Origin of the sequence: Megasphaera sp. SC8-1 (genome assembly GCF_024436295.1) — a bacterium.
Classification (GTDB): domain Bacteria; phylum Bacillota; class Negativicutes; order Veillonellales; family Megasphaeraceae; genus Megasphaera; species Megasphaera elsdenii.
In genome coordinates this window covers 1-115,343 of record NZ_JANFQH010000027.1, presented here as the reverse complement: position 1 = coordinate 115,343, position 115,343 = coordinate 1, and the positions used below count along the sequence as shown (strand labels likewise).

At 54.4% G+C, this 115,343-nt stretch carries 97 protein-coding genes, 1 other RNA gene, 1 riboswitch and 1 other annotated feature (1 of these 100 running past the window's edge); of the genes, 6 read left to right on the top strand and 92 right to left on the bottom strand.

Annotation, left to right across the window (positions count from 1 at the left end):
• The 16 genes from NOS26_RS08725 to secA all read right to left on the bottom strand — a co-directional run.
• A protein-coding gene (locus NOS26_RS08725; RefSeq protein WP_255917575.1) for an LCP family protein crosses the window boundary here: on the bottom strand, positions 1 to 543 show its 5' portion. 426 nt of this gene lie to the left of the window's left edge; only the first 543 of its 969 coding nucleotides appear in the window; the start codon lies at positions 541 to 543; its stop codon lies off the left edge, out of view.
• A 2-nt stretch (positions 544 to 545) separates the two neighbouring features.
• Positions 546 to 1,142 carry a bis(5'-nucleosyl)-tetraphosphatase (symmetrical) YqeK gene (gene yqeK, locus NOS26_RS08720; RefSeq protein WP_027895746.1) on the bottom strand — a complete coding sequence of 199 codons (597 nt, stop codon included), beginning with the start codon at positions 1,140 to 1,142 and terminating at the stop codon, positions 546 to 548.
• Positions 1,100 to 1,741, bottom strand: coding sequence for a nicotinate-nucleotide adenylyltransferase (nadD, locus tag NOS26_RS08715; RefSeq protein WP_014017004.1), 642 nt, complete (start codon positions 1,739 to 1,741; stop codon positions 1,100 to 1,102). Before nadD ends, yqeK begins: the two co-directional genes overlap by 43 nt.
• A gap of 147 nt (positions 1,742 to 1,888) precedes the next feature.
• Positions 1,889 to 3,133, bottom strand: a complete 1,245-nt coding sequence (locus tag NOS26_RS08710; protein WP_305120449.1) for a glutamate-5-semialdehyde dehydrogenase — start codon at positions 3,131 to 3,133, stop codon at positions 1,889 to 1,891.
• Positions 3,134 to 3,148: 15 nt separating this feature from the next.
• Positions 3,149 to 4,279, bottom strand: coding sequence for a glutamate 5-kinase (proB, locus tag NOS26_RS08705; protein WP_014017006.1), 1,131 nt, complete (start codon positions 4,277 to 4,279; stop codon positions 3,149 to 3,151).
• 13 nt (positions 4,280 to 4,292) lie between these two features.
• Positions 4,293 to 4,586 (bottom strand): YhbY family RNA-binding protein, encoded by a 294-nt coding sequence (locus NOS26_RS08700; RefSeq protein WP_027895744.1) that lies wholly within the window; start codon positions 4,584 to 4,586, stop codon positions 4,293 to 4,295.
• Between the two features lie 367 nt (positions 4,587 to 4,953).
• On the bottom strand, positions 4,954 to 6,225 hold the full coding sequence (gene obgE, locus NOS26_RS08695) for a GTPase ObgE (protein ID WP_014017008.1): 1,272 nt from the start codon (positions 6,223 to 6,225) through the stop codon (positions 4,954 to 4,956).
• Positions 6,226 to 6,360: 135 nt separating this feature from the next.
• Positions 6,361 to 7,518 (bottom strand): S41 family peptidase, encoded by a 1,158-nt coding sequence (locus NOS26_RS08690; protein ID WP_255917574.1) that lies wholly within the window; start codon positions 7,516 to 7,518, stop codon positions 6,361 to 6,363.
• A 38-nt stretch (positions 7,519 to 7,556) separates the two neighbouring features.
• Positions 7,557 to 8,741: a murein hydrolase activator EnvC gene (locus NOS26_RS08685; protein ID WP_255917573.1), complete on the bottom strand. Its 1,185-nt coding sequence runs from the start codon at positions 8,739 to 8,741 to the stop codon at positions 7,557 to 7,559.
• Between the two features lies 1 nt (position 8,742).
• Positions 8,743 to 9,630 carry a permease-like cell division protein FtsX gene (ftsX, locus tag NOS26_RS08680; RefSeq protein ID WP_014017011.1) on the bottom strand — a complete coding sequence of 296 codons (888 nt, stop codon included), beginning with the start codon at positions 9,628 to 9,630 and terminating at the stop codon, positions 8,743 to 8,745.
• A complete protein-coding gene (gene ftsE, locus NOS26_RS08675) occupies positions 9,620 to 10,306 on the bottom strand; it encodes a cell division ATP-binding protein FtsE (protein WP_014017012.1) in 687 nt (228 codons plus the stop codon). Before ftsE ends, ftsX begins: the two co-directional genes overlap by 11 nt.
• Positions 10,303 to 11,436: a polysaccharide pyruvyl transferase CsaB gene (gene csaB / locus NOS26_RS08670; protein ID WP_027895742.1), complete on the bottom strand. Its 1,134-nt coding sequence runs from the start codon at positions 11,434 to 11,436 to the stop codon at positions 10,303 to 10,305. The genes ftsE and csaB overlap by 4 nt, the downstream gene beginning before the upstream one ends.
• Positions 11,429 to 13,477: a DUF5693 family protein gene (locus NOS26_RS08665; RefSeq protein ID WP_051014201.1), complete on the bottom strand. Its 2,049-nt coding sequence runs from the start codon at positions 13,475 to 13,477 to the stop codon at positions 11,429 to 11,431. The genes csaB and NOS26_RS08665 overlap by 8 nt, the downstream gene beginning before the upstream one ends.
• A gap of 23 nt (positions 13,478 to 13,500) precedes the next feature.
• On the bottom strand, positions 13,501 to 14,187 hold the full coding sequence (locus tag NOS26_RS08660; protein ID WP_014017015.1) for an LmeA family phospholipid-binding protein: 687 nt from the start codon (positions 14,185 to 14,187) through the stop codon (positions 13,501 to 13,503).
• Positions 14,188 to 15,298 (bottom strand): peptide chain release factor 2 gene (gene prfB / locus NOS26_RS08655; RefSeq protein ID WP_333491161.1). Its coding sequence is split into 2 segments (ribosomal slippage): positions 14,188 to 15,240 and positions 15,242 to 15,298, totalling 1,110 coding nucleotides; the frame shifts between segments, so codons are not numbered across the junction. It abuts the gene before it with no gap.
• Between the two features lie 105 nt (positions 15,299 to 15,403).
• Positions 15,404 to 17,869, bottom strand: a complete 2,466-nt coding sequence (secA, locus tag NOS26_RS08650; protein ID WP_095340524.1) for a preprotein translocase subunit SecA — start codon at positions 17,867 to 17,869, stop codon at positions 15,404 to 15,406.
• Positions 17,870 to 18,045: 176 nt separating this feature from the next.
• Here secA and putP point away from each other — a divergent pair, with 176 nt between their 5' ends.
• On the top strand, positions 18,046 to 19,551 hold the full coding sequence (putP, locus tag NOS26_RS08645) for a sodium/proline symporter PutP (RefSeq protein ID WP_169013637.1): 1,506 nt from the start codon (positions 18,046 to 18,048) through the stop codon (positions 19,549 to 19,551).
• A gap of 219 nt (positions 19,552 to 19,770) precedes the next feature.
• Here putP and hpf read toward each other — a convergent pair whose 3' ends face one another.
• From hpf to NOS26_RS08545, 20 genes are all read right to left on the bottom strand, one after another.
• Entirely contained in the window at positions 19,771 to 20,295 is a 525-nt protein-coding gene (gene hpf / locus NOS26_RS08640; RefSeq protein ID WP_022497913.1) for a ribosome hibernation-promoting factor, HPF/YfiA family, read from the bottom strand.
• A 759-nt stretch (positions 20,296 to 21,054) separates the two neighbouring features.
• Entirely contained in the window at positions 21,055 to 22,398 is a 1,344-nt protein-coding gene (locus NOS26_RS08635; RefSeq protein WP_074787156.1) for an S-layer homology domain-containing protein, read from the bottom strand.
• 368 nt (positions 22,399 to 22,766) lie between these two features.
• Positions 22,767 to 24,083: an S-layer homology domain-containing protein gene (locus NOS26_RS08630; RefSeq protein ID WP_074787159.1), complete on the bottom strand. Its 1,317-nt coding sequence runs from the start codon at positions 24,081 to 24,083 to the stop codon at positions 22,767 to 22,769.
• A gap of 396 nt (positions 24,084 to 24,479) precedes the next feature.
• Positions 24,480 to 25,523 (bottom strand): protein tyrosine phosphatase, encoded by a 1,044-nt coding sequence (locus NOS26_RS08625; RefSeq protein ID WP_074787161.1) that lies wholly within the window; start codon positions 25,521 to 25,523, stop codon positions 24,480 to 24,482.
• Between the two features lie 410 nt (positions 25,524 to 25,933).
• On the bottom strand, positions 25,934 to 26,428 hold the full coding sequence (locus NOS26_RS08620) for a hypothetical protein (RefSeq protein WP_074787163.1): 495 nt from the start codon (positions 26,426 to 26,428) through the stop codon (positions 25,934 to 25,936).
• A gap of 77 nt (positions 26,429 to 26,505) precedes the next feature.
• Complete coding sequence (locus tag NOS26_RS08615; RefSeq protein WP_014017025.1) at positions 26,506 to 26,718, bottom strand: hypothetical protein; 213 nt, start codon at positions 26,716 to 26,718, stop codon at positions 26,506 to 26,508.
• A 1,298-nt stretch (positions 26,719 to 28,016) separates the two neighbouring features.
• Positions 28,017 to 28,235, bottom strand: coding sequence for a DUF3006 domain-containing protein (locus tag NOS26_RS08610; protein WP_014017026.1), 219 nt, complete (start codon positions 28,233 to 28,235; stop codon positions 28,017 to 28,019).
• A 1-nt stretch (position 28,236) separates the two neighbouring features.
• Positions 28,237 to 29,169: a ComEC/Rec2 family competence protein gene (locus NOS26_RS08605; RefSeq protein WP_014017027.1), complete on the bottom strand. Its 933-nt coding sequence runs from the start codon at positions 29,167 to 29,169 to the stop codon at positions 28,237 to 28,239.
• Position 29,170: 1 nt separating this feature from the next.
• A complete protein-coding gene (locus tag NOS26_RS08600; protein WP_014017028.1) occupies positions 29,171 to 30,823 on the bottom strand; it encodes a bifunctional ADP-dependent NAD(P)H-hydrate dehydratase/NAD(P)H-hydrate epimerase in 1,653 nt (550 codons plus the stop codon).
• A 528-nt stretch (positions 30,824 to 31,351) separates the two neighbouring features.
• Complete coding sequence (gene acpS, locus NOS26_RS08595) at positions 31,352 to 31,720, bottom strand: holo-ACP synthase (protein WP_255917572.1); 369 nt, start codon at positions 31,718 to 31,720, stop codon at positions 31,352 to 31,354.
• 425 nt (positions 31,721 to 32,145) lie between these two features.
• Positions 32,146 to 32,445, bottom strand: coding sequence for a hypothetical protein (locus tag NOS26_RS08590; RefSeq protein WP_014017030.1), 300 nt, complete (start codon positions 32,443 to 32,445; stop codon positions 32,146 to 32,148).
• A 9-nt stretch (positions 32,446 to 32,454) separates the two neighbouring features.
• Positions 32,455 to 33,678: an aspartate kinase gene (locus tag NOS26_RS08585; protein WP_014017031.1), complete on the bottom strand. Its 1,224-nt coding sequence runs from the start codon at positions 33,676 to 33,678 to the stop codon at positions 32,455 to 32,457.
• Between the two features lie 291 nt (positions 33,679 to 33,969).
• An RNA gene (gene rnpB, locus NOS26_RS08580) (RNase P RNA component class A) lies at positions 33,970 to 34,317 on the bottom strand.
• A gap of 504 nt (positions 34,318 to 34,821) precedes the next feature.
• Positions 34,822 to 35,469, bottom strand: a complete 648-nt coding sequence (gene thiE, locus NOS26_RS08575) for a thiamine phosphate synthase (RefSeq protein WP_072981668.1) — start codon at positions 35,467 to 35,469, stop codon at positions 34,822 to 34,824.
• A 217-nt stretch (positions 35,470 to 35,686) separates the two neighbouring features.
• Entirely contained in the window at positions 35,687 to 36,805 is a 1,119-nt protein-coding gene (locus NOS26_RS08570) for a Nif3-like dinuclear metal center hexameric protein (RefSeq protein ID WP_036203888.1), read from the bottom strand.
• Complete coding sequence (locus NOS26_RS08565; RefSeq protein ID WP_014017034.1) at positions 36,790 to 37,479, bottom strand: class I SAM-dependent methyltransferase; 690 nt, start codon at positions 37,477 to 37,479, stop codon at positions 36,790 to 36,792. The genes NOS26_RS08570 and NOS26_RS08565 overlap by 16 nt, the downstream gene beginning before the upstream one ends.
• Before the next feature lie 195 nt (positions 37,480 to 37,674).
• The gene (locus tag NOS26_RS08560; RefSeq protein ID WP_072981675.1) at positions 37,675 to 37,992 is read right to left on the bottom strand and encodes a hypothetical protein; all 318 of its coding nucleotides are present in this window, start codon (positions 37,990 to 37,992) and stop codon (positions 37,675 to 37,677) included.
• 81 nt (positions 37,993 to 38,073) lie between these two features.
• Positions 38,074 to 39,612 carry a glycosyltransferase family 39 protein gene (locus NOS26_RS08555; RefSeq protein ID WP_255917571.1) on the bottom strand — a complete coding sequence of 513 codons (1,539 nt, stop codon included), beginning with the start codon at positions 39,610 to 39,612 and terminating at the stop codon, positions 38,074 to 38,076.
• 120 nt (positions 39,613 to 39,732) lie between these two features.
• On the bottom strand, positions 39,733 to 40,419 hold the full coding sequence (locus tag NOS26_RS08550) for a response regulator transcription factor (RefSeq protein WP_255917570.1): 687 nt from the start codon (positions 40,417 to 40,419) through the stop codon (positions 39,733 to 39,735).
• Complete coding sequence (locus NOS26_RS08545; protein WP_255917580.1) at positions 40,416 to 41,897, bottom strand: HAMP domain-containing sensor histidine kinase; 1,482 nt, start codon at positions 41,895 to 41,897, stop codon at positions 40,416 to 40,418. Before NOS26_RS08545 ends, NOS26_RS08550 begins: the two co-directional genes overlap by 4 nt.
• Positions 41,898 to 42,083: 186 nt before the next feature.
• Between NOS26_RS08545 and NOS26_RS08540 the strand changes: the two genes are divergently transcribed.
• Entirely contained in the window at positions 42,084 to 43,646 is a 1,563-nt protein-coding gene (locus NOS26_RS08540) for a nitrite/sulfite reductase (RefSeq protein ID WP_255917569.1), read from the top strand.
• 130 nt (positions 43,647 to 43,776) lie between these two features.
• Here the strand turns inward: NOS26_RS08540 and NOS26_RS08535 are convergent, their stop codons facing one another.
• Positions 43,777 to 45,114 (bottom strand): MATE family efflux transporter, encoded by a 1,338-nt coding sequence (locus tag NOS26_RS08535; protein WP_255917568.1) that lies wholly within the window; start codon positions 45,112 to 45,114, stop codon positions 43,777 to 43,779.
• A gap of 195 nt (positions 45,115 to 45,309) precedes the next feature.
• On the opposite strand from NOS26_RS08535, the gene NOS26_RS08530 reads away from it, so the two are divergent.
• Complete coding sequence (locus tag NOS26_RS08530; RefSeq protein ID WP_014017041.1) at positions 45,310 to 45,792, top strand: transposase; 483 nt, start codon at positions 45,310 to 45,312, stop codon at positions 45,790 to 45,792.
• Between the two features lie 226 nt (positions 45,793 to 46,018).
• Here NOS26_RS08530 and NOS26_RS08525 read toward each other — a convergent pair whose 3' ends face one another.
• The 7 genes from NOS26_RS08525 to NOS26_RS08495 are packed head-to-tail and all read right to left on the bottom strand — an operon-like array spanning position 46,019 to position 53,188.
• A complete protein-coding gene (locus NOS26_RS08525; RefSeq protein WP_014017042.1) occupies positions 46,019 to 46,762 on the bottom strand; it encodes a DNA repair protein RecO in 744 nt (247 codons plus the stop codon).
• Positions 46,752 to 48,101, bottom strand: a complete 1,350-nt coding sequence (locus tag NOS26_RS08520) for a hemolysin family protein (protein WP_022497401.1) — start codon at positions 48,099 to 48,101, stop codon at positions 46,752 to 46,754. The genes NOS26_RS08525 and NOS26_RS08520 overlap by 11 nt, the downstream gene beginning before the upstream one ends.
• 11 nt (positions 48,102 to 48,112) lie before the next feature.
• Positions 48,113 to 49,006 (bottom strand): GTPase Era, encoded by an 894-nt coding sequence (era, locus tag NOS26_RS08515; protein WP_014017044.1) that lies wholly within the window; start codon positions 49,004 to 49,006, stop codon positions 48,113 to 48,115.
• 18 nt (positions 49,007 to 49,024) lie between these two features.
• Positions 49,025 to 49,498 (bottom strand): rRNA maturation RNase YbeY, encoded by a 474-nt coding sequence (ybeY, locus tag NOS26_RS08510; protein ID WP_014017045.1) that lies wholly within the window; start codon positions 49,496 to 49,498, stop codon positions 49,025 to 49,027.
• Between the two features lie 14 nt (positions 49,499 to 49,512).
• On the bottom strand, positions 49,513 to 50,475 hold the full coding sequence (locus tag NOS26_RS08505) for a PhoH family protein (protein ID WP_022497400.1): 963 nt from the start codon (positions 50,473 to 50,475) through the stop codon (positions 49,513 to 49,515).
• Between the two features lie 14 nt (positions 50,476 to 50,489).
• Positions 50,490 to 51,440 (bottom strand): TIGR01212 family radical SAM protein, encoded by a 951-nt coding sequence (locus NOS26_RS08500; protein ID WP_255917567.1) that lies wholly within the window; start codon positions 51,438 to 51,440, stop codon positions 50,490 to 50,492.
• Positions 51,437 to 53,188, bottom strand: a complete 1,752-nt coding sequence (locus tag NOS26_RS08495) for a B12-binding domain-containing radical SAM protein (RefSeq protein ID WP_072981691.1) — start codon at positions 53,186 to 53,188, stop codon at positions 51,437 to 51,439. Before NOS26_RS08495 ends, NOS26_RS08500 begins: the two co-directional genes overlap by 4 nt.
• 165 nt (positions 53,189 to 53,353) lie before the next feature.
• On the opposite strand from NOS26_RS08495, the gene nadE reads away from it, so the two are divergent.
• Positions 53,354 to 55,258, top strand: a complete 1,905-nt coding sequence (gene nadE, locus NOS26_RS08490) for an NAD(+) synthase (RefSeq protein ID WP_014017049.1) — start codon at positions 53,354 to 53,356, stop codon at positions 55,256 to 55,258.
• A 229-nt stretch (positions 55,259 to 55,487) separates the two neighbouring features.
• Here nadE and NOS26_RS08485 read toward each other — a convergent pair whose 3' ends face one another.
• From NOS26_RS08485 to smc, 8 genes are all read right to left on the bottom strand, one after another.
• The gene (locus NOS26_RS08485; protein ID WP_014017050.1) at positions 55,488 to 58,640 is read right to left on the bottom strand and encodes an efflux RND transporter permease subunit; all 3,153 of its coding nucleotides are present in this window, start codon (positions 58,638 to 58,640) and stop codon (positions 55,488 to 55,490) included.
• A gap of 12 nt (positions 58,641 to 58,652) precedes the next feature.
• A complete protein-coding gene (locus NOS26_RS08480) occupies positions 58,653 to 59,825 on the bottom strand; it encodes an efflux RND transporter periplasmic adaptor subunit (protein ID WP_014017051.1) in 1,173 nt (390 codons plus the stop codon).
• A 2-nt stretch (positions 59,826 to 59,827) separates the two neighbouring features.
• The gene (locus NOS26_RS08475; RefSeq protein WP_014017052.1) at positions 59,828 to 60,418 is read right to left on the bottom strand and encodes a TetR/AcrR family transcriptional regulator; all 591 of its coding nucleotides are present in this window, start codon (positions 60,416 to 60,418) and stop codon (positions 59,828 to 59,830) included.
• 133 nt (positions 60,419 to 60,551) lie between these two features.
• Positions 60,552 to 61,055, bottom strand: a complete 504-nt coding sequence (gene thiW, locus NOS26_RS08470; RefSeq protein WP_014017053.1) for an energy coupling factor transporter S component ThiW — start codon at positions 61,053 to 61,055, stop codon at positions 60,552 to 60,554.
• Complete coding sequence (gene thiM / locus NOS26_RS08465; RefSeq protein WP_014017054.1) at positions 61,048 to 61,860, bottom strand: hydroxyethylthiazole kinase; 813 nt, start codon at positions 61,858 to 61,860, stop codon at positions 61,048 to 61,050. The genes thiW and thiM overlap by 8 nt, the downstream gene beginning before the upstream one ends.
• A 14-nt stretch (positions 61,861 to 61,874) precedes the next feature.
• On the bottom strand, positions 61,875 to 62,339 hold the full coding sequence (locus tag NOS26_RS08460; RefSeq protein WP_014017055.1) for a YhcH/YjgK/YiaL family protein: 465 nt from the start codon (positions 62,337 to 62,339) through the stop codon (positions 61,875 to 61,877).
• 11 nt (positions 62,340 to 62,350) lie between these two features.
• Positions 62,351 to 63,295: a signal recognition particle-docking protein FtsY gene (gene ftsY / locus NOS26_RS08455; RefSeq protein ID WP_014017056.1), complete on the bottom strand. Its 945-nt coding sequence runs from the start codon at positions 63,293 to 63,295 to the stop codon at positions 62,351 to 62,353.
• A 2-nt stretch (positions 63,296 to 63,297) separates the two neighbouring features.
• Positions 63,298 to 66,852 carry a chromosome segregation protein SMC gene (smc, locus tag NOS26_RS08450; RefSeq protein WP_014017057.1) on the bottom strand — a complete coding sequence of 1,185 codons (3,555 nt, stop codon included), beginning with the start codon at positions 66,850 to 66,852 and terminating at the stop codon, positions 63,298 to 63,300.
• A gap of 246 nt (positions 66,853 to 67,098) precedes the next feature.
• Here smc and NOS26_RS08445 point away from each other — a divergent pair, with 246 nt between their 5' ends.
• Positions 67,099 to 68,052, top strand: coding sequence for a magnesium transporter CorA family protein (locus tag NOS26_RS08445; protein WP_014017058.1), 954 nt, complete (start codon positions 67,099 to 67,101; stop codon positions 68,050 to 68,052).
• Here the strand turns inward: NOS26_RS08445 and NOS26_RS08440 are convergent.
• The 9 genes from NOS26_RS08440 to NOS26_RS08400 all read right to left on the bottom strand — a co-directional run bounded on the left by NOS26_RS08440 (position 68,044) and on the right by NOS26_RS08400 (position 80,719).
• Positions 68,044 to 68,832 (bottom strand): ribonuclease HII, encoded by a 789-nt coding sequence (locus NOS26_RS08440; RefSeq protein WP_255917566.1) that lies wholly within the window; start codon positions 68,830 to 68,832, stop codon positions 68,044 to 68,046. The two genes, NOS26_RS08445 and NOS26_RS08440, sit on opposite strands and share 9 nt — an antisense overlap.
• 2 nt (positions 68,833 to 68,834) lie before the next feature.
• Positions 68,835 to 69,698: a ribosome biogenesis GTPase YlqF gene (gene ylqF / locus NOS26_RS08435; RefSeq protein ID WP_022498186.1), complete on the bottom strand. Its 864-nt coding sequence runs from the start codon at positions 69,696 to 69,698 to the stop codon at positions 68,835 to 68,837.
• Positions 69,699 to 69,870: 172 nt separating this feature from the next.
• Positions 69,871 to 71,778: a threonine--tRNA ligase gene (gene thrS, locus NOS26_RS08430; RefSeq protein ID WP_022498187.1), complete on the bottom strand. Its 1,908-nt coding sequence runs from the start codon at positions 71,776 to 71,778 to the stop codon at positions 69,871 to 69,873.
• 37 nt (positions 71,779 to 71,815) lie between these two features.
• Positions 71,816 to 72,034: a binding site (T-box leader), on the bottom strand.
• 221 nt (positions 72,035 to 72,255) lie between these two features.
• Complete coding sequence (locus NOS26_RS08425; RefSeq protein WP_014017062.1) at positions 72,256 to 73,272, bottom strand: electron transfer flavoprotein subunit alpha/FixB family protein; 1,017 nt, start codon at positions 73,270 to 73,272, stop codon at positions 72,256 to 72,258.
• Positions 73,273 to 73,292: 20 nt separating this feature from the next.
• Complete coding sequence (locus tag NOS26_RS08420) at positions 73,293 to 74,105, bottom strand: electron transfer flavoprotein subunit beta/FixA family protein (protein ID WP_022498188.1); 813 nt, start codon at positions 74,103 to 74,105, stop codon at positions 73,293 to 73,295.
• A gap of 73 nt (positions 74,106 to 74,178) precedes the next feature.
• Positions 74,179 to 75,330, bottom strand: a complete 1,152-nt coding sequence (locus NOS26_RS08415; protein ID WP_014017064.1) for an acyl-CoA dehydrogenase — start codon at positions 75,328 to 75,330, stop codon at positions 74,179 to 74,181.
• A 349-nt stretch (positions 75,331 to 75,679) separates the two neighbouring features.
• Positions 75,680 to 76,294, bottom strand: a complete 615-nt coding sequence (locus NOS26_RS08410; protein WP_014017065.1) for a CoA pyrophosphatase — start codon at positions 76,292 to 76,294, stop codon at positions 75,680 to 75,682.
• Between the two features lie 90 nt (positions 76,295 to 76,384).
• The gene (gene leuS, locus NOS26_RS08405) at positions 76,385 to 78,865 is read right to left on the bottom strand and encodes a leucine--tRNA ligase (protein ID WP_255917563.1); all 2,481 of its coding nucleotides are present in this window, start codon (positions 78,863 to 78,865) and stop codon (positions 76,385 to 76,387) included.
• A gap of 87 nt (positions 78,866 to 78,952) precedes the next feature.
• Positions 78,953 to 80,719 (bottom strand): glycosyl hydrolase family 18 protein, encoded by a 1,767-nt coding sequence (locus NOS26_RS08400; protein ID WP_255917562.1) that lies wholly within the window; start codon positions 80,717 to 80,719, stop codon positions 78,953 to 78,955.
• A 125-nt stretch (positions 80,720 to 80,844) separates the two neighbouring features.
• Between NOS26_RS08400 and lgt the strand changes: the two genes are divergently transcribed.
• Complete coding sequence (gene lgt / locus NOS26_RS08395; protein ID WP_072981701.1) at positions 80,845 to 81,666, top strand: prolipoprotein diacylglyceryl transferase; 822 nt, start codon at positions 80,845 to 80,847, stop codon at positions 81,664 to 81,666.
• A 119-nt stretch (positions 81,667 to 81,785) separates the two neighbouring features.
• Here the strand turns inward: lgt and sufU are convergent, their stop codons facing one another.
• From sufU to NOS26_RS08240, 31 genes are all read right to left on the bottom strand, one after another.
• Entirely contained in the window at positions 81,786 to 82,223 is a 438-nt protein-coding gene (gene sufU / locus NOS26_RS08390; protein WP_022498193.1) for a Fe-S cluster assembly sulfur transfer protein SufU, read from the bottom strand.
• 14 nt (positions 82,224 to 82,237) lie between these two features.
• Positions 82,238 to 83,458: an aminotransferase class V-fold PLP-dependent enzyme gene (locus tag NOS26_RS08385; protein ID WP_072981703.1), complete on the bottom strand. Its 1,221-nt coding sequence runs from the start codon at positions 83,456 to 83,458 to the stop codon at positions 82,238 to 82,240.
• Entirely contained in the window at positions 83,421 to 84,557 is a 1,137-nt protein-coding gene (locus NOS26_RS08380) for a SufD family Fe-S cluster assembly protein (protein WP_072981705.1), read from the bottom strand. Before NOS26_RS08380 ends, NOS26_RS08385 begins: the two co-directional genes overlap by 38 nt.
• A gap of 15 nt (positions 84,558 to 84,572) precedes the next feature.
• Positions 84,573 to 86,030, bottom strand: a complete 1,458-nt coding sequence (gene sufB, locus NOS26_RS08375) for a Fe-S cluster assembly protein SufB (RefSeq protein ID WP_014017072.1) — start codon at positions 86,028 to 86,030, stop codon at positions 84,573 to 84,575.
• Between the two features lie 14 nt (positions 86,031 to 86,044).
• Positions 86,045 to 86,782 carry a Fe-S cluster assembly ATPase SufC gene (gene sufC / locus NOS26_RS08370; protein WP_014017073.1) on the bottom strand — a complete coding sequence of 246 codons (738 nt, stop codon included), beginning with the start codon at positions 86,780 to 86,782 and terminating at the stop codon, positions 86,045 to 86,047.
• Positions 86,783 to 86,946: 164 nt separating this feature from the next.
• A complete protein-coding gene (locus NOS26_RS08365; protein WP_014017074.1) occupies positions 86,947 to 87,153 on the bottom strand; it encodes a hypothetical protein in 207 nt (68 codons plus the stop codon).
• Positions 87,146 to 88,579 (bottom strand): thioether cross-link-forming SCIFF peptide maturase, encoded by a 1,434-nt coding sequence (scfB, locus tag NOS26_RS08360; protein ID WP_022498195.1) that lies wholly within the window; start codon positions 88,577 to 88,579, stop codon positions 87,146 to 87,148. Before scfB ends, NOS26_RS08365 begins: the two co-directional genes overlap by 8 nt.
• A 69-nt stretch (positions 88,580 to 88,648) precedes the next feature.
• Complete coding sequence (scfA, locus tag NOS26_RS08355) at positions 88,649 to 88,789, bottom strand: six-cysteine ranthipeptide SCIFF (RefSeq protein WP_014017076.1); 141 nt, start codon at positions 88,787 to 88,789, stop codon at positions 88,649 to 88,651.
• A 71-nt stretch (positions 88,790 to 88,860) separates the two neighbouring features.
• Positions 88,861 to 89,256, bottom strand: coding sequence for a hypothetical protein (locus tag NOS26_RS08350; RefSeq protein WP_014017077.1), 396 nt, complete (start codon positions 89,254 to 89,256; stop codon positions 88,861 to 88,863).
• A 221-nt stretch (positions 89,257 to 89,477) separates the two neighbouring features.
• A complete protein-coding gene (locus NOS26_RS08345) occupies positions 89,478 to 89,639 on the bottom strand; it encodes a rubredoxin (protein WP_014017078.1) in 162 nt (53 codons plus the stop codon).
• A 106-nt stretch (positions 89,640 to 89,745) separates the two neighbouring features.
• Entirely contained in the window at positions 89,746 to 90,393 is a 648-nt protein-coding gene (locus NOS26_RS08340; RefSeq protein ID WP_027895704.1) for an RsiV family protein, read from the bottom strand.
• Between the two features lie 39 nt (positions 90,394 to 90,432).
• Positions 90,433 to 92,259, bottom strand: coding sequence for an excinuclease ABC subunit UvrC (gene uvrC, locus NOS26_RS08335; protein WP_095340500.1), 1,827 nt, complete (start codon positions 92,257 to 92,259; stop codon positions 90,433 to 90,435).
• Positions 92,260 to 92,262: 3 nt separating this feature from the next.
• Positions 92,263 to 95,118 (bottom strand): excinuclease ABC subunit UvrA, encoded by a 2,856-nt coding sequence (gene uvrA / locus NOS26_RS08330; protein WP_027895702.1) that lies wholly within the window; start codon positions 95,116 to 95,118, stop codon positions 92,263 to 92,265.
• Between the two features lie 174 nt (positions 95,119 to 95,292).
• Positions 95,293 to 97,410 (bottom strand): excinuclease ABC subunit UvrB, encoded by a 2,118-nt coding sequence (gene uvrB / locus NOS26_RS08325; RefSeq protein WP_255917579.1) that lies wholly within the window; start codon positions 97,408 to 97,410, stop codon positions 95,293 to 95,295.
• Positions 97,411 to 97,421: 11 nt separating this feature from the next.
• Positions 97,422 to 97,703 carry a hypothetical protein gene (locus tag NOS26_RS08320; protein WP_014017083.1) on the bottom strand — a complete coding sequence of 94 codons (282 nt, stop codon included), beginning with the start codon at positions 97,701 to 97,703 and terminating at the stop codon, positions 97,422 to 97,424.
• Positions 97,704 to 97,714: 11 nt separating this feature from the next.
• Positions 97,715 to 98,716: a nucleoid-associated protein gene (locus NOS26_RS08315; RefSeq protein ID WP_014017084.1), complete on the bottom strand. Its 1,002-nt coding sequence runs from the start codon at positions 98,714 to 98,716 to the stop codon at positions 97,715 to 97,717.
• Between the two features lie 16 nt (positions 98,717 to 98,732).
• Entirely contained in the window at positions 98,733 to 99,938 is a 1,206-nt protein-coding gene (locus NOS26_RS08310; protein ID WP_255917561.1) for a metallophosphoesterase, read from the bottom strand.
• A 30-nt stretch (positions 99,939 to 99,968) separates the two neighbouring features.
• Positions 99,969 to 101,030 carry an A/G-specific adenine glycosylase gene (gene mutY / locus NOS26_RS08305; RefSeq protein ID WP_169013786.1) on the bottom strand — a complete coding sequence of 354 codons (1,062 nt, stop codon included), beginning with the start codon at positions 101,028 to 101,030 and terminating at the stop codon, positions 99,969 to 99,971.
• Positions 101,031 to 101,115: 85 nt separating this feature from the next.
• The gene (locus tag NOS26_RS08300; protein ID WP_169013787.1) at positions 101,116 to 101,268 is read right to left on the bottom strand and encodes a hypothetical protein; all 153 of its coding nucleotides are present in this window, start codon (positions 101,266 to 101,268) and stop codon (positions 101,116 to 101,118) included.
• A 161-nt stretch (positions 101,269 to 101,429) separates the two neighbouring features.
• Positions 101,430 to 102,281: a carboxylating nicotinate-nucleotide diphosphorylase gene (gene nadC, locus NOS26_RS08295; RefSeq protein ID WP_072981719.1), complete on the bottom strand. Its 852-nt coding sequence runs from the start codon at positions 102,279 to 102,281 to the stop codon at positions 101,430 to 101,432.
• Positions 102,250 to 103,593 carry an L-aspartate oxidase gene (locus tag NOS26_RS08290; RefSeq protein ID WP_022497877.1) on the bottom strand — a complete coding sequence of 448 codons (1,344 nt, stop codon included), beginning with the start codon at positions 103,591 to 103,593 and terminating at the stop codon, positions 102,250 to 102,252. Before NOS26_RS08290 ends, nadC begins: the two co-directional genes overlap by 32 nt.
• Positions 103,594 to 103,608: 15 nt before the next feature.
• Positions 103,609 to 104,514, bottom strand: a complete 906-nt coding sequence (nadA, locus tag NOS26_RS08285) for a quinolinate synthase NadA (protein WP_022497876.1) — start codon at positions 104,512 to 104,514, stop codon at positions 103,609 to 103,611.
• Between the two features lie 252 nt (positions 104,515 to 104,766).
• Positions 104,767 to 106,125, bottom strand: a complete 1,359-nt coding sequence (locus tag NOS26_RS08280) for a sodium:alanine symporter family protein (protein ID WP_255917560.1) — start codon at positions 106,123 to 106,125, stop codon at positions 104,767 to 104,769.
• A gap of 1 nt (position 106,126) precedes the next feature.
• The gene (locus NOS26_RS08275) at positions 106,127 to 106,849 is read right to left on the bottom strand and encodes a glycerophosphodiester phosphodiesterase (RefSeq protein ID WP_014017094.1); all 723 of its coding nucleotides are present in this window, start codon (positions 106,847 to 106,849) and stop codon (positions 106,127 to 106,129) included.
• Between the two features lie 208 nt (positions 106,850 to 107,057).
• Complete coding sequence (locus NOS26_RS08270; RefSeq protein ID WP_255917559.1) at positions 107,058 to 108,311, bottom strand: NADP-dependent malic enzyme; 1,254 nt, start codon at positions 108,309 to 108,311, stop codon at positions 107,058 to 107,060.
• Between the two features lie 26 nt (positions 108,312 to 108,337).
• Positions 108,338 to 109,750, bottom strand: coding sequence for an aldehyde dehydrogenase family protein (locus tag NOS26_RS08265; protein WP_255917558.1), 1,413 nt, complete (start codon positions 109,748 to 109,750; stop codon positions 108,338 to 108,340).
• Positions 109,751 to 109,883: 133 nt separating this feature from the next.
• Positions 109,884 to 111,206 carry a branched-chain amino acid transport system II carrier protein gene (locus NOS26_RS08260; RefSeq protein WP_255917557.1) on the bottom strand — a complete coding sequence of 441 codons (1,323 nt, stop codon included), beginning with the start codon at positions 111,204 to 111,206 and terminating at the stop codon, positions 109,884 to 109,886.
• Positions 111,207 to 111,295: 89 nt separating this feature from the next.
• A riboswitch (SAM riboswitch) is annotated at positions 111,296 to 111,394 on the bottom strand.
• Between the two features lie 66 nt (positions 111,395 to 111,460).
• Complete coding sequence (gene nth, locus NOS26_RS08255) at positions 111,461 to 112,093, bottom strand: endonuclease III (RefSeq protein WP_014017098.1); 633 nt, start codon at positions 112,091 to 112,093, stop codon at positions 111,461 to 111,463.
• Position 112,094: 1 nt separating this feature from the next.
• Positions 112,095 to 112,928 (bottom strand): ATP-dependent sacrificial sulfur transferase LarE, encoded by an 834-nt coding sequence (gene larE / locus NOS26_RS08250; RefSeq protein ID WP_255917556.1) that lies wholly within the window; start codon positions 112,926 to 112,928, stop codon positions 112,095 to 112,097.
• Positions 112,925 to 113,737 carry an ADP-ribosylglycohydrolase family protein gene (locus tag NOS26_RS08245; RefSeq protein WP_255917554.1) on the bottom strand — a complete coding sequence of 271 codons (813 nt, stop codon included), beginning with the start codon at positions 113,735 to 113,737 and terminating at the stop codon, positions 112,925 to 112,927. Before NOS26_RS08245 ends, larE begins: the two co-directional genes overlap by 4 nt.
• Before the next feature lie 11 nt (positions 113,738 to 113,748).
• A complete protein-coding gene (locus tag NOS26_RS08240; RefSeq protein ID WP_255917553.1) occupies positions 113,749 to 115,200 on the bottom strand; it encodes a nicotinate phosphoribosyltransferase in 1,452 nt (483 codons plus the stop codon).
• Positions 115,201 to 115,343 lie beyond the last annotated feature (143 nt).

Here is a 115,343-nt window from a genome sequence, read left to right as displayed (position 1 = left end):
CTTCCCCGTTTCTTCATCGCCGTGGTACATGTTCTTTTCGACGTAAATCGGCACGCCGCCACTCATATCGACCATCTTCGAGAAGGAATCGGCCGTGAAGGTCGCATAATAGGGGATGGGGATGTGGAAAATATCTTCGACGACGGCCCGGACCAGGCTCATGCCGCCTTCGCTATAGACATCCTGCAATTCCTGGATGCCCTTTTCCTTGCGCCCTTCGATCTTCGTATCATCTGGCAGCATGATGATGTCGATGTGCTTCTTGGCCTTGTTGATGGCCGCGACACCGACGAAATTCGCCTGCTGCGGATGACCGCCATCGGTCCCGAGGAGGAGGACGTAAAGCGGCTTGTCCGGACTGGTCTGGGCAAAGACGGAGCTGTCGCTCTGGGTCTGGCTGGTATCGGGCGCGTCCTGCTGGATCGGCGCCTCTTTGATGGACTGGTAATGCAGGTACAAAGACCGTCCGGCCAGGAAGACGGCGACGGCGGCGACGACGGTCAAAATGCGGTATAAAATCTTCCTTCGTTTTTCCTGTGTCATCCTCAGGCCTTCCGATCTGCGGCACGGATGACGTCGATCTGTGCATTGCGATTGACGACGGTGCCGACGAAAATAGGCTTGCCCTGGTCGAGGAGATGGCGGATTGTCGAATCATAGCCTAAGAGGACGGCTTCATCGAGGTTGCGCCGGGCGGCTTTTCGCAAATCGTCGACGCCGTCGAAGTCGCGGTTCACTTCGATGTAATCGGCGAGGAAGATGATTTTTTCCAGCGTGCTCATCTGTTCCGCCCCGGTCGTATGATGAGCGATGGCCCCTAAGAGGGCCTGATCGGTGATGCCATAGCGTTCCCTGGCGATAGTCACGGCAGCGTAGCCGTGGAGCAGGCCGCCGTTAGCCAGGATGGGTGCCGGCAGGACGGGAAAGGATTTTTCCGCCAGGGCCTGCATGTCCGGCAGGGGCAGCTGTTTGGCAGCATCGTGCAAAAGGCCGGCCACTTCAGCCGTATCGGCATCGCAGCCGTAGCGGTCTGCCAATTCGCGGGCCGCTGCTGCTACACCCAGTACATGGGTATAGCGATGAGAAGACAGAGATTCCTTTAAATCCGCTTTGATTCTATCTTTGAATTCTTCGTTGTACATTGATATACTCCATTTTTTCTGATGTATTCGGCCACAGCCGGCGGTATCATATAGCGGACAGACAGGCCCAGGCGGATGCGGCGGCGCAGTTCCGTCGACGAAATTTCCATGGTCGGCACAGGCAGCTTGAGGATATGTTTCCCCAACTCCCCGAACGAGGCGATGATGGAGTCGATCTGTTCCGAGCCGTCCGGCCGGGTCGCTCCGACGAACTGGCACAACTTCAGGATTTCTTCCGGTTCTTTCCAGTTGTGCAGGTCGTGGATCGTATCTGTCCCGGATATAAAATACAAGATATACGACGGTCCGTAGAGCTTCTTCAGGAAGCGCAGCGTATCGACCGTATAGGAGTTGCCCTTGCGGCGCATCTCCATGTCACTGACTGTAAAACGAGGATTGTCAGCCGTAGCCAGGCGCGTCATGGTCAGGCGCTGCTCGGCCGTCGCCCCGTTGACGTTCTTGTTGGGCGTGATATATGACGGCACAAAGAGTACCTTGTCCAGGTGAAAGGTCTGGCGCGCTTCTTCGGCAATCATGAGATGGCCTAGATGGATGGGATTGAAGGTCCCCCCCATGATGCCGAGCCTAGTGATTTCCATGGTACCAATAAATTCCTCCCCAGGCGATAGCTACTGCTAACGCATAAAGCAATAAAAATTTGGCATAATGCCGGTATTCAAACTGAGTCTTCGGCGACGCCGCATACTGGCGCAGGGTCCGTCCATACCCGCGCAGCCGGGCCAGCCTCACCGGATCTGACCGTTGCCGTCGACGAGGTATTTATAGGACACGAGTGCTTCCAACCCCATAGGGCCGCGAACGTGCAGCTTCTGTGTACTGATGCCGATTTCGGCGCCAAAGCCGAATTCAAAGCCATCGGTGAAGCGCGTCGACGCATTGACATAGACGGCCGCCGAATCGACAGCCGCCTGGAAAGCGGCAGCTGTCGCCTTATTTTCCGTAATGATGGCTTCGGAATGATGGGTACTGAAGCGGCGGATGTGGTCCAGTGCTTCCTGGAGGGAGCCGACGACCTTGACCGACATGATGAGGGCATTGTATTCCGTCGCCCAGTCTTCCTCGCTGGCCGTCTTCATGGCACTCGACTGGCAGGCTTCGTCGTCACCGCGCAGTTCGACGCGGTCCGCTTCCATGACCGGTGCCAGCTTCTTGAGGAAGGCATCGGCCACATCGCGGTGGACCAGGAGCGTTTCCATGGCGTTGCACGTCGACGGCCGCGAAACTTTGGCGTTTTCGACGATGTGGACGGCCATGTCCAGGTCGGCGTCTTTATCGACGTAGACGTGGCAGACGCCGCTGCCCGTTTCGATGCAGGGTACTGTCGCCGTATCGACGACCATGCGGATCAGGCCGGCTCCGCCGCGGGGAATGGCCAGGTCGATGTACCGGCGCAAGGTCAGCAGTTCCTTGACCAAAGCCCGGTCCGTATTTTCGATGAGGTTCACGGCATCGGCCGGGAGACCGGCTTTGGCCAGGCCTTCGCGGATGACGTTAGCCAGGGCCGTATTGGACGCGATGGCTTCGCTGCCGCCGCGGAGGACGCAGGCGTTGCCGGCTTTGACGCAGAGGACGGCTGCGTCGACGGTGACGTTGGGCCGCGATTCATAAATGATGGCGATGACCCCTAAGGGCACGCTGACCTTGCGGATGTGCAGGCCGTTCGGGCGGTCCCATTCGTCGAGGACGACGCCGGCCAGGTCAGGCAGGTCGATGACCTGGCGGACGCCTTCGGCCATGGCGGCGATGCGGTCCTTGGTCAAAGTCAGGCGGTCGACCATGGCTTCGGCCATGCCCTTTTCCCGGGCCCGCTTCAAGTCGACGGCGTTGGCCGCCAGGATATCGTCTTCATGGGCGACCAGGCCGTCGGCAATGGCCGCCAGGGCCTGGTTCTTTGCTGCCGTCGATGTCGCAGCCAGGGCATACGAGGCTTCTTTGGCATCGCGGCCTTTACGGAATACTTCGGATATCATGGAAAATACCCCCTTCTAATACATGGCGACGAGATTGTCGCGATGAATGACTTCCTCATAAATGCCATTGTGGCCGAGGACCTTGGGAATGTCGGCGGACTGCAGGCCCTTGATGGCATTGATGTTGACACTGCTGTAGTTGCTGATGCCCTTGGCAATGGTCAGGCCGTCGTAGACGACGCTGACGATGTCCCCTTCGTCAAAGATACCTTCGACGGCGGTGATGCCGACGGGCAGGAGGCTGGAACCGCGGTCGATGATGGCGTTGCGGCAGCCTTCGTCGACGATGAGCCGGCCCTGGGCCTTGCTGCCCGATACGAGCCAGCGTTTCTTCGAATGTAGCGGCGTTTCCTTGGCTTTGAACAGCGTCCCCACTTCCTCACCGGCGCAGATGCGGCTGATGATGCCGTCTTCACTGCCCGAAGCGATGACCATGTCCACGTCGGCGGCGGTAGCAATGGAGGCCGCCTGGATTTTCGTGTACATGCCGCCGGTGCCCATGCTGGAGCCGGCGTCGCCGGCGATTTCATAGATGTGCTTGTCGATGTTGTCGACGACGGGGATGATCTTGGCATCGGCATGGGTCCGCGGGTTGTCCGTATAGAGACCGTCAATATCGGATAAGAGGATGAGCAGGTCCGCATCGACGAGGCCGCTGACCATGGCCGACAAGGTGTCGTTGTCGCCGATTTTATATTCGTCGACGGCGACGACGTCATTTTCATTGATGATGGGAATGACGCCCATGTCGAGCAGGGTCAGCAAGGCGTTGCGGGAGTTCATGAATTTGCTCCGGTCCTGGGAATCCATGCGGGTCAGGAGGACCTGGCCGACGACCTGGCCGTATTCGCGGAAAAACCGTTCATACGTATGCATGAGGACGCCCTGGCCGACGGCGGCGAGGGCCTGCTTTTCCCGGATCGACCGGGGCCGGTGGTCCATATGGAGGGGTGCCAGGCCGGCGTTGGTGGCGCCGGAGCTGACGAGGATCATCTGCTTGCCCTGGTTCTGGAGGTCCGCCAGTTCCCGGACCAGGTGTTCCATGCGCTGGTAGTTCAGTTTCCCCGTCGCATGGGAAATGGTGCTGGACCCGACCTTGACGACGATGCGTTTCTTCTGGCCGAAGTCCCTGCTTGTACTGTTCACAAAGCCTCACGTCCTAATCTTTAATAAATTCGAAATGAGATTTCTTGTCTTTCTTCTTGAATAAGACGCCGTAGTGGCCGATGACCTGGATGAGTTCGGCGCCGAGCATGTCGGCCAAATCTTCCATGGTTTCCTTCGTCGGCAGATTGGCATTGTTGAGGACGTGGGCCTTGATCAGTTCCCGCGCCGTAATGGCAGCCCGGGCGCTGTCGATGACAGCATCGCTGAGGCCGTCCTTGCCAATCTGGACGACAGACGGCATGAGGCTGGCCATGCCCTTGAGTTGCTTCTTATCTTTATTGTTCATGTGGATCTCCTTAGGTTCATTATTATGTAAAACAAGTAGGATTCAGGCGGGCCGCCCTTTGGGCGGCCCCTACGGGGTGCCGGGGGCGTTACCGCCGGACTCTGCGGGCTCGCCACATGCGAGCCCCTACGGAGGCCTGGTGCGTTACCGCCGGACTCAGGCGGGCTCGCCACGTGCGAGCCCCTACAATGGCTCCCCTACGGGGCGGGGTATGTTGCCGCAGGCTGTAGGGGCGTGCCGTGGCGCGCCCGCTCTACCCCTAGGGGGATTTTCCGTTTCCCGTCCATTGGGTTTGAAATGTGTGATTCAACCTCTCAGTCAGCTTCGCTGACAGCTCCCCTATCAGGGGAGCCAATGGCGGTCTGCGTTATTTGTGGTATTCAAATTCCATGGAATAGATGCGGACAGTGTTGCCGTCCTGGATGCCGTGTTCCTGGAGGAGCTTGTCCAGTTCCATGTAGCGCCAGATGCGCTGGAAACGGCGCAGGGACTGGTCATCGTCGAAGTTGGTCATGGCGACGAGGTTTTCGATGCGGGCGCCGGTGATGACGAAGGCGCCGTCGTCGTCGCGCTTGACTTCAAAGTCCGGTTTGTTCTGGGCCTTATAGACGACTTCTTCCGTCGTTTCATCCGGTTCTTCCACGTATTCTTCCAGCATCGTCCAGACCCGTTCCAGGAGCTTGTCCATGCCTTCGCCGGTCATGGCACAGATGGGATAGACTTCGACGCCGTGGGCGGCCATGTAGTCCATGAGCCGTTCCAGGTTGTCCGAATCGCCGAGGAGGTCGATTTTATTGGCCGCTACGATTTGCTGCTTGCGCGACAGTTTTTCACTGTATTTCGCCAGTTCCGCGTTGATTTTTTCATAGTCTTCGATGGGGTCGCGGCCTTCGATGCCCGATACGTCGATGACGTGGATGAGGATCTTCGTCCGTTCGATGTGGCGCAGGAAATCGTGGCCCAGGCCGACGCCTTCACTGGCGCCGTCGATGAGGCCGGGTATATCGGCCATGACGAAGCTGCGGTGATCCGGCAGGTTGACGACACCCAGAATAGGGTTGAGCGTCGTGAAATGGTACGCAGCCACTTCCGGCTGAGCTGCCGACACCTTGCGCAGGATGCTCGACTTGCCGACGCTGGGATAGCCCAGGAGACCGACGTCAGCCAGGACTTTCAATTCCAGGCGCAGCCACCGTTCTTCCCCCGGTTCCCCCCGTTCGGCAAAGGTCGGCGTCCGGTTGGCACTGGTGCGGAAATGCCAGTTGCCGCGGCCGCCGCGGCCGCCTTTGGCGACGATGGCCCGCTGGCCGTCACGGGATAAGTCGGCCATGACCTGACCCGTTTCTTCGTCCTTGACGATGGTCCCCAAGGGGACGGTGATGACTAAATCTTCGGCGTTGCGGCCGTACTTGTTGCTGCCTTCGCCCTTGCCGCCGGGTTTGGCCTTGAACAGGCGGCGGAAGCGGAAGTCGACGAGGGTATTGACGTTGCGGTCGGCGACGAGGACGACGTTGCCGCCCTGACCGCCGTCACCGCCATTCGGTCCGCCCTTGGGGACGAACTTTTCGTGACGGAAGCTGCTCATGCCGTCGCCGCCCTTGCCGGACTGTACAAAAATTCTTGCTCTGTCTATAAACATATTTCACCTCATAGGAATACATGCGGATACAGAAAGAGACACAGCATACATATACCATGTCTCCTGTCTATCTGTCCAAAAATATCTAATTGACGTTACTATCAAATTTTAAAGCATATTTGCCCATCTGTAAAGTCATTTTTCCCGAATAATTTCCAAAGCCTTTTCAAATTGGCTGTCTTCCGGGTCCGACGGGGTCAGGGGGACGACGACATCGGGCTCGATGCCGACGCCGTCGATTTCGCGGCCATTGGTCGTTCGATACTTGGCAACGGTCACTTTGACGGCTGACGAGGAATCGACAGGGAAGACGCCCTGGACGGTCCCCTTGCCGTAGGTCTTGACGCCGACGATGGGGCCGAGCTTCATATCCTGGACGGCACCGGCGACGATTTCCGAAGCGCTGGCCGAATTTTCATTGACCAGGACGACAAGGGGAATGGGGTCCTCCGTCCCCTGGGCCGTGTACTGGTCCACTTTGCCATCTTGTTCCGTATAGGACACGATGGTGCTGTCAGGCGGCACAAAATTGCTGGCCACGCCGACAGCCTGTTCGACGATGCCGCCCGGGTTGTCGCGCAAGTCGAGGATGAGCTTATTCATGCCCTGTTCGCGGAGCTTGGTAAATTCTTTCGTGAAATCATCGGCTGTGCCCTCACTGAAGACGGCGACGCGGATATAACCGACATCCGTACCGTCGACCATCTTGCCGGCCACGGTCGGCACGTGGATCTGACGGCGCTGGACAGTGAAAGATTTTTCTTCGCCATCGCGGCGGACGACGAGGTCGACGCTGGTATCGACAGGACCGCGGATGTGCTGGGACACATCTTCCAGCTTATAGTCTGCGACAGACGTCCCATCAATGGATACCAGGATATCGCCGCGCTGGAGGCCCGCTTCTTCAGCCGGACTGCCTTCCATGACGCCGGCGATGAGGATGCCGTCATCGGTCGATGCGATGTAGACGCCGATACCGGCATAGGTGCCGCTCATCTGGGCAGAAAAATCTTTATACAAGTCGCCGCCGAGATAGGTCGAATGTTTATCCCCCAGCGTGCTGACCATGCCCTTCAAGGCCCCGTCAAAGATGGCGTTTTTATCGACATCTTCGGCGTAATGGCTTTCGATGATCTCCAGCGTCCGGAAAAACTCGAACATCGACGAAGGCCGGCCGGTATAATACCAAAAGAGGCCAACCATGGCGACAATCATGATGATCATACCGCTGCAGACATACCCCAGCGGCCGGCGGACGTTCTCCCACGTCTGCCGTAAACTATGTTTCCCCATTATGGTGCCTCCTTGTATAGTGTATCAAACTTCATACCTCAAACATATCCCTGCGGATCGACAGGGTCGCCGTTGGCGCGGACTTCGAAGTGGACGTGAGGGCCGGTGGAGTTGCCTGTCGAGCCGGCGTAGGCGATGACCTGGCCCTGAGAGACGCTCTGGCCGGCGGAAACGGCGAGTTCCTGATTGTGGCCGTACAAGGTCGACAGGCCGTTGCCGTGGTCGATGACGACGGCATAGCCATAGCCGCTGACCCAGCCGGCTTCGACGACAGTCCCGCCGTCGGCGGCCTGGACAGGGGTCCCATAATCGACGCCGATGTCGATACCGCTATGGTAGATGGTCGTCCCGAAGATGGGATGAGTCCGATAGCCGTAAGGCGAAGTGATGACGCCGTTGACGGGCCAGATCATGGCACCGCTCCCTCCCCCGCCGGAAGGCTGGGAGCTGCCGGCATCACTGCTTTCGCCCTGGTCGCTGCTGTCGGGAGCGGCCGGAGCCGGCTGGGCTTCAGCCGACGCCCGCTGGCGCAGCATCTCGGCAATGGACTGAGAAGCCTGCTGATATTCGGCATAAGCCTTTTCTGCCGTCGCCTTATCGGTCTGAGCCTGGTAGAGGACAGCCTGTTGTTCTTCTTTATGCGATGCGATTTCGTCGCGCTTGGCCTTCGCTTCATCGCGCAGCTTGGCCTGGCGGTCGCGCTGTACTTCTAACTCTTTCTGGGCCGCTTCGATGGCCGCCCGTTCCCGGCGGATGTCGGAAATAAGGGAAATATCGGCATCGACGACGCGGCGCAAGAGCTCCAGGCGGTTCGAGAAGTCGCTGAAGTCCTTGGCGCCGAGGACGACGTCAAGATAGCTCAGCTGGCCATGCATGTAGACGTCGCGGATGCGCCTGGTAAAGACTTTCTCCCGCTTCTCCAGGCGGGCCCGGTTTTCGTCGAGCTCGGCCTGAGTCGCGGCTATTTTTTCTTCTGTCGCCGCCAGGTCAGCCGTTACCGTCCGGTATTCGCCCTGGGCCGCTTCCAGGCTCTTCTGGATTTCATAGAGCTTGTCGCTGACGTTGTCGATGACCATTTGGGCCTGGGCCTTCTTTTCGCTCTGCTCGGCCATGCGGGTCTGGACGTCGTCCAGCTGGTCCTGCAGGTCATCGTCGGCAAAGGACAGGAGGCACGGCGACAACAGGGCTGCCGTTACGGCCAGGATAATGTATTTTCTTACCATATTACACCTTCATATATCGTTTCAGCGAAATCGTACTGCCCAAGGCGCCGATGATCATACTGATGACCAGGAGGATGGCCGCCGTGCGGTACATAAAGGGATAGACACTGACCATGGGCAGGAAGGCCAGGGACTGATGGATGGCCGTGACGGCGAATCCATAGAACTGCCACAAGGCCAGGTCAGCCAGGACGCCGCCGATGAAGCCCAGGAGCAGCCCTTCCAGGAGGAACGGCCAGCGGATGAACCAGTTCGTCGCGCCGACGTATTTCATGATGGCGATTTCCTTGCGCCGGGCGAAGACGGTCAGGCGGATCGTATTGGAAATGATGAACAGCATGGCCAGGGTCAGGAAAATGATCAAGGCAATGCCGCCCCAGCGGATGATGCGCGTAATCTGGAAAAGCTGTTCGACGATTTCCTGGCCGTAATGAGTCCCTTCGACTTCGGGATAATCGGAAACGATGTCCGCCGTCCGGCGCACGGCTTCCGGTTCCGTAAAGGTCACTTCATACGAACTGGGCAGGGGATTCTTGCCGTCCAGGGCGTCGAGGATACCCGGCTGGTCCTTCATGCGTTCCTTGAGGATATCCATGGCCTGGTCCTTATCGGTAAAGGCAACGGACTTCACGTCGGGCAGGGCGCTCAGGCGGCGGCCGACGCTGTCGATGTCCTTCTGGCTCACGTCGTCTTTGAGGTAGACCGTGATCTCGACCTGGCTTTCCAGGTTCTCGGCGAAGTAATCGAGGTTGGCCACGAGGGTCAGGAAAAGGCCCAGGATGAACAGCGACAAGGCGACGGTAGCGATAGAGGCGATGGACATGAAGCGGTTGCGCCAGAACGACTGGAGCGCTTCGGCCATGTAATAGCGCATGGTCCTAAGTTTCATCGTCGTATCCCCCCTTCTGTTCATCGCGGACGACTTTGCCGCCGTCGATTTCGATGACCCGCTTGTTCATCATGTCGACGAGGGTCTTATCATGGGTCACCATGAGGACCGTCGTCCCCATGTGGTTGATTTTCTTGAAGACTTCCATAATGTCCTGCGACGTTTCCGGGTCCAGGTTCCCCGTCGGTTCATCGGCAATGAGCAGCAGCGGCCGGTTGACGATGGCCCTGGCAATGGCCACGCGCTGCTGTTCGCCGCCGCTGAGGTTCCGCGGCAGGGCGTCGGCTTTGCCCACCAGGCCGACCAGGTCGAGGACGTCCCGGACACGGCGGCGGATGAGGCGCCGCGGCGCTTCGATGACTTCCATGGCAAAGGCCACGTTTTCCTGGGCCGTCTTATTGGGCAGGAGGCGGAAGTCCTGGAAGACGATGCCCATTTTGCGGCGCAAGTAGGGCACGCGGCTCTTGGCCAGTTTATTGACTTCGATGCCGTTGACGAAGACCGACCCCCGCGAGGGCAGTTCTTCATGGGACAAGAGCTTGATGAGCGTCGACTTGCCGGCCCCGCTGGCACCGACGACGAAGACAAATTCGCCCTTGCCGATATGGAGCGATACGTGGTCCAGGGCAATGGAACCATTGTCATAGACCTTGGATACGTTCTTTAATTCAATCATAAAGACCTCCGATGCTGTTGCAGGCGCTTGCGGACGCCCTTGCGCCCTTCCAGGATACGCAGGGCCAGATAGGCATTGCGCAGGGACTGGCGCCGCAGGTGATTGAGGCGGGCCTTGATTTCCGGTGCCAAATGGCCGAGAGATAATTTTTTCGTCACGTCGGCGACGATATCTGCCGCCTCGACGTCTTCCGTCGTACCGCAGACCTTATCGCCGATGAGGTTGATGAAACTGTCGATTTTCGGGTCATACGACACGGCCGTCGCCGGCACCTGCATGATGGCCGAAAAGATGAGGGCGTGCAGGCGATTGGCAATGACCGCATCCATACAGCCCATGAGAGACATAAATTCCACCGTCGTATAGTGGCCGTCGAGGACGACGGCCTTCGTCTTCATGCGGCTGGCAATATCGCGGCCTGCTTCGACATCGGCCGGGTACTGCATGGGGATAAAGATGACGTGGACGTCCTGTTTTTCCTGCAATTCGTCGGCCGCAGCGGCGATGGCTTCCTTATAGGCATCGTGGTCCTGCCAGTTGCGGACGGCAATGCCCAGGCGCCGGCGGATGCCGGTGATGCCGTGCTTCTTCAGGATGTACAGGCCGATTTTCTTGTCGACGGGATGCATGGACAAGACGGCATCGGCCGTCACGTGGACCGGTGGTTTGGTCACGCCCATGGCAGCCAGTTCAGCCTTGGAATCGGCATCGCGGACGCCGATGACGGCGACGCGCTGCAAGACCTTGCGCACGGCCCGGCGGGCTTTGGCACCGCGGACGGGACCGATACCCTGGGCATAGAGCATGACCGGCTTCTTGAAGAACAAGGCTATTTTCATGATCCACAAGTAATAATAGAGGCTGCGGGCACTGGTCACGTCCTGCAAGAGGCTGCCACCGCCGCTTATAAGAATATCACAGCGGCGAATAGCCGCTGCGATAGCGAAGAAGTTCAGGCGGTGTACAGCCTGTACGTTATGGTTTTCCCGGGTCATGCGGCAGTTGCCGGTGATGACCGTAATGGATACGTCGGGAATGATGTCTTTCAGGGAGCCGACAATGGCAGCCAGCATGGCTTCGTCGCCGGCATTGGCAAAGCCGTAATAGCCGGAAATGACGACTCTAGTCACGATGGGCCACCTGCTTTCCCAGCCACGTCGTCACATAGCTGACGATGGCAATGGCAATGATCAATCCGATGCCGACGACCATGCCCGTCACCCAGCCGTTGATGCCGCGGATGAAGGACATGAGGAAGGGCGTCCGGATATGGGCGAAGGTTTCGACCATGGAGCCGACGCCGATGGCAGCGGCGATGACCAGGAAGAAGTGCAGCAGCTGCGGCCATTTACGGTACAGGGCAGCGACCATGAGGTAGAAAGCCGGATGGCCGATGAGAAATTCCTTTTCCCGCGGACGGGCATAGAGGACATTTTCCAGGAAACGGCGCATGGCTACTTCCACGCCCGGTACGGGGACGCCGGCCGTGTGACCGCTGCGGCCGACGAAGATGACGCCCGCCAGGGCCAGGACGGCCAGGATGAGGATAGTCCCCATCTTGATGGGAATGTTGAGGAAATCCTTGACGAAGACTTTGAGGTCTTCCGGCGAGGCGATGGTCTGTCCCATGAGCGGGAAACGGCGCAGATAGCCGATGGCAACCAGGAGCAGCGGCAGGACGAAGGTCAGCTTGACGCCGCGGTAGAAGTCAAATTCCATGAAGAAGCGGATATTGCCCAGCATGGCGGCGATATAGAGACCGCCGATCATGGCGACGGCGACGGCAAAGAACAAGCCGATCGTACCATCGCGGACGACCCGGCCATAGCCGAGCTTCCTGGTGATTTTCTTTTTCTTCCAGTGGTCCAGGGCCAGGAGGATGGCCGCTGTCGGCGCAGCCGTAGCACAGCCGATAGCCCAGACCTGAAGGAACAGGGCCCCTTTGGCGACGACAGCGCCGATGACGGCGCAGACGATGCCGATGGCCATGAGGATATAGTTCTTGCGGTCCGACAGGGGAATGAGCAAGTTGAGGACAAAGACGAAGCCGCAGGCTGCTGCCGCTGCCGTAATGGCCAGGAGCAGGCGGTTCGGATAATACGGCGGCATGATGGACGCCTTGCCCAAGGTATAGCCGCGGTCCGTCAGTTTCTGCGAAACCATCTTGACATAGGACAAGTTAGTCTGAGTCAGGTTCATACCGTGGAGGGGCTTCTTATAAAGTGGATAGAGATTGACCCGGGCATTGCGTTCCAAGTCGCTGATATAGTAGCGCATGGCCGCTTCTTCAGGCGTAATCTTTTCCAATTCTTCCTTGGCCATGGCATAGACGCGGGCCGTGCGGTAATGGACCAGGCCGGCCAGGTCGTACATGCCGTCCTGCTGGTTATACTGGAGCTGGTTGACCGATTCGATCATATAAAAGGGAATATCCCGGTCATTCAGGTTGTCTGCCGTATAGTCCAGCATGGTCTTGCGTTCGGCATTGACCGGCGTATAGCCCAGGACTTCCTTGCCGACGAACATGATGCCCGATACGTTCTGTATCTTATCGGCGCGGTCGAAGAAATGGGCAACCTGTTCTTTCGTCGGATTGCTGTAGTTCGTCGGACGCAGGATGACGTGGAACCCGTGGTCCGTAATGGTCCTGGCATCAGCACTGAGGATGCCAAGGTTGACGTCGCCCAGGCCAGGCATGACGCCTTTGATGCCGGCCATGCGGTACTGGCCGTTGGACATGATCTTCACCTTGTCATCGCCCAAGCGGGCCTTGAGGTCCGATACGACTTCATCGAAATACAAGTCCTTCTGGCTCTGGGGCTTGCCAATGAGGTAGTAGTCATAAGACTTGTCCGTCAGGCCGAACTGGGGATAATAGAGATCGGCGCCGAGTTTCGTCACCAGCGACAGTTCGCCGCGCTGAGTCAGTTTGTTGAGGGTTGCATCGTAAATAGTAAAGCTCGTCACGCCGGCATCGCGGCACATCTGGAGAGCCGTGTCGAGGTCGTAGCCGTCGTTCCGGGCCATGACGACGATAGCATCGTAATCCATAGCCTGTTCTATCGTCATCGACTTGTCTTCTATGGCATTGCGCTGTACGCACATGACCAGCGCACAGACGAGGCCGATGAAGACGGCCAGTATCATCGCCAGCATACTGCGTTTATTCATATTTGTCATTCTTTTCACCTTATCTATGAGTTGCTCACCTGGCCATGGATGGTCAGGAGGCCGTCGCGCATGGTTACGCTGTCCGGCTGGATTCCCAGGGGAAAGCCGGCAAAGTCGTAAATATCAGCACTCGCCATCTGCGTCGTGCTGATCTGCATGCCCATGCCTTCCACCGTCACTGACGACGGGATGAACATGAGCTTCGACCCTTTCATGCCAAAATGACCGCGGACGTCGGCCTGGGCCGACACGAGGCCGCCCAGTTTCACCCGCCCCTGGACGCGGACAGCATCGTCTTCAAAAGAGACTTGCGGGTCCTTCAAGCCTTCGACTTTTTTCACGAGGAATTTTTCCAGCTCCTCGCTGCGGATGGACGCCGTCATTTCCCCGCTCTCTGCCCGCGTGACCCGTACTTCCTGATCGGCCAGGGCCAGGAGCGGCTTGAAGTGGACGCCGTAGAGATTGCAGTCGAAGTGGGCGAAGGTCAAATCGCCAGCTTGGAAGTTGGTGGCATGGACGGTAATGGCGTCGATGTCGCCGAGGAAGATTTTGGCTCCCGGCGACGCCTGGACGCGGACATCATCGCTGTGCAGATTGAGCGTCGCCGACAAGGCTTGGCAAAGGCCGACTTCGGCCAGCTGCGGTGCATAGGAATTGGCACCGACCAAGAAGGCTGCGACGATGACAAAGAAAATCATCCATTTTTTCATTTAGAGCTCCTGCTTTGCTAACTTCTTTTCTTTCTCCTGCTGCAAATAGCCTTCGATGAAGATGTCCAGGTCGCCGTCCATGACAGCCTGGATATTGCCCGTTTCGACATTGGTCCGATGGTCCTTGACCAAATTGTACGGGTGGAACACATAGGAACGGATCTGGCTCCCCCATTCGATAGCCTGGTGGACGCCGCCGATTTCGGCTTTCAGTTTTTCCTGCTTTTCCTGTTCCAGTTCAAAGAGTTTGGCCCGCAGGTATTTCAAGCACATTTCCTTATTCTGCAGCTGCGACCGTTCATTCTGGCACTGGACGACGATGCCCGTCGGCATGTGGGTCATGCGGACAGCAGAACTCGTCTTGTTGACGTGCTGGCCGCCGGCACCGGAGGCGCGGAAGTAATCGACGCGGACGTCGTCCATGTTGATTTCGACATCGACATCATCCGGCAGTTCCGGCATGACATCGACAGCCGTAAAGGACGTGTGGCGCCGGGCTGCAGCATCAAAAGGCGAAATGCGGACCAGGCGATGGACGCCTTTTTCCGATTTCAAATAGCCATAGGCGTATTCACCTTCGACGCGGAAAGCGGCGCTCTTGATGCCCGCTTCATCGCCGGGCTGCATATCCAGGATAGTCAGTTTATAGCCATTGCGTTCGGCCCAGCGGGTATACATGCGGATGAGCATCTGCGCCCAGTCTTGGGCTTCCGTACCGCCGGCACCGGCGTGGAAGGTAATGAGGGCGTTGCACTTGTCGTATTCGCCGGACAAGAGGAGCCGCACTTCCCGCTTCTCGATATCCTTGAGCAGGTCGTGGTACTGCTTTTCAATATCTTCGGCAAAGGAAGCATCGCCGTCTTCCATGGCCATTTCCAAATACTCGCTGAGGTCGTCAGCTTTGCGGACGAGTTCTTCGTGACCTTCGACTTCCGTCTTGAGCAGCGTCGCTTCCTGGGAAATCTTCTTGGCCTTATCCGGGTCATTCCAGAAGGCCGGGTCACTCATCTGCATGTCTAAATCCATGATACGTTCTTTTTTCCGAGGTAAGTTAAAGTGAATCCCCGATTTCTTGTATTCTATGTTTCAGGTCTTCCAGAGGTTTTCTCATTTCATCTAGTAACACAAGTATCACCACTCTTCTAAAAAATAAATGTAATAGGTTATGCACAGGATTCGCGCGGGCGCCCCACATGGGCGCCCCTACGGCTGCCTTTTACTGCTTTTCTCTCTCTTCATCGCGCTTGATGTCTTCGGCGCTGACGGGTTTGCTTTCTTCATGGACTTCATGAGCGCCCTGGAGATGATCTTCTGCCTGCGGTACGGGCTTGCTGTACGTGACCTGGATATGGTAGAGGAAGGTGACGACAGTCCGCTTGATGGAGTCGATCATTTCTTCGAACATTTCATAGGCTTCGAATTTGTATTCGACGAGCGGGTTCTTCTGGCCATACGCACGCAGGTTGATGCCTTCTTTGAGGGCGTCCATGGCGTCGAGGTGGTCCATCCACTTGCTGTCGACGACGCGGAGCATGATGGCCTTTTCCAGTTCCTTCATAGTCGTTTCGCCGATTTCCTTGAGGCGTTCGTCGTAGAGGTCGACGGCGATCTGCTTCAATTTATCCTGGACTTCCACACGGCTCAGGTTTTCCAGTTCTTCTACAGTCGTCGCGTTCTTAGGCACGAAGTACTGCTGCATCTGAGCCAGGAGGCCGGCGAAATCCCATTCTTCCGGATAGAGCTTTTCGTCAGCGTATTTATCCAGGCCATCGTGGATGATATCGTCGACCATGCCCATGATGGTATCGCGCAAGGAATCGGCTGTCAGGACCTGGCGGCGCTGGCCGTAGAGGACTTCACGCTGCTGGTTCATGACATCGTCATATTCCAGGACGTACTTACGGATTTCAAAGTTGTGGCTTTCGACTTTCTTCTGGGCCTTTTCAATGGACCGGGTGATCATCTTGGCCGTAATCGGTTCGTCTTCATCCATGCCCAGCTTATCCATGAACTTGGAAATATTGTCCGAGCCGAAGATACGCATGAGGTCGTCTTCCAGGGACAGGAAGAACTGCGTCGTACCGGGGTCGCCCTGACGGCCGGCACGGCCGCGCAGCTGGTTGTCGATACGGCGGCTTTCATGGCGCTCCGTACCGATGATCATCAGGCCGCCCAGTTCGGCGACGCCCGGCCCGAGCTTGATATCCGTGCCGCGGCCAGCCATGTTGGTGGCAATGGTGACCATGCCCTTCTGACCGGCGTTCTTGATGATTTCCGCTTCTTTTTCATGGTATTTGGCGTTGAGCACGTTGTGGACGATGTTTTCCTTATCCAGGAGCTGGCTGAGGATTTCCGACTGGTTGATGGACGTCGTACCGACCAGGATCGGCTGGCCCGTAGCGTGGCGCTTCTTGACTTCCCGGACGACGGCGCGGTACTTGGCGTTCTTCGTCTTGTAGATGACGTCCGGCAAATCCTTACGGATAGCCGGCTTATTGGTCGGGATGACGTAGACGTCGAGCTTGTAGATCTTGTTAAATTCGTCTTCTTCCGTCTTAGCCGTACCAGTCATGCCGGCCAGTTTCTCGTACATACGGAAGTAGTTCTGGAAGGTAATCGTAGCCAAGGTCTTGCTTTCGCCCTGGACCTTGACGTTTTCCTTGGCTTCAATGGACTGATGGAGACCATCGCTGTAACGGCGGCCGAACATGAGGCGCCCGGTAAATTCGTCGACGATGACGATTTCACCGTTCTTGACGACGTAATCCTTGTCGCGGTGCATCATGAAGCGCGCCCGCAGGGCCTGGATGACCAGGTGGTTCAAGTCGAGGTGTTCGTTGTCGAACATGTTGCTGATGCCCAGCATCTTTTCGACTTTGGCAACGCCCGAATCGGTCGGCGCAATGGTCTTCTGCTTTTCGTCCATCGTGTAGTCGTCCTTGGTGAAGGTCTTGACGATGCCTGCCAGCGTATAATAGAGGTCCGTCGATTTTTCACCAGGGCCGGAAATGATGAGCGGCGTCCGCGCTTCGTCGATGAGGATCGAGTCCACTTCGTCGACGATACAGTAGTTGAGCGGCCGCTGTACCATCTGGTCTTCACTGATGACCATGTTGTCGCGCAGGTAGTCGAACCCAAATTCGTTGTTCGTCCCATACGTGACGTCAGCGTTGTACGCCCGGCGGCGCTGGTCATACGTGAGGTCGTGGACGATGAGGCCGACAGACAGGCCGAGGAACTTATAGATGCGGCCCATATCTTCGCTGTCGCGGGTAGCCAGGTAGTCGTTGACCGTGACGACGTGGACGCCCTTGCCCGTCAGGGCATTGAGGTATACCGGCAAAGTCGCAACCAGGGTCTTCCCTTCACCAGTACGCATTTCGGCGATATCCCCGCGGTGGAGGACGATGCCCCCCAGGAGCTGGACGTCGAAATGGCGCATGCCCGTCACACGGCGCGACGCTTCACGGACGACGGCAAAAGCTTCGGGCAGAATGTCGTCCAACGTTTCTCCGTTGGCCAGGCGCTTCTTGAACTCGAAGGTCTTTTCCTGCAGCGATGCATCGCTCAGGCCTGCCAATTTCGGTTCCAGGTCGTTGATGCGGCGGACAATAGGCCACATCTTTTTTAATTCATGCTCGGTATTATTCCCGAGCAGTCTTTGTATCAGTTTATTAAACACCTATCCGAGACCTCCAATTTACACAATTTGCAATCTACTCTGTGATATTATATCAATTATACATTATACCCCGACTACGACTCACAATGCAATACCTATTTCCCATATACAACAACGCATGAATATGCTAAAATAGTTTTATTATTTATATACCGCGTGAAAGGGGTTTTATGATTATGATGCAATATGATGTTTCCATATTGACGGCCTTTGCCTTGTACCTTCTGGTCATGCTGGCAATCGGCGTCTATTATTCCCGGTCCCAGCAACGGCTGAGCGACTATATCCTCGGCGGACGCAGCCTGGGGCCTTGGATCACTTCCATGAGCGCTGAAGCGTCAGACATGAGCGGCTGGATGCTCATGGGCGTCCCGGGTTTCGCTTATTCGACAGGCATCTCGGCTGCCTGGATTGCCATTGGCATCGCCATCGGCACGTACCTCAACTGGCAGTTCGTTTCCCAGCGCCTGCGCAACTATACGGAAGTTGCTAACAATAGCCTGACCATGCCGGACTACTTGAAAAACCGCTTCCACGATGACAAAAATATCATCCGCATCATCTCTGCCATCTTTATCCTCATATTCTTCCTTATATACACGTCGTCCGGTTTCGTCTCCGGCGGCAAACTCTTTGAATCGGTCTTCGGCATGGACTACTTCTCGGCCCTCCTGCTCAGCGCCGGCGTCGTCGTCATCTACACCTTCCTGGGCGGCTTCATGGCCGTCTGCTGGACCGACTTCATCCAGGGCTGCATGATGTTCCTGGCCATCGTCCTGGTCCCCGTCGTCGGCATGATCGCCTTCGGCGGCTGCGACGCCGTCATGACCCGATTAGCTGCGACGGCACCGAACCTCCTGGAAATGGCACCGGACACGACGACGACAGGCATCATCGGCATCATTTCCGCCCTGGCCTGGGGCGTCGGCTATTTCGGCCAGCCTCATATCCTGGTCCGCTTCATGGCCATCGGTGACCCGACGGAACTGAAGAAATCGAAACACATCGCCATGACCTGGGTCGTCATCTCCCTGGCCGCTGCCGTCCTGGTCGGCCTGGTCGGCAAAGTCGTCGTCCCGACGCCCTTAGCCGGCGCGGACTCGGAAAAAGTCTTCCTGGTCATGAGCCGCCAGCTCTTCCCGCCGTTCGCATCGGGCCTCATCTTGTCCGCCGTCCTGGCCGCCATCATGAGTACCGCCTCATCGCAGCTCCTGGTCACGGCATCGGCTATCTCCAAGGATTTTTATCACACCTTCATCCGCAAGAATGCCAGTGAAAAAGAACTCATATACGTCAGCCGCCTGACCGTCCTCGTCGTCGCCGCCTGCGCCATCGTCCTGGCCCTCAACCCGAACAGCTACATCCTGACCATGGTATCCTACGCCTGGGCCGGCTTCGGTGCCGCCTTCGGCCCGACCATCCTCCTGTCCTTGTACTGGAAACGCATGACCAAGAATGGCGCCCTGGCCGGCATCATCGTCGGCGGCCTGACCGTCCTCATCTGGAAACAATTCGCCTGGTTCGGCCTCTACGAAATCGTACCGGGCTTCCTCTTCTCGCTCATCGCCATCTACATCGTCAGCAAACTCGACGGCGAACCGAGCCAGGAAATCCAGGATGAATTCGAACAAGCCATCCACCATACGCCTAAAATCAGCGTCCTCCATAATGAAGAGGAATGAGGAACGTGCCGTTCCTCCGTGGTTCGTTTGCCGTGGTTCGTGATTCGAAAAGGCATACAAATGCAGAATAAGGCGATCCACAGGATTCTTCCAGCGATGCGTCAGCGAGCGTTCTGCTTCGAACCACGCCAAACGACCCACGAACCACAAAAGAGGCTGTCGCAAAAGCGACAGCCTCTTTTATTCATTCAACGATGAACGACCTACGATGAACGGCTCTTAATATTCCGGTTCAATCAAGCCGTATTTCCCGTGTTTCCGTTTATACACGACATTGATGGTATCGGTCTTGGAATTGAGGAATACGAAGAAATCGTGGCCTACGAGATTCATCTGCAAAATAGCTTCTTCCACATCCATCGGACGAGCCGCGAATTTCTTGACGCGGGCAACTTCGAAGTTTTCTTCCGGAACAGCCGGGCCTTCGACGAGAGCGTCATTGAAAGCGCCTTTCTTCATGCGGCGGGCGATTTTCGTTTTATATTTATGAATCTGGCGTACCAGTTTATCATAGACTAAATCGATAGCAGCATACATATCATCGTTGGCTTCAACGCCGCGGAGGACGACGCCGTCCACTTTCAACGTGATTTCAGCGATTTTCCGATCTTTTTCTACAGAAAGCAGGGCCTGGACATTGACTTCGTTATCAAAGTATTTCGTGACTTTCTTTTCCTGTTTTTCAACGTGATCTTTCAGAGCCGGTGTAATTTCTAAATTTTTACCTCTAACGATGGTTGCCATAAAACATCCCTTCCTTTCGTGGGGAGATCCTGTCTAAGAAATGTATGGCTTTCATTCCTTGTGGTCTCTTCCCTTATATGTATAGTATTCAACACGGAGATGCAAATTCCTTCTAAAAAAACAAAAAAATTTGAAATTTTTTTATTTTGGGCCTGACGGCCAGGCCGGTCGCAGGTCGTCTCGGACTCAGATGCCGCTTTGCGGCAACAGATTCAAACTAACAACATCGCCTCGAGTAACCCTCGGCTCGTAAAAATAGTGGTTCGTGGTTCGTGGTTCGTGGCTCGTAAAAGCCCGCCATTATACCAGAATGGGCTGTGGGCAAATCTCACAGCGGGACGCCCTCTGGGCGTCCCCTACGCACACGGCCGATGGCCGTGCATTTTTTTGCGGTCTGTGCTCATTTCCATCGCCTGTATGCGATACTCGTAGGGGACGTCCTGAACAAGGCGTCCCGCTACGTGCTGAGGGTTTCCCGAAGCGTCGTTGTCAGTCTGAATCTGTCGCGGCGGAACGCCGCATCTGAATCCGAAGAAAAAGCCGTGGTAGCTCGTGGTTCGTGGCTCGTAAAAACATACCATTAAAACCGGATAGGCTGTGGTCAAATCTCTCTAGCGGGCTCGCCACGTGCGAGCCCCTACGAATACGGCCACGGGCCGTATGTGTTTATGCGGCTATCTGCGTCTTTTCCAGTTTTGTGCAAAAAAAGACCACCCATTTCTGAGTGGTCTTTTTGTAATCTTCCTACAAAAGGAAGGATTAGAATACGAATACGAACTGAGCACGTGTTTCTTCGCCCGGATCAGCATTGCCATCTTTGGCGCTGGTTGCGAAGGACTGCATGACCTGGAACTGAGCGTTCTTAGCGAAGGTGTAGTCAACGCCGACGCCCCAAGATTTAACGTTGTTCAAGAGGCTGCCTTCTCTCCAGCCATAGGTTGATCCAACAAAGTTGCCATTTGCATCAGCAAAGCCCTGGTCAGCATTGAGGTATTCAACCCAAGCGTCCCAGGATTTCGGCGTAGCAAAGTTAGCAGCACCGTAGGTCAAGCGGCCAACCCAGACTTCCGGGTCGTTGTCTTTGCTATCTGTGCTATTGTATTTTTCGTAGTTGGCCAGGGCATTCCATTTACCGAAATTAGCACTAGCATAAGCGCCCCAAGAATCATCAAAGCCAAAGCTACCTGTACGATCCTTGCCACCAGCAACAGTATAATCGTTGTAGTAAACACCAACTGCCGAACCAGCTGCACGACCGCCGCCGAAGAAGCCATCTAATTCGCCGTAGCCGGTCTTGACACCATCGGTATCCGTAGCCATCGAGCCTTCTTTAAATTTACCATAACCAGCGGTTGCAGCAAATTTGTCGTTGTGATACTGCAACTGAGCGCCGTCGAAGGTATCGCCATAGAGGAAGCCATAGCCGTGGCCATTGCCCATGTCGTATTCATAACGACCTACGAGGAGGTCCCAGTTGTTGCCGCCGAAGTTGTAATCAACGTTGGCCAAGTCCGTATAGATATTGTTATTATCGCTATCGCTAGCCTTGCTATTGTCAGCAAAGCTTATGCTATTAGTGCTAATACCATAAGTAACTTTCGTGCGGTCGTTGACCTGAGCATTAGCGCGGACGCGGACACGGTAGGACCAGGAATCATCGTTCTTCGTAGCTGCATTGACCGGTTTGCCGGCTTTATCTTTGTCGCCTTCGCTCTGGTGGATATAACGGACACGAGCGTCACCAGTCAATTTAACGTTGCCAACGCGGTTTTCCAAAGCGCTTACGCGAACGCCGAGGTTGTTGAGTTCGTCAGCATATTCATCAGCCAGTTTGTTGATGAGGGCGCGCTGTTCGACAGAAGCTTTGTCCATGTGAGCCATAGCTTTGGCGACCATTTCAGCGGCTTCATAACGGGTGATGTTACGGTTGCCCTGGAAGTACTGGCCGTCAACACCCTGGATGATGCCGGCATCAGCCAATTCTACGACGGATTTGTAAGCCCAGCTGTCGGACGGTACGTCGACGAACGGGTTAGCTGCAAAAGCGCACGTTGCGCCAACAGCCATGGTTGCTGCGAGAGCTGCTAATACTTTTGTTTTCATGAGTATTACCCCTTTTCCAAAAATAAGTTTCTTATAAAGTCTTACTCCGTTACAAGCGAGGGACAGAAACATATTTTCTGAGGGTTCATTGGCGAGTTGTCCTAGTTTCCTCTCTTTTACTGCCTCAGACTGTCTATTTCTTCGTACCTCTTTTCACTAGTATACCTGCACAGCACTATACTAGTTCCCTTCCACTATACTCTATTTTGTAAGTTTTGTCAAAATTATGTAAGTTTTTATCACGATAAAAAGTCCTGTAAAGGGCAGAAACAAGCCACGTTTTACGTATTATGCCGATTAGGAATATATATAAAAAAAAGACCACCCATTTCTGAGTGGCCTTTTGCAATCTTCCGGTAAAGGAGAGATTAGAATACGAATACGAACTGAGCACGTGTTTCTTCGCCCGGATCGTTGTTGCCTTCTTTCGCTTCAGATGCGAAGGACTGCATTACCTGGAACTGAGCGTTCTTAGCGAAGGTGTAGTCAGCACCGACACCCCAAGATTTAACGTTGTTCAAGAGGTTACCATTTCTCCAGCTCTGTGTAGAACCAATGAATGCGTGAGTCTTATCACCAAAACCATTGTCGGCATTGAGGTATTCAACCCAAGCATCCCAGGACTTCGGCGTAGCGAAGTTAGCTTTATTGTAAGTAATCTTACCAACCCATACTTCCGGATCATCTGCTTTGCTGTTTTCACTATTGTATTTTTCGTAGTTAGCTAAAGCATTCCATTTGCCGAGGTTCAAGCTACCATAAGCTCCCCAAGCATCATCAAAATTGAAGGACTTATTGCCACTGAAGTCATTGTAGTAAACACCTACAGCAGAGCCAGCTGCACGGCCACCGCCGAAGAAGCCTTCTAATTCACCATAGCCAGTCTTTGTAGCTGCCGAAGCACCATTGTCACCACCCATGACACCTTCTTTAAATTTACCATAGCCAGCAGTAGCAGCAAATTTATCGTTGGTATATTTCAACTGAGCGCCATCGAAAGTATCGCCATAGAGGAAGCCATAAGCACGGCCACCGCCCATATCATATTCATCACGGCCAACTTTCAAATCCCAGTTGTTGCCGCCGAAGTTGTAGTCAACAAAAGCACGGTCCGTAAAGATGTTATTGTCCTTACTATCGCTAGCTGTGCTATTATCAGCGAAGTTTACATTGTTAGTGCTAACGCCGTAAACGACTTTCGTGCGGTCGTTAACCTGCGCATTAGCACGAACGCGGACACGGTAAGACCAAGAATTATCGTTCTTAACTTCACCCTTGCCCTGGTCATCGCTGTCCTGATGGATGTAACGGACACGAGCGTCACCGGTCAATTTAACGTTACCGACGCGGTTTTCCAGAGCGCTTACGCGAACGCCGAGGTTATTGAGTTCGTCAGCATATTCATCAGCGAGTTTGTTGATGAGGGCGCGCTGTTCAACAGAAGCTTTGTCCATGTGAGCCATAGCTTTTGCGACCATTTCAGCAGCTTCATAACGAGTGATGTTACGGTTGCCCTGGAAATACTGGCCGTCGACACCCTGGATGATGCCAGCGTCAGCGAGTTCTACGACGGATTTGTAAGCCCAGCTGTCAGACGGTACGTCGACGAACGGGTTAGCTGCGAAAGCGCAAGTTGCGCCAACAGCCATAGTTGCTGCGAGAGCTGCTAATACTTTTGTTTTCATGAGGATTACCCCTTTTCCAATAAAAAATAAGTTTCGTAAAAAGTCTTACACCGTTACTAGCGAGCGCCGAAACGTATTTTTTCCAAGGGTTCATTGGCGAGTTGTCCTAGTTTCCTCTCTTTTACTGCCTTGAAAAAGGTACTGTTTTTTTGCTCTTTTCGCAGGTGTTGCCTGCGTCCGCACCACACCTGTTGCGATTATTATACAACTTTTTTCGGCACTTGTCAAAATTTAATGCTTGCTGCCCTCTTTTATCATCGTAAAAATCGGCTCAACAAAGCCATTTCCCCTTCATTTTTTAATCGCCATTTTTTAAAATTTAAAGGGTAATTTTGCATAAAAATTTTATTTATGGTTATTTATTCACAGCCCATCGTTTTTCATGGCAGTTCTATCTCAACGGTTATTGACTCTCATTCTTTTATTCTCCAGCCATTGCGACCACGACTGACTTCCTCCCTGTCTCACCTGGTCTTGCACATACTGATAAAATAAAGACACCATTTCGTGTTTTTCATGATAATACGGTCCTTTCCAATCGCCCTGTTTAGGATGGGCCACGTCGTGCGGCGTGTAGTTGCCGCCGATTTCATACTGACGGTAGACGATGTCCTTATAGGGCAGGCCGGGATTTTTGATCATGTCGTACATAACCATGTAAGCCGTCGTCCGGCCGGCTCCGGCTTCGCAATGGAAATGGAGCCAGGCGTCATCCGGCAAGGTGCGGACGAAAGCTAAGAAGGCATCGATTTCGCCCGGCGTCGGCCAAAGATGGTCCGTGTTAGCCAGGCGGACGTAGTGGATGCCTTTGCTGTCTGCCAGTTCCTGTTCTGTCTGGACGCGTCGGACCGCTATGACTCGAGGATGAATGGGCAAATCGCCTTTCCCCTGGTCGTAGACGATGACGTCCTTTCCCAAAACGGCCTGCAAGCGCTGCTGTTCATCAGCCAAGGCGGCCGTCGGAGATTTGCCGATATTGCCCCAATCGTGGCGGCCATACCAGCTAACTGCCGTACCATCGAAGAAGCCATGCGACTCCTGCCGCAAGTCGACATCATAAATGGGGCCTTTCGTCTTTTTCCGCAACGCCTGGACCAGGGCGTCGAACTGGCGGGCCGAAAACTGGCCAGACCCGGAAATACGTAAATCATCCAGGCCTTTCCGCGATGGAACATAAGACGAATCGACTTCCGATGCATATTTATGTTCTACCTTATGAAAAGGTGACTGACACGTGCGGAAATTCCGAGGCAGAGAGGCATCATTTTCCGCATCGACACGCCAGAAATGCCCTTCATAAGCGGCCGGCGCCAAAGCCGGCAAAGGCGTGCGTCCACCTTGAGAAAAAGCGATATTATCGCCATTTCCTTGACCTTGAACAACCATACCCATGGCCGAAAAAACAGCCAGGATAACTGCAATTTTTTTACATCTAATCATAATTTTTCCTTTCGATTGTAATAATTTGTTTTTATGCATTATACGTGTTTAGTAAAACGTGTGAGGGAATATATATAAAAGGGACCTGACCGCCCCGCAAGGCCGCCATTCGTAGGGGACGCCCAAAGGGCGTCCCGCGTGAATCCTGTGTACATCCCCCATGCCACTGCGCGGCGTTAAACTCAAATAGACGACATCGCCTCAGGAAACCCTCGGCTCGTGGAAAGGGCCCCATCCGGGGCCGTCGTAGGGGCCGGCCAAAGGGCGGCCCGCTATGCGCTGAGGGTTTCCCGAAGCGTCATTGTCAATTTGAGTTTGTCGCGGCGGAACGCCGCATCTGAATCCGAGGGAATTTCAACAAAAACACCGCCAATGGTTTCTTGCCCCGTAGCGGTGTTTTGTAATTATTCCTAAATCAATTTATTTTGTTTAGCAAGTTCCTTGATGATGGAAAGTGATAATTTGCTGTACTTTGCTACTTTTTCTAAGGCCATCCCATCCTTCAACATTTCAAGAGCTAATTCCAATTTTCCTTCCCTTCTGCCTTCTTTTCTGCCTTCTTTTCTACCTTTCTCCCATCCTTCTTGTTTGCCTTTCATCAGGCCATCTTCGTAGATTCCTTCTCCTAAGTTGCACATGACTTCCAAATCCCCCTCTTCTTCTTGTGTCAAATCAATCCCAAAATCATTATGCAGGGTCGTAATCTTTTCACTGGCGTTCTTTGATGATTTGAACATCAAATCAAGCAGGTTTATCAGCCGGTCTTTGACTTTGCTGTTTCCCAGATAGACAAAGATGATGCCCATGAGGTCATAATTCTGACAAGGTTCCTTATAGCGGTGCAGCAAATGCTGTTCTTTCAGCTGATAGCGGTTGATAGCGCTTTTTCCCTGCGGGGCTTCCATGCAAATCCAGATGGTATAGACCTTCTTTATTTTATTGTAGTCGCTATTGGTAAATTCGGTTCCTTTTTGTGAAGAAATCAATTAGAAACCGGAACCGTACTGACTTCCGGCGTCCCTTCGATGTAGATATTGGCAATATCGTCGAGGCTGGCCGATTCAAATTCGGGAACCGTCCGTTTCAAGATATAAGCCAGCACCATTTTCTGTGACAAAACGCCTTTCGCTGCTTGATCATAGTCCAACGCGCCCACCAGCTGCTCCTTTACATCCTGCATCATCTCTTCATCCATCGGCCACACCTCCTTGAGTTTATTGTATCAGATTTCAATTTCTTTGTACAACCGGGAAATCGCTCATCGAGAAAAGCTCACCATTATGCTCGAATAGGCTGTGGTTGAATATCACAGAGCGGTCTGCCCAGCCACAGCTGTCCGTTTTGGCAGCCGTCCTGCGACTCCTATTAGTCGGCACCTGACGGGCCAAAAAGGCTTGGTACAGCCCCTACGCACAAGGCCGTTAGCCGTGTATTTGGGTTATATTCGGTAAACGGCCTTCCCAATCATCGCCTGTATGCGATATGTAGGGGGCGACCTGTCCAAGGCGGCCCGCCGTGACTTATGTGAACAGCCGGAATTTATGGCAAATGGCACACGGTCATAATATAATCATGAGTTTGACGCAGCTCGGCTGCATCGCAGGGACCGTCCTGTGAAGGCGGCCCGCTACGCGCTGAGGGTTTCCCGAAGCGTCGTTGTTAGTTTGAGTCTGTCGCGGCGCAGCCGCATCTGAGTCCGAGGAAAAGCCGTGGGCTCGTGATTTGTGGCTAGTAGCTTGAAAAGCCTGCTTATACTCAGATAGGCTATGGTCGAATCTCACAAGCGGGACGCCCTCTGGGCGTCCCCTACGCACAAGGCCGCTGGCCGTGATTTTTTTTGCGATCCATAGGACCGCGCAGACTGCGACCGACCGCCTGCGAACTGCGTTCATTTCATGAGTTTATTGCAGTGTAGCCGCATTCGTAGGGGCCGCCCAAAATATTCTAACACGTCAAGTACAGAACGGTTACCTGGACAGATGGTAGCGGCGGGCGGCCCGCTACGCGCTGAGGGCTTCCCGAAGCGTCGTTGTTAGTTTGAGTCTGTCGCGGCGCAGCCGCATCTGAGTCCGAGGGAAAAGCAGTGGCTCGTTGTTCGTGGCTCGTAAAGGCCTGCCATTATACTCGGACAGGCTGTGGTTGAATATCGCAGCGGGCCGCCCTGACCGGGACGGCCCCTACGCACAAGGCCATGGGCCGTGATTTTTTTGCGGTCCACAGGGCCATAGCGGCCTGCCATCTGCGACCGGCGAACTGCGTTCATTTCATGAGTTTGTTGCGGCGCAGCCGCATTCGTAGGGGCCGCCCAAAATATTCTAACACGTCAAGTACAGAACGGTTACCTGGACAGATGGTAGCGGCGGGCGGCCCGCTACGTGCTGAGGGCTTCCCGAAGCGTCGTTGTTAGTTTGAGTCTGTCGCGGCGCAGCCGCATCTGAGTCCAAGGAAAGGCAGTGGCTCGTAATCCGTAAAAAGCAAAAGAAAAAACCTCTCCTATTGGGAGAGGCTTTCTTTTAGGGTTGCGATTTCTTCGGCCAGGCGTTTTTCTTCTTCTTCGTTGCGTTCGATGGTGATGGTGAAGGCCATGCCTTCATCGGCGCCGTCTGGCAGGAGTTCGAGTGGAATCTGGAGCTGGTGTTCATCGTCGTTGAGGATGATGCAGGCTGTCTGTTCGGTAATGCGGTCGATACTTCCGATGAGTTCCTTTTTCATATCAGTGCTCCTTTGCGATGCTGTACGACGAGCCGTCGGTGGTGATGGTGATGGTACCGTTGCGGTCGGTGCGATAGACTTCGACGTTGTATTTCTGCAAGGTCTTCAAGGTCGGTTCATGCGGGAATTTGTACTGATTACCGGCAGCACAGGAGATGGTTGCCGCTTTCGGCGCGATGGCTTTGACGAAGGCGTCGGACGACGAGGTCTTGCTGCCGTGATGGCCGACTTTGAGGACGTCCGATTTGAGGTCGGCCGGTTTGTAAGCCTTGAGGATCTGGTCTTCCGCTTCTTTCTGGGCATCGCCAGTAAACATCATGGAGAACTGACCATAGGTCATCTTGCAGACGATGGAATTATTGTTAGTCAGGCCGCTTTCGGAAACACCTTGGGTATTTTCTTTGGTAAAGGGTTTGGCCGGCGACAGGACTGTGAATTTGACGTCATCACCAAGGGTGAAGGTATCGCCTTTCTTCAAGACTTTATAGGCGATGTTCTTGGCTTTGATGTTCTTCAGATAATTGCGGTACATGGCCGTATTGGCGCTCTGGCCATTGTCGTAAATCTGTTTGATTTTGAAATCTTTGAACAATTCTGCCATGCCGCCCATGTGGTCACCGTGGGGATGGGTGATGACGACGATGTCCAGGTCTTTGACCTTGCGTTCTTTGAGCTGTTTTACCAAATCAGCCCGGCTGTCGACGTCACCCGTGTCGATGAGCATGTTCTTGCCTTTATACTGGATAAGCGTCGCATCGGCCTGGCCGACGTTAAGGACGGACACGCGCAAATCTTTGTCAGAAGCCGTCAAAGACTGAACGGCTTTGGCTCCGCCAGACGAGCTGGACGAAGCGCTGTTGCCACAGCCGGCCAGGATGAGCATGAGGCTCATGACCAGGGCCAGAGCGGCTGTAAAGAAGCTTCTTTTTTTCACGTTATTTTCCTCCAATCAAGGGCTGCTGCAAAATGGGCAGGGCCAAATCTTCTTCTAAGGATGCCAGGACCTGCGGCAGGACATCGGCTGTTTCCATGGGGGTAAAACCATAAGGGCCGTGGTCCTTGCGGCAGGCATCGCCAGCAGCCCCGTGGAGATAGACACCGGCGCAGGCAGCACTGCACAAGTCGCTCATGCCCTGATGAGCTATCATAGCGGCAATCATGCCGGTCAGGACGTCTCCCATGCCGCCGCAGGCCATGCCGGCATTGCCTGTGGAATTGACGTAGACATTGCCCGTCTTGGCTGAAACGATGAGCGTCGGCGCCCCTTTGAGGACGAGGTTGACCTTCCATTCCGAAGCAAACTGCCGGGCTGCCGCGATGGGGTCCGCTTTGATTTCTGCCATAGACAGACCGCTGATACGCGAAAATTCAGCCAAGTGCGGTGTCATGATGATGCGGCTGCCGCGGGAAGCGATGAGGGCCTTTTCGCCGGCCAGCAGGTTGAGGGCATCGGCATCGAGGACGACCGGGCAGGTCACGGCGGCCAGGACTTTCAAGAGAAATTCTTTCGTCTCTGCATCACGGCCCAGGCCGGGACCCATGGCCAGGACGGACCAATTCTTGCTTTCGGCAATGATTTCATCGGCATCAGCGGCAGTAAAATGGTCGCCCGTACCGACGCCGCGGACCATGATTTCCGGCTGGACGCCGATGCAGTACGGCGCCGTCGCGCCCGGTACGCGGAGAAAGACCTTGCCTGCCCCGCTGCGGACGGCTCCATGAGCGGCCATGAGGGCGGCGCCGGCCATCTGGCTGCTGCCGGTGACGATGGCAATGGTACCGTGCGTCCCTTTATGGCTGTCCGGGCTGCGGGGTACGACGATTTCGGCGATATCCGATTCCTGCAACAAGTAAGCCGGATTTTCTTCGAGCTGCATGAGCAGCGGGCCGGGCATACCGATGGGATCGACTTCGACGTGGCCGGCACAGGCCCGGCCGGGATAAAGGACCAGGCCCCGCTTGAGGGCGCCAAAAGTGACGGTCATATCGGCAAAGAGCGGCCCGTCTTCATCATCGTCGCCATTGCTGACAGCGCCTGTATCAGAGTTGACGCCAGTCGGCATGTCGACGGCAATGACCGTGACGGCACCGGCGGCGGCAGCAGCATTGACTTCGGCAACGATGGAAGCAAGGGGCTGACGCAGGCTGCCGTGGAAGCCCGTCCCCAACATGGCGTCGATGACGACGGACGAGGCCAGGAGCCGTTTTTGCAGGAGCTGCCAGTCGGCATCGGATTGCGGCGCCGACAAGAGCAGGCACGTTTCCTCATCAGCCAGCTGCTGCAAGGTGTGCAAGTGCTGACGCGCTTCATCGCTATAATCTTCTTCCTTGCCGAGGACATAGACATAAACCCTGGCACCGGCAGCTAAAATATGGCGGGCAATGACGAAACCGTCGCCGCCGTTGTTGCCTTTTCCGCAAAAGAGGACGACGTCCTTGCCGTCCCAGCCGTCAAGCCAGGCACCGGCCCGTTCGGCCACGGCGTGGCCGGCATTTTCCATGAGGACAACCGGAGCCATGGCATATACGCCATGCATGGCGATCCGGTCCATATTCCGCATCTGAGCAGCAGTAGTAATTTTTTGCATAATATATTTCTCCTTTTTGTAAAGGGGTCTGATGGCCCCGCAGATTGCATACCGCCAGTCGCAGTCCGCCTTGGAATCAGATGCCGCTGCGCGGCGTCAAACTCAAAGTGACGATATCGCCTCGGGATACCCTCGGCTCGTGGAAAAGGCCGTGGTTCGTAACTCGTGATTCGTAAAAACAGGCTATCAGGGCTGAATGGGCTATGGTTGTACCTCACAGCGGGACGCCCTTTGGGCGTCCCCTACGCACCCGGCTGTAGGCTGTGCATTTTTTGTGACCTGTGGCCGTGTCCTTTTCCATCGCCTGTATGCGATACCGTAGGGGACGCCTGAAAGGCGTCCAGCCACGGCTGTCCGTTTTGGCAGCCGTCTTGCGCCTTCTGCTGGTCGGCACCTGACGGGCCAAAAAGGCCGCAGCGAATCCTGTGAACAGCCGGAATTTATGACGATTGGCACGCGGTCGTAATACCATCCTGAGTCTGTCGCGGCGGAACGCCGCATCTGAGTCCGAGGGAACAACGGCCCCTTCTACCCCAACACAGTGAAAGCGATGGCGTAATCGCCGTCGTGGGCGATGGACAGGGACGGAGGCTGTTCGGTCTTCAGTGGAACAGCCTGGGCGTAGTAGCCGTGGAACTGGTAATATGGGGCGCCCAGTGAATCATGACAGACTTCAACGTCCGTCCATTTCCCCTGGCGGAAACCCGTGCCCAAGGCTTTGAACAAGGCTTCTTTAGCGGCAAAGATGCCGGCCAGTGATTCAGCCCGCCACGTGCCATCGGGCCGCTGGCAATAGGATAATTCCTGGGACGTGAAAAAGCGTCCTAGTGAACGGCCGTGACGCGATGCCATATCCGCGATACGGCTGATTTGTACGATATCGGTTCCACAATGCATCGGTTTCCTTCCTTTCGGGGAGAGATGGGGTCTAATTGGCCCCCGTTTTCGTTCATCGTTCGTGGCTCGTAAAAGCTCACTATTAGACCCGAATGGGCTGTGGTTAAATTTCACAGCGGGACGCCTTTTAGGCGTCCCCTACGCACAAGGCCAAGGGCCGTGTATTTTTTTTTGCGGTCCACAGGACCGCGGCGACCTGCCATCTGCGACCTGCGTTTATTTCATGAGTCTGTCGCGGCAGAACGCCGCATCTGAGTCCGAACGAACAGCGGCATTATCTGACAGGAAATCAACCTCTCAGTCAGCTTTGCTGACAGCTCCCCTATCAGGGGAGCCATTGCGGACGGCCATCTGCGGCCTACGATTTCCCTCTTTTACCGCAAAAAGGAGGCTGCCGCATTGGCGGCAACCCCCTCTGTATTTCACTACCACTTCTGCATTCGGATACAAACGCCCAGTCCTTCCAGGATGACCCGGAAGGTCATAAAGGACACGGTCATATCGTCATGAAGGCCGCGGGCTACTTTATAGGAAATGGTGACGGTCTGGTTCTGGTAATCGTAACGGAAGCCGTGCAGGTTCGTTTCAAAGGTGTACTTCGGAGCCGGGATGGCAAACTGCGGCGGCTTTTCGACTTCCAGGCCGTGGGTCAGGCGTTCGAGGATGACCCGTTTGGGCAGTTCAGACTGCAGCATCTCTTCTGTAAAGCTATCCAATACAGACATGTATCCCCCTTAGTCTTCGTCGAAGAAGTGCGCGTGGATAGCTTTGACGGCTTTATCGATGACGTCTTCAGAAATGAGGCAGGTAATGCTGATTTCCGAAGTGGAAATGATTTCGATATTGATGCCGTTGTCACCGAGGACGCCGAACATGCCGGCAGCGATGCCCGGATGGCCGGCCATGCCAGCACCGACGACGGAAACTTTTGCCATTTTGTCATCGATGAGGACGTCTTCGACAGGCATTTCCTTACGCAGGTTAGCCAGGACAGCCTTAGCCTGTTCGAGGTCCGTGCGGGCGATGGTAAAGGTGATATCCGTAACGCCTTCGTTGGCAATGCGGACACTTTGGACGATCATGTCGACATCGACGTGTTTTTCTGCCAATTCAGCGAAAACGCGATAAGCAAAGCCCGGTTTATTGGGAATCCCTAAAACGGTGATTTTTGCAACATTTTTATCCGAAGCGACGCCGCGGATGAGATACTGTTTGACTTCCATAGAGCAATCCTCCTGTATCATAGTTCCTTCATCTTCAGAAAAAGTCGAGCGTACGTGAATGGGGACGCCAAAGCGGCTGCCCATTTCTACGGCACGGGGCTGCATGACACCGGCGCCGAGTTTCGCCATTTCCAGCATTTCGCCGTACGTAATCTGGTCGATTTTCTTCGCATTGGGAACGACACGGGGATCGGACGTATATACGCCGTCAACGTCGGTATAGATTTCACAAACATCAGCATGGATGGCACCGGCAATGGCAACTGCCGTCGTATCGGAGCCACCGCGGCCGAGCGTCGTAATATCACCATGACCGGTGATACCCTGGAAGCCTGCGACGATGACGATATTGCCCTGGTCCAAAGCCTTCATGATGCGGCCCGGTTTCAATGCCAGGATGCGGCCTTTGTTAAAGGCGTCGCTGGTCTTGATACCGGCCTGTGCTCCCGTAAAGGAAATAGCCTTCTGGCCAGCTTCCTGGAAAGCCATAGCCATGAGGGCGATGGAGACCTGTTCGCCCGTCGTCAGGAGCATGTCCATTTCACGGCCGTAAGTCTTCGAAGTGATCTGCTTGGCTAATGCTACTAATTCGTCTGTTGTATCCCCCATTGCTGAAACAACGATGACGATTTTGTCTTCCGGCTGTTTGCCTTTCAAGACTCGTTGTACAATAGCCCGCATTTTGTCCGGCGTCGCAACGGAGCTGCCACCGAACTTCTTAACGATTAATGCCAACTTAAATCCCTCGCTTTTGTTTGTTTAAGTATTCATTATCATGGTAATTCATTCTTATGGTTTATTACCATCTGAAACCACTTATTGAAATAATATCATGGACAAGGGGAAATGTAAAGGCGCTGTCGCATAAAGACAGCGCCTTTTGAGTGCTAAGTTTGTAGTTTGTAGTGAAGTTTTTTAAATTTAAAGTCATCTTCTACTACAAACTCCGTACTATAAACTATAAAGAGAAAGGGGTCTCGCATGATGGCAGGAACCTTCGCACGACAACCCCTTTACATTCACAAGGTGATGAGTAATCAGTAAGCCGAGTTTTGTTCTGCTTGCGCAGCAGCAATCATCTATCTAGACATACCGTTGCCGGCATGTTCAAGCGACACAACCCGGAAGATCAGCGGGCCGCTTCATCCCTCCCCTATTCGGTCTTGCTCCAGATGGGGTTTACCTAGCCGATGCATTACTGCACCGCTGGTGCGCTCTTACCGCACCGTTCCACCCTTACCACTTGCGTGGCGGTACACATTTCTGTGGCACTATCCCTAAAGTCACCTTCGCCGGCCGTTAGCCGGCATCTTGCCCTACGGAGCTCGGACTTTCCTCTAATGCAAAAGCACTAGCGATTGCTTTTCATACTCATCATTCGTATAGGATAGCATATTTAGGGATGAGAGTCAAGGGCCTGACGGCCCGCAGACCGCTCGCCTCGAACTCAGCTGCCGCTACGCGGCGACAAGCTCAAATTGACGACATCGCCGCGGGAACCCCTCGGCTCGTGAAAAATAGTGGCTCGTGGTTCGTGGCTCGTAAAAACCTACCATCATACAAGAATAGGTGTGGCCAAATCTCATAACGGGCTGCCCAGCCACAGCTGTCCGTTTTGGCAGCCGTCCTGCGCCTTCCGCTGGTCGGCACCTGATGGGCCAAAAAGGCCGCGTGAATCTTGAGCACAGCCGGAATTTATGACAGGTAACACACGGTCGTAATACAATCATGAGTCTGTCGCGGCGGAACGCCGCATCTGAGTCCGAGCGGACGGCGATACTATTTGACAGGAAATCAACCTCTCAGTCAGCTTTGCTGACAGCTCCCCTATCAGGGGAGCCATTGCGGACGGCCATCTGCGCTATATTCGCTTTATAGCTAACGCCCCAATGTCTGGCGGATTTTTTCTACGGCGCCTTTGATATCCTTCTGGCCTACGATAGCGGAAATCATGGCGAAGGAGCGGAAGCCTTCGTCGTAGAGGCTGCGGATGTTTTCCAGGCTGACGCCGCCGATGGTGACGACGGGCAGTTCATAGTTCAGTGCATAGGCTTTGGCTTCCGGCGTGACGACTTCGTCGGCGTCTTTTTTGGACTGCGTCGGGAACATAGGGCCGAAGCCGACGTAATCGGCGCCGTCAGCCAGGGCCTGTTTCATTTCGTCGATGGTATTGGTCGATACGCCGATGAAGACGTCCGGGCCGGCGAGTTGGCGGACAATCTGAGCCGGGGCATCGTCCTGTCCGACATGGATGCCATCGGCACCGCAGGCAATGGCCAGGTCCGTCGAATCGTTCATGATGAAAGTCACGTTGTGGTCGTGGCAGAGCTGGGCAATGGCCTTGGCTTCTTCGTACTTGGCGCGCCATTTCTTATGTTTTTCCCGGTACTGGATAATGGTGACGCCGGCAGCAATCAGTTCTTTGGCGACGTCCATATTGCTCCGGCCCAGGCAAAGCTCTTCATTGCCCATGATGGCATATACCGGATCTTCTAATAAATGTTTTACATGTTCTTCTTTAGTCATGATAGATTTTCCTTTCTATGGGAGATGTGGGGCCTGATGGCCGTGAAAAAGGCTGTGGCTCGTGGTTCGTGGCTCGTAAAATCCCGCCATTGGATAAGAATGGGCTGTGTTTAAACTTCACAGCGGCACTATCTGCCAGGAAATCAACCTCTCAGTCAGCTTCGCTGACAGCTCCCCTATCAGGGGAGCCATTGCGGACGGCGCGCCGCAAGGCACCTTACATATACTGCAGCATGTCTTTACTGGTCGGGTCGGTTTCGCAGGTGATGTTCCACTGGTTTTTAGCTGCGGCTTCTTCCAGGCGCTGGCAGAGGTCGGCTACGACGGGAAATTCGGTGCCGAAGTGGCCGCCGTCGGCGACGACGATGCCTTGGCGGATGGCTTCCTGGGCGTCATGGTATTTGACGTCGCCTGTAAGGTAGAGCTGGGCGCCGGCCTCTTTGGCCAGTTTAATGAAGCCGGCTCCACCGCCTCCGAGGAGAGCGACGCGGTGAACGGTGACGTCAGGGTCGCCGGCATAGGATAAGGCATCGCGATGGAGGAGGGTCTTGATTTTCTTCAAGACGTCCCTTGCCGGTTCCGGCGTCGGCCAGGTCCCGACGCGGCCCATCATGAAGGGATGGCCGGCATTTTTCAAGGGATAGATGTCGTATGCCGGTTCTTCATAGGGATGAGCTGCCACCATGGCCTGTACGGTCTGATGGAGTTTGCTTTCGGGAACGATAGTTTCAATCCGTTCTTCTGCCGCCCTTTCGACTTTGCCGATTTCACCGATAAAGGGATGCGTCCCTTCATGGGCTTTGAAACGACCTTCGCCTTTGGCCGTGAAAGAGCAGTCACTGTAGTTGCCGATATAACCGGCACCGGCGTCAGCCAAGGCCTGGCGGATAGCATCGCCGTGGCTTTCGGGGACGTAGACGGCGATCTTATAGAGCTTATCTTCGGCAACGGGAACGAGGCCTTGCAAATCAGTCAAGCCCAGGAGACGGGCCAGGACGTCGTTGACGCCGCCGTCAGCGCTGTCCAGGTTGGTATGGGCGCTATAGACGGAAATATGATGGGCCAGGAGCTTCTGATACAGGCGGCCGCTGTACGTATCGGTACGCAGGGACTTCAAGCCGTCAAAGATGACGGGATGATGGCTGACAATCATCTGGATGCCGTGTTCGATGGCATAGTCGACAGTCCCCATCATGACGTCCAGCGTGACCATGAGCTTATCGACCTTTTCATCGGGGCTGCCGATGAGCAGGCCCGGGTTATCCCACGATTCTTTGAGCGATAAGGGCGCCCATCCTTTCAAGACGTTAACGATTTCACCTACGGTAGTTGACATTTCAATTCCCTCCAGAAGCGTAATTCGCTTTCTATTTTTTCAATTCGTTCGTGCACATCTTTGCGGCTCTTTCTCAGGCCTTCCAGGATATGCCCTTTTGTCTCCATGAGAATATCGATCTTACGGCCCAGCAAGGGGTCGCGGCGCTGCCAGTTCACGGGGCCGATATCGTAGAGCCAGTCTGGCAAGGCGTCGGCCTGACCCGGTACAGCCCGCATCATTTCATAGAAGCGGCCGTCGTCGATAACCAGCCGTTCGTCTTCGATGTGCCAGCCGTGCTGGTAAAGATAGCGGCGCAAAATGCCGGCCTCGCTTTGGGGCTGGAGGACGGCAAAGTGCAGAGATTGCCAGACCTCATACGAGTTTTGCAGGATTTTGACCATCAGCGGGCCGCCCATGCCACAGATGACGGCGCCATCGACTTCCCCTGCCTGGATGCAGGTCAGGCCATCGCCAAGGCGGCAGTCGATACGGTCGGTCAAACCGGCACCGCGGACATGAGCTACAGCCGCGGCCAGCGGGCCGGGAACGATATCGGCAGCAATGGCCGATGGGCAGTGTCCGCTTTGACAAACGGAGACGGGGATATACGCGTGGTCGGTCCCGATATCGGCAATGACGGCTCCCTGCGGAATGAGAGACACAGCCGCAGCCAGGCGGTCCGTTAATTTCATGACATACACTTCCTTTATGACAGAATCTAATTGCACCCCCTATTATAACAGACGGGACGAGAATTAAAAGGGGCTGTCGCATGTGCGACAGCCCCTTTTTGTATGCAAGGAATTAGGCGGGCCGCCCTTTGGGACGGCCCCTACGAAGCACGAGCCACGAGCCACGAGCCACTAACTACTAGCCACTATCCCCACTCACTTCGCCAGGGCGATGATGGTGGCTACGGCGGCTACGCCGATGGCGATGTTGGCCTTACGGTTGGCTTTATCGACTTTTTTCTGGGATTCTGATTTGTGGTCCTTTTCCCATTGTTTCCGGTCTTTTTCCCAACGTTTCCGGTTCTTTTCCCAATCGCCGTCGTGATGGCGGTAGTCGCGGTCATCGCGCTGTTCCCAGCGGTGGGAATGGCTATGCGGTTCGGCAGCCTGTGCCGTCAGGGCGGCGCCACTGAAGGTCATGAAGGTGACGACCAGAACCAGCATCATGCGTACTATATAGTTGAATTTCTTCATCGTTATCACTCTCCCTTTCAAGGTTGACTATAGTATACGCACGGGCTGTTACAATTCAGTCACAAGGCCTTTCCAGGAGCCTTACAAATCCGATACTTTTTGGTAAATGACCCAGACGCCCTTCTGAGCGCGCCACTGCCATGTCCCTGAGACGTCCTGCAGGAAACGGGCTTCATCGCGGTCGCGGACGACGGCTAGGACTTTGCCCTGGTCCGGCAGGTCTTCGATGGCCATGAAGGGCATGACGTTCTTGGCGTTCCAGCTGATGCCGCCGGGCAGCATCCTGGCGATGTTGTCCCGTTCCGCCAGGCGGTACGCCGTATGGCCGGAATAGTATGTCAAGGATACGGGATAGCGGCCACCATAGGTGACGACCGTCGTTTCGTCATCGGCCAGGCTGCTGACGACCTGGGCGGCGCCATACGCCGAGGCCTGTCGGCACTGGGGAACGATGACGGTAAAGGTCACAGCCACATAGATGGCGATGACGATGCCGGCCAGGTTGAGGACCAAGCGGTCATATTTCTTCAAGTACGAAGCGAAACCAATGGCCAAGGGAATCATATAGGGAAAGGTATAAGTCATGTATTTCGTCGCCATGAGCTGATAGGTCACAAAGATCGTAGCTGCCCAGACGATGAGGAACTGCGTCTTCATAGATAAAACAGGCAGGTGCAGCCGCTTTGCCCGCCAGGCCGCTGCGACTTTCCGGGACAGGCCATAGTCACGCCAAGCCAAGGGCAGTGTGAACACCCAGGGTACGAAGCCAGCCAGGAAGATGGCGCTGTAATAATACCAAACGTTGAACTGAGGATGTTCGGAAACGGTGGCCCGCAAGACATTATGGACGCCGATGAACTGGCTGACAAAGTCACTGCCATGCATGGCGTACATCGGGCCATACCAGATAAGGGTAATAACCAAGAACAGGAGCAAGCCGGAAAAGAGCTTGATATGCAACAGTGCCTTGAGGTCCCGGCGCCATACGAGGAAAATCAGGATGATAAGTCCCGGCTGAAAGAAACCAATCGGTCCTTTGGTCAGGACGGCCAGACCGGCAAAGGCATAGGCCAGATAGTACCAACGCGGCCTTCCTTCGCTGTAGGCGACGTAAAAGGCCATGAGGCAGGCCGAATAAAAGACGAAGAACGTCATATCCGTAATGATAGCCTTGGAGAGGTAAAAATATTCTACTGTCGTCAGCAAGATGAGTCCCGTCAGGAATCCCGTCTTCTTATCATACAGACGAGCTGTAAAGCCATAGGCCAGGATGATACCGGCCATACCGAACAGGGCCGGAAAAAAGCGGGCTGAGAAATCGCTGATGCCGAAGAGCTTGAAAGCAGCAATGATTTCCCAATAGAAGAAAATCGGTTTATCGTACCAGTAATTGCCAAAGATGCGCGGCGAGAAGTAGTCGCCAGAAAGGAGCATTTCCTTGGCCGTCAGGGCATAATTCGATTCCACAGGGTCCGTGACGACCAGCAGGTGATTTGCCGCAAAGCAGAGAACCCCTGCCAGGACCAGGAGGATGACGGCTGGTGAAGCCAGGATTTTCTGCCACAGGCGCTGCCAGACCGACAGGGCCATGTCTTCCTTTTTCGCATGAAATTCATACATAACAAAAACTCCCCTTTCTATTCATGACCGTTTTGTTGGTATCAGTATAGGAAGGGAAGTTAAATAAAAGATAAACAGAGCGACAATAAAGCGAGAAAGGACTAAAAAAAATCCGTCAACTCAGCTTCGGAAACGGTAGCCTGCGCCCCAGACCGTTTCAATATAGCGGGGGTTTGCCGTATCTTCTTCGATTTTTTCACGGATGCGGTTGACATGGACCGACACGGTAGCCGTTTCCCCCAGGGCCTCGCTGCCCCAGACGCGATCGAAGAGGGTTTCCTTGCTGAAGACGATGTCCGGATTCTTGGCGAAGAACAAGAGGAGTTCAAATTCCTTATTAGGCAAGGCCACTTCCTTCCCCTTGACAAAGACGCGGTGGCCGCTCTCATCAATTTCCAAATCGCCGTAACGCAGGACATGGCGATGGACTTCGCGGGACGTGAGCTGTTCATACCGAGCCAGATGGCCTTTCACGCGGGCGACGAGTTCATTGGGACTGAAAGGCTTGACGATATAGTCATCGGCACCGAGGCCGAGGCCGCGTATCTTGTCGATATCTTCCTGGCGGGCCGAGACCATGAGGATGGGAATGTCTTTCTTTTCTCGTATAGTCCGGCAAAGCTGGAAGCCATCCCGGCCAGGCAGCATGATATCCAGCAAGATGAGGTCGAAAGCCTCTCCCAAGGCTTTCGCTTCGCCTGTTTTACCATCAGCGGCGATATCGGTACTGAAGCCATTGGCTTCTAAGTAGTCCCGTTCCAATTCGGCAATGCCCTGGTCATCTTCAATAATCAAGATACGTTTCATCTATATGATTCCCCTTTCGGTAAAGAAATGCAAATAGTCAAGCCTTTAGGCACCGTCGCCTGGGCCCAGATTTTCCCTTTCATGGCCTGAATGATCTGCTGGACCACGGCCAATCCCAAGCCACTTCCTTTGGCAACATTGGTCCGAGCCTTGTCAGTGCGGTAGAAACTTTCAAAGAGTTTCGGCAATTCCTTCTCTGCGACGCCGCAGCCGTCATCGGCAAAAGAAAGCAGGTACTCCCCTTCCCCGCTCTCAGTCAAGGTAATCGCCATATGGCCGACGGCCTGGTCTTTGTACTTCAAGCTGTTGCCCAGGATGTTTTCCATGACCCGCTGGAATTGTTGGCGGTCTATGGAAATAACGGCCTTTGTCAGGGAGGACTGGAAAGTCACATCCAGCCCTTGCTGATGGAAATGATCCGCTTGTTCGCTGATATAGTCCGTTAAATACGCAGCGATGTCAACATTTTCCCAATGGAAAGGGACCTGCCCCAGGTCAAGTTTGGAAAAGAGGAAGAGTGTACGGACCAGGCTGGCCATGTGGTGCGACGTATCGACAATCATGTCCAGGTAATGGCGTTCTTTTTCTGGCGTATTGGCGATACCGTCGAGGATGCCGCTGGCATAGCCTTCGATTTTTGTCAAAGGCGTCGACAAATCATGGGAAATACCGGCCAGGAGTTCTTTGCGGTTCTGGTCGTATTTCTTCCGCGTATCCCGCGCTGCCCGCAGCTGGAGGCGCATCTTTTCAAAAGCCTGGCACGTATCGCCGATTTCGTCGTGCGATAAGATTGGGACGGGATGATCCAAATCGCCCTGGCTGATGGCATCGGCCATATTGCGCAGCCTTTCGACAGGATCGACAATCTGACCTGCCATCCATCGCGACAGCTTCAGACCGACGAGGATGGTCAGCAAGATAGTCAGGATAGTCAGGACATAAAAGGCGATTTTCAAAATATCCTTCGACGACAAGTCGATGTACTCGTTTTCAGGATAACTCGGTACGGCGCCGGCAACGGCCAAATGGATGTCCGTATGAGGAGAAATATAGTAAAAGCGCAGGCCTTCGCCAGTCCAGTTGAAGTCCGCATGACCCTGGCGATGGCCGGCCATGACTTGTTGGCGCAGGTACACCTTGTCGATGCCAGCCGTATCGTAAAGGTCTTCCTTATCGCGCCAAATAGACACATTGAGGCCTTGGTCTTCCAAATGGTCCGCAGCCTGGAGGAGACGGCCCATGTCGCCATGATACTGGTCGGCCCGGACGCGGAGGCGGCTCAGCTCGAATTGGATAGACATGTTCTGCCCGCTCTCTGGCCAGATGAAGGAAATGATATTGGCTCGATTGATATTGCCGAATTGCAGGGCCAAAAAGATGGCCATACTGACGACAGCCGTAAACAGGACAGGAATGAAAATCATGATGAAGTTGGAAAAAAGGAGGCGCTTGCGCAGCGGCCAGTCCCGGAGTTTCATAACACTCACCTAATCTTTCCTAATCTTTCTAAGTTTGTTATATTTTACACTATATTATTAAACAAAAATACAACAAAAGGCAAATTTCTGGCGAATCTTTTTGCCCTCTTTAAAAAAGTCTGTTATAATAAGACACAAATCTAGTATAGTTTTAAGAACTAGAATTAATTAAGGGGTGTTTATGAAATGACTCAGATCACGAAGGAAACAAAAGAAGAAATACGCAGCCGTTTCCCGCAGTTCGCCGAAGCGACGCGGGCTTTTTATGCCAAGGAATTGCCGCCGGCCAAATATAAGGGCACGTCGGGCAAGTTCGGCAGCTATGGCGAACGGGGGGCCCATAGCAACATGCTGCGCCTGCGTTTTTCTGGCGGTGCCATCGAACCGGCACACATCGCCTTTTTGAAGGATGTCCTCGACCGCTATGACATCGACCTCATCCACTTCACGACGGGTGAAGCCCTGCAGCTCCACCACCTGAACGAAAAAGAAGTCCTCGACCTCTATCAGGAATGTTTCGACCACGGCATTTACTGCGTCGGCGCCGGCAGCGACAATCCGCGTAACATCACGGCCAGTCCGCTCCACGGCGTCGCTCCGGGCGAATACTTCGACATGACGCCGTACATCAAGGCAGCAGCTAATTTCGTCATCAACTGTATTCCCAAGTTCAACTTGCCGCGAAAATATAAGATCAGTTTCTCCAGCGGTCTCGACAACGAAGGCCACGCTACCTTCAAGGACCTGGGCTTCGTGGCCCGTCCGGACCACACCTTCGACGTCTATGCCGGCGGCGGTTTCGGCCTCAACGGCTCGCGCTTCGGCATCCTCATCGACGAAGGCGTCGATCCATTGGATATTTCCTACTACATCCTGGGCTATGGCCGGGACGTCTACATGAAATACGGCGACTATGAACACCGCGGCCAGAACCGTTCCCGCTTCATCCTCAATAAGCTCGGCGACGATGCGTTCCGTCAGGCCGTCCGCGATGCCGTAGCGAAAGCCAAGGCTGAAGACGATTACCGCCTGACCATTGAAGAAGAAACGCCCCTGGCCAAGAGCGGTGCCGACGACAGCATCCTCGAAAATGGCCGCATTGGCAAACAGAAACAGGAAGGCCTTTATTACGTCGAATACAAGCCTTTGGGCGGCACGCCGGAAGTAGCTGTCTTCCATGAACTGCTGAAGGCGCTCCAGACCATGGAAGGCGCTGAAATCCGCCTCAACGCCGACGAAACGGCTTATATCATCAACCTCACAGCCGACGAAGCCCGCAAAGTCGCAGCCCTTACGGCCGACGACACGGCGACGACAACCTTTGAACATTCCGTCAGCTGCATCGGCGCGACGGTCTGCCAACAGGGCCTGCGCGATTCTCACGGCACCTTCGTCAAACTGGCCAAGATGTTCAAAGACCGCGGCATCGACAGCCACTTCCTGCCGAAATGCCATTTCTCGGGCTGTCCGTCGAACTGCACAGTCCAGCAGCTGGCTCCCCTGGGCCTGCGCGGTGCCAGCAAGAAAGTCGGCGACAAAATGGAACCGGCCTTCAACATCTACGCCGGCGGCAACTACGCCATCGGCAAAGGCGTCATGGGCGAACAGATTGGCGTCATCACCATCGAACACCTGCCGGACTTCTTCCTGGCCCTCAACCAGGCACTCCTCGATGCCAACCAGTCCTACGACGAATGGTATCCGCAGCATAAAGAAAAACTCATAGAATTAGTCAATCAGTTTGAATAGAAAAAAAGGGCTTGTCGCACGACGACAAGCCCTTTTTGAGTATTAAGTTTGCAGTTTGTAGTTTTTAGTGAAGGTTTTTAAATTGTTAGTGGCTAGGGGTTAGTAGAACCTTTATGCTTCCACTCTTCTCTCAACGGCCTTTGGCTTTCATGGTGTGCATGACCCAGAAGTAGGAGCCGCCTGTGAACAGGCAGGCCATGACCCAGCAGATGGGACTGGCACAGCAGATGCCGAAGTAGCCCCACATGGCGGCCAGGACCAGGGCCGAAACGCTTCGGCCGCCCAGTTCCAGGATGCTGCTGATGAGGGGTACGCTGGAAATACCCATGCCCTGCAAGGCGTTGCGGTAGACGAAAATCTGGCCCAGGAAGATATAAAAAGGAACGGACATCTTCAGATAGAGGAAGGCCTGTTCCATGAGGATTTCGTCATGGTCCGTCGTGAAGACGCTGATGAGTTCCCGGCCATAGCTATACATGGCCAGGGCGGCGACCAGGCAGAACGCCAGGGACACGAGGGAGCACTGGCGGACGCCCTGGCGGATGCGGCCGTACTGGCTGGCGCCGTAGTTCTGGGCCGAATAGACGGCCATGGCGATGCCGAAGGAAATCATGGGCTGCAAGGCCAGCTGTTCGATTTTCGTCGCCGATACGAAGCCGGCAATGGTTTCGGGTCCAAAAGTATTGCAGACCGACTGGAGGACCAGGATGCCCATGGAGATGATGAGGAACTGGACGGCCATGGGCAGGCCCAGGCGCAGGTGCTGCCAGGCAAAGGGCCAGTCGAAGGCCCAGTCGGCCCGGGTCAGGCGCAGCATGGGAAAACGGCGGCGCATGAAACACAGACAGAGTATGGCCGAAACGGCCTGAGCGATGACCAGGGCGATGGCCGAACCGGGGACGCCCCAGCCAAAGACGACGATGAACAGCAAGGCCAGGGCGATGTTCAAGAGGGACGACACGATGAGGAAATAGAGTGGAGTCCGGCTGTCGCCGAGGGCCCGGCAGATACAGGACAGGAGATTATAACTCATCATGGCCACCAGGCCGAGGACGACGATGAGCATATAATGATAGGCATCGTCGTATAAAACATCAGATATGTTCATAAGCCGCATGATGAGCGGCATGGCCAGGCTGACGCCAAGGGTCAGCAGAAGCGTCAAAGCCAGGGCCAGCATGGCTGACGTCGTCACAGACCGGCGCACGCCGTCCATATCTTCAGCGCCGAAACGCTGGCCTGTGATGACGGAAAAACCGGACGACAAGCCGATGGTCAGACCAAAGACGGCCATGAAGACCGGCGCGACGGCACCGACAGCAGCCAGGGCATTGACACCGATGGTCCGGCCGACGATGATGATGTCGGCGATATTATAGAATTGCTGGAAAACGTTTCCTATCAAAAGGGGCACGGTAAAAGCCAGGATGAGGCGGATGGGATTGCCCGAAGTCATACTGCGAACCATAGAATCGTCCTTTCTGCACAACGTGCACGAAGTGAAAATATTTTTATTATACCACGCTGTCCAGCAAAAACAAGTTCTAATCTTTTTTTAATGAAGTTCTCCCCTTTTTTAATATTCCTCTCATAATTGTCCGGTACAATCGAAGCAACGACACAGCTTGTTTTAAAGGTTTTGTTATCTTGGAGGTGCAGTCCCATGTATCACAGACCGTTTTTTTCTATCCCCTCATGGCTGGAACCATTCTCCACCGTTCCCCGGTACCAGCTCATCACGCTCTGTACGTACCAAAAGGAAGAGACTTTAGGGAAAGTCCGGCGCCATCAGGGACAGCATGTCTGGCAGCCGACGGACTGGGGCATGGCCGCGACGCGGGCCCTCAAAGCCATGCAGCGGAACAACCAGATTGCCATCATCAAAGAATTTACGGTCATGCCCAACCACATCCACTTATTCATCTTTTATAAGAAATTCCATCCCCGCCTGCCAGAATGGTTCATCGAAAAGGTCAAAGAATTTCTGCTCTACTACATCGAGCCGCCCCGCGAATGGCCGTCTCCCATCTGGGAAGAGCCGGTAGAGGCGCAGATGGTCTATACAGATGCGGCTCAATACGCCGTCGCTGAAAGTTTAAAAGAATATGCCCATCACTGGAAATACGACCCGCTGCATAAACGGTGAAGGGAGCAAAAAGAGGCTGCCGCATGTGCGACAACCTCTTTTTAGTTGTTAGTTGTTAGTTGTTAGTGGTTAGCGGATGGCTTTAAATTTAGGGTCCTCTTCTACAAACTCCGTGCTACAAACTATGTTGAAAGAGCAACCTCTCAGTCAGCTTCGCTGACAGCTCTCCTATCAGGAGAGCCAGGCGGGCCGATCCTACGAACCACTAGCCACGAACCACGAACCGCTAGCCACGAGCCACTAATAATTCCGGTGTCTTCATCTGGCGTTCGCTGCATTGGTTTACGTAGTTGTAGAGCAGGGCTTCCAGGAATTTCAAGTCCGATCCGCGCAGGTTCACTGTTTTTTCGGTTCCCCAGGGATAATGGACCAGGGTCTTCCAGGTCTGGCGGACAGTCGGCGTCAGTGGCAGTTCTTTCATGTTTTCCGGCATTTCGTCGTCGATATAATAGACGGGCTGCTGGCAATAGCCCTGGCCCTGATAGAAGACGCGGGCCGTGTCGATGTCCGGCAGGAAGCCGGTCAAGGCCATGAGCTGCCAGCCGGCGATGAGGGTGACGATGCGGACGTCCTTGAGTTCAATGGCCCGGCCGTAGAGGCGGACCAGGTTATACAGGACTTCGTCGGCTTCGCCGCCGGCCATGAAGAGGACTATTTCGACGAAGATCTGCGAATAGACATAGCCGTCCCAGGTCAGCTGGCGAAGGCGCTTGTTGCTGCGGCAGTCGTATTCCGTCAAGGTGTAGACGCCATCCTTTTCAAAGACGTCGAAGGTCATCTCCGCCAGCGGAGCCAGCGTCCCATAACCCATCTTGCCCTGGGTACTGCGGCGGGCCAGGACATGGAGGATGCCGGCCTGCCGGGTCAGGACGGTGACGACGAGCTGCTTGGCACTGGTCTTGCGGACGGTCAGGATGATGCCTTCATAGGACCGCGACGGCTTGCGGCCGTAATACCCGCTACGCCTCATGGTCCGCCTCGGCGTCTCCTTCCTCTCCGTCTCCCGCCCCTTCCCTTTCCGGAAGGGGTTCCGCTTTCAGACGGACAATGCGGAACCGCTGCATTTCCAGGACCGTAAAGCGGTACGTCCCGATAGTGACTTCATCGTGAACTTTCGGCGTATGGCCCAAGGCATTGAAGACATATCCGCCGATGGTATCCGTATCGACGTCGTCTTCGACAGGGATGTGCAGCAATTCTTCTACGTCTTCCAATAAGACCGTGCCGGCAAATTCATAGGCGCCGTCCGGCAGGGGCTGGATTTCTTCTTTTTCCTGGGTGTGTTCGTTCTGGATCGTGCCGACCAGTTCTTCCAGGATATCTTCCAGGCCGATGAGGCCGACGGTGCTGCCGTATTCATCGACGACCATGGCCAGGTAGGTCCGGCGCGTCCGCATGAGCTGCAGGAGTTTCGACGCCGGCATGATTTCCGGCACCATGAGGATGGGCCGCTTGATGAGATTCAAATTGCTGCGCTTATGGATGTAGAGGTCCATGATATCCTTGATATGGACCAGGCCCAGGACGTGGTCCTTGTCGTCTTCGCAGAGAGGATAGCGCGTATGGCGCGACTGGCGGATGGTCTGCATATGCTGACTCATCGTATCTTCCGTATAGAGGCAGACGATGTCCTGACGGGGCACCATGATTTCCTTGGCCAGGCGGTCGGCGAAATCGAAGACGTTGCCGATGAGTTCGCTTTCGACCTGATCAATCTTGCCTTCTTTATGGCTGGCCGTGACCAGCATGCGGATTTCGTCTTCAGAATGGGCCATGTCGATTTCATTGGTCACATCGAGGCCGCGGCCGGCCAGGATGGCCCGGCCCAGCCAGTTGCCGAAGAGGATGAACGGCATGAGCGGGCGGCTCCAGGGCTGGATGAAACGGCGCAGGGCCTTGAGGCTCTTTTCCGGGCGCTGGAGGCCGATGGACTTGGGGATGAGTTCGCCAAATACCCAGAGGATGAAACAGAGGACGATGCCGGCACAGATTTCGATGAGCCAGATGAGCCACGTGTGGCCGATGTAAGGCGCCAGGAGGCCGTACAGACCATAGAGGCCGCAAAAGCCGGCAGCCCCGGCGATGAGACCGGACAAGGCCATGCCGAGCTGGGCCGTCCCGAGAAAGACGATGGGCTTGTCATAGAGGGACAAGAGCGGCTTCAGCGACGTATCGCCGTCGCGGACGAGTTCTTCCAGATATTCCCGGCGCAATTGGGCAAAGGCGAACTTGCCCGTAACGCAGATGGCGCTGACGGCCAGGCAGATGAGGAAGACGAGGAGACATTGGACGATTGATTGTACTTCCATCGTACTGCCCCCTACTCGTTCTTGTAGCCCAATTCACTGAGGGCGCCCGACTTGTTGCGCCAGTCCCGCTTGACCTTGACCCAGATGTCGAGGTAGACCGACGACCCCAGGAGGTTTTCGATTTCCTGGCGGGCCAGGTTGCCCACTTCTTTGAGGACGGCGCCATTCTTGCCGATGACGATGCGCTTCTGCGAATCCCGTTCGACGTAGACCGTGACCCGGATATAGACCTTGTTCTTGCCGCGCTGGGTCATTTCTTCGACATAGGCGGCAATGGCGTGGGGTACTTCATCGCGGGTGCAGCGGAAGAGCTTTTCCCGGACGATTTCAGCGACTAAGAGCCGTTCCGGCTGGTCCGTAATCATGTCGTCCGGGAAATACTTCGGCCCTTCCGGCAGGATCTTGCGCAATTCGTCGACGACGGCATCGACATTGTCCCCTTTCAGCGCCGAAATGGGGATGACCTGGGCAAAGGGATAGAGTTCGGCATATTCCGTAATCTTTTTCAAGATTTCTTCCTTGCTCATGACGTCGATTTTATTGATGATCAAAAAGACCGGAACGCCGACGTCTTTCAATTTTTCCAGGACGAAGAGGTCGCCAGGGCCTTTCTTTTCATTGCCGGAAATGAGGAACAAGACGGCATCGATGTCGCGCAGGGACTGGTAAGCCGCTTCATCCATAAATTCCCCTAACTTGTGCTTCGGCTTGTGGATACCCGGCGTATCGAGGAAGACGATCTGACATTCGTCGTCCGTATGGATGCAGAGGATGCGGTTGCGCGTCGTCTGGGCCTTATCGGAGACAATCGAGACTTTGTGTTTGATGATATGGTTGATGAGCGTCGACTTGCCGACATTCGGGCGGCCGACGACGGCGACGAACCCCGATTTAAATGATTCCATAGATATAGTGACTCCTCCTTATAATTCTTCGCCTTCGCGGACGTAGCCCAGGCGCTGTAAAATAAATTCTTCTTCTTTACGCATTTCGGCTTTATCGTCCGGTTCCATGTGGTCATAGCCGAGGATGTGCAGCATGCCGTGGATGGTCAGGTAGGCCAGTTCCCGTTCAAAGGAGTGGCCGTATTCATCGGCCTGTTCCTGGACTTTTTCCAGAGAAATGATGATGTCCCCCAAGAGGGCCGTGTCCGGGCCGTCATACCCGTCGTCTTCGCCTTCATTGAGGGCAAAGGACAGGACGTCCGTCGGCCGGTCGATATTGCGGTACTGCTTGTTCAGCTGATGGATGTAATCATTGTGGCACAAGAGGATGCTGATTTCCGCATTGGGCCCCAGGCCGTAGACCAAAGCTGCTTCTTCACAGACGCGGTCGATGACTTTTTCATATTCATCATGCTGGAACGACGGATCTTCGTAATTGATGTTGATATTCATGGATATTCCCCCAATCAGTGGTCTTGTTTATAATAAGTTTCGTAAGCCCGGATGATGCGGCCTACCATGTCGTGACGGACGACGTCTTCATCGCTGAAATAGACCATGCCGACACCGCGGACGTCTTTGAGTATCTTTTCGGCTTCGGTCAGGCCCGACATGCGCCGGTCGACGAGGTCGATCTGCGTGGCGTCGCCGTTGACGACGACCCGCGAGTGGTTGCCCATACGGGTGAGGAACATCTTCATCTGTTCCCGCGTCGTGTTCTGGGCTTCATCGAGGATGATGAACGACTCTTCCAGAGTCCGGCCGCGCATGTACGCCAGGGGCGCGACTTCGATGATGTTGCGGTCGATCATCTTCTGGAACTGGTCGTAGCCGAACATATCGGCCAGGGCATCGTACAAGGGGCGCAGGTAGGGATCGATCTTTTCCTGTAAGTCCCCGGGCAGGAAGCCCAGCTTTTCCCCGGCCTCGACAGCCGGCCGGGTGAGGATGATCCGTTCAACTTCGCGGTTCTTCAAGTAAAAAGCCGCCAGGGCCACGGCCAGATAGGTCTTGCCCGTCCCGGCCGGCCCGATGCCGAAAGTGACCAGGTTCTTGCGGATGGAATCGACGTAGCGCTTCTGGCCCAGCGTCTTGGGTTTGATGAGACGGCCCCGGGCAGAAATGCCGACAGTGTCTTCATAAAGGTTGTGCAGGGCCTCTGACTGCCCTTCTTTGATGAGTCTGGCCGAATAGCGGACGTGCTGCGTCGTGAGGTACGTATTTTCCCGGAATAAGTAGCGCAGGACGCGGAAGACTTCGGTCACGCAGGCCACATCCTGTTCGCTGCCGACGATCATGGCCGTATCACCGCGGACGGCAATACGGCAGTCCGGAAATTCGCGCTGCATCGTCTTGAGAAATTCGTCTTTCATGCCCAGGACGGCCCGGGCTTCACGCAAATCGGAAAATTGCAGTTTCTTTTCTACCAAAATGAGATGCTCCTTTATGTCATGAATTTACGGACGGCTTTGCCGTGCAGGTAGTCACAGCGGGCTCCCTGCCGGGTGTCCCGTCTTTCCAGTTCTTCGTCAATCATGTCGCGGATGCGCCACCAGCCCATGCCCCAGTTGGCGAAATCCGTCGCTTCTTTCGGCGCCCGGCCGATGAGGCGCTGGAAGACCGTATCGGGCCGGCTGTATTCGAGGAAGGCCACGACGCGGCGGACATATTCTTCGCAGGTCCAGAGCTTGATATCCCCTTGGGCGTACCATTCGGCCATGGCCGTGTGCTTGATAATGTACAGGGCGTGGAGTTTGACTTCGTCCGAACCGAGGGCAGCGATGATTTTGGCCGTTTCGATGGTATCTTCTATGGTATCCCAGGGCAGGTCGAGGATGACGTGGGTACAGGTCCGGAAGGGATAGGCCCGGAGCATGACCATGGCATCAATGTATTCGGCGACCGTATGGCCGCGGTTGATTTTAGCCAAGGTCTTATAATTGACGGTCTGCAAGCCCAGCTCGACGAGGATATCGACGCCGTACGTTTCCTTGACTTCGGCCATGATGTCGAGATAGGTCTCGTTGAGGCAGTCCGGCCGGGTGGCGATGGCCAGGGCGACGATATCGGGCTGGCAGGCGGCGACGAGGTAATCCCGGAAACGGTCCGGCGGCAAATAGGTGTTGGTGAAATTCTGGAAATAAGCGATGAACTTGTTGGCCTTGTATTTCGGCTTGATGTGGGCCATGTTCTGTTCAATCTGCTGGCCAATGGTCACCGTCGCCGGCAGGTTTTCATACCCGGCGCCGATAGAGCCGCAGAAGGCACAGCCCCGGACGCCCAGGGTCCCGTCGCGGTTGGGACAGGTATCGGGGATGCTGATAGGCAATTTATAGACTTTTTCGCCATAAGTCTCTTTTAAATACGTCGAATAGACGCGATAGCGTTCGTTCACAATGATTCTCCTTTGACCGGGATAAGGCACCAATCGGCCCGGTCTTTCTTCTTTTCTGCCAATACATAGGCATCGTCTGCGGGCACGGCTCCATAGCGGCTCAATTCGGCCTTCAGGGCCGGGCTGGCCGGCCAGATGCGATAGCGCATCTTGATATCGCGCCAGTTGGTAAAACGATAGTCTTTCGCATAGGTCTGCAGCCAGGCTTCGTCGCGGAAGATGGCATCGGTCTCACTGCGCGGCGCTTCGCTCCAGCCGAGGAAGCCGGCCTGGAGGCGGAAGCGGAAAAAGGTCAGCATATCCAGGGCCAGCAGTTCTTTGGCCAACGCCTTCTGGTCTGCCGTCAGCGGCAGGACTTCTTCAAGGCAGTGGCAGAGGAAATGACATAAGGACTCATCTGACAAGGCCTTTTGGTCATTATGCAGGACGAGCCACTCCTCTGTCAAGGCTTCGTAGAGTTTCATATAATCCGGTGCAAAGAGGCGGCCGAGCCAGTTGAAAAGATATGTGAATTTCCCGGAGTTATAGGTCCGTTCAAAGACGTCTTCCAGGACCTTCAGATAAGCTACTTTTTCATAAGGCAGCCACGTCGTCGCCAGGACTTCATACGGCCCCTGGGGATCATAGCGGTAATCGCCGGGATAGTCGCGGCGGATGCCGGAGCCCTTGAGGAGCTTCAAGAAGCCGATCTGCAGCTTGTGCGGACGGAGGGCATAGATATCGTTGAAGGACTGGCGCAGATGGTCATAGTCTTCATAAGGCAGGCCGACGATGAGGTCCAGATGGAGGTGCATCGTCCCCAAAGCGACGAGGCGTTCCATGATGTGCGTAATGCGCGGCCAGTCATTATGGCGGTGGATGGCCTGAAGCGTCGGCTCATATGTCGTCTGGATGCCCATTTCCAGCTGGATCCGTCCTTTCGGCGCCCGGGCCAGGAGATCGATATCGTCATCGGTGAGGACGCCGGGCTCGATTTCCAAGTGGAAATTGATGGGCTTATCGACGCCGATCATGTATTCGATGAGGGGCCGATGATGAGCGGGACTGCAGTTAAAGGTGCGGTCGACGAACTTGACCTGATGGACGCCGGCATCGACGAAGGCCTGCAGTTCCTTCAGGACCAGCGGGACTGAGCGGAAACGGACGCGGTCGTTCATGCCGGACAGGCAGTACTGGCAGTGGAAGGGGCAGCCCCGGGAACTTTCATAGTACATGATGCGGTGGTCCAGTTCGCGGAAATCCTGGTGTTCATAAGGGAAAGGCAGGCTGTCCAGGTCTTCCACTTCCTGGAAGGTTTCATCGCCTTGGATGACGCCGTGGACGCGGCCCAGAACGCCGGGCACTTCCGTCCCGTCGCGGCCGGCGGCCAGGGATTTCAGGAAGGCCGGCACCATGTCTTCCCCTTCCCCCTGGAGGACATAGTCGATGTGTTCGTAGTCTTCCAGGATCTGCCGGGCCGTATAGGATACTTCCGGGCCGCCGACGAAGATTTTCGTGTCCGGGAAGACCTGTTTCACCAAGTCGATGAGGTGGCAGGTCATGTCGATATTCCAGATGTAGCAGGAAAAGCCGATGGCATCAGCCCGAAAAGACGCGATGTGGCGCAGGATGTCATAGACATTCTGATTGATTGTGTATTCAGCCACAGCCACGTCGACGCCCTGGTGTTCGCAGGCCGTCGATAAACAGCGCAGGGCCAGGGACGATTGGATGAATTTGGAATTCAGGATAGTAAGCAGTGTGTTCATGGAAGACCTTCTTTGAATTGTTATATGTATATATAAGTATACCGCAAGGACGGCGTTCTGTCATGTCTTTTCCGCCCCTGGCCGGGGACAGCCTTTTCGCCGGCCCCTTTTTATGATAAGATGAGATAGTATATAGATTTTCCCCTATGAAAAGGAGGCTTTTCCTTGTTTAAAATAGCACTTGCCCAGACAAACGTCCACCCTGGCAATCCACGGCAGAACACAGCCGTCATGAAAGACTTCATTGCCAAGGCCAAAGCCGCCGGCTGCGACCTCATCGTCTTCCCGGAACTCGCCATCCCGGGCTACCTCATCGGTGACATTTGGGACCAGCCCGACTATATCGACGACTGCGCCCGCTTCGGCGAAGAAATCAAAGCCTTGTCGGATGGCATAGCCATCATCTTCGGCAACGTCGCCAAAGAAACGGACCGGGTCAACCTCGACGGCCGGACGCGGAAATACAACGCCATGTTCATCGCCTATAATGGCCGCTGGATTTCGCCGGCCCGTTCGCCTTACCCCTTCTACATCAAGACGCTCCTGCCCAATTACCGGGAATTTAGCGACATCCGCTACTTCACGTCGCTCATCGAAGTCGCCCAGGAACGCCACGCCTTCCCGGAAGACTTCCTGTCGCCCGTCCAGATTGCCTTCGACGACGGCCGGAAATTCCGCATGGGCCCTCTCATCTGCGAAGACAGCTGGGATGAAAATTATCCCTTCAAGCCCATGAGCTATTTAGGGAAAATGTACGACATCGATATGTTCATCAACATTTCCAACTCGCCCTTCACCCTGGGCAAGACCCAGCGCCGCCACCGCCTGTTTGGCCAGGCCATCGACAAGGTCCACTGCCCGGCCATCTACGTCAACTGCACGGGCATCCAGAACAACGGCAAGAATATTTACACTTTCGACGGCGCCAGCAGCACCTACCAGAAAGATGGCTCGCAGCACGTCGAATGTACGCCGTTCACTGAAGAAATGACCATCGTCGATTTCGATGAAACGACGCAGCGCTTCGTCTCGCCGGCCCACTTGCAGCCGGAAAAGAGCCAGATCGATGACATCTACGCCAGCCTGCACTACGGCCTGAAATCCTTCATGGATGCCATTGGCGTCCACAAAGTCGTCCTCGGCGTCTCTGGCGGCATCGACTCGGCGGTCAACGCCGCCCTCTATGCGACGGTCCTGCCGCCGGAAAACATCCTCCTGGTCAACATGCCCAGCTGCTACAACTCGGACATGACCAAGAGCCTGGCCAAGGAACTGGCCGACAACATCGGCTGCCTGTATACGGTCGTCCCCGTCCAGGACAGCCTGGAACTGACGCGGAGCCAGTTCAGCCAGGCAAAGCTCAGCCAGGGCGGCCAGGACAAGGGGCAGCTGGAACTGACGAGCTTCATCGAAGAAAACATCCAGGCCCGCGACCGATCCAGCCGTATCCTGGCCGCAGCCGCTGCCGCGTTCGGCGGCGTCTTCACGTGCAATGCCAATAAAGCCGAACTGTCCGTCGGCTATGCGACCCTTTACGGCGACAGCGCCGGCTACCTGGCTGCCACGGCAGACTTGTGGAAGCATCAGGTCTACGACCTAGCCCGCTATCTCAATGAAACCGTCTTCCACCGCGAAGTCGTCCCGCAAGGCAGCATCGACATCGTCCCCAGTGCCGAACTGTCGGACAAACAGGATATCACCAAAGGCCAGGGCGACCCGATCATCTATCCCTATCACGATTACCTCTTCGCCGCCTTCGTCGAACGCTGGCAGCGGGCGACACCAGAATCGATTCTCGAATGGTACATCGACGGTACCCTGGAAAAGAACATCGGCTGCTCCGTCGACGTCCATCAGCTCTTCCCGACGGCCAAAGCCTTCATCGACGACCTGGAACGGTGGTGGCGCCTCATCGCCGGCTTCGCCGTCGCCAAGCGCATCCAGAGCCCCCCTATCCTCTCCATCAGCCGCCGCCCCTTCGGCAACGACCTGCGCGAATCCCAGCTGACACCGTACTACACGACGCGCTACCTGGAAATGAAAGAACGCCTTTTGGCAAATGAAGCGTAAAAAAACGCCTGCTGTTTCTGCAGCAGGCGTTTTTTCGTGGTTCGTTTGGCGTTTGCCGTGGTTCGAAAGATTCACCCAAATCCAAAGAATAAGGCTGTACACAGGATTCGCACGGGCCGCCGATTAAGGCGGCCCCTACAGCTCGCGGACTGCGTCCGCTTCGATGAACGACCCACGACAAACGAACCACAAAAGGGGCTTGTCGCTTAAGGCGACAGCCCCTTTTTCACTACATATCTTTCAGTCTTCCGACTTCTTGTTTAGGACGGACGCGTTTGTGTCCGAATGTTTCTACGATGATGAACATCATGGGGATGAGGAAGACACCGAAGATGGTGGCGATGGACGTACCGAAAACGACGGTAATCCCCATAGTGACTCGCGACGCAGCACCGGCGCCGGTAGCGATGGCCAGCGGGACAGAGCCGACGACGAAGGCCAGGGACGTCATGATGATCGGGCGGAGACGGATCTTGGCCGCTTCGATTGCAGCCGATACGGGATCCATGCCGCGTTCATCGACACGGACTTTGGCGTATTCGATGATCAGGATGGCATTCTTGGCGGCCAGGCCGATGACGGCCAGCAGACCGATCTGGAAGTACAGGTTATTCTGCTGGTTCATGAGATAGGCAAAGACCGAAGCCCCGAAGACGCCTGCCGGCAGGCTGAACATGACGGCAAATGGTACTTTCCAGCTTTCATAGAGGGCAGCCAGGACGAGGAAGACGAAGAGGATAGCCAGGGCAAAGACGTAAACCGTCTTGTTACCGGCTTCGATTTCTTCACGGCTCATGCCACTCCATTCGTAGGCATAGCCTTCACCGAGGGTGTCCTTGGCGACTTCTTCCAGGGCTTTCAGAGCATCACCGGAGCTATAGCCATTGGCCGGAGCCCCTTGGATCTTGATGGCCGGATAGTCGTTGAAACGGTTGAGGATCGACGCCGAACCGATAGCTTTCGGCCGGACGAAGTTGGCCACCGGCACGAGCTGGTTGGCGCTGTTGCGGACGTAGATGTGGTTATTGGCATCGATGGTTTCACGAAATTCCGGAGCGGCCTGGACGACGACCTTGAAGTTACGGCCGAACATGGTGAAGTCGTTGACCTGATAGGAACCGTAGAAGGACTGGAGCGTCGAATAGAGGTCGCTCAGGGAAACGCCTTCTTTGGCGACTTTATCGCGGTCGATGTCGAGCTGATAGCCCGGCGTATCGGCAGCGAAGGCCGTGTAGACCGAACCGATTTCCGGACGTTTGCGAGCAGCGGCGATGAATTTCTGAGCCGTCGCCGACAGTTCTGCCGTCGTATGGCTGCCGCGGTTTTCCAGCTGCATCGTAAAGCCCGACGACGTGCCCATGCCGTCGATAGGCGGCGGGTTCATGGCGATGACCGTAGCCTGGGGAATCTGATTGCCCATGGCCATGATCTTGCCGACCAGGGCATCGACGGACAGGGATTTATCTTTACGCTGATCCCAGTCGCTCATGCCGATGAAGGACGTAGACCCGTTCGATTTCGGCCCATTGGCCAGGATACTGAAGCCGACGACGTTCATGACATTGGTTACGCCGGGCTGCTGTTCCAGCCAATTACTAATCTTTTCGCTGACTTGTTTCGTTTCCGTCTGGGAAATGCCTTCAGGCAAGGTGACGTTCATCATGACGAAGGCGTTATCTTCTGACGGGACGAAGCCCGTCGGCATGACTTTGAAGACGCCTGCCGTAAGGGCGCTGATGATGACCAGGAAGGCCACGCACCATTTAAGGTGGAGCTGCAAGTGAGCCAGGCGCAGGCCATACCAGGCGATGAGTCTGTCGAAGGCATCATTGAATTTCTGGAAGAACTTGTAAATGCCCTTGGGATTGTCATTGGGTTTGTGAACATTCAAAATAGACGCACACATGGCCGGTGTCAGGGTCAGGGCGACGAAGGCCGAAATGAGGACCGACACGGCAATGGTCAGGGCGAACTGGCGGTAGAGGATACCACTCATGCCGCTGATGAAGCCGACAGGAACGAAGACGGCGGCCAGAACGCAGGCGACACCGATAACCGGGTTCTGTACGTTCTGCATGGCAATGATCGTCGCCTCCCGCGGACTTCGGGCGTTATACTTGATTTCATATTCGACGGCTTCGATGACGACGATGGCATCGTCGACGAGGAGGCCGATGGCCAGTACCATAGCGAACAGGGTCAAGGTGTTGATGGAGAAATCGAGGACCTTGAAGCAGGCAAAGGTACCCAGCAGGGATACCGGGACGGCGATGAGCGGAATCAGCGTCGACCGGCCACTCTGAAGGAAGAGGTAAACGATGAGGGCGACCAGCAGCAGGGCTTCGATGAAGGTTTCAATAACTTCGTGGATCGACGCCGTAACGAAGGTCGTGCTATCGTAGACAACTTTATAATCTAAATCAGACGGGAAAGAAGCCTTTGCTTTTTCCAGGACTTTACGGGCACCGCTGACGGACTGCATGGCGTTGGCATCGGCCGTCAGGCTGATCATGAAGCCGGCTGCCTTGCCGCCGCCCAGATCACTGGTAACGGAATAATCCTTAGAGCCCAGGCTGACGTCAGCAATATCGCCGACGCGGACCATGGTGCCGTCGGGATTGGTGCGGATGATGACGTTCTTGAACTGTTCTGCCGTCTGCAGACGACCGTCTGTACGCATGGTGTACTGATAGGTCTGGTTATTGGGCGACGGCTGGGAACCGATGGTGCCGACAGCGGCCTGTTTGTTCTGGGCGCTGATGGCCGAGATGACGTCGGTCGGCGTAATCTTCAAGATACTCATCTTCATCGGGTTGAGCCAGATACGCATGGCGTAGTCGGACCCAAATTCCTGGACATCGCCGATGCCCGGGACGGATTTCAATTCATCCATGAAGTACTGCGTGGCATAGTTCTTCATGAACGTCGCATCGTAAGAACCATTGGGCGACACGAGGGCGAAGACCATGGCCATGGAACTCGTCGATTTCTGGACAGTGACGCCGGTCTGAGTGACTTCCGACGGCAGCGTCGACTGGACCTGGCTGACACGGTTCTGGGTGTTGACCGTATCCATATCGCCATCACTGCCGGACTTGAACTGGACCGTCATGGAATAAGACCCGTTATCGTTCGTCGAACTTTCCATATTGACCAGGTTATCGACGCCGACGAGCTGGCGTTCGATGACACTGGCTACGGTCGTGCCGACGACTTCGGCGTTGGCGCCGATATAAGTAGCCGAAACGCGGACCTGCGGCGGCGTGACCTGCGGATACTTGGCGACTGGCAGGGTCGCAATCGCCAACAAGCCGAAAATGGAAATCAGCAGGGAAATGACGATGGCGAAAATAGGCCGGTCGATAAAGAACTTAGATATCACGGTCTCGCCTCCCTACTGATTGGCCGACGAGTCCGACGACGTATCGGAACTGTCGTTATCGATGTCTTCCTTGGTCAGCAAGTGCTGGTCCAGGGAAGCGCCTTTGGCCTTCTGATAGCCGTCGACGATGATCGTATCGCCGTCCTGGAGACCATCGTTGATGATCCAGAACTTGCCGACTTTCTGGCCCGGCGTGACTTCGCGGTTCTGGGCTTCGCCATTGCCGTCGATGACGGAGACGTAATATTTACCCAGCGTCTGCTGGACGGCGCGCTGCGGTACGGACAAGGCATTGCGCTGAATCTGTGTATCCGAGATGACCGTCGCATAGAGACCCGGGATGAGGAGATTGTCCGGGTTGTCGAAGACAGCCTTGACAACGATAGAACCGGAGTTGCCGTCCATGCCGTGGTTGACCTGGGTGACATGGCCTTCATAGGGATAGGTGGAACCATCGCTCAGGCGGAGCAGGAGATGGTCGCCCCAGCTGCTGCCGGTACTATCAGCGGCCTGTTTGGTCATCTGCAGGTATTCCGATTCACTGATGGAAAACTCTACGTAGACCGGGTTCGTCGAAGAAATGGTGACCAAGGCCGTCGAACCGGCTGTGGCAAAGGTGCCGACGGGGACGTCGTCGACGTTCAGTTTGCCGCTGAACGGCGCATAGACGATGGTATCGTCGACGTTATCCTGAGCGGCATCGACCTGGGCCGCATTGGCTGCGACGACGGCCTGCTGCTGCTGCGTAGCCGCTTCCTGGTCGGTAACGGTCTGCTGCGGGATGGCATCCTGGCTGGCCAGGGTCTGGTAACGGCGCAGGTTCAGCTGCTGATTGGCCAGGTTGGCTTCGGACTGGGCCTGGGTCGCTTTGGCCTGGGCCAGGGCAGCGTCATAAGTCCGGCTGTCGAGGCGGAACAAAGGCTGGCCTTCCGTGACTTCCTGACCGCCCTGGACGTATTTCTCCACGACGCGGCCGGAAATCTTAGGCCGGACGGGCACTTTGTCCGTCGCCGTGACGGTACCGCTGTACTCGGCCTTGACCGGCGTGTCTGCGGCGACGACTTTATACGTGTTGACGGCAACAGGGGCCTTGGTCGCACTCTGTTGGGCACCACAGCCGGCCAGGAGCGCGGCAATGGTGAGAACGGTGACGCTCATCGTCGCAAATTTGCGTTTTTGTATCATCTTCACTTTCCTCCTATTTCTTTCGATTCCTGATTCTTAATGCCATAGAGCAAGACCTTGATGCAGCGCTTCATATAGTCACTAAAAGAGGAATCGTGATTGACATCATTAAAATAATCGATAATGTCGTCGGCTGCGCTATGCAAAAGGCGCAAGAACAGGAACTTATCAAAAGGCTTAAATTCGCCTGTCTCCTGAGCTTCATCGAGGAGCTGTTCCAAAAGGCGCCAGTCTTTTTCGTAGCGGGACTGCAGGCGGTTCCAGACATCGGGCATTTTCGTCAGAAGTTCCGATGCTTTCCGTACGGACAGGACCTGCCAGTTGTCACTGGGCACGTCGAAATAAGCGATGAGCTTGGCTTCGCAAGTCATGGTGCTGTCACTGACGATGCGCCGATGATAGGTATAGATCTTATTGGTAAAATCAGAGATAGCCTGCTCTATGATTTCTTGTTTCGACGAAAAATGTTCGTACAAGGTCCGCTTGCTGATGCGCAGGTTACGGGCCAGATCGTCCATGTGGAAATCAGCACCATGGCGGTTGATTTCACAAAGGGCTTCTGCCAGGATCTTGGCGCGGATATTTTCTGTCATGTAAACACGTCCTACTTAAAAAAAATACAAGGTGCTGTCATTGAAACTCAAACTACAAAACTCAGTACCAATTTATAGTTTAATATACAGCACCTTATAAGTCAATAAACAAGTCGATATTATTATTTCTTTGTTACTTCTTCAATTCTTCGGCAAATTTCCGGATGGGCAGGATCTTGTACAAGACGGCACCGCAGGCTGCACCGATGCAGGTATTGGGCAGGAAGGCGACGACGAAGAACCACAGGGCGACGACTTTGGAATCGAGGACGAAAGCGGCGACGGGATAAGCGATGAGGCCGCCCAGGATCCCGGTCCCGACGATTTCTCCGACGACGGCGCCCCAGATGGAATTTGTCTTCTTATACAAAAGGCCGGACAAGGCGGCGCCAATCATGCTGCCGGGATAGGCCAGGACGGTACCGACGCCCATGGCGATGCGGATGGATGAAATACAGAAAGCACCGGCCGTCGAATAGCGCCAGCCCACGAGGACCGACAAGAGGACGTTGATGAGGTGCTGCAGCGGGAAGACCCGGGCACCTCCGAAGGGAAAGGACACGAAAGGCGCCAGGAGGACGCCGATGGCGATGAAAATCGCCGTAACTGTCATTTTCTTGAGTTCACCATTATTCACGATTGATCAAAACCTTTCCATACTGTTGCAACAGCGTATCATTTAAGGCATAAAACGTATCAAAGAGACGGGCGTGGAAGGTCCCAGGTCCAGCCTGGCCGCCCCGTTCCAGAGCCAGCTCGCCGCCGATTCCCATGGCCAGGACGCCGGCAGCGGCCGCCGTGAAGGGATCGGTCACGGCCGCAAAGGACGCGATGAGGGACGTCGTCATACAGCCCGTACCGGTGACATAGGTCAACATGGGGCAGCCGTTGTGGACTTCTGCCGTCCGCTGCCCGTCGGCAATGACATCGACGGCACCGGTAATGGCGACGGTCGTCCCCAAATGCCTTGCCAGAGATGCTGCCAGGTCCGGGTCAGCCGCTCCGATGCGGCTGTCGACGCCGAAATCCTGACCGCTCTTATGGGCGGCCAGACAGGTGATTTCCGAAGCATTGCCGCGGATGACGGCCAGGGGCAGTTCGTCCAGCAGGCGCTGCGCAGCCTGGGTCCGGAAAGTCGTGCCGCCGGCGCCGACGGGGTCGAAGACGATGGGAACACCGTGAGCCGCAGCGGACCTGCCAGCTGCCACCATGGCTTCCAGCGTCCATTGCTGGAGCGTTCCCAGATTGAGGACCAGGGCCTTGGCGGCGGCCGCCATTTCAGCTACTTCCTCGACGGCATTGGTCATGGTCGGCGAGGCGCCGATGGCCAAGGTCGCATTGGCGCAGTCGGTCATGGTGACGAAATTAGTGATGTGGTGGATGAGGGGCCGCTGGCGGCGCAGTTCCTGAAGGGCCTGGGCCACAGCCGGGATGAGTTCCATCGTCAGGCCCCCTTTCAGACGTGGATCTTGAGGATGGCTTTTTTGATGGCCTTCCCCTGCCCATCGGGCGCACAGAGGCAGCGATGGCCGTCAGCCGGCGTAAAGACGGCATAGGTCCCGGGCGTCATGGCAATGACGGTATCGGCTGCGACATCGGGATTGTAGAACCAGGCATCGCTATCGGCCCGGCTGTCGTCGACGACGGGCCCGGCCTGGCATAAAGGCTGCCAGCCAATAGTTTCTTCGCCATCCAGGACATACTGGATATCGATGTAATCGCGATGGGCTTCCATCAGGCGCTGGCCGGCCGGTGCCGTTTCCGTGACGTCGACGTTCATGTAGTTCACCGTATCGAAGGTGTGGCGCCCGGGCTGCAAGTCCGACTTGGCCAAGGAGACCAGTTTTTCGATCCACGGCCGGATATATTCCGGCAGGAAACGGCTTTCCTTGTCATATTGGGAAATATTACCTACGAACATGAGGATTCCTCCTAATCTTCGTCGCTGGCTTCGCGGGCGGCGACGTTTTTATCGAACAGAGCATCGGCGAACTGAGCTGCATCGAAGGGGCGCAGGTCGTCGACGCCTTCGCCGACGCCGACCCAGCGGACAGGGACGCCTAATTCCCGTTTCACCGACAAGATGACGCCGCCTTTGGCTGTTCCGTCGAGCTTGGTCAGGACGACGCCCGTCAAGGGAACGACGTCGCCGAAGAGCTTGGCCTGGCTGACAGCGTTCTGCCCCGTCGTGGCATCGAGGACGAGAAGCGTTTCCTGCGGCGCCCCTTCGATGTTGCGGCCGGCGACGCGGGCCATTTTCCGCAATTCTTCCATGAGGTTGGACTTGGTCTGCAGGCGGCCGGCCGTATCGACAAGGAGGATATCCATGCCCTTGGCCTTGGCCGACGCCGTCGCATCGAAGACGACAGCCGCTGCGTCCGCCCCTTCCTGGTGCTTGACGATGGGTACGCCGACGCGGTCAGCCCAGATGGTCAGCTGTTCTGAGGCAGCGGCACGGAAGGTATCGCCGGCGGCGAGCATGACCGATTTCCCCTGCTGTTTGTAATACTTGGCCAGTTTGCCGATAGTCGTCGTCTTACCGACACCATTGACGCCGACGATGAAGATGACCCGCGGCCCTTCCGTTTCCGGGAGGGGTTCATCATTTTCATTGAGCAAGGCGACGATGCACTTTTCCAAATACGGTACGACGTCGTTGCCGTCTTTGATTTCCTTCGATTTGACGCCGGTCCGGATCTGGTCCAGGAGGTATTCCGTCGTTTCTACGCCGATGTCGCCGGTGAGCATGACCGCTTCCAGGTCATCGTACATGTCGTCGTCTATTTTGGCATAGCCGCGGACGACGGTTTCGATATTCTGGATGAGCGAGTGTTTCGTCTTTTCTAAGCCTTTTCGAAGTTTTGAAAAAAATCCCATAGTTATGTTCCTTCCTTTAACAATTCATCTACTTTGACAGTCAGCAGGCGCGATACGCCTTTTTCTTCCATCGTTACACCCAACAAGGTATTGGCCGCTTCCATGGTCTTGCGGCGGTGAGTGATGACGATGAACTGCGTCGCTCCGCTGTAATTCTTGAGGTATCGGGCCATGCGCTCGACATTGGCTTCGTCCAGAGCCGCATCGACTTCGTCGACCAGGCAGAACGGTGCCGGATGATAGGCCAAAAAGGCCAGGAGCAAAGCGATGACCGTCAGGGCCCGTTCGCCGCCGGAAAGGAGCGTCAGGGACTGCTGTTTCTTTCCTGGCGGGCGGATGTAGATTTCCACGCCGGCTTCCAAGATGTGTTCCTTGTCGGTCAAGGCCAGGTGGGCCGTGCCGCCGCCGAAGAGGCGGCTGAAGATATCCTGGAAATGGACGCCGATTTCTTTGAAGGCCTTGGCGAATTGTTCGGCCATGGCCGCGTCGATTTCAGCGACGACAGTCCGCAATCTTTCCCGCGATTCCTTCAAATCGTCGCACTGGCGGACGTAAAAGTCCCGTTTTTCCAAAGCCGTCTTGTATTCGTCTTCGGCAGCCGGGTTGATGGTCCCTAGCGCCGTAATCTGAGCCTTCAAGGAAGCGACCTTGTCATGAAGCTCTTTCAACGAGCCCTGACGGCGCCGTTCCATAGCTTCCTGGCGGCTCAGACCCTGCATGGCCAGCCGTTCTTCGTGATGGCTGATATCGCCTTTATACTTTTCCAGCTGGACTTCAGCCGCATGGCAGCGCTGCTGCCACTCCTGATGGCGCCGGCGAAGGTCGGCGACGACACCGTCCAGGGCCTGGCTTTTTTTCAGGGACTCGTTGCGGGTCCGGTAAAAAGCCTCTTTGGCCTGGTCACAGCGGACCGTATCGGCTTCTTTCACGGTAATATTTTTCGACAGTTCTGTCAACAGGCGGGCCGCTTCTTCCTGGCGGCGTACCAGGTCCTGGCGGCGCTGGGACAGGGCTTGTTCCTGGGCCGTCAATTCCTGCTGCCACGTATCATGCTGGCGCAGCTGGTCATCGCCGTGACGGACCTGTTCGGTCAGCTTGGCAACGGCAATCTGCCGCTCCGTCAAGGTCTGACGGCACTGGGCCGCTTCGGTCCTGGCGGCGTCACAGGCGTCCTGCCATTGCTGGACGTCGGCGGCCGGCCCCGTTTCCATCGCCGACAGCGCCGCTTCTTTCTCAACCAGCCGGGCCTGCATATCGGCCCGGTCCTTTTCCAGTTTTTCCACGCGCTCGTCGAAAGCAGCCAGGGTCTGACGGATGTCAGCCAGGGCCTTCTCTTCCTGGCCGGCCTGCCAGCGGGCCTGGTCCGCAGCCTGCCGGGCCTGGCGCAGCCCTTCTTCGGCCTGGGCCAGGTCCCGTTCAGCCCCTTCGGCCTGTTGGCGCAGGTCTTTGCCTTCGGCCAGCAAGGCTTCCAGGCGCTGCTGGCCGCAGCGGCACGTTTCCTGCAACTCCTGCAGCAGGGCCCGCCGGCTGATGAGGGATCCTTCCTGATTGCGGGTGCTGCCGCCAGTCAGGGAACCGCCGGCGTTGAACTGGGTGCCATCGAGGCAGACGATGCGCAGGCGATGACCGTATTTCCGGGCTACAGCCGAGCCCGTATCCATGGTGTCGGCCAGGAGGGTCTTCCCTAAGAGCGACGAAAAGACTTTCTCATATTTCGGCTCATAAGAAATGACGTCTGACGCGAAACCGAGCATCCCCGGCTCGCCAGCAGCCCGTTCTTCATCGGCCGTCCGCGACCGGCTGCGCAGCGTATCGAGCGGTAAGAAGGTCGTCCGGCCGGCTTTCTTTTCTTTTAAATAAGAAATAGCCTGTTTGGCAGCCCTTTCATCTTCAGCGACGACGTAGCGGACGGCACCGCCTAAGGCGACGTCGATGGCGACGGCGAATTTCGACGGGATCTGGCAGAGTTCGCCGACGGCACCGCACAAACGGCTGCGCCAGGGCTGACTGGCCGTCAGGACCACTTTGACAGCCCGCCCCAGGCCTTCGTGTTCCTGTTCCATACTCTGGAGGACGCGCATGCGCTGGGCGGCTGCGTCGATATCGCCGCGCAGGCGGCGGTATTCTTCTTCCCCTTGTTTTAGGCGCTGGCCTTTTGCACGGGCGTCGTGCCGCAGGGAAAGGGCCTGCTCTTCAAAGGCAGCAGCCTTTTCCTGCCAGTCTTTCTGCTGTATCCCGGCTTCCTGATGCCGCGCTTCGGCCTCTTTCAGGGCTTTCTTCTTTTCTTCCCACTGCTGCAGGGCCTGCTGGCAGGCGGCGTCATTCTCTTCCAGCCGGCGGCGCAGGTCTTCGCTGTCCCGGCGCAGCATGAAAGCGTCACGGCTGCGCTTGGAATTGGCATCGACCCGTTCCTGCAGGGCCTTGGCCGCCGCTTCAGCCTTGGCTTCGGCCTGGCCGAACAAGGTCTGGGTCAGGGCCAGGGCCTGTCGGGCCGCTTCCAGTTCAGCTGCTTTCTGCGCTTTCTGCGCCCGCAAGGCCTCTTTCTGTTCCTGCCAGGCATTCTGGCGCTGCTGCAGTTGTTCTGCATCAGCTCCTGCCTGGGCTTCGTTCTCGGCGAGTTCGGCCTGCCGCTGACGGCAGGCTTCGCGACGGTGGACGAGGCTGTCCAGTTCATTGTGAACGACCATGGCCTGTTCATCGAGATGGCGCAGTTTTTCGTCATCGGCAGCCATGGCGTCCAATAAGGCCTTGCGCTTGCCTTCGGCAGCGGCCAATTCCCGGGCTGCTTTCTGTTCTTCGGCTTCGGCCGTCATGCGGCCGTTCTCGGCCTTGGCCAGGAGGCGTTCGCTGTTGCGCAGTTCCTGCAAGGTCACGGTCCCTTCATAAGCCAGGCGTTCGCTGTCGAGGCAGCGGAATTTCTGCAGCGTTTCTGCCTGTTCCTGTAACGGTTCCAGCCGTTCTTCGAGGACGCTCATGAGGTCGCGGATGCGTTCCAAGTTGCGTTCGGTCTCGGCGATCTTGCGCAGGCCGTCGGCTTTGCGCCCTTTGAAGCGGCTGATACCGGCCACTTCTTCAAAGATGACCCGCCGTTCTTCCGGTTTGCTGTTGAGGATGCGGTCGACGCGGTTCTGACCGATGACAGCCATGGAATCCTGGCCGATACCCGTATCGGCAAAGAGGATGTGGATGTCTTTCAGGCGGCACGGCCGGCGGTTGATATAGTATTCACTGTCGCCGGACCGGAACAGGCGCCGCGTGACGACGACTTCAGTGAACTCCGTATCCAGGGCGTGGTCGCTGTTGTCGAAGTACAGTGAAACTTCGGCTGCCCCCTGGGGCCGGCGGGTCTGGGTCCCGGCAAAGATGATGTCTTCCGACTTCTGCCCCCGCAGCTGGCGGACATTCTGTTCGCCCATGACCCAGCGGACGGCGTCAGAAATATTGCTCTTGCCGCTGCCATTGGGCCCGACAATGGCCGTAATGCCCTTGTCAAAGGTCAGCGTCGTCTTATCTGCAAAGGACTTGAATCCCCGCAGTTCCATTTTCAATAATTGCATAATGTCTACTCTCTCTGTGGACGGCCTCGACGGACACGGTACGGCGCCGCGCGGCAGTCCTGATTATTTACTCGTACAGTTAATCATACCATAATTACCGGCCTGCCGCTACTATGGCCTCCCTAGCCGACGATCGGCAAAGTTTCTGTAAAATATCGGGGAAAACCTTGACGAGTCCTGTCTTAATGGATTATATTAGAATTTGGGTTTGAAGGCCCTTATTCTGCAGAAAGGGAGAGTACCGTAATGATTCAAGTTTATAAACACAGCAACGGCCATCTGGAAGACAACATTTCCCTGGCATCGGCTGAAAAAGGTTCATGGATCCACGTCGTAAATCCGGATTCCGAAGATTTACAGCTCGTATCCATGGTCACGGAAATCCCCACTGATGTCCTGAAAACCGCCTTGGACACGGAAGAACGTTCGCACGTCGAAATCGAAGACAATTACATCTTCGTCGTCATCAACATCCCGATCATCTTGGAAACGGATAGTTATGACACCTTGCCGCTGGGCATTTTCATCACACCGGACTTCATCATCACCCTCTGTATTCAAGAAACAGAAGTCATGCGTGCTTTCACAGAGAACAAGTATCCCCTGTTCTATACCTTCAAGAAGACGCGTTTCCTATTCCAGATCCTCTATCGTTCGGCGACGCTGTTCCTGCGCTACTTGATGCAGATTAACCGCCGGACCGACGACATCGAAGAAATCCTGCGCCATTCCATGCGCAACAAGGAATTTTTCCTGCTCCTGGAATTACAGAAATCACTGACCTACTTCACGTCAGCCCTGCGCAGCAACGGCATCGTCATGGAACGGCTCATGCGCCTGCGCCGCAATACGTCGCTCCACCATCTCATCAAGATGTATGAAGAAGACGAAGACCTCCTGGAAGATGTCATCATCGAGAACAAGCAGGCTATCGAAATGGTCGAGATGTATTCCAATATCCTCATGAATATGTCCGATACCTTCGCCTCGATCATTTCCAACAACCTGAACCTGGTCATGAAATTTCTGGCATCCATTACGATCATGCTGGCCGTCCCGACAATCATCTTCAGCTTGTGGGGCATCAACGTCCCTGTCCCCTTCCAGGACACAGCGGCCGGTTTCTACTACGTCGTAGGCATTGCCATGTGCTGCACCATCGTCGCCGTCATCATGCTCTGGCGGAAGGACCTATTCTGAAAGGCCCTTCATCATGCTCTTGATGGGTTCAAAAGAGCGGCGGTGAATCGGACACGGTCCGTATTCCCGCAACGCTTCCATATGCATTTTCGTCAAATATCCCTTGTGGACGGCAAAGCCGTACTGGGGATATTTTTTATCGTATTCCACCATGAGCCGGTCACGGGTGACCTTGGCGATGATAGAAGCGGCGGCGATAGATGCGCTCAGGGCATCGCCGTGGACTAAGGACTTGTGGGGCACGGTCAGTTCCCGGAGGGGCATGGCATCGACCAGGACCGCTTCCGCCGGCACAGCCAGGCCGTTGACGGCGTCATACATGCCCTGCATGGTAGCGTGGTAAATGTCGAGCTCGTCGATTTCTTTTTCCGACTTGGCCATGCAGGATACGGCGACGGCTTCGGCCATGATCTTATCATAGAGCAGGTCCCGCTTGGCTGGCGGGACTTTTTTACTGTCATTGAGGCCGGGACATTCCCAATATGGCGGCAATATGACGGCGGCTACCATGACCGGTCCGGCTGCCGGGCCGCGGCCAGCTTCGTCGATACCGGCCACGTGGTACAGGCCTTGGTTATAATAGACCGTTTCCTGGGCATACATATGGAGGACCCGTTCCCGCTCAGCTTCTTCCCGGATTTTCTGGCGCATATAGGCAGCGGCCAGTTTGCGGACCGACACGCGGCTATCTTCTTTCATGGCTGCCAGGAGTTCCTGTACGTCATCGCCAGCGGCTAACTGAGCTTTAAGGTCGGCGACTCGGAATTTCTCGATATCCATGGTCAGTCCTCCCCTTCGAAATCGCCCAGGCGGTCCAGGGAAATGGCACCGATCTTGCCTTCACGAAATTCCTTGAGGATGAGTTTATAGGTCTTTTCCAGGTCGACGACGCCACCCGATACGATACAGCCCCGCTTGCGGCCGATGGCTTCGATCGTATCCAGGGGCTTTTCACAGAGGCTGTCCAATTTATAGCGGCCTTTCAGTTCATCCGGATACTGGGCCGACAGCTGTTCGACGAGCTGCAAGAGGACCGTTTCCATATCGAAGACCGTGTCGGAAATGGCGCCCGTCGCAGCCAGGCGGTAGGCGCTGACCTGGTTTTCCAGTTTCGGCCACAAGACGCCCGGCGTATCCAGAAGGTCGAGCTGGTCGCCGATGTGGACCCACTGCTTGCCCTTCGTTTCGCCCGGTTTATCTGCTGTCTTGGCCGCACTGCGGCGGGACAATTTATTGATGAGCGTCGACTTGCCGACATTGGGGATGCCCAGGATCATGGTCCGGACGGCACGGTTCTTGAGGCCCCTTGCCTTCCAGCGGGCCAGCTTCGGCGCTGCCAGGGAACGGACGAGGGAAATGAGCTGTTTCACGCCCTTGCCGCCTTTACTGTTCAAGGCCAGGACTTTGCGGCCCTGCTGCTTATAATAGGCCACCCATTCGTCAAGGACAGCCGGATCGGCCAGGTCGGCCTTGTTGAGGACGACGATGGACGGCTTGTCGCCGATGAGGGACTTGATCATGGGATTGGTGCTGCTCATGGGAATGCGGGCATCGACGAGTTCGATGACGACATCGATGATCTTGAGATTTTCCTGAATCAGGCGCTTGGCCTTGGCCATATGGCCGGGATACCAGTTGATTATCATAATGTTACTCCTTTGGTGATGAGAAAAAAGGGCCTTCACATGAACATTTCGCCTATCATGTAAGGACCCTTTAACTTTAATGTTTGACGTTTGATGCTTGATGTTTGATGTGAGGTTTTAAATTTTACCCATTCACATCAAACATCAAACTTTCAACTTCAAACTTACTATATTAGCCTTCTCTTGTTTCGGTGAGTTTCTGGATGTGGGCGACGACTTCGTCGATCGGTTTGGCACCTAAATCGCCTTTAGAACGGTCACGCAGGCCGAGGGTACCGTTTTCCATTTCCTTGTCGCCGACGACGGCCATGTAAGGAACTTTTTCCATCTGTGCCTTGCGGATCTTGTAGCCGATCTTTTCGCTGCTTTCATCGACTTCGACGCGGATACCCAGTTTCTTGAATTTCTTAGCCAGGTCTTTGCAGTAAGCCAGGTGTTTGTCCGAAATGGGCAGGAACTTGATCTGGACCGGAGCCAGCCATACCGGGAAAGCACCGGCATAGTTTTCAGTGATGATGCCCAGGAAGCGTTCGATACTGCCGAAGCAGGCGCGATGGACCATGACCGGACGGTGTTTCTGGCCATCTTCGCCGATGTAAGTCATGTCGAAGCGTTCCGGCATGAGCATATCGAGCTGGATGGTACCGCACTGCCAGGTACGGCCGATGGAGTCTTTCAGGTGGAAGTCCAGTTTCGGGCCGTAGAAGGCGCCGTCGCCTTCGTTGATGACGTACGGGATGTGGCGTTCTTCGATGACATCATGCAAGGTCTTGGTAGCCAGTTCCCAGATTTCGTCGGAGCCCATGGAGTCTTCCGGACGAGTGGACAATTCGACGTGGTATTCCAGGCCGAACTGTTTGTATGCCTTGTCGAAGAGGTCCATGACGCCGGAGATTTCTTCTTTCATCTGGCTCGGCAGCATGAAGATATGGGCGTCGTCCTGAGTGAAGCAGCGGACGCGGAACAAGCCGTGGAGGGCACCGTGGAGTTCGTGACGATGGACCAGGCCGAGTTCAGCCATGCGCATGGGGAAATCACGATAGCTGTGGACATTGCTCTTATAGACCAGGATGCCGCCGGGGCAGTTCATCGGTTTGATGGCATAGGGCTGTTCATCGATGGTGGTGAAATACATGTTATCGCGGTAGTGATCCCAGTGGCCGGACTGTTCCCAGAGGTGACGGTTGAGGATCAGCGGTGTCATGATTTCATCGTAATCGGCTTCGTCATGGAGTTCATGCCAGAACTTGAGCAGGTTGTTGCGCAAGATCATTCCCTTGGGATGGAAGAACGGGAAGCCCGGACCTTCTTCGTGGAAGCTGAACAAGTCGAGCTGTTTGCCCAGCTTGCGATGGTCGCGTTTTTCAGCTTCTTCCATCATCTTCAAGTATTCATCGAGTTCCGATTTCTTTTCAAAAGCGGTACCGTAAATACGCTGGAGCATCTTGTTGTGTTCATCACCGCGCCAGTAAGCGCCGGCAACGGTACGCAGTTTGAAGGCCTTGACGGCGCCTGTCGAAGCGCAGTGCGGACCGGCACAGAGGTCGACGAAGTCGCCCTGGCGGTAGAGGGAGATGACAGCATCTTCCGGAAGGTCTTCAATGAGTTCTACTTTATAATCCTGACCGGCGTCTTTGAAGAGCTTCAAAGCATCGGCGCGGGACAAGACTTCTTTAGTGATAGGGAGGTTTTCTTTGACGATCTTGGCCATTTCAGCTTCGATAGCGGCGAAGTCTTCCTGTGTGAAACGGTGTTCTGTATCGAGGTCGTAGTAGAAACCGTTTTCAATGGACGGGCCAATAGCAAATTTAACACCCGGGAAGAGGTGCTGGATAGCCTGAGCCATGACATGAGATGCTGTATGGCGGAGGGTATCTTTCCCTTCCTGGTCGGCGAAGGTGAGAAATTCAACGGTCGAACCGTCGACGATAGTTTCACGGAGGTCCGTGACTTCACCATTGACTTTTGCTACTAATACTTTCTTTGCAAGACTGTTGCTGAGCTGTTTGACAGCTTCGGCAAGAGAGATGCCATCGGGAAACTGTTTTTTGCTTCCGTCTTTTAATACTAATTCTGCCATTACAAACATCCTCCTTAATAAAAAAAAGCTCTCGTCCTCAAGGGACGAGAGCTTAACTCACGTGGTTCCACCCTAGTTCACCAGAAAAAAATTCCGATGTACTCAAGCGCGATAACGGGGCGGCCGGAATCCCCTACTCAGTTCGGAGATTCAGCTCCAAGGCGGTAACTCGCTAGGCTTCATAAGGCACTCACACCACTGTGCCTCTCTCTGGAATAAAGGGACTATCGAGTCATATCCTTTTCAAAGCTTCTTACATATCTCTATGTATGCGTAAATTATACGGCACGAGATGAGGCTTGTCAAGGGTGTGGTGTGCAAAGGTTTCGGATATCATACAAATATTCGTCTGGCAATCGTTTGTCGTGGGTCGTTTGCCGTGGTTCGAAGAATATTCGCCAAACGGCAAACGCCAAACGAACCACAAAAAGGCTACTGCAAATGCAGTAGCCTTTTTATTATGCACGGTTAGATAACTTATGCAATGCCTTTCTGTTTCTTGATGGCTTCTGTGAGGAGCGGGAGAACTTTGAAGACATCGCCTACGATACCATAGTCGCAGACTTTGAAGATCGGAGCATCTTCGTCTTTGTTGATAGCGATGATGCAGTCAGAACCAGTCATGCCTGCCAAGTGCTGGATAGCACCGGAAATAGCGCATGCAATGTAGATCTTCGGACCAACTGTTTTACCAGTCTGGCCAACCTGATGGAGAGCATCGATCCAGCCAGCGTCAACAGCTGCACGGGATGCACCAACAGCGCCGCCGAGGACGTCTGCACATTCTTTGAGGATACCGGTCTTGAACGGTTCTTCACTGTTCATGCCACGGCCGCCAGCAACGATAACGTCAGCGTCTTCGATTTTAACGCCTTCGCCGCCCAATTTGATGAGTTCGACGAATTTGGTCATGAAGTCAGCATCGGAGAGGTTAGCTTTCTTTTCGATAACTTCGCCAGTTGCAGAAGGATCTGCTTCCGGTTTTTTGAAGACATGCGGACGGACAGTACCCATCTGCGGACGGTTGTCCGGGCAGATGATTTCAGCCATGATGTTGCCGCCGAGAGCCGGACGGGTCCATACGATGGTCTTTTTGTCGTCGTCAACGCCGAGCTGCGTGCAGTCAGCGGTGAGGCCAGTCTTCAAGGAATTAGCGACACGCGGGCCGAGGTCACGGCCGATGTTGGTAGCGCCAACGAGGAATACGTTCGGTTTTTCTTCATGGAAGAAATCGCAAATAACTTTTGCATAAGCCGTCGTATTGTAATGTTCGAGCTGAGGATCATCATAAACGTATACTTTATGAGCACCGTGAGCGATAAGTTCCTGAGCCAACGGTTTTACGTCTTTACCAATGAGGATTGCACCGACTTCGTCGCCGATGGTGTCAGCCAAGATGCGAGCCTGGCCCAACAATTCGAAAGATACATCACGTAATTTGCCTTCGAACTGTTCAGCAATTACATAAATGCCTTTATATTCTGCTAAATCCATTTTCACTGTTCCTCCTTAGATTAAATGATTTTCTGGGCAACCAGTTTTTCCATGACCTGGTCGACGATTGCCTGTTCGTTGTCATCTTCAACTTTGAGAACGAGACCACCGGATCTCTGAGGCGGTGTGAAAATCTTACGGACTTTAGTCGGAGAGCCAGACAAACCGATCTGAGCGTCGTCAGCTGCAACAGCAGCAGCGTCCAAGTTCGGGATTTCGCGGCGTTTTGCTTTCATCGTGCCACGAATGGTCGGGAAACGCGGTTCGTTCAAGTCTTTAACAGCGGTAATCAATACCGGGAAGTTAGCTTCTGTTACGATGTAGCCTTCTTCGTTTTCCTGCTGAACAGTAACTTTGTCGCCTTCGACTTTGATGTCGCGGGCATACGTAATCTGAGGAATACCGAGTTCGCAAGCGATCTGCGGGCCAACCTGTGCGGTATCGCCGTCAATAGCCTGTTTGCCGCAGAGGATGATATCGAACTGTTCGATACCTTTGTCAGCAGCCAATTTTTTGATAGCCTGTGCCAAAGCATAGCCCGTAGCTAACGTATCGGAACCACCGAGTTTGCGGTCGGACAGAAGATAAGCATCGTCAGCGCCCATTGCAAGGCCTTCACGAAGAACGTCTTTTGCCTGATCAGGACCCATCGAGAGAAGTGTGATTTTTACGTCTTTGTCAGCATCTTTCAATGCGAGAGCTGCTTCCAAAGCGTTCTGGTCGAAGGGGTTAAAAATGTTAGGAACACCAGCGCGGATGACCGTATGTTTTACGGGGTCAATCTTAACTTCTGCAGTGTCCGGAACCTGTTTGACACATACCAATATTTCCATTTACGTTTGCCTCCTAAAATCTTTTTTTATGTAACGGGCCCAGCAAAGGGCCAGGCCCGAGCATAAACTTCAATTATCTTAACAGAGCACCACCTGTAACCATGAGCTGAACTTCGTTCGTGCCTTCGTAGATCTGAGTGATCTTAGCATCGCGCATGTGACGAGCAACCGGATATTCTTCGCTGTAGCCATAGCCGCCGAAGATCTGGACAGCTTCGGTCGTTACGCGCATAGCGACGTCGGAAGCAACGCGTTTTGCGATAGCAGCGTCAACGGTGAAGGGTTTGCCTTCCTGTTTCTTGCAAGCAGCTTTGTAAACGAGGTTACGAGCAGCTTCGATCTGCATCTTCATGTCAGCCAGTTTGAAGGAAATGGACTGGAATTTGCAGAGCGGTTTGCCGAACTGTACACGCTGTTTGGAGTATTCAACAGCATCTGCCAAAGCAGCTTCTGCAATGCCGAGAGCCTGAGCAGCAACGCCGATACGGCCGCCGTCCAAGGTCATCATAGCAATCTTGAAGCCTTTGCCTTCTTCGCCGAGCATGTTTTCAGCCGGAACTTTGACGTCCTGGAATACGAGTTCCATGGTCTGCGAAGTATGGATGCCCATCTTGTCTTCTTTCTTGCCGTAAGTGAAGCCCGGAGTACCGTCTTCGAGGATGAAGGCTGTAATGCCGTGGTTGCCTTTGCTCTTATCGGTCATAGCGAAGACGATGTAGATGTCAGCAGCGCCGCCGTTGGTGATGAAGATCTTGGAGCCGTTCAACGTGTAAGTGCCGTCATCGTTCTTAGTAGCAATGGTCTGCTGGCCGGAAGCATCAGTACCTGCGTTCGGTTCGGTCAAGCCGAAAGCGCCGAGTTTAGTGCCTTCAACCAAAGGAACGAGGAATTTTTCTTTCTGAGCTTCTGTACCGAACTGCCAAATCGGGTTAGCGCAAAGGGAAACCGTTGCCGACAAGGTGATAGCAACACCAGCGTCGTATTTAGCCAATTCTTCAACAGCGAGGATGTAGCTCAAAACGTCGCCGCCGTCATCGCCGGAACCGCCGTATTTTTCTTCGAAGTAAGCGCCGGTAATACCGAGGCTGAGCAATTCGTCGATGAGTTCTTTGTCATAAATACCTTTGTGGTCGCGTTCCGTAACGGTCGGTGCTAATTTCTTTTCGCCGAAATCATGAGCGAGTTTTAAGAAGTCCTGTTGAATATCTGTTAAGTTAAAATCCATGATGTTTCCACTCTCCTTAGTGTATAGTTAGTTTAGTAAAGCCATAAGATAAAAACCTGAACACTGAGGCGATACATTTCCAGGCAGGAAATCCTGTTTGGATATATATTCACACCGCCTCACTGCTTACAAGTGCATTGTACAACTTTTCACATGTTAAATCAATAGCAAAAAGCCTATAAACCACAATATCACTATTCCATTTTCTCATCCTAAAACTTTAACAAGACTTTTTTGTACTAATAGAGGTAAAAAGATTAAAATCTTCTTGACACGGTACGCCTTGTTTTTCCAATATACGCTATTGTACGTATACCTAACTATACTGGTTACAAATATTAAGGAAAGCTTACTGTTGTATTATAGCACGGATACCCCGGAAGTTGTCAAGGATATGTGCTGTAATTCCCCAAATTTTATAATTTTCATACGTATAAATCTTTACGTTATAAGTACGGCGCGGTTTCCAGCCCTTCTGGGATGACAGGGCCAGACCTTTCGGAAAGCCCGGTGCCGGCCGGGTGGCCAGTTCGATGCGGCCGATTTCCGGGTCATGCTCGTCGAACCAGGCTAAGGGAACGGTAAAAGTATGGTCCACTTCCCCCTGGCTGAGGACAAACCGGTCCGTATCCATATAAGCGGCAAAGGGCCATACCGTGACGCCTACAGGCGATTCCATGTAATCCAAAGGGCCCCAGACGTGGATATGAGACGGATCGACGCCGAGTTCTTCATTCGTCTCCCTGAGGGCTGCTGCCAGGGCGCTGTCGTCGCCATCGTCGATACGGCCGCCGGGGAAACAGACGTCGCCAGGCTGCCAGCCCAGCTTGCTGCTGCGCACTTCGAACACGACCTGTTCTTGCCCGTCTTTGTAAATAATCGGTACTAAGACGGCACAAGCCCGCGTATTCATGCAGGTATTCTGACGGACAACGCGGTCCGGCCAGGGCTTAAAAGCGTTCATAGACGACTCCCTTCTAATAAAAAGACTAAGTTCAAAGAAGTACAAAGTAAAAGAGGCTGTCTTCACGCGACAGCCTCTTTTGAATTTTAACTATTTTATGACGATGTTGATGATTTTCTTCGGTACGACGATGAATTTAACCACTTTCTTATCGCCAATAAATTCCTTGATATGCGGTAAGGCCAGGACTTGTTCCTGCAAAGCGTCCTTATCGATATCGACGGCGACGGTCAGGCGGTCGCGGACCTTGCCATTGATCTGGACAGGCAGTTCGATTTCGTCGACGACGAGAGCCGATTTGTCGACTTCCGGCCAATCCTGGGCATGGACGCTGCCTTCAAAACCACAGAGCTGCCAGAGTTCTTCCGTAATATGCGGCGTGAACGGTGCCAGGAGCTTGAGCAGGTTCTTGTTGGCTTCCAGGGCAACGGCCTTATGGATGGTCTTGTTAGCGCCGACATAGGCATGCATGGCATTGACGTATTCCATGATCGAGCTGACAGCCGTGTTGAGGCCGTAGTTGCCATCGGTACCGCGGATATCTTCGGTGACCTTGGCCAGGGCCTTAAATTCCTGGAAACGCAGTTCTTTTTCAGCTTCTGTGTAATCCGTCCCATCCTGACCGGCTTTAGCCAGATTCTGGAACTGATGGACAATGCGCCATACGCGATTCAGGAAGCGGTACGAACCTTCGACGCCCTGGTCAGACCAAGCCAGGTCGCGTTCAGGCGGAGCGGCGAAGAGGATGAACAGGCGGGCCGTGTCGGCACCGTATTTAGCGATGATTTCTTCCGGCGAGACGATGTTGCCTTTGGATTTACTCATCTTGCTGCCGTCGAGGAGGACCATGCCCTGTGTCAGGAGGCGTTCGAAAGGTTCGACGTTGTCAACGAGGCCGGCATCATAGAAGACTTTCATGAAGAAACGGGAATACATGAGATGCAGGATAGCGTGTTCGATGCCGCCGATATACTGGTCGACGTTCATCCAGTGGTTGGCTTTCTCAGGATCCCAGGCTTTTTCATCATTGCGGGCATCGGTGTAGCGGAGATAGTACCACGACGAGCAGACAAAGGTATCGATGGTATCCGTTTCACGCGTAGCCGGGCCGCCGCACTTCGGGCACGTGCAGTGGACGAAGTGTTCACTCGTAGCCAGCGGCGATACGGCACCGGCTGTGAATTTGACGTCTTCCGGCAGCTTGACCGGCAGCTGGTCTTCCGGTACGAGCTGTTCGCCGCATTTCGGGCAGTAGATGATAGGGATCGGAGCGCCCCAATAGCGCTGACGGGAAATGAGCCAGTCGCGCAGACGATAGTTGACGCGGCGTTTTCCTAAGCCCTTTTCTTCCATGTAGTCGATGATGGCTTTCATGGCCTTATGCATTTCCATACCCGTGAAAGGACCGGCATTGACCAGGACGCCGTCTTTGTCTTCATAGGCATGGTCCATTTCTTCCAGCTTCAGTTCGTGGTCTTTCGGCTGCAAGGTAATGATTTTAGGGATGTTGTATTTCGTAGCGAACATCCAGTCACGCTGGTCACCGGTCGGTACGCCCATGACGGCGCCAGTCCCATAATCGTAGAGGACGTAGTTGGTGATCCAGATCTGGACACTCTTGCCCGTGAGCGGATGGACGCAGTCGATGCCGGTATACATGCCGACTTTTTCCGATTCTGTGCTCGTCCGTTCGATATCGCTGGTATTGCGTACTTTTTCGCAGAAAGCTTCCAGTTCGGCCTTCTTGGGATTATTTTCCAAAAGCTTGTGGACCAAGGGATGTTCCGGCGGCAGGACGACGAAAGTGACCCCATAAATCGTGTCCGGACGCGTCGTGTAGACGGCGACTTTTTCCTTCAGACTGGGGATATCGAAACTAAATTCCAAGCCTTCACTGCGGCCGATCCAGTTCTTCTGCATGGTCTTGACGCGTTCCGGCCACCCCGGCAGGAGCTTCAAGTCTTCCAGCAGGCGGTCGGCATAATCGGTGATCTTGAAGAACCACTGTTTCAAGTCCTTTTTGACGACCGGCGTGTCGCAGCGCCAGCATTTACCTTCGATGACCTGTTCGTTGGCCAGGACGGTGTTGCATTTTTCGCACCAGTTAACTTTCGCTTCTTTGCGGTAAGCCAGGCCTCGTTTGTAGAGCAGTTCAAAGATCCACTGCGTCCATTTATAGTATTTTTCATGGCACGTAGCGACTTCGCGGTCCCAGTCATAAGACAGGCCCAGCGCCTTCTGCTGGCGCGTCATGTTGGCGATGTTGCTGTATGTCCATTCTGCGGGCGGGATATTGTGCTTGATAGCTGCGTTTTCTGCAGGCATACCGAAAGCATCATAGCCCATAGGATGCAAGACGTTATAACCGTTCATGCGGCGATAACGGGCAATGACGTCACCAATCGTGTAATTGCGGACATGTCCCATGTGCAGATTCCCCGACGGATACGGGAACATTTCCAATACGTAATACGGCGGCTTGCCGTTGTCTTCGCTGCAGCAGTCGCATTGACTTTCTTCCCATACGTGCTGCCATTTCTTTTCTATTTCCTGTGGAATATACTTTTCCAATTGTGAGAGCCTCCTATCCTGCCCCAGTCAAAATACAGACAGTCTGTATTACAGCGTCTTGAGTATTATTATAGTGGCAGGGCGGCGTCAAGTCAATTCATGTTTTGCAAAACGCTGCCAAAAATGTAACGGTTCAAAGCCCTTGCGCCAGAAAGCGGCACCGCCCAAACCATATGCCTGGACCAGTCCGGCCTTGGCTTTCAAGGATTTTTCATCTTCGAACCAGATCTTGACGGTCCCCGTCGTCAGGGGGAGTTCCAGGTAATAGAGCTGCAGATCGTCATTCCAGACGACATAATCTTTATAAGCCTTGAGGATATCTTCGCTGTCGGCCATGGTCAAGGTGCGGACAAAGAGCTTGCTCTTGCCGCTTCCCTTATGGGCCGAAGACGTCGATGGTGTCGTCGTCAGCTTTTTGGGCGCCGTCTTGATATGGCGCGGCAGGACGCGGCGCTTATACGTTTCCCCGTCAAGTTCGACCGGCATGATGACCGGCTGTTTGACCCGGCGGGCATTTTCCTGTTCTGCCGTCACGACCTGGACCAACATCGGCAAAGCGGGCGTTTCGGCTGCTTCGGTCTTTGCCTCGCCGTATTTCACACCTTTCATCGGCGGTGCGCCGACGACAGCCGGCCAGTCGCGGATATCTTTCGGTAAGTCGCGGCCATCGCTGGATTCATACCACAAGCGCATGTACAGGGGCATGCCCAGGAGGACTTTCGAAGGCGGTACGAGATCGATCGTATTCTGCACAGCCCGTTCGACCCAGGGATAGGAAGCGACAGGACCGGCTTTGGCGCTGCTCCGGCCGAACTGGTCATAGGCCATGACCATGAGGTAGTCGAGATGCGGGGCCAGGGCCGCCCGGTCATAGACGAGGGACCAGTTGGGACTGTCCGAAAGAGGCGTAACATCCATGGAAAGCTTGATGCCGTAGGCATGGCAGGCCTGGGAAATCTTGGCTACAAAAACCGTCAAAGCGTCTTTATCGCTGTAATTGATGTTTTCAAAATCGATGTTATATCCTTTGAAATCATATAATAAAGCGTAGCCGACGAGCTGGCGGACCATGGTATCCTGGAGGCGGCTGTTGCTCAGGATCTGATGGGTCAGTTTGGGGTTGAAATTATTGTCGAGCAAAGGCCACATGGCGTATCCCTTGCTGGTATACGTCGAAGCCAGCATATCGAAGTCGGGATTGCGCAGTTCGATGCCGCTTTCAGTCAGACGGAAAGCGCAGGGAGACATGACAGGATGGTGTGTCTGTAAGGACGGCAGGTTGGCGTCTTCCTTCATGACAGGGTCCCAGAAGAGGACCGTCCCCATCTTCCCTTCTTTCACTGCTGCCGGGGCCGCATCCTGCACCTCGCGGAGTTCCGGTACCGTATGGACGGGCTGGGACGGCGGCAGGAGTTCGTTCTTTTCTGTCGTCCCGTTGCCCAGGACATAGCTGATGCCCAGTGGACGGCGGACATGGCGGATATTGATGGTCCGGCCGCCGCTGACAGCCCGTCCCGGCAAGGTCAGCTGTACATTTTCATTCTGCCAGGCCGTCGAACCGTTCCGGGCCTTCGGCAGGCGGAACCAGTACGTCCCCTTGGCGTGGTCGGCTTCGCGGATGCCGTATTGTTCCAGCGCTTTATCCGAGACGAGCCAGCGGCCCTGGTCTTCGACGATTTCTAAATCTTTGATGGCTTCATTGGGAATCGGATTGGACACGACAGGCACGCTGAAAGCCGGGTCCGAGGCCTTGGCACTGTCGGTGACCGGGCCATTGGCCAAGGAAACAGCGCTCAGGGACAGACAGATCAAGGCGGCCAGGCAGGACGTCCGCATAACATGGTTGTATTTCATCGTCATTTGCTCCTCATGAGGATTGGAAAAAACTCTTCAATCCTGTATAATTCTATGGTAACCGTGAACCTATTCAGGTTCTGTTCACATTGTTTCATTATACCACAACAAAGGGGTGTTTTATATTGCATCAATATCTATTTTTTATCGGTTCTTTCCCGATCCGGGCTTACGGGCTGTTGTTCATGCTGGGCATCGTCTCTGCCGGTATCACGGCTTACTATATCATGAAGCACGACGGCCGGGGCTGGCACGTCCACATCTTTGATTTCACCATGTACTGCGGCCTGTCAGGCATCGTCGGCGGCCGGCTGTGGGACGTCTTCTTCTTCGACTGGCCGTACTACCACAACCACCTGGCAGAAATTCCCTACGTCTGGCAGGGCGGCATGGCCATCCAGGGCGGCCTGCTCTTCGGCGCCGTCGCCGGCATCGTGTATACCAAATACCATCACATCGACACCTGGGCCTTTGCCGACCTCCTGGCACCGGCTATCATCCTGGGCCAGTCCATCGGCCGCATGGCCAATCTCATGAACGGCGACGCCTTCGGCCATCCTACAGGCGGTGACTTCGGCATCGTCTATCCCGACACGACGCTGGCTTATCACACCTACGGCAGTCAGCCCTTGTGGCCGGCCGAAATCTGGGAAGGACAAATAGACGTCCTGGTCTTCGTCGCCCTGCTCCTCTACAGCTGCTTTCCTCACAAGAAGGGCCAGGTCTTCTGCCTGTATGTCATGCTCTACGCCGTCGAACGCTTCTTCCTGGAATTTCTCCGCGGCGACTACGTCAACCTGACATTAGGCTTGAAATCGGCTCAGATGACTAGCGTCATCGCCTTTGTCATCGCTCTGGTCATTTTCATCGTTCTACAGTTCAAGGGCCTGGAAGATAAGGGCAGAGAAGGACAGGAAAAAGCAGAGAAAAGCAGTGAAAGGCAGTGAAAGGCAGTGAAAAGCAGTTTGAGGTTTGATGTAGATGGATATAATATAAGACCAAAAAACCGGGCTCGCTGCTGCGAGTCCGGTTTTTCACTTCAAACGTCAAACTTCAAACGTCAAACTTATTTTTCATCCCGTTCCAGGGCATCTTTCAGGGTATGCCATGCCAGAACGGCGCATTTTACGCGGGCCGGCATGTTGGAGATGTTCTTCAGAGCGATGGCATCTTCCAGTTCTTCCAACTTGTCATCATCTGTGACTTCCCGTTTGATCATATCCAGGAAGAGGTCGACCAGGCGCAGGGCTTCTTTGACGGTCTTGCCCTTGATGAGGTCGATCATGATGTCCGCCGAAGCCTGGCTGATGGCACAGCCGTGGCCGGTATAGGCGGCGTCTTTGATGACGCCGTCCTGGATGTCGGCCTGGAGGGTGATGTCATCACCACAGCTGGGGTTATGGCCGTGTTCGCTGAGGTTGGCATCTTCCAGGGGATGTTTGTTTTCCTGACACTGATTGTGTTCCAAGATGATGTCGGAATACAATTCGTTCATATTTTCCATGACTTTCTATCTCCTTAGTCTTTAAAACCCATCTGCTTGCGGACGAGGGGCAGTTTTTCCAGGAAGTAATCGACTTCTTCCAGGGTATTGTAGATATAGAAGCTGGCACGGTTGGAAGCTTCTACGCCCAAATGAGCACCTAAAGGCTGAGCGCAGTGGTGGCCTGAACGGATGGCGATGCCGAAGCTGTCCAGGATGGTCGCTGCGTCATGAGGATGGACGCCGTCGATGGTGAAGGTGATGACGCCAGTCTTTTCAGCCGGATCAGTACTGCCGATGATGTGGATATGGGGAATCTTCTTCATTCCTTCCAGGCAGTGACGGGTCAATTTAGCTTCATGAGCTTCGATGTTGTCCATACCAAGGTCTTCCAAATAATCGATGGCAGCGTGCAAGGCGACGGCACCTTCGACGTTCTGGGAGCCCGCTTCAAATTTGAAAGGCAATTCGTTGAATGTCGTCGACTGTTCCTTGACGTATTCAATCATATCGCCGCCGAGGAGGAACGGTTCCATATCTTCCAAGATGGCTTTCTTACCATAGAGAACGCCCGTGCTGGCAGAGCCGCACATTTTGTGGCCGGAGAAGGCAAAGAAATCACAGTCCATGTCCTGAACGTCGGTCTTCATGTGCGGCGTCGACTGCGCACCATCGACGATGGCGATGGCTCCTACAGAATGGGCTTTAGCGACGATTTCCTTGACCGGACGCTTCATACCGAAGACGTTGCTGACAGCGGCAAAGGCGACAATTTTTGTCTTATCGTCAATCTTAGCCAGGTCTTCTTCGGTGAAGTGGCCTTCTTCATCGAGGTACATATAATCGAGTTCAGCCCCGGTCTTCTGGCAGACGCGCTGCCACGTGACCAGGTCGGAATGATGTTCCGAAATGGGAATGACGATCTTATCGCCCTTCTTCAGGCGCGGTTCTGCATAGCTGCGGGCTACGAGGTTCAGCGCTTCTGTCGTATTGCGGACGAAGATGACTTCTTCCGTCGAAGCGGCATTGATGAATTTACGGACTGCTTCGCGGGCTTCGTCGTACAATTCACCGGCTTCGATGCTGAGGACGTGGGCGCCGCGATGGGGATTGCCGTTGTGGTGTTCCAGGAGGTCTACGATGGCGTGGATGACCTGGTACGGTTTCTGCGTCGTCGCAGCATTATCAAAGTAAACGATCTGATGTCCATTATGGACTTTAGTCAAGATGGGGAAATCTTTGCGTACATTTAGCATGACAATCACCTTTCTTGCGGCAGAACTGCATCTTTTCACGGACAGCCTGGAGCGCTCTATTTTCTAAATCTTTATCACCCAAAGCATCGATGACCGGGCGGATGTTCGATTCGACGATGATCAGCTGGGCACCGCTTTCGTTGAAGCCGCGGCTCATGAGGTAGAAGAGCTTGTCTTTATCGATCTGGCCGGCACTGGAAGCGTGATTCCCGACGACGTCATCTTCTTTGCAGAGGAGGAGCGGTACGGAAATGGAATGGACCTTCGGGCTGAGCAGGATGCACGTATCCGATTCGGAGCCGACAGCCTTCTTGCCGCCGCGGAGGAAGTCGATGGTACCGCGGAAGAATTTCTTCGACGTATCGAGGAGAGCGCCTGTCGTCAGGATATCCGTATTGGTCTTGACGCCCTGCGTCGGAACCCAGTAAGAGAAGTCGACGATCTGGTCGTCATGGCCGAGGTACATGGCCTGGCTATTGAAATTACTTTCATCCTGCATGAGGTCTGTCTTGTAGTAGACAATGGCTGCTTTGCCGCCCAATTCGGCACTGACGTAGTCGATGGTGCTTTCTTTGCCGGCATCGCCATAGCGGTGTTCGACGTGGCGGACGTGTTCGCCGTTGAGCTGGACCTTGCTGATTTTGACGTGAGCGCCTTCGCCGGTCTTGACGAAGGTCAGGAAATTGACGGAACCTTCTTCGGCATCGCCGTCAAATTCCAGATAAACGGTCAAGTCGCTGTGGGCAGCCGCTTCGATTTTGAGCTGTGCCGTGAGCTGAGGCATATCGGCGCTGAGGCTGTATTTGAGATGGACCGACCCTTTCTGGTTTTCGCCGACGCTGACGGCGCAGCCGGAATTGGCCTGGTTCAGTGCTTTTTGAAGTTCTTCCGCATTGGAACCCTGGAAATCATTGAGGCCTACAATCTGGTTGCCTTCATAGAAAGCGACAGCTGCTTCGCCATCGTGACGTTCTTCCGGCGTGTAAGCCGGGAGAGCCTGGGCTTTCAAGGGATCCAATTCCAAGTGATTGACCTTCATCCAGCGGAAGGTCGGACGCGGGAGTTGGTTGTACTGGATTTTTTCTGTCTTTACTGCCATGATGTTCCTCCTCCCCTATTTCAACGAACCTTTGAGTTCGAGATTGATCAGGTTGTTCATTTCGACGGCATATTCCAGAGGCAGGGCCTTGGATACCGGTTCGACGAAGCCCCGGACGAGCATAGCCCGCGCTTCATCTTCGCTGAGGCCGCGGCTCATGAGGTAGAAGATAGCATCATCGGAAATGCGGCCGATGGAAGCTTCATGGCCGAGGTCGATATTGTCGTTCTTGACGACGATAGCCGGAATCGTATCGGACTGCGATTCTTCGTCGAGCATGAGCGATTCGCAGCTGACGTTGGCTTTGGCACCGTCAGCCGGCGGATTGATGACGACACTGCCGCGATAGATGCAGACGCCGCCGCTCTTGCTGATGGATTTGGAGTTGATGTTGCTCGTCGTATTCGGCGCATTGTGGACGACTTTCGAGCCCGTATCGAGGTACTGGCCCTTGCCGGCAAAGGTGACGCCGGTAAATTCGCAATGAGCGCCTTCGCCCTGGAGGATACTCATGGGATAGAGGCACGACGTGTGGGAGCCGAAGGAACCGGTGACCCAGTTGATAGTGCCGTTCTTGCCGACGATGGCCCGTTTGGTATTGAGGTTGTACATATTCTTGGACCAGTTTTCGATGGTCGAATAGGTCAGGGATGCATCGTCACCGATGAACAATTCAACGCAGCCCGCATGAAGGTTGGCGACATTGTATTTCGGCGCCGAACAGCCTTCGATGAAGTGGACCTTGGCTCCCTTTTCGACGATGATCATGGTATGTTCGAACTGGCCTGCGCCCGGTGCATTGAGACGGAAATAGCTCTGCAGCGGGATGGAGACGTCGACGCCGGCCGGTACATAGACGAAGGAGCCACCGGACCAGACGGCACCGTGAAGGGCGGCGAACTTGTGATCCGTCGGCGGGACGAGCTTCATGAAGTGGGCCTTGACGATGTCTTCATATTTTTCAAGGGCCGTATCGAAGTCGGTGTAGACGACGCCCTGCTGGACCAGTTCGTCCTGGATGCTGTGATAGACGACTTCCGAGTCGTACTGGGCGCCGACGCCGGCGAGGGATGTCTTTTCGGCTTCCGGGATCCCCAGGCGGTCGAAGGTATCTTTGATGTCATCCGGTACGTCGTTCCAGTCAGCTTTCATCTGAGCGTTCGGGCGGACGTAGGTGACGATGTTATCCATATCGAGTTCGCTGATATCCGGACCCCAATCAGGATAGTCCATATGGTTGAAGATGTCCAGCGATTTGAGGCGGAAATTGAGCATCCATTCCGGTTCGTGTTTCTTTTCGGAAATTTCGCGGACGATATCTTCCGTCAGGCCGGCATCGGTCTTATAGGAATAGGTGAAATCTTTCTTAAAATTATACATATTGCCGAAATCAGCAAAGGTATCGATTTTCTGACGTTCTTCTGCCAGTTTTTCTTTTTCCTGTTCGACAAGTTTTTCTTTGTTATCAGCCATAGCTGTACCTCCTACTATCCTTTGTATGCGTCGTAGCCGTTGGCTTCAATAGCCTGGATGAGCGATGCATCGCCGGTCTTGACGATCTTGCCGTCGATGAGGATATGAACGAAATCAGGTTTCAAGTGCTGTAAAATTTCACTGTGGTGGGTAATGACCAGGATAGAATTATTTTCATTGTGGTACTTCGATACCGTTTCCGATACGATGCGGACAGCATCGACGTCGAGGCCCGAGTCGATTTCGTCGAGCATGGTCAGTTTCGGTTCGAGCATGCACATCTGGAGGATTTCCGTCTTTTTCCGTTCGCCGCCGGAGAAACCATCGTTGACATAGCGTTCGGCATAGGATTTATCCATTTTCAGCTGTTCCATCTGAGCGTGGAGCTTCTTGCGGAACGGCATGATGCGCTGCTGCTGGCCCGATACGGTGCTCTTGGCGTTACGGATGAAGTTTTCAACGGAAATGCCCTGGACAGCGATGGGCTGCTGGAAGGCCATGAAGATGCCTGCTTTGGCGCGTTCGTTGACGGGAGCATCCGTAATATCCTTTCCTTCAAAGAAGATCTTGCCGGCTGTGACGACATATTTCGGGTTGCCCATGATGGCATTGAACAGCGTCGATTTGCCGGCGCCGTTGGAACCCATGATGACATGTGTTTCGCCTGTGTTGATCGTCAGGTCGAGGCCTTTGAGGATTTCTTTGCCTTCGACAGCGATATGCAAGCCTTCTACTCGTAATAATTCACTCATCAGTATCACTCCTATAAAAGTTATGCGTTTTCTTCTACCCTGTCTGCCAGGATAAAACGCAAATTTCTGTATTGATAAAGTGTACTATTTAGATACACTTACTGAACTGTTCTTAATGTACTCCATAAACGCCATAAAGTCAACCTATTTAGTAGCGTTTCTGGTTATTTTTTATCAAATTTATTATGCATCCACCGGGTCCGTGCCTTGCTATGCATCCAAATCTGCATGACACAGACGACGACAGCCGCCGCCAGCAGGCCTAAGAGACCTGCCGACGGGCCATCGACGGCAATGGCATAAAACAGATAGGCATAGACGACGATCCACAAGAAGACCTTGAGCTTCATGAGTTTCGTCAGCTTATTCACAGGCGCCGCATCCTTCACAGTTTTCTTCGGGATCGCCGAAGAGGCGGGCTTTCTGGCCGCGCATGGCCAGGACAGCCTGGATGTACATGGCACATTCGATGCGTTTCTTCTGGATCTTGCAGCTCAGTTCATACGGCGTCTGGATATTGCCACCGTACTTGATATTGTTGGCATGGCAGCCGCCGCTGCAGAAGAACTTGGCCCAGCAGTCGCAGCAGATGGGCTTGTTGAGGACGTGCATGTCGCGGAAGAGCGGCGGCAGTTCCGTATTGGTCACGCCGTCATAGACATTGCCGATGACGTAGTCGTCCTGGCCGACGAACTGATGGCACGGATAGATATCGCCGTTGGGGACGACACACATGTATTCATGACCGGCACCGCAGCCGCGCAGGCGCTTGGCGATACAGGGACCGCGGTAGAGATCCATGATGAAATGATAGTAAATGAAGGGACGGCCTTCATCCATACGCTTCAAGTAGAAATCAGCCAGGCGGTCATATTCTTCGTAAATGCGGGGCAAATCGTCGTCCGTAATGGCATAGGACAGATCGTCACCGACGACAGGTTCCATGGACAGGCCTTCAAAGCCGAGGTCGGCCATGTGTTCTACGTCTTTGGTAAAATCGAGGTTGTATTTTGTATACGTCCCGCGGACGTAATATTCTTCACCATTGCGATGCTTGGCAGCATAGACCTGATTGTCCGCACAGGTCTTATAGGAGCCGTGGCCACCGGCGTCGGGGCGCATGCGGTCGTGGACTTCCGGACGGCCGTCGAGGCTGAGGATGAGGCTGATGTGGTTATCCGTCAAATACTTGACTTTCGCCGGGTCGAGAAGCATGCCGTTCGTCGTCAGGGACAGTTTGAAGACTTTATCGTGGATCTTTTCCTGTTCCCGGATGTATTCGATGGTCTGCTTGACGACGCCGAAGTTCATCAGCGGTTCGCCGCCGAAGAAGTCGATTTCGCAGTGCTGGCGTTTACCTTCGGTGCTCTTGATGAGCAGATCGACGGCGTGTTTAGCTACGTCGAAGCTCATGAGTTCCCGCTTGTGCGTATCATAATCGCCCTGAGAAGCAAAGCAGTACTTACAGCGCAGGTTGCAGTCGTGCGCGATGTTCAGGCATAAGGACTTGATGACCGGTTCTTCTTCGGCAACGACCTTGAAGTTTTCCGTCATCGGTGCGAAGAGCATTTCCTTTTCGATGAGCCCGTCCAATTCCCCCAGGGTTTCATCTAAATCCTTTTTGTCATAAGTCCCGGCAAAAGCCTGATAGACAGCTTCTTTATTGGTACCGTCATAGACGTCGAGGACATCGTAGGTCATCTTGTCGATGACGTTGATGATGCCGCTGTTGACGTCGAGGAGCATGTAAGTGCCGTTCTGACAGTATTTATGAATCATTGGTTTAATTTCAGCCATGAATAATGTTTCCTCCATACAAAAAGAAGGGGGTGCCGCGCGAGCGACGCCCCTTTTCCTTCACGTAACTTATTTTGTGCAGATCTGATTGCCAACGGTGCAAGAAGTTTTGCAAGCGGACTGGCAGGACGTCTGACATTCGCTGCAGCCAGCGTGCTGTGCCGTCTTCTGGATCGATTCTGTGTTGATCGTAATGATGTGTTTTGCCATGATATTCACCTCTCTATCAATGATTATTCCTTATTTTACCACATTCTCAGTGATTCTACAATATGACAGGATTACAAGAGTTTGAAGCCTTCAAAGAAGAAATTCTTGCCCATGCTGATGACGATGGATCGTTCATCGAATACGTCATTGGTATCGAAGAATACGTCGAAGCCTTTCTTATAAGTGGCATAAATCGAAGTGATGCGACTTAAATAACTGCGGATTTCCTCTGCTGTCACTTCCGGTTCGCCGTCAGAACGCCATTTCTTGTTCTTGAAATTCGCAATCAGCGGCGCGTGAGCGATGACACGGGAGCGATGCGCCAAAACCCAGTTCCAAACTTCTTCGCCGTACTGCTGCGCTTCCTCTTCATGGCCTTCATCGAGGCCATCGAGAGTGAACAGGACAGGCCGGCCTTCATACATGATTTCATCCATGTAACTGCCTTTGACATATTTTAAATTCACAGAAGCACCCCCTGCAAAATCATGTGAAACATGACGAATATTTATGTCTAACAGTAATCATTGTATCGTGTTTCCGGAAGATTGTCAATAAAAAGAGCTTGCCGCATATGCGACAAGCTCTTTTTAAGTTTGAAGTTAAAAGTTTGATGTTTGATGTGGATGGTTTGAAATTTAAAGCCATCGCTTCAAACGTCATACATCAAACTTCACACATTCAAAAATTAGTCCATTTTTACGAAAGCGTCTTTGTCTGCGCCGCAGGTCGGACATACCCAATCTGCCGGGAGATCAGCGAATTTCGTGCCAGCTGCAACGCCGTTGTCTGCGTCGCCTTCAGCTTCATCATAAATATAACCGCAAATGCTGCATTCGTACTTATCCATGTTCTTTTCCTCCTGAATCAACGTATTAACGAATAATTCTTATTAATTATTTTTGACATGTTTATGATATCATATTGGGCAAAAAAAAGCAAGATTATTTTACGACTTATTTTGCCTGTCTTCCCATATTAATATCGATGATGCCCGACGAGTACGGAGCTACCTCATACTGGCCGAAGACGAAGTGGATATTGCGGCTCTTGTCGAGGTAGAAATTCTTCGGATCTTCCGTCAATCCATTGAAATATGACGACAGGACGTGGCCGCTCAAAGTCAGCTTATTCGTGATTTTCTGCAGAGTGAAATACTTTTCATCACCCGGTTTGACCAAATCCCGCCAGTTGGTGATCCGCTTGCCCGTCGCTACATCGAAGACGACGCCGGTCTTCCAGCTCGTCGGATGAGCGGCTCTGTCAAAATAGAGATAGCCTTCATCGAGGAAGGACAAATACTTGCCATCGTTCAAGGTGACGGTGTACGTCTTTTCTTCCGTCAATTTGATGCCCTTATCGCCCTGCTGGTCGAAAAAGGTTTTGGCCTGCTGCTGTTCATCGGTAAAATACTGGGCTATCAATTGGGCCGTTCCGGCGTTGTTGGTCATGGTAATGGCCGGGTACTGGATACTGAGGACGCTGCCATCGCTATGGGTATAGACGGCTTTCGGCGCATCCTGGATAAGGGCTGGCGAAGCAGCCATGGCGACGGCCCCCATGAGCCAGGCGCCACATAAAATGGTAAGGACTTTTTTCTTCATATAATCCCTCCTCTTTCATTTCTTTTTATTATACCATATTTATTGGGTCATTTTCCGCTTTTCATCGGTTCCCAGGCGGAAGAAATAATAAACATTTTCGGCAGCCTGGCGGTTCATGCCCGGCACGGCAGCCAGTTCCTCGATGGACGCCGCTTTCATGTCGCCTAAGGTCTTGAAGGCCGTCCACAAGGCCTTGCGCCGTTTGGGTCCGATGCCTTCGACGTGGTCCAGGATGGACACGAGGCTGCGCTTGCCCCGCAAATGACGGTGATAGGTAATGGCAAAGCGATGAGCTTCGTCACGGATGGCCTGCAACAGCTGCAGTTCCGGCGTGTGGTGACTGAGGATGATAGAATCGCTGCGGCCTTCGACGAAAACTTCTTCGATGCGCTTGGCCAGACTGATGACCGGCGCTTCGCAGCCGGCCTGGCGGATGACGGGCAGGGCCGCATGGAGCTGGCCTTTGCCGCCGTCGATGATGATCAGGTCCGGTACGGGCCAATCCTTTTCACCATAGCGCCGTTCCATGATTTCCGCCATGGACTTGAAGTCATCAGGCTTACCCTGGACGGTCTTCAGCTTAAAGCGGCGATACTCCTTCTTAGCCGGCTGACCATGCTCGAAGACGACCATGGAAGCGACGGTCTCGATACCCTGGGTATGGGAAATATCGAAGCACTCCATGCGTTCCGGCAGGCAGGGCAGGTTGAGGATCCGCGCCAGGCCTTCGACGGCACCGGTCGTCTTGTCCACGTCGTGCTGCCACTGCAGCCGTTTCTGTTCCAAAAGGCCGGCTGCATTTTCAGCAGCCATGTCCAGGAGTTGTTTCTTCGTCCCCCGCTGCGGGATGACGACAGTGACTTTCTTCCCCTTCTGCTGGCTCAGGCGGCGTTCGCAGCCTTCCCGGTCTTCCAGGCCTGGTACGACGATTTCTGCCGGGATGAAAGTCCCGTCACCATAATACTGGTCAACGACGGCTTCCATCAGGGACGGCACATCGTCGTCGCTGCCGTTGTCCAGGGAAAACGTTTCCCGTCCCATGAGCTTGCCCATGCGGACCGTATAAATCTGGACGCATGTCTGCCCGGCCTGACGGGCCAGGCCGATGACGTCCATATCGCCGCCAGTCGTATTGACGATGTTCTGCTGTTCCTGGATGACGGCAATGGCCTTGATCTGGTCACGGTACATGGCAGCCTTTTCAAATTCCATGGCCTCCGCAGCCTCTTCCATCTTCTGCTGCAGCGCCTGGGAAACGCCGCTGTCCCGGCCTTCGAGGATATCCAGGGCCTGGCGGACCAGGACCCCGTAATCCCCTTTGGTGATATAGTGGACGCAGGGCGCATCACAGTGATGCAAATGGTACTGCAAACATGGCCGGTCCGTCGGCATGGTCCGGCACGACCGGATGTGGTAGGCCCGCTGCATGAGCTTCAGGACGCGGTGGACGGCTGTAGAATCGGCAAAGGGGCCGAAATAGCGGGCGCCGTCGCGGCTGACGCGGCGGGTCATGAAGATGCGCGGGTAATCTTCCTGGACGGTGACCTTGATATAGGGATAGGTCTTGTCGTCGCGGAGCATGATGTTGTAGTGGGGATGGTATTTCTTGATGAGCGTATTTTCCAGGATGAGGGCTTCCATTTCCGTAGCGACGACTATCGTTTCCAAGTCCACAGCATGGCTGACCATGGCCGCTACTTTCGGCGCCCTGTTGGCATCGTGGCGGACATAGCTGGTCACGCGGTTGCGCAGATTGACGGCTTTGCCGACGTAAATGATTTTCCCCTTCTCATCTTTCCAGAGATAGACGCCGGGCTGGGTCGGCAGGTTACGGACCTTTTCCCGGACGGCTTCGCTGACAGCCATGGCTTATTCTCCCTTCTCGCCGGCCATGAGGGCCTTGGTGCGTTCCAGGACGGGCTTGAGGAATTTTCCCGTATACGAAGCTGGTACCTGGCAGATTTCTTCCGGCGTTCCCGTGGCGACGACGGTCCCGCCGCCGGCACCACCTTCGGGACCGAGGTCGATGAGATAGTCTGCCGTCTTGATGACGTCCAGATTGTGTTCGATGACGACGACGGTATCGCCGCCGTCAACGAGCATCTGCAAGACGTCCATGAGCTTGTGGATGTCCGCCGTGTGCAGGCCCGTCGTCGGTTCATCGAGGATATACAGGGTCCGGCCGGTACTGCGCTTGGACAGTTCCGTCGCCAGTTTGACCCGCTGGGCTTCACCACCGGATAAGGTCGTCGCCGGCTGGCCCAGGCGGATGTAGCCCAGGCCGACCTGCTGCAGCGTCTTCAACTTATTGACGATGCGCGGGATATTTTCAAAGAACTGGCAGGCGTCGTCAACGGTCATGTTGAGGACGTCGGAAATATTCTTGCCCTTGTATTTGACTTCCAGCGTTTCCCGGTTATAGCGGGCACCGTGGCAGACTTCGCAGGGAACGTAGACATCGGGCAGGAAATTCATTTCGATGCGGATGATGCCGTCACCCTTGCAGGCTTCACAGCGGCCGCCTTTGATATTGAAGCTGAACCGGCCGGCTTTGTAGCCGCGCACCTTGGCTTCTGCCGTCTGGCTGTAGAGCTGGCGGATGGCATCGAAGACGCCCGTATACGTGGCCGGATTGGACCGCGGCGTCCGACCAATAGGCGACTGGTCGATGTTGATGATCTTATCGATGTATTCGACGCCTTTCAAGGCCTTGAACTTGCCCGGCCGGTGCGGCGTTCCGTAAACGGCCTCAGCCATGCCCTTGTACAGGATTTCATTGACCAAGGTCGACTTACCCGACCCGGATACGCCTGTAACGACAGTCAGGGTCCCGATGGGGATGGACACGTTTATATGTTTTAAATTGTGTTCGGCTGCGCCGATGATTTCCAAAAAGTTCCCACTCCCCAGCCGCCGTACTTTCGGGACGGGAATGTACTTGGTCCCCTTCAGGTACTGGCCCGTCAGTGACTGAGAGCAAGCCATGATATCTTCGGCCGACCCTTGGGCGACGATGGTGCCGCCGTGTTCCCCTGCAGCCGGACCGATATCGACGATATAATCGGCAGCCCGCATGGTATCTTCGTCGTGTTCGACGACGATGAGTGTATTGCCCAAGTCGCGCAGGCGCTTGAGGGCTTCCAGGAGCTTGTCGTTATCCCGCTGATGCAGGCCGATAGACGGTTCGTCCAGGATGTAGAGGACGCCGACCAGGCCCGAACCGATCTGGGTCGCCAGGCGGATTCGCTGGGCTTCGCCGCCAGACAGGGTCCCGGCCGTCCGCGACAGAGTGAGATAATCGAGGCCGACGGTCTGCAGGAAATTCAGGCGGGCCTTGATTTCCTTGAAAATCTGTTTGCCAATGAGCTGCTGCTTTTCCGTCAATTTCAAGCTATCGAAGAAGGGAATCATATCGCTGACAGGCAAATCCGTCAATTCAGCGATGTTCAAGCCGCCTATCTTGATGGCCAGCGCTTCGTGGCGCAGGCGCGTGCCATGGCAGGTCGAACAGGGCTTGACGGTCATGAATTGTCCGAACTGGTCGCGCATCATATCCGATGAAGCCTCGCGGTAGCGGCGGCGGACCATGGGCAGGACGCCTTCAAAAGTCGTCGAGAACTGCTTTACCTGGCCGCGCAGGTTCTCATATTCAAAGACGCACAGGTCGTCAGAACCGTCCATGAGTTTTTCCTGCAGTTCTTCCGGCAAGTCGTCGTAACAATTATCCAGAGTAAAGCCATAAGGCCGCAGGAGACCGCCGAGCTGGCGCATGAACCACGAATCGGGATTACTGCTGAGAGCCGCTACAGCGCCGTCGGCAAAGGATTTCTTGCGGTCCGGCAAAACGAGGCGGGCATCGACTTCCATGGTACTGCCGATACCGGAGCAGGCCGGGCAGGCCCCGAAGGGACTGTTGAAAGAAAAGAGATGCGGTTCGATTTCCGGCAGGCTGACGTGGCAGTCCGGGCAGGCGAAATGCTGACTGAAAGTCAGGACTTCTTTCGTAGCCATGCGGAAAATATGGACGATGCCATCGGCCAGTTTAGCCGCCGTTTCCAAAGAATCAGTCAGGCGCGTCAAGATGCTGTCCTTGATGACCAGGCGGTCGATGATGACGTCGATGGTATGCTTCTTGTTCTTATCCAAGGGAATATCGTCGGACAAGAGATAGACTTCGCCGTCGACGCGGACGCGGACATAGCCGTCCTTGACCAATTTGGCCAGGAGTTTCTGATGGGTCCCCTTGCGGCCGTCGACGACAGGGGCCATGACCATGACCTTTTCGCCTTCGCCGAGGGCCATGACAGCATCGGCCATCTGCTCGATAGTCTGCTGGCGGATGGGCTTGCCGCATTTCGGGCAATACGCTTCGCCGACGCGGGCATAGAGCAGGCGCAGGTAATCGTAGATTTCCGTAACCGTCCCGACGGTCGACCGGGGATTGCGGCTCGTCGTCTTCTGGTCGATGGAAATAGCCGGCGACAGGCCTTCGATGTAATCGACATCAGGCTTATCCATCTGTCCCAGGAACTGCCGGGCATAGGCCGACAGAGATTCGACATAGCGGCGCTGGCCTTCGGCATAAATCGTATCAAAAGCCAGGGACGACTTGCCCGAACCGGACAGGCCCGTAAAGACGACGAGCTTGTCCCGGGGAATCTTGACATCGATGTTCTTTAAATTGTGCTGACGCGCACCTTTAATGACAATATATTTATCTTCCATGATGCTCCTATACTCAATATTATATAAAACATGTCGGACTCAGCGGGTCGCCCACACGGCGACCCCTACAACGGAAATGTTCAAAAATTTAATCCATCACGGTAAACGATGAACGACCCACGACAAACGATAGGATAAAAGGGATGGCGTATGCCGACAAAAACCTTTGCATGACTATTTTCTTTTCGCATCCGGCCGCTTGATCTTGCGGCGATAGCGGCGCTTGGGCATGTCGGCCCCCTGCATGTCTTTGGGCAGGGTGTCGTCGTGGCTCATGTCGGCCAGCTGCTGGCGCAGTTCCCCTAAGCGGTCGCGCAGTTCCGCCGCTTTTTCAAATTCCAGATTCTTCGACGCTTCCTTCATCTGCAAGGTCATGGTCTTGATGACCTTATTCAGGGCTTCGCGGGTCATCTTGCCGCCTTTCTTCCCTTTCTGGCTGCCATAGGCCGCTTCATCTTCAGCGACTTTCGTCAGTTCGATGAGGTCGACGACGTCTTTTTTGACCGACTTCGGCGTAATATGATGTTTTTTATTATAAGCATCCTGGATTTCCCGGCGGCGCTGGGTTTCTTCCATAGCCTTGGCCATGGAATCGGTGATCTTGTCGGCATACATGATGACCGTGCCGTTGACGTTCCGCGCTGCCCGGCCCATGGTCTGAATGAGCGACGTTTCCGACCGCAGGAAGCCTTCCTTATCGGCATCGAGGATGGCTACCAGCGAGACTTCCGGCATATCCAGGCCTTCGCGCAGGAGGTTGATGCCGACCAGGACGTCGAAGACGCCGGCCCGCAGGTCGCGGATGATGTCGGCCCGTTCGATGGTAGCGATATCCGAATGGAGATAGCGCACGCGGACGCCCATTTCTTTCAGGTAGTCCGTCAAATCTTCGGCCATCTTCTTGGTCAGCGTCGTCACCAGGACGCGTTCGTCCTTTTCCGTACGCTGGCGGATTTCCCCCAACAGGTCATCCATCTGGCCGGCAATGGGACGGACTTCCACGTTCGGGTCCAACAGGCCCGTCGGCCTGATGATCTGCTGGGCCAGATTGGTCTGGACTTCCATTTCATAGGGCCCTGGCGTAGCGCTGACGTAGACGATCTGATTGATGCGTTCGACAAATTCTTCAAATTTCAAAGGCCGGTTGTCCAAGGCCGACGGCAGGCGGAAACCGTATTCGATGAGGTTTTCTTTGCGCGACCGGTCGCCGGCATACATGGCCCGCAGCTGGGGCAGGGTGACGTGCGATTCGTCGACGAGGATGAGGAAATCATCGGGGAAATAATCGAGAAGCGTATACGGCGCCTGACCGGGATTGCGGCCGGCCAGATGACGCGAATAGTTTTCGATGCCTGAGCAATAGCCCATTTCTTCCATCATTTCCATATCGTAGCGCGTGCGCTGTTCCAACCGTTGGGCTTCCAGCAAGTGGCCCCCGTCTTTCAGCACTTTCAGCCGTTCGTCCAGTTCCTGGCGGATCGTCCCCAAGGCCCGTTCCATCTTGTCCTTGGTCGTGACATAATGGCTGGCCGGATAGATGGCGACGTGCTTGCGTTCAGCAATGACTTCGCCTGTCAGGACATCGACTTCGGTCAGGCGGTCGATTTCGTCGCCGAACATTTCGATGCGGATGACGGAGTTGTCGAAAGCCGCCGGAAAGACTTCGATCGTATCGCCGTGGACGCGGAAAGTCCCGCGTTCGAGGTTCATGTCGCTGCGGCTGTACTGGATATCGACGAGCTTATGCAAGATTTCTTCCTGCGATTTTTCCTGCCCCAGGCGCAGGGATACGACGAGTTCGCTGTAATCTTCCGGGTCACCTAAGCCATAGGTGCAGGAAACGGAAGCGACGATGATGACATCGCGCCGTTCAAAGAGACTCATCGTCGCCGAGTGGCGCAATTTATCGATTTCATCGTTGATGGACGCATCTTTCTCGATATACGTATCCGTCGAGGCAATATAGGCTTCAGGCTGATAGAAGTCATAATAGCTGACAAAGTAGCCGACTTCATTATCGGGAAAGAAGGATTTAAATTCGCTGCACAACTGGGCTGCCAAGGTCTTGTTGTGAGCGATGACCAAGGTCGGTTTCTGGACGGCTTCGATGAGCTTGGCCATGGTGAAAGTCTTCCCGGTACCGGTAGCCCCGACGAGGACCTGGGCCCACTGGCCGGAACGGACGCCTTCCGCCAGGGAGGCGATGGCCTCGGGCTGATCGCCCATCGGTTCATACGGGGCGACGACGTGAAAGGGATGAGACGTATCGTAATCTTTATTGTAATGGGACATATCCATAAGTGTTACCTCTTTTTAGGGCCCTTCTTCCAGTTCCTATAGAGAGACCAGGGCCAGAGAACCGTAACCAGGACGGTAAAGGCAAAACCTGCGTCCGACCAGTTGCGGGTAAACAAGACGAAATACGACCAGGCCAGGGCGGCAAAGCCGACGAGGTACAAGACCCAGGTACGGGTATCGAGTCCGTGGACAGGTCCCTTCTTCTTTTTAGGCTGTGCCGCTGCCGTCGTCCCTTCCGGAACAGCCGCAGTATGGCTGGCTTTTTTGCGCCGATTTTTGCGTGACATAGTAGTCCTCCTTATTTGTTGACGATTTTTCCGATATTCTTCAATTCAATGGACAAGGTCCCGTCGGGATTATTGATGAACTGGATGAAATCGGTATTTTCGATGTATTCTGAGGGAAAGGTAATTTCAATGCCCGTATCGGTCTTGATTTTATGGCTGCGGCCGGCTTTCTGGGCATATTCCTTTTCGATGGCCACGGCCTCGGGCAGTTTGGCTTCTTTGATTTGCTCTTCAAATTCCCGCTGCAGCACTGGCGAATCGCCGAAGACATCGCTGCCCAGGTCCTGGGGTGAAAAAGAATCGGCTGTTTCAGCATTTTCTACGAGATAGGTCTTGGCCTTCGACAAGGCTTCAACCGTACTGGCTCCGTGTTCTTCAGCCACTTTCTCGGCAATCTTGCTGACGACTTTCACGGCTTCCTTGCTGGAAATGACCGACGTACACTGCAAGAGCTTGTCCGGCAGGAGATAGACGTCTTCGCCATCCATTTTCCGCTTCTTGTCGACGAAATGGATGGAAAAATCACTCAGCCTGATGAGGGCATAGGCATCGGCTTTCTGCGCCGTCCCGGGCAAGATGGCGTAATGCTTGATGAGCTTGTTGTATACCGTCCCTTCGTCGTCGAGGATCTGATGGGTATAGGCCGTCTTGTTTTCCAGCATGAGGATGCCTACGTTGCGGACATCGTCGTCATCCTGGAAATCAATGACCAGGAGGTCCGTCGATTCCGGTTCGTCGCAGTGAGCCAGGAGCTGATAGAGTTCACGGGCCGTCTGGGATGCCAGGTCGTCGAAGGTCATCGTCCCGTCGGCCAGAGCCTGCAGCTTCATCTGAAAGGCACTGGTCGCATAGAAGACGCCTGTCTTCTGGGCGGCATCGCCGATGATGCGGTTCAGCCGTTTGCTGACGTATTCGTAGACGACATCGCTGCTGAAATCGAGGTCTTTCTGGGATACCACGCAGACATTAGTGTTGAAATCAAAAATATGGAGTACTGCTTTATTGATCATCATAATGAGTATTCATCCTTTACGCTTGTTTTCGTAATTCAAAGACACTGGCTTCTCGCGAACAGAGGACGCGGAAAGGCAGCCAGTGGCCCGTACCGCGGTTGACATAGCCCTTGCAATCGCCTTTCTGGAACAGGCCGCGGAGGTATTTGAAGCCCAAGGCCGAAACCAGCGGCGCAATGGGCGCGAATTGGGCACCGTGCGTATGGCCGCATAAGGTCAAGGGGATATGGTGGGCAAAGCCCTCGTCGATAAAGGCCGAATGGTGGGCCAGCAGGACGACGAAGGCGTCTTCCGGCACTTTGGCCAGGGTTTCCCGGACGTACTGTTCCCGTTCTTTGGCAAAGGCCTCGTCGCCTTTGGCAAAACTATAATCAGCAGCCGCAATATAAAAAGACCGGCCGTCGCGGCCATTACGCCCTTTCAAGCCCTGACCGCAGCCACGGCTGGCCTGAAAAGAGGAATTGCGCAGTACCCGCACCGGCGTCGCTTCGAGCATGGCCGTGATGGCATTGAAATCGCGGTAATACTCATGGTTGCCGTAACAAAAGTCGATGCCGTCGGGAAAGCGATGGGCATTGGCTTCAAGGATGGCCCTGGCTTTCGGCAAAAGGGCCAATTCATCAATGAAGTCGCCTGTGATTTCTAAACGGTTCACGCCCTGGGCAGCTACGGCATCCAAAGCTTCCTGCAGCCTCCGGGGACTGAAGAAGAGCCCCATGTGCAGGTCTGACAGCTGACCGATTTTATAGCCGTCGAGATAATCTGGCAGATTTTTGTATTTCAAGACGTGATACGTCGTGTCTAAATCGCGTTCGCCTAAGAGATTGCCGGCCCCGCTGGTAGCCAGAGCCGCTGCCGGGACCAGGGCGGCCAAGCCTTTGAGGAAAGCCCGCCGTGTCACGCCGGACGCCCGCCGCTGCCGCCGTCGCCGGCGGCGCCTGGGACGACAGAAGAATCGGGCTATGGCGACGACGACCAGGCAGGGAAAAGCCAGGAGACAGGCCAACAGCCAAATCAGGCCGGCCATGGCCTTGCGGTCGTATAAGCCATCCCAGCCAGAAGCGACGAGGCCGGGAAAGAGGTCTTCATAGTGATAGAGGCCGAAGGCCGACAAGACAGCCAGCAGCAAGGCCACCAGGAGCAGCAGCCAGCGATGGCCCGTTCGGACGACATAATCCCATAACAGGGCCGAGACGACGCAGATACAGGACGTAATGACCATGAAATTAATAAAAAAAAGCCCTTTCATCAATTATACCATGGCAGTAATCTTGCCATGCGGCCCGGCCCAGGGCAAGGACGCATAAGCTTTACAGTCGATCCACTGCCAATCCTCCTCTTCTTCGAGTTTTCCCTGGGTGATGCGACCTTCATAAATCGTCATCTGCCAGGTCTTATGCGAAAAGACGCTCTTCAGAGAGCCTATGGACTGGTCATCGGCAGCCAGGGTCAGTCCTTTCTGCGCCAAGAGCTGACCGACAGCATGCAGGCCTTCCTCCCCTTTTCCCTGGGCATTAGGGAACTCCCACATCGATGCCAGCAGGCCCTTTGGCGGACGGCGATGGACGAGCCACTGAGAGCCGTTACGGACGACGACGACCGTAATATCTTCGACAGGCGATTTCTTCTTGACCAGCCGAATGGGCAGCTCCCCTTCTTTCCCGGCCCGGTGAGCCAGGCAGAGCTTTTCCAAAGGACAGTCCTGACAGCGTGGATGCTTAGGGATGCAGATCATCGCCCCTAAATCCATGAGGGCTTCGTTAAAAGCGCCTGGCGCATCATCCGGGAGCTGTTCCGCTACGAGGACCGTGACTGCTTTCTTGACCGGCGTCGACAGGATATTTTCTTCAATATCATAGAGGCGGGCAAAGATGCGCAGGACATTGCCGTCGACAGCCGGTTCTTTCTGGCCATAAGCCAGGCTTAAAATGGCGCCGGCTGTATAATCGCCAACGCCCTTCAGAGACTGTACTTCTTTTTTATTTTCCGGCACATGACCGCCGTATTTGGCCTGTACTTCCTGGACTGCTTCATGGAGATTGCGGGCCCGAGAGTAATAGCCCAAGCCCTGCCACTGACGCAGGACTTCATCCTGGGAAGCCGCCGCCAGGGCCGGAATAGTCGGGAAATGTTCCATCCAACTGTCATAATAGGGGCGGACCGTTTCGACCTTCGTCTGCTGCAGCATGATTTCCGACACCCAGACTTTATAGGGATCCCGCGGCGACTCGTCACGCCAGGGAAGGTCCCGGCCATGGGCGGCAAACCAGTCGAGAAGCAGGGGACTCCAATGTTCTTTCTTTATATCCATCATAAATAAGCCTCTTTCTTTCTACACTATTCACTACTAGTATAGAAATCCAGAGGCTTTTTGTCAAACACGCGTTCTCTAAGTTTCATCAAGTTTCCGAACGGACCCCATGGCGGATACGCAGGTCCTCTTTCTTGGGCTGTACCGCTTTGCGACCTTTCTGATACTTTTCATACTGCTGCAGCATTTTCCATTCGCGGAAATTTTCTGCCATAATTTTTTCCATTCGCCATACATACATAAGGAGGCCCCCTCTCAAGATACGATGTGATAGAAAGCAAAAAGACAACGACATCATGGATGACATCGTTGTCTTTTCTTTGACTCTATTATATCGCCGATTCATCTCTTGTCAAGGGACTAATGTATTTCTGCGTTTCCTACGAAACGAACCACGAACTACTATATCCGATGCAAATGTTTCAGGGATAAGTCCAGGATGGGCGCGGAATGGGTCAGGGCCCCACTGGAAATGTAATCGACGCCGATATCGGCCAGGGCGGCGATATTTTCTTTCGTCACGTTGCCGGAACATTCTGTCTCAGCCCGGCCGTCGATGAGGGTCACGGCTTCTTTCATCATATCGTGGCTCATATTGTCCAGCATGATGATATCGGCGCCGGCTTCGACGGCTTCGCGGACCATGTCCAGCGTTTCCGTTTCGACTTCGATTTTACGGACGAAAGGCGCATAGGCTTTGGCCAGGGCAATGGCTTTGGCTACACCGCCGGCGGCACTGATATGATTGTCCTTGAGAAGGACGCCGTCAGACAGATTGTAACGGTGATTCTTGCCGCCGCCAACCGTGACGGCATATTTTTCAAAGACCCGCATGTTCGGCGTCGTCTTGCGCGTATCGACCAGGGTGATTCCCGTACCGGCCAGCAGGGATACGACCTGATGGGTATAGGTCGCGATGCCGCTCATGCGCTGCAAATAGTTGAGGCCTACCCGTTCGGCCGACAGGATGGCCCGAATGCTGCCGACGACTTTGGCCAGCTTCTGTCCCTTGTGGACTTCGTCACCGTCTTTGACAAAAAAATCAAACCAGACTTTGTCATCCAACAGGGTAAAGGCCCGGGCAAAGACGTCGAGGCCGGCGATGATGCCATCCTGTTTACATAGGAGTTCCGCTTCGCCCTGACAGTCTTCCGGCAAAATGGCATTGGTCGTCACATCTTCGCCGGTGATGTCTTCCTGAAGGGCCTGCAGGATCAAGGGATCAGCCTGCAATTTCATGGTTACGCTGTTCATCACATTCACGCTCCCTTTCCATTTCACCTAAAACATGACGGCGGTATTCATCGGCCAGCGTAGCTTCATGGCTGCGCAGGAAGGCTTCTGACGGCGCACAGGCTTTGGCGAAATCAGCTTCACTGACAATCTGCTTCGGCTGCTTATCACCTTCGACGATATGCTGGGCTGCGCGCTTGCCAAAGACCAGGCTTTCCAGGAGAGAATTGCTGGCCAGGCGGTTACGGCCGTGGACGCCGTTGCAGCTCGTTTCGCCGACGGCATAGAGGTGGTCCATCGTCGTCTGGCTGTACTTATCGACGTGGATGCCGCCCATGAAGTAGTGCTGGGCCGGCGTGACCGGGACCCAGTCTTTGGTCGCATCGATGCCGTCTTCCAGGCAGCGTTCATAGATATGTGGGAAATGATGCTTAATGACGTCTTCGCCGAGAACGGTCATATCGAGCCAGACAAAAGGACGGTCATCTTTCTTCATCTGTTTGCGGATTTCTGCCGTCATCAAATCGCGGGGCAGGACTTCATTGGCAAAACGCTGGCCATCCTTGCCGCGCAGTTTAGCCCCTTCGCCGCGGACCGATTCGGAAATGAGGAAGCTCCGGCCGGGCTTCTTAGAATAAAGCGACGTCGGATGGATCTGGACGTAGTCGATGTGTTCCAGTTCGACGCCGTGGCGCATGGCGATAGCCAGGGCATCGCCTGTAAGATGGGGGAAATTCGTCGAATGGTCGTATAACCCGCCGACACCGCCGCTGGCCAGGATCGTTTCATCGGCCTGGATGGCCCGGTACTGGCCTTGGCTGTCGCGGGCGATGATGCCCAGGCAGCGGTTTCCGTCGGTAACGATGTCGACCATGGTCGTGAAATCGCGGATGGTCACATTGGGCAATTGACGGACAGCGGCTAAGAGATGGCTCGTGATTTCCTTGCCCGTAATATCTTCATGGAACAAGATGCGGGCCCGCGAATGGCAGCCTTCCCGCGTGTAGTCGAGCGAACCGTCGGCCTTGCGGGCAAAATCGACGCCGTAGCCGATGAGTTCGTCGATGACCGGCCGCGACGAGCGAATCATGATATCCACCGATTCGCGGCGGTTTTCATAATGACCGGCTTTGAGCGTATCTTCCATGAAGCTGTCGTAGTCGTCCTTATCGTGAAGGACGCAGATGCCCCCTTGGGCTAAAAAAGAATCGCTATTTTCTACTTCATCTTTGGTAATCATGAGGATTTGTTTATCCTGCGGCAGGTGCAGGGCGGCAAAGAGGCCGCTGGCACCGGTACCGACGATGACAATATCTGTTTTTTCTGTTTCCATGACATATACCTTCTTCTATTTAGCTAATTCCAGCATCCGTTCCAATGAACGGACGGCTTTACTAGCGACGGCCGGATCGACGTGGACTTCATTCGTTTCATCGCGCAGGCAGTCGCGGACTTTTTCTAAGGTGACCTTTTTCATATTGATGCAGTACGCATCTTCCATAGCCGGATAAAAAGTCTTATCGGGATTGCGCGTCTCTAATTCATAAAAGACGCCGCCTTCCGTACCGATGATAAATTCCTTGGCGTCGGACTTCCCGGCATAATCGATGATTCCCGACGTACTGCCGACATAATCGGCCAGGGCCAGCACTTCTTTACGACATTCCGGATGGGCCAGGAACAGGGCCTGGGGATGAGCAGCCTGGACCTTCTTCACATAAGCCGGATCGACCGTATCGTGGCGCGGGCAGAAACCGTTGTTGAGGATAAAATGCTTATCCGGGACCTGTGTCGAAACGTAGTGACCCAGATTCTTGTCGGGCGTAAAGAAAATATGCTTATTCGGCAGCTTCCTGACGATCTTGACGGCATTAGACGAAGTAACACATACATCGGATACGGCCTTGACAGCTGCCGTAGAGTTGACATAGCAAACGACGGCCAGGTCATCATACTGGGAACGGACCTTTTCAATCGTCTCCACATCGGCCATATGGGCCATGGGGCAGCTGGCCGTCGCATCCGGCATGAGGACTTTCTTCTCAGGGTTCAGCATCTTGGCGCTTTCACCCATGAAATCGACACCGGCAAAGACAATGATCTTGGCATCCGTTTCAATCGCCTTCTTGGCCAGACCAAAAGAATCGCCGACAAAATCGGCATATTCCTGCACTTCATCAGGAACATAATAATGAGCAAGGATAATCGCCTGCTTCTCTTTCTTCAGCGCTGCAATCTCATCTTCGATATACACAAAACTTCATCCTTTCAGGGAAAAGGTTGCCCCACAAAGACGACTCTTCATGTGACAACCTCTCTTGTTCAAAGTACACAGCGGCTCATCATCCACGACGGGACAAACCGTTTTTTTGTTTACCCTATTATACCGTATCGGTAAAGATTTGACAATACTACTGTCAAGACAGTGTGAGATGTAAAAAAGAGGCAGTGCATTAAGACAGCCTCTTTTAAGTATTCAGTTTGCAACTTATAGTTTTTATATTCCCTATTTATGGTCGTAGTATTTTGGGTCACTGAAATATTCCTTTGTCTTAGCCCGTACCTGCGGAAAGAGAATGAGCAGGGCAATCATGTTGGGAATGACGACCAAACCCATCGCTACGTCCTGGATACCCCAGACGAGGTTGATTTTGCCTAAGGAGCCGATGAGGCACAAGAAGGGGAAAATGTATTTTACGACATTCGTGACTTTATTGCCGAAGGCATACGTAAAGCTCTTGGCGGCGTTCCACCACTGGCCCATCAAGGTCGTAAAGCAGAAGATGAGCAGGGCCAGTGTACCGGCGTGTTTCAACGGTTCCCAGACGGTGCCGAAAGCGTTGAGTGCCAATACCGTTGCCGAATGGCCGGAGTGCTGCATATCGGTGACGCCGACTACGAAAGCCGTAATGCTGCAGATGACGATGGTGTCAAGAAAGACTTCGGCAACCCCCGTAATCCCTTCATCGACGGGATGGGGTACAAGCGAACAACCATGAGCAAAGGGAGCCGTCCCTTCCCCAGCTTCATTGGAATACATGCCGCGGGCAATCCCGTACTGCATGGCTTTCGCAATGACATAGCCGCCAGTACCGCCAGCTACGGAATCAAAAGACCAGGCCTGGGTAAAGATTTCTACAAATACATGCGGCAGCTGCTGAATATTCAAGAGGACGACCAGCACACCGATGACGATATAAAAGATGGACATAGCCGGAACGAGGTTCATGGCCAGATTAGCCAGACGTTTCAAGCCGCCCAGAGTGATGCATAAAAGCAGGATGATGAGGACGACACCGGTCATGTACGTCGGGACGCCGTAATTCGAATAAAGGATGCCTGAAATTGTATTGGACTGTACCAAGTTAGCCCCCATCATTTTCGTACACATCAGCACGGCAATGACGACGCCGAGCCAGGGCATTTTAAGGCCATCGCGGATATAGTACATAGGACCGCTGAGAAGGTTACCGTTTTCATCTTTGCCGCGATACATCTGGGACAAGACGATTTCACCATATTTCAAGGCCATGCCGAAAAAGGCAGCTACCCACATCCAGAAAACGGCGCCCATGCCACCAGACAAAATAGCCGTAGCGACCCCGACGACGTTACCGCCGCCGACGTTACCAGCCAGCGTGACCATCATCGCTTTGAAAGTGGAAATAGATCCATTCCCTTTGTCTTCGTGACGGGACTTATAAGAATCGATGAGGGTCCGGCGGATAATGAAACCAAAATGGCGGACCTGGATAAATCCGTTGGAAACAGTATATAAAACCCCTAAGGCCAGCAAAACAAAAACCAGCCATCTTCCCCATAGCCAGGAGTCAATCAATTGTACAATCGCCTCTAAATTTTCCATGTCATACTCCTTCCAAGACGCGCTTCACCATATCCGGGAAATTGCCAATGACGCAATCGACACCATAATCACGCAGCTGCCTTACACTTTCTTCGTCATTGACAGTAAACGTATTGATTTCAATATGATGTGCCTTGACTTCGGCCACCGTTTCTGCTGTCAAACTGCCATAATACGGATGATAACATTGAACTCCAACACCTTCTGTATAGGCCCCGGGATTGATGAGCCACGTTTCCGTCAACAAGCCATATTTTAAATCAGGTGCCAAGGCTTTCATACGCAGAACACTTTCATGATTGAAACTCGAAATGATGACTTTATCTTCTAAATGATAGCGCTGCAACACAGGCCATACTTTAGCTTCAATCCCTGGATAAGGATAGACACCCGTCTTCAATTCAATGTTCGTCACCAAGGGCGTCCCAGCTACCCATCGGCAATATTCGTCAAAAGTCGGAATAGTCTGAAAGCCTACTTCTTCTGAATAGATATACGAAGCATCGAGTTTCTGCAATTCTTCCAGCGTATAATCGCGAACATTGCCCGTGCCATTCGTCGTCCTATCGACCCGTTCATCATGGATGACCACGAGCTCACCATCTTTCGTCAGCTGTACATCCATTTCAATTCCATCGGCACCACATTCTAATGCCTTGCGGAAAGCGAGCATCGTATTTTCCGGATATTTGCCGCTAAATCCGCGATGTGCAAAATTCTTCATGAAAAAACCTCCTAGTAATGATTCTGTGTCCATTATAGAGTATATCTGCTTGACGAATCAAGAAAAATTTTTCATATTATAATTTACAATATTTTACAACTTACAATATGTTTTATACCCATATAAAAAGGACCTACCACACCAACATGTAGCAAGTCCCTTCAAGATTTAAGATTTCAGCCACTCTCTAACAACGAGCCACTATTCCTTATCCATGGATCAAGTCGAGCATGGCATGGAGTTTATCGATGGTTTCTGCTGCTTCCTGGCGGACGTCTTCCGGGTCGCGGGTGATGCGGGCGACGCCGCTGTCCATAGCGGCTTTGGCGACGGCAGCGGCGACGGCCGGAGCAACGCGTTTATCGAAGGCATCGGGAATGACGTGGTCTTCGGCCAGTTCGTCATCACTGACCAGAGAGGCGATGGCATAGGACGCAGCCAGTTTCATGTCTTCGTTGATGCTGCGGGCCCGGACGGCCAGGGCGCCGCGGAAAATGCCCGGGAAGACCATGACGTTGTTGATCTGGTTCGGTGCATCCGACCGGCCGGTGCCGACGACTTTGGCACCGGCTGCCTTAGCGGAAGCATAGTCTGTTTCCGGAATGGGGTTGGCCATGGCGAAGACGACGGCATCGTCAGCCATGGACTGGATGATTTCCTTAGTAAAGATATGCGGGGCCGATACGCCGAGGAGGAGGTCGGCGCCTTTGACGGCATCGGCCAGGGTCCCATGGGCATGGGACGGATTGGTCAGGGAAGCCAGTTCAGCCTGGACAGGATTGAGGCCTTCCATGCCATCATAGAGAATCCCCGGACGGTCGACCATAGTGACGTTCCGGGCACCGGCGCGGACCAGGAGGCGGCCGATGGAGGCACCGGCTGCACCGGCGCCGTTGATGACGATGCGGGCCGTCTTCAAGTCCTTATGGACATAGCGGAAAGCACCGATGACGCCGGCCAGGGCGGCAATGGCCGTACCGTGCTGGTCGTCATGGAAGACGGGGATGTCCATTTCCTTCTTCAAGGTCTGTTCAATTTCATAGCACTTCGGCGAAGCAATGTCTTCCAGGTTGATGCCGGCAAAAGACGGCTGCAGGCGTTTCACCGTTTCGATAAATTTCTTCGGGTCCTTCGTATCCAGGCAGATAGGGACAGCATTGACACCGCCAAAGACCTTGAACAGGACCGATTTCCCTTCCATGACCGGCATGGCCGCTTCCGGCCCGATGTCGCCCAGGCCGAGGACACGGGTCCCATCGGATACGACAGCAATCATGTTGCCGCGGCAGGTCAGGTCAAAAGACAGGTCCGGATCTTTCGTGATTTCCCGGCACGGCTGGGCAACGCCCGGCGTATAAAGGATACTCAGGTCGTCGTGGGTCTTGAGGACTTCCCGGGGGATTGTTTCAATAATGCCGTGTTTGCCGCGGCGGATTTTCATGGCTTCTTCATCAAAATTCATAACGCTAAAACTCCTCCTGTAACTGATTATGCATTAAAAATGGCCTGAGGTTCTGTAAATTCCAGCATCCCATCCTTGCCGCCTTCACGGCCGATTCCGCTGTCCTTGAAACCGCCGAAAGGCGCTGTGACGTCACGCGGGCTGTCGTTGACGTAGACATTGCCCGACAGGATAGCCGCTGCCACTTTGGAAGCTTCGGCTTTATCCGGGCCCCAGACGGCCGCATTGAGGCCATACGGCGTATCGTTGGCAATGGCCAGGGCTTCCTCAACCGTATCATAGGTAATGACGCAGAGGACAGGCCCGAAAATCTCTTCACGGGCAATGGTCATATCGTTGGTCACATCCGTAAAGATGACAGGCTTGACATAGTAGCCTTTTTCCGGAGCTTCCGGACGGCTGCCGGCCAAGAGGGTCGCCCCTTCTTCCATGCCTTTGGCGATGTATGTATCGACGGTCTGCCACTGGTCATACGAAGCGACAGGGCCGATTTTCGTCGTTTCCAGGGACGGGTCGCCGACCGTGTATTCCGGCAGTATCTTCAGCATAAGCTGTTCAATCTTGCCCTTTTCTTCCCGAGGGATGATTAGACGTGACAAGGCTGTACAGGTCTGGCCGCTATTGAGGAAAATAGAATTAAAGCACTGGCGGATGGCTTTTTCATATCCCGCCCCTTTCAAGAGGATGAAAGGCGACTTGCCACCCAATTCCATGCTGATGCGCTTCATAGAGCCCAAGGCGCGTTGGGAGACCTTGATGCCAGCTGCCGTCGAGCCGGTGAAAGAAACCATGGCGATATTCGGGTCATCACAGATGGCATTGCCGACCTGGCTGCCCCGGCCGGCGACGAGGTTGAAGACACCTTTTGGGAAACCGGCCCGGTCAAAGGCTTCGGCCAGATAGTACGCCGTCACCGGCGTGTGCTGGCTCGGCTTGAGGACGACCGTCGCTCCGACGAGCAGAGCTGGGACGACTTTCTGGATAATCTGGCCTAAAGGATAATTCCAAGGGGTGATGCAGCCGATAACGCCTAAAGGCCGACGATAGACGACGGATTGAGATAAATGTTCGACCAGTGGCAATTCTGGTGCCAAGTCGATATACGACTGGGTCCGCACGAACTGGTAGCCGATATGGTTAGTCCGGGCAAAGGCCACCGGTGCCCCTAATTCCTTGACGACAGCGTCGACGAGCTGCGGTTCCAGTTTAATCATCTGGACCAGCAAATTTTTCATATACGTGATGCGGTCTTCCAGCGGCATAGCCGACCAGGCCGGGAAAGCCATGGCCGCGGCCTTGGCAGCCGCAGCAACATCATCGGCACCGGCCGCAGCGACCGTAGCAAAGACGCTCTTATCCGCCGGATTCTCGACCTCGATATATTGGCCGGATAAAGGTGCCACCCACTGACCATTGATGTATAATTTCTTCAAATCCATGAAACTACCCCCTTTTACTCGAGATTATTCTTTAATTATAGAGAGAAGTCCTCGATTATGCAAGTCAGAAAAATAGACTGCCCAAAAGGCAGTCTATTTTTAGTGGCTAGTGGTTAGTGGTTAGTGGTTAGTGTTATTTCGCTTCGGCTTCTACCGGTTCTTTGCTGGAGACGAAGTGGCCGATGAGGGAACCGCCGATGAGTCCGATGATGAAGGGCACGATCCAGCCGAAACCGTAGGTCGACAGGGGCGTAGCCGTAACGATGTCCTTAGCAAAGCCCAGGCTGCTCAGGCCCGGCAGGGATTCCAGGAGAGCAAAAAGCGTGACCAGGTATACCGAGCCCTTGTAGGCGCCGTTATTGGGCATGAAGCGGCCGATGATGCCCAGGACCAGGAGGGCCAGGCACGGCGGGTAGCAGACACCGAAGATCCAGCCGATGTAGGTGACGATACCGTCGACGCCGAGGAGGGCCGTCAGGGCCGACAAGATGCAGCAGACGACAGCCACTTGTTTGTAGCTGACGCGTTTGCCCGTAGCCGTGCTGGTGAACTCAGCTACGGCTGCAACCTGACCGATAGCCGTCGTCAGGCAGGCCAGGACGACGGCTATGCCCATGGGAACCATGACCCACGTGCCGACGCGCTGGATAATGGCGACCAGGAGTTCCGCACGGCCGATGGTCTGGGCATAATCGCCGCTGACGCAGGCACCCATGTAGAGCAGGCTGCCGTAAATGATGAGCAGCAGGATGAAGGAAACGATGCCGCAGTAGATGAGGACTTTATTGCGCTGGCCGACAGTCGTATAGCCTTTGCCGTAAATGGAACTGATGAAGACAGCAGCCATGATAAAGCTGACCAGGACGTCGCCCGTGTTATAGCCGCCGAGGAAGGCGTTGACGAAGGGATAATCCACAGCCGGATCGACGGGCGTCCCCAGGGGATTGAAGATACCGGCAAAGGCGACGATGACCAGGATCAGGGCCAGGAGGGGCGTCAGGTATTTGCCCATGCGGTCCATGACGTTATTCTGGTCAGAGACGAAGAAGAAGCTGATGACGAAATAAACGATGACCAGCGGGACGAACGGTGCCGACGGCAGGTTGCCCTGAATACCGAGCTGGATGGCCGTCGCGCAGGTACGGGGAATGGATACGAAGGTACAGACCAGCATGAGTGCTGCCAAAAGGATATTATACGTATTCTTCCCTACCCGTCCGGTAATGGCATGGACGTCGCCGTTGAGGCCGATGATGATGAGTGTAAAAATCGGCAGGAAAATACCGGACAGCGTCAAACCAGCCAAGCCGGACAGGAAATCACTGCCGCTGTTCAAGCCGAGCTGAGGCGGGAAAATCAAGTTGCCTGCACCGAAATAGGTAGCGAAGAAGGCAAACCCCAGGATGAGCACATCCAGTCCCCGGATGGCCTTGCCGCCAGAAGAATTGTTGTTCATGAAGATACCCCCTAAGAATAAATGTGAAAATAAGTACGTAATACGCCAAAAGAAAAGAGGCGCTGCCTCCAAGCTGCGCCTCAGTCATAACGATATCTTTCAGGAATAGCCTGTAGGAATTGGCACCTTACCGCTGGCAGGTTGCCGCAGCGTCATCGGGCCCGTCCCTCAGCTGCTCTTGATATTACTTATGAAATTTTGTCTGTATTGGTAATATTTTATTAAATTTTTAATTACTTGTCAATGATTTTATTTTATTTCTGACAACTCGGACAAAGATCGGCTAAAAAGCAGTTGTCACACAAGGGCTTACGGGCTTTGCAGACCCGGCGGCCATGCCAAATGAGCCAATGATGGGCCCGGCTCCACCATTCCTTGGGAATAGCCTTCTGCAGTCCCTTTTCGACTTCCAGCGGCGTTTTGCCTTCCGCCAGCTGCAGGCGGTTGGATACGCGGAACACGTGGGTATCGACGGCAATGGCCGGCGTATCGAACAAGATACTGACCAGGACATTGGCCGTCTTGCGGCCGACGCCAGGCAGCTTCACCAGTTCATCGAAGGTCTGGGGCACTTCGCCGTGGTATTTCTCACAGAGGATGGCACAATTAGCCAGGATATTCTTGGCCTTGCTGTGATAGAGGCCGCAAGTCCGTATCTTTTCTTCCAGGCCTTCCAACCCTAAAGTCAGCATCTTTTCCGGCGTATTATATTCCGGGAACATGCCAGCCGTCACGATATTGACCCGCTCATCCGTACACTGGGCCGACAAGATGACGGCAATCATCAGTTCAAAGGGCGAGTTATAATGCAGGGCCGGCTTCATGATACCGTACTGGTCCTGAAAACGCTGTAACATTTCATCTTTTACTTTCTTAGAAATAGCCATATTATTTTACTTCCTCATCCGTATTGATCACGTCGTTCAAGCTCCCCATTTCATAGCCGCCCAAATCGAGGGTGACGTAGGTAAAGCCCGTATCTTTGATGGCCCGGACGATTTCCTGGCGATGAGCCAGAATCGACGGGATTTCATCGACAGCCACTTCGATGCGGGCTACATCCCCGTGATACCGGACGCGCAGAGACCCCTGGATATAAGGAGCTACCGCCGCTTCGGCTGCATCGATCTGAGCCAGGCGGTGCGGCGTCAGTTCCACACCGTAGGGAATACGGCTGGCCAGGCAGGCCGCACTCTGTTTGTTCCAGGTCTGGAGGCCGAATTCCTTTGATAAGGCCCGGATATCGGCTTTAGCCAAACCCGCTTCAATCATCGGGCTGCGGACGAAGTCAGACAATTCTTGCAATGCCTTCATGCCGGGACGATAATCGCCGAGGTCGTCGACATTCCCCCCATCGACAACCCACTGATAGCCTTCGGCCTTGGCCAGCTCCACCAGTGAGGTAAAGCGTATCTTTTTGCAGATATAGCAGCGTTCTGGCGGATTCTTGACGAATTCCGTATCTTCGAATTCCGTCGAATGGACCAGACGGTGCTCGACGCCGATGACCTTAGCCATGGCTTTGGCGTCAGCCGCTTCACTGCCCGGCAGGGTTGCCGAAACAGCCGTCACGGCCAGGACGCGGGATCCCAGGGCCTGGTGCGCTGCATAGGTCAGGAACGTGCTGTCGACGCCGCCGGAAAAACCGATGACGACGCTGCCCATATCCTTTAAAATCTGCTGGAGTTTTTCATATTTCTTGCCTGTCTCTGTTGAAATCAAAAAGAGTTCCCCCTCGAACCAATATAATCTTGATAGAATTGCCGGATGACGTTCTTCATTTCTTCGTCATCGACATAAGGCAGCGCCTGCTGCCATAACGCCTGAGGCACGCCATAATAGGCTTCGGCGATACTGCCGGCAATGGCTGCCTGCGTATCCGTATCGCCGTTGAGCCAGATGGCCTTGCGAATCGTATCTTCATAATCCATCCCTTCCAGGAAACATTCGATAGCTTCAGGCACACTGTCGTCCGTCGTACAGGTAAAGCCATAAGACGGACGGATCTGAGCCAGGGTTTGGGACAAATCATAGAAATACTTTCGGAGATACGCGGCAATCTCCGCTTTCCCCTTCCCCTGCCGGGCCAGGAAAATGGCCGAGGCGACGGCGACGGCCCCCTTAATGGCCTGCGGATGGTCATGGCTGACGACGGCCGTCAGTTCAGCCAGTTCCTGCGCTTCATCAAGGGAAGCGGCTACCCAACCGGCCGGGCTGACGCGCATTGCTGCCCCATTGCCATAACTGCCATAAGCCGGCGCTTCGTCGGCCAGGAACCAGCGGCGGAACATGCCGCCGAAACCGGCATTGGGATATTTCCGGCACCAGTAGCGGAGCTGTCTCCGCAGCGGCCCGACATAGCCACAGTGAGAAGCCTTCCCCTCCATCAAAGCCGCCGCTACGGCTACAGTCGTCACCGTATCGTCGGTAAAGCGGCTGGCCCTGGTAAATAAAGGGAAATCTAAGGAATCTGCTGTTTTATCAAATTCATAAACAGAACCGGCGATATCGCCAATGATGGCACCTTTCATGCAATCATCTCCTAAAAGAAATGGGCTGATTCTTCTTTCAATACTTTATCGCGCAAAGCCGACAGCTTCGTACTGCGCTGGACCCACATTTCTTCCGGGTTGACCAGGCGCAGGTATTCCGGCCATAAAGTCTGGATCTGCTGGTCGGCATAGGCCATGATTTCCTTGAGGTCCGGTTTCTGATAGACCAGTTCACCTTTCTGGAAAATCGGGATGAGCATCTTCTGGACGCGGTAGGTCCCGCCGGGAATGATCCGCGAACGCCACGGGGCTTTGTCGCTCTGAAGAAGGAGGTCCTTCGATTCGTCGATGCTTTCGCCTTCGAGGATAATGATGTCGGCCTTCATCTTGCCCGTCTCTTTATCATAAATACGCAGGACGTTCTTCAGGCCCGGATTGGAAATCTTTTCCACATTATCGCTCATCTTGATTTTAGGTACGAACTTCCCGTCGTCATACTGGCCGACGAGTTTAAAGACGCCGCCCAGGGAGGGGCTGTCCTTAGCGGTAATCAAATTCGTACCGACGCCCCAGGAATTGATGACACAGCCCTGGGCTTTCAATTCGGAAATGAGGTTTTCATCGAGGTCATTGGAGGCAGCGATGATGGCATCGGGGAAGCCGGCTTCGACAAACATCTTATGGGCTTCTTTCGACAAATAAGCCAGGTCGCCGCTGTCCAGGCGGATGCCATAAGCCTTAGGCAGGGTGCCGGCCGCTTTCATTTCCTTGAAAATCGTGATGGCATCGGGCACCCCCTGTTTCAGGGTATTATACGTGTCGGCCAGGAGAATGAGGTTGTTCGGATACTGGCGGGCATAAGCGCGGAAAGCTTCCAGTTCTGACGAGAAGCTCATGATCCAGCTGTGGGCCATCGTCCCTAAAACGGGCATGCCGAACTTAGCCCCAGCCAGGACGTTGCTGGTCCCGTTAAATCCGCCGATCATAGCCGACCGGGCACCGTAGACGCCGGCCGATTTCCCCTGAGCCCGGCGCAGACCAAATTCCATGAGATTATCCTTGCCAGCCACCGTCCGGACGCGGCGAGCCTTGGTGGCAATAAGGCTTTCATGGTTCATGATCATGGACATGCATGTTTCTAACAATAACGCTTCGTCTTTCTTCGTCTGGACGCGCAGGAGCACTTCCTGCGGAAAAGCGACTGTCCCTTCAGGCATAGCATAAATGTCACCTGTAAAGCGCAGGTCCTTCAAGTATTCGAGAAATTCGTCCTGGAAGAAGCCCGTACTCTTCAAATAGGCCAGGTCGTCCTCACTGAAATGTATATTGTGTACATAATCGATGAGATGTTCCAGCCCGGCGACGACCGTATACCCCCCTTGGAAGGGATTGGTCCGGTAGTAACGGTCAAACACGCATTGTTGTTCGTGCTTGCCTTCAAAAAATAAGCCCTGCATCATCGTCAACTGGTACAGGTCTGTCAATAATGCTTTCGTATACAAGATAACTCGCCTCCAAAAAGTAGTTATTCCTATTATACATCAGTTAACGATAAAGGAACAACGAATTACCGATTTTGCATACATTGAAAAATCCTATACGGACTTGGCATGATAAAAGGCGCTGTCGCATGAAGACAGCGCCT

Excerpts from the sequence above, each read along its gene's own strand:
- yqeK (WP_027895746.1), bottom strand. The coding sequence starts at position 1,142 with ATGTACAACGAAGAATTCAAAGATAGAATCAAAGCGGATTTAAAGGAA.
- nadD (WP_014017004.1), bottom strand. The coding sequence starts at position 1,741 with ATGGAAATCACTAGGCTCGGCATCATGGGGGGGACCTTCAATCCCATC.
- NOS26_RS08710 (WP_305120449.1), bottom strand. The coding sequence starts at position 3,133 with ATGATATCCGAAGTATTCCGTAAAGGCCGCGATGCCAAAGAAGCCTCG.
- NOS26_RS08700 (WP_027895744.1), bottom strand. The coding sequence starts at position 4,586 with ATGAACAATAAAGATAAGAAGCAACTCAAGGGCATGGCCAGCCTCATG.
- obgE (WP_014017008.1), bottom strand. The coding sequence starts at position 6,225 with ATGTTTATAGACAGAGCAAGAATTTTTGTACAGTCCGGCAAGGGCGGC.
- NOS26_RS08690 (WP_255917574.1), bottom strand. The coding sequence starts at position 7,518 with ATGGGGAAACATAGTTTACGGCAGACGTGGGAGAACGTCCGCCGGCCG.
- NOS26_RS08685 (WP_255917573.1), bottom strand. The coding sequence starts at position 8,741 with ATGGTAAGAAAATACATTATCCTGGCCGTAACGGCAGCCCTGTTGTCG.
- ftsX (WP_014017011.1), bottom strand. The coding sequence starts at position 9,630 with ATGAAACTTAGGACCATGCGCTATTACATGGCCGAAGCGCTCCAGTCG.
- ftsE (WP_014017012.1), bottom strand. The coding sequence starts at position 10,306 with ATGATTGAATTAAAGAACGTATCCAAGGTCTATGACAATGGTTCCATT.
- NOS26_RS08665 (WP_051014201.1), bottom strand. The coding sequence starts at position 13,477 with ATGAATAAACGCAGTATGCTGGCGATGATACTGGCCGTCTTCATCGGC.
- NOS26_RS08660 (WP_014017015.1), bottom strand. The coding sequence starts at position 14,187 with ATGAAAAAATGGATGATTTTCTTTGTCATCGTCGCAGCCTTCTTGGTC.
- putP (WP_169013637.1), top strand. The coding sequence starts at position 18,046 with ATGATGCAATATGATGTTTCCATATTGACGGCCTTTGCCTTGTACCTT.
- hpf (WP_022497913.1), bottom strand. The coding sequence starts at position 20,295 with ATGGCAACCATCGTTAGAGGTAAAAATTTAGAAATTACACCGGCTCTG.
- NOS26_RS08635 (WP_074787156.1), bottom strand. The coding sequence starts at position 22,398 with ATGAAAACAAAAGTATTAGCAGCTCTCGCAGCAACCATGGCTGTTGGC.
- NOS26_RS08630 (WP_074787159.1), bottom strand. The coding sequence starts at position 24,083 with ATGAAAACAAAAGTATTAGCAGCTCTCGCAGCAACTATGGCTGTTGGC.
- NOS26_RS08625 (WP_074787161.1), bottom strand. The coding sequence starts at position 25,523 with ATGATTAGATGTAAAAAAATTGCAGTTATCCTGGCTGTTTTTTCGGCC.
- NOS26_RS08620 (WP_074787163.1), bottom strand. The coding sequence starts at position 26,428 with ATGGAAGCCCCGCAGGGAAAAAGCGCTATCAACCGCTATCAGCTGAAA.
- NOS26_RS08615 (WP_014017025.1), bottom strand. The coding sequence starts at position 26,718 with ATGGATGAAGAGATGATGCAGGATGTAAAGGAGCAGCTGGTGGGCGCG.
- NOS26_RS08610 (WP_014017026.1), bottom strand. The coding sequence starts at position 28,235 with ATGAAAAAGGAACTCATCGGAAGTATCGACCGCATTACCGAACAGACA.
- NOS26_RS08600 (WP_014017028.1), bottom strand. The coding sequence starts at position 30,823 with ATGCAAAAAATTACTACTGCTGCTCAGATGCGGAATATGGACCGGATC.
- acpS (WP_255917572.1), bottom strand. The coding sequence starts at position 31,720 with ATGCATTGTGGAACCGATATCGTACAAATCAGCCGTATCGCGGATATG.
- NOS26_RS08590 (WP_014017030.1), bottom strand. The coding sequence starts at position 32,445 with ATGTCTGTATTGGATAGCTTTACAGAAGAGATGCTGCAGTCTGAACTG.
- thiE (WP_072981668.1), bottom strand. The coding sequence starts at position 35,469 with ATGACTAAAGAAGAACATGTAAAACATTTATTAGAAGATCCGGTATAT.
- NOS26_RS08570 (WP_036203888.1), bottom strand. The coding sequence starts at position 36,805 with ATGTCAACTACCGTAGGTGAAATCGTTAACGTCTTGAAAGGATGGGCG.
- NOS26_RS08565 (WP_014017034.1), bottom strand. The coding sequence starts at position 37,479 with ATGAAATTAACGGACCGCCTGGCTGCGGCTGTGTCTCTCATTCCGCAG.
- NOS26_RS08560 (WP_072981675.1), bottom strand. The coding sequence starts at position 37,992 with ATGAAGAAATTCAACTATATAGTACGCATGATGCTGGTTCTGGTCGTC.
- NOS26_RS08555 (WP_255917571.1), bottom strand. The coding sequence starts at position 39,612 with ATGTATGAATTTCATGCGAAAAAGGAAGACATGGCCCTGTCGGTCTGG.
- NOS26_RS08550 (WP_255917570.1), bottom strand. The coding sequence starts at position 40,419 with ATGAAACGTATCTTGATTATTGAAGATGACCAGGGCATTGCCGAATTG.
- NOS26_RS08545 (WP_255917580.1), bottom strand. The coding sequence starts at position 41,897 with ATGAAACTCCGGGACTGGCCGCTGCGCAAGCGCCTCCTTTTTTCCAAC.
- NOS26_RS08540 (WP_255917569.1), top strand. The coding sequence starts at position 42,084 with ATGACTCAGATCACGAAGGAAACAAAAGAAGAAATACGCAGCCGTTTC.
- NOS26_RS08535 (WP_255917568.1), bottom strand. The coding sequence starts at position 45,114 with ATGGTTCGCAGTATGACTTCGGGCAATCCCATCCGCCTCATCCTGGCT.
- NOS26_RS08530 (WP_014017041.1), top strand. The coding sequence starts at position 45,310 with ATGTATCACAGACCGTTTTTTTCTATCCCCTCATGGCTGGAACCATTC.
- NOS26_RS08525 (WP_014017042.1), bottom strand. The coding sequence starts at position 46,762 with ATGAGGCGTAGCGGGTATTACGGCCGCAAGCCGTCGCGGTCCTATGAA.
- NOS26_RS08520 (WP_022497401.1), bottom strand. The coding sequence starts at position 48,101 with ATGGAAGTACAATCAATCGTCCAATGTCTCCTCGTCTTCCTCATCTGC.
- era (WP_014017044.1), bottom strand. The coding sequence starts at position 49,006 with ATGGAATCATTTAAATCGGGGTTCGTCGCCGTCGTCGGCCGCCCGAAT.
- ybeY (WP_014017045.1), bottom strand. The coding sequence starts at position 49,498 with ATGAATATCAACATCAATTACGAAGATCCGTCGTTCCAGCATGATGAA.
- NOS26_RS08495 (WP_072981691.1), bottom strand. The coding sequence starts at position 53,188 with ATGAACACACTGCTTACTATCCTGAATTCCAAATTCATCCAATCGTCC.
- NOS26_RS08480 (WP_014017051.1), bottom strand. The coding sequence starts at position 59,825 with ATGATACAAAAACGCAAATTTGCGACGATGAGCGTCACCGTTCTCACC.
- NOS26_RS08475 (WP_014017052.1), bottom strand. The coding sequence starts at position 60,418 with ATGACAGAAAATATCCGCGCCAAGATCCTGGCAGAAGCCCTTTGTGAA.
- thiM (WP_014017054.1), bottom strand. The coding sequence starts at position 61,860 with ATGGAACTCATCCCGGCTGTGGCCCAGGCCCTTCAGGAACTGCGCCGC.
- NOS26_RS08460 (WP_014017055.1), bottom strand. The coding sequence starts at position 62,339 with ATGTTCGTAGGTAATATTTCCCAATATGACAAGGAAAGCCGTTTCCTG.
- ftsY (WP_014017056.1), bottom strand. The coding sequence starts at position 63,295 with ATGGGATTTTTTTCAAAACTTCGAAAAGGCTTAGAAAAGACGAAACAC.
- smc (WP_014017057.1), bottom strand. The coding sequence starts at position 66,852 with ATGCAATTATTGAAAATGGAACTGCGGGGATTCAAGTCCTTTGCAGAT.
- NOS26_RS08445 (WP_014017058.1), top strand. The coding sequence starts at position 67,099 with ATGATTCAAGTTTATAAACACAGCAACGGCCATCTGGAAGACAACATT.
- NOS26_RS08440 (WP_255917566.1), bottom strand. The coding sequence starts at position 68,832 with ATGGATATCGAGAAATTCCGAGTCGCCGACCTTAAAGCTCAGTTAGCC.
- ylqF (WP_022498186.1), bottom strand. The coding sequence starts at position 69,698 with ATGATAATCAACTGGTATCCCGGCCATATGGCCAAGGCCAAGCGCCTG.
- thrS (WP_022498187.1), bottom strand. The coding sequence starts at position 71,778 with ATGGCAGAATTAGTATTAAAAGACGGAAGCAAAAAACAGTTTCCCGAT.
- NOS26_RS08425 (WP_014017062.1), bottom strand. The coding sequence starts at position 73,272 with ATGGATTTAGCAGAATATAAAGGCATTTATGTAATTGCTGAACAGTTC.
- NOS26_RS08420 (WP_022498188.1), bottom strand. The coding sequence starts at position 74,105 with ATGGAAATATTGGTATGTGTCAAACAGGTTCCGGACACTGCAGAAGTT.
- NOS26_RS08415 (WP_014017064.1), bottom strand. The coding sequence starts at position 75,330 with ATGGATTTTAACTTAACAGATATTCAACAGGACTTCTTAAAACTCGCT.
- NOS26_RS08410 (WP_014017065.1), bottom strand. The coding sequence starts at position 76,294 with ATGAACGCTTTTAAGCCCTGGCCGGACCGCGTTGTCCGTCAGAATACC.
- NOS26_RS08400 (WP_255917562.1), bottom strand. The coding sequence starts at position 80,719 with ATGAAATACAACCATGTTATGCGGACGTCCTGCCTGGCCGCCTTGATC.
- sufU (WP_022498193.1), bottom strand. The coding sequence starts at position 82,223 with ATGGAAAATATGAACGAATTGTATTCCGACATCATCTTGGAACACAAT.
- NOS26_RS08385 (WP_072981703.1), bottom strand. The coding sequence starts at position 83,458 with ATGCTAAATGTACGCAAAGATTTCCCCATCTTGACTAAAGTCCATAAT.
- NOS26_RS08380 (WP_072981705.1), bottom strand. The coding sequence starts at position 84,557 with ATGGCAGTAAAGACAGAAAAAATCCAGTACAACCAACTCCCGCGTCCG.
- sufB (WP_014017072.1), bottom strand. The coding sequence starts at position 86,030 with ATGGCTGATAACAAAGAAAAACTTGTCGAACAGGAAAAAGAAAAACTG.
- sufC (WP_014017073.1), bottom strand. The coding sequence starts at position 86,782 with ATGAGTGAATTATTACGAGTAGAAGGCTTGCATATCGCTGTCGAAGGC.
- scfB (WP_022498195.1), bottom strand. The coding sequence starts at position 88,579 with ATGGCTGAAATTAAACCAATGATTCATAAATACTGTCAGAACGGCACT.
- scfA (WP_014017076.1), bottom strand. The coding sequence starts at position 88,789 with ATGGCAAAACACATCATTACGATCAACACAGAATCGATCCAGAAGACG.
- NOS26_RS08345 (WP_014017078.1), bottom strand. The coding sequence starts at position 89,639 with ATGGATAAGTACGAATGCAGCATTTGCGGTTATATTTATGATGAAGCT.
- NOS26_RS08340 (WP_027895704.1), bottom strand. The coding sequence starts at position 90,393 with ATGAAGAAAAAAGTCCTTACCATTTTATGTGGCGCCTGGCTCATGGGG.
- uvrC (WP_095340500.1), bottom strand. The coding sequence starts at position 92,259 with ATGGCTGTCAGCGAAGCCGTCCGGGAAAAGGTCCGTAACCTGCCGACC.
- uvrA (WP_027895702.1), bottom strand. The coding sequence starts at position 95,118 with ATGGAAGATAAATATATTGTCATTAAAGGTGCGCGTCAGCACAATTTA.
- uvrB (WP_255917579.1), bottom strand. The coding sequence starts at position 97,410 with ATGTCCCATTACAATAAAGATTACGATACGTCTCATCCCTTTCACGTC.
- NOS26_RS08320 (WP_014017083.1), bottom strand. The coding sequence starts at position 97,703 with ATGTCACGCAAAAATCGGCGCAAAAAAGCCAGCCATACTGCGGCTGTT.
- NOS26_RS08315 (WP_014017084.1), bottom strand. The coding sequence starts at position 98,716 with ATGATGATCAATAAAGCAGTACTCCATATTTTTGATTTCAACACTAAT.
- NOS26_RS08310 (WP_255917561.1), bottom strand. The coding sequence starts at position 99,938 with ATGGTCATTACGTCCTGTATCTGCGTCGTCTCGGCCCTGTTATGGGAT.
- mutY (WP_169013786.1), bottom strand. The coding sequence starts at position 101,030 with ATGATGGATATAAAGAAAGAACATTGGAGTCCCCTGCTTCTCGACTGG.
- NOS26_RS08300 (WP_169013787.1), bottom strand. The coding sequence starts at position 101,268 with ATGTATGTATGGCGAATGGAAAAAATTATGGCAGAAAATTTCCGCGAA.
- nadC (WP_072981719.1), bottom strand. The coding sequence starts at position 102,281 with ATGAACAGCGTAACCATGAAATTGCAGGCTGATCCCTTGATCCTGCAG.
- NOS26_RS08290 (WP_022497877.1), bottom strand. The coding sequence starts at position 103,593 with ATGGAAACAGAAAAAACAGATATTGTCATCGTCGGTACCGGTGCCAGC.
- NOS26_RS08280 (WP_255917560.1), bottom strand. The coding sequence starts at position 106,125 with ATGGAAAATTTAGAGGCGATTGTACAATTGATTGACTCCTGGCTATGG.
- NOS26_RS08275 (WP_014017094.1), bottom strand. The coding sequence starts at position 106,849 with ATGAAGAATTTTGCACATCGCGGATTTAGCGGCAAATATCCGGAAAAT.
- NOS26_RS08270 (WP_255917559.1), bottom strand. The coding sequence starts at position 108,311 with ATGAATTTTGATGAAGAAGCCATGAAAATCCGCCGCGGCAAACACGGC.
- NOS26_RS08265 (WP_255917558.1), bottom strand. The coding sequence starts at position 109,750 with ATGGATTTGAAGAAATTATACATCAATGGTCAGTGGGTGGCACCTTTA.
- NOS26_RS08260 (WP_255917557.1), bottom strand. The coding sequence starts at position 111,206 with ATGAACAACAATTCTTCTGGCGGCAAGGCCATCCGGGGACTGGATGTG.
- nth (WP_014017098.1), bottom strand. The coding sequence starts at position 112,093 with ATGGCTATTTCTAAGAAAGTAAAAGATGAAATGTTACAGCGTTTTCAG.
- NOS26_RS08245 (WP_255917554.1), bottom strand. The coding sequence starts at position 113,737 with ATGAAAGGTGCCATCATTGGCGATATCGCCGGTTCTGTTTATGAATTT.